Below are 115343 nucleotides of genomic sequence, written 5' to 3'. Positions count from 1 at the left end.
GCACTATAATCAATTTTGGTTACGCAGTCTCCGGCAAAGGTAGTAACGTAGATATCTCCACCCGGACCAAAAGCAATATCGAACGGATTTACGTCGCCCTCTGCGGCATCGCCATTATGTACGCTTGGTTTCGGGAAATAATATGTACCCAAAACACTTCCATTGCTAGAATTATATTTAACCAGACGGTCGGCCTGATTGTTGTTATTAGCCATTACAGCCCACAGTGTTCCGTCTGTATTGAAGGTAATACCTCTGTAATAAAATCCTGTCGGAGCAGTAGCAATACGTGTGCTTGTACCCGATAGGTCAGCATTAAGCATTTCGATGGTACTGGTACCATTACCGAATTGCCAGTTAGTAGTGAAGTATACTTTTCCACTAGTTGGATGAACAGCTACCCCCCAGAACTCTTTCGCTTGAGAGTTATTGGCATTGGTTTTAGAGAAAGTCGAAACTATTGAGTTGGTAGCAGTGCTTATTCTATATACTTTATTATAAGTAGTAACATATAGATAGGCGTAGTCTTTAGAGAGTGTAACATCAAGTAAGTCTTCGCCTGAAATATTTATAGGTGATTTAAATGAAGCCGTATTGTAATCGTATACACGTATCTGCCCCTGATTACAACAGGTAGCTATATAAGCTATGTTTTTTTCGGGGTCAACGCACATCCCTTCTCCACCTCCACCGGTATCGAACTTACAACTTGTAATTGCGTTGTTTGACCCAAACTGGTACACATCTGTACGGGCAGTATTGGTATTATTGGCATAGATTAGCTCACCTACCAACATGTAATATTTATCACAGTTTAGAGGGGCATTCTGTGCCTCTGATACAGAAATATTAAACCAGGAGAATAGCACAGCCATAACAGCCGGAAGGAATCTTTTCAGATAAGACGCCTGTGCTTTCTGGAATCGATGAGCCTCGTCTGACACAGGCATTAAATCTGCCTGCTCAACCAGACTTACCGACTTTTCAGGAAGTAAGTGGTGGAATAGCGTATTCAGCAAAAAGTTCGCTTTTCGAGTTACAAAAGTTCTGCTAATACCTGTAAACCAGGATGTAGAATTTCTCATGGTATTAATTGTTACACTCAATAGTAATTTATAATATAAAAAGACCTTGTGGGTCGGATTTATTCACTTCAAACAGCTTTAGCCTTGCCAAGCTAAAGCATTGATATTTTTAGCAATTTTGGTTCCTTCTGACAGCCCCACTTCGTTGTCGTGGCAGGTATGAATTCCACCATACATCCGTGAGTCAGCCGTTTCTCTGGCTGCATGCCAGAATGAATAAAAATGTCTGGCTTTGTATTCTACTACTCGCTCGTTATCCATTTCTCTACCCACGTGCGAATTGTCAGTAAATTCAAAAGGGCTTCCATACATATCTGTCAATACGATGGCTGCCGCTGCTGCCTGTGCTGCGTGTCCTGAGTAAAAGGCCGGAAACGGAGGTTCTGGCCAATAAAGATTCCAGAGTGTAGCAATATTATAAAAAATAAATGACCATGGCCGTTGGGCATGGTAAACGTATTTACATTTCCAGCAATTAATAAAGGCATCTGCTACTGCCATGCCTACTCTTGCGTAGGTCTGAGTGGCCTTAAAGAAATCGGCTTTGGCCGTAAGAATAGTAATAGTAGCAATATTGTATGAATGACCGGGGGGTGAGAAGGTCTGCGAGGGGTCGTCGCCCCACCAGTTAGCAATTTCTTTTTGCTCTTGCGTCAGCTTACCTCTCATCTGATATACTTCATACATCTGCTGATAATAGTCTGAATCTTTTCTGAAACTGTAAGGAATTTTTGCAGGAATTTCAAGCTCAGCGTTTGCTACCACAAAAGTGCGGTTTTTACCCCAGTACGGATGTAACGGTAAAGCAACCGGCGACTGTCCTTTGGCTGGTGCTTGCCAGTAACCATTACCGGTAGGTACATTGTAAGTACTATCAAAATTACGCTTGTAACCCTGATAACCACCGTCTGTTTTTGACCATTCAAAAATAGCTCTGGCTATCTCCTGACCGTAGCTAGCTGAACGTTCAGCTATTTCTTTGTTAGATTCTGTTTTGTAGATAGCGTTTTCGAGCGAGTCGATACTGGCTATATTATTTGAAGAAGTTTGCTCGTACAGATGTTTAAGCATATAGGCTTGCCCTGCATTTAATGCTAAAGCCCAGTTGTATTTTTGTTTCGGCTCAGGTTGAGGTAACTGTTTTAATCCATTTAACTGCCCTGATAACGATTTGTAGGTGGCTTTACCGTGTACAACACTTTCATACATGGTTAAGCCCATATATCCCAACGAACGTGACCCATAAGTTGGTGAGCCACCCGGGGTTTCTTTCAGTATTTTCAATGTCATTCTACTCCACTTAACCGGCACGTCAGCACTCATTCCTTTTTCCGGTTTTTCTCGTGAAGTTTCATTTCTATCATTTGCATAAACCGCAATACCACTTACTACCATACAGATAGCAAGGGTAACTTGTCGTATAAATGGTGATAAAAACTTATTTTTCATTCCAGACCAAATTATATCTCAAAAATTCACTCAATCGTTTTTACAAGTGCTACCTCAATAGGTTCATTTGCACTATGCAATAATATCATTCAAGATACCTGTAAGGGTTGCTTACCTGAGTCAGATTACGAACATATTTACTTTGAGAACAACAGGCCAGAGAGGCTGATTGTGAAGAAACTTTAACATTAACACCAGCACCTGAAAGGGCCTACTCTTTTACAGCCGATACCCTACGGGCTATCGTAGCAAGAACGGGTAAGAGCCAAAAGCGAAAGAAAATGCTGTGCATTTACCAGCTAAAGGGAAACTTCCCTCATCGTGTTAAAATTAGTAAAGGTTCACTCAATAGTAAAAATGTATTCGGAATTCAACTAATATAAATTAGGTATTCTTTTTTTTTGATGTTAAGACGATAATAATTGTGAGACGTCACACAAAGCAATTCACCAATAAGCAATTATTATTCTTTACTTTTTATTTGAAATAAAACAATAAAAAAACATAGCATGGCATAGTATTTGAGATATAAAAATGGCATAATTAGCCAAATCCATGCCAAAGTATATATTCCTTTGTTTTATTTCTGCAATATACAAAAAACCCTGAAAATTGACCTTCTTTACCGAAGAATACCTTTTCAGAAGCGTTTCTTATAGTTGATACATATACAAATAGTGCAAAAATCGTGCTAAAATTTATTATACGTAAGCGCACTGATGAAAAAACTGACAAAAACCTTTATTCTCATATTTCATCTTTATATTTGTACTTCAATCAAACGCAGTTAATGTGAAACTCTGGCAAAAGGAAAGCAGTAGAAATATTTCTGAACAAACAGAAAGTATCATTGAAAATTTTACGGTTGGTAATGACCGCGAGATGGATATGTATCTGGCCGAATTTGATGTACTCGGCTCAATGGCACATGCCATCATGTTAGAAAAAATTGGCTTACTCAAAACCGATGAGTTAGGCAATCTCCTGAAAGAGTGTCGAAAGATATACAATGATATTTTAAATGGCAAATTTTTAATCGAGAAAAACATTGAGGATGTGCATTCGCAGGTAGAATGGCTCTTGACTCAGGCTCTCGGAGACACTGGCAAGAAAATCCATAGCGGCCGTTCGCGTAATGACCAGGTGCTTGTTGACCTGAAATTATTTATGCGCCATCAGGTACGAATTGTTGTTCAGAAAATTGAGCTTGTTTTTCAGAAATTAATCGAACAAAGCGAAGCTACTAAAGGGCATTTGTTACCCGGTTATACGCATTTGCAAATAGCTATGCCTTCGTCGTTCGGGCTTTGGTTTGGAGCCTATGCCGAAAGTCTGGTAGATGATGTACAGATATTACAGGGAGCCTATAAAGTTGTGAACAAAAACCCGCTAGGCTCAGGTGCAGGCTATGGGAGTTCGTTTCCGCTCGACAGAACGTTAACAACGCAGCTACTAGGTTTCGATGACCTTAATTATAATGTAGTATATGCCCAGATGACACGTGGCAAAACTGAATATACAGTGCTATCTGCTTTAACTTCACTGGCCACTACCCTTTCAAGAATGGCCATGGATATTTGCCTGTATAACTCACAGAATTTTGGTTTCTTGGTGCTGCCGGATGCCTTTACAACCGGAAGTAGCATTATGCCTCACAAGAAAAACCCCGACGTAGCAGAACTACTCAGAGCCAAAACCAACCGATTAAAAGGCTTGCCAACGGAGCTGGCTTTTGTTACAAGTAATCTGCCGAGTGGATACCATCGGGATATGCAGATTTTGAAAGAGATTTTAATGCCTGCCTTTACTCAACTCAACGAATGCCTCGATATTACGGCTTTGATGTTGCCTAATATTCAGGTAAAAGCGGACTTACTGGCCGACCAGAAATATGACCCTATTTTCTCGGTTGAAAGAGTTAACGAACTAGTAATGGAGGGCTTGCCTTTCAGAGATGCGTATCTGCAAGTAAAGGATGAGGTTTTTGGAGGCACGTATGAAGCCTCGCGCGAATTGAATCATACATTGGAAGGAAGTATCGGCAATTTATGTAATGACCAAATTGTGCGCATGATGAACGAAGTAATCAAAGGCTTTGAATTTGACAAAGTTGACACCGCTCTGGAAAAACTTTTAAACTGGGAATAATCCTATTTTAACTCTGGCTGTTTTACTTAAACGTTCACAGCCAGAGTTACCTATTCTTTTATCAGTTTTGTAGCATATTTTGTTTTCTCATCATATACCTGAATAATATAAAGTCCTTTTTCTAAGGCTTCCAGATTTAATTGTTTTTGAGTGTCAAGTTTCCCCCGCATTAGTTCTCTCCCTGTTACGTCTACAATCCGATAGTTAAATACCTGTTCAGTATCAATATTTAAAATACTCCGAACGGGGTTCGGATAAACGTTAAACTTTAGTGCTGCATTTTCTTCTGTTGATAATATGCCCGAAGAATCAGTTTTACTCATTTTCCATACCTGCCAGCCATGCGTATAGGTAAAAGCGTAAACGTAAACCTGATTATTAAAAATGAATATACTACGAAGGCTGATTCCCTCAGGGCCTTCCACAATTTCAGGATAGGGTATTATATTATCAATACCTAAACGTACAAGCTCCGCTCCGGTAGCAGGTGTATAATCTACCATATAGTTACCAATAGCCGTTTGCAACAGATTGCCCTGATAATTTACTTTATATTTTTTTGTTAGCCTAACCCCGTCAAAATCCCAATAATAAGTATTTCGCTCGGTATCTCTCGAAAAAACGTACGAAGGCCCAGAGTCAAAAAATCGCCCTTTTTCGCCTGTATCAATTAATTTTTTTTCGGTCATTCCCCAATACTTCCATGCACTTGTATTCATATCTATTCGGGTTCCTAATAATACGAGTCCGGTAGTTGGCTCAATAATTACCTCATTAGCCTGAGCAACCGGATACAACTGTTCGGTTTCGAGGTCAATATAATTACATTCAAATACCGGAAAATTATTTTTGTCAGTATCTACAACTCTCGACACAAAAAGACCTTTACCAAAATTAGCGAATCCGTTAGGTAGGGTGAGTGTATTAAAATCAATTCTTTTATTGTCTTTAATTAATACCGTTTTCGATTCGGCTCTTAACAGTAAAACTTCTCCGAAAGCAGTATTATAACTTTCAAAAAAACTAACATACAGGTTATCAACTACTATATCCGTTTTACTGGTAAGCATATTAATGATAACCGTTTTAGGCGATTTATTATCTGTACTACCTTGATGGTAAATAAGTTTACTTCCCTGCGAAAATGCCGAACCTACATCTTTTCCGACTTCGGTTATTTTGCCTCCTTCGCCTACATTATAAAGGTTAAATACGGTATAGTCTTTGTTGCTCATTCTTTTTGTATAAAAGAAATGATCTTTGTAGGCAAACACATACCCAATGTAATTATCCAGATATACTACTTTTCCGTTTTCGATGGTAAAAAGTTCATAATATGACCAATTATCGGGGGTTGCCGAATAAGTAAGCACATATATATGGTTGTCTGGCACGTATACATCGAAGCCATATATAGTTGGCGGAATGTTCTTTATCAGATACCCCTGCCCATTTTCAATTACATAAAGTTCGTTTTTGCTGGTTGTGAACACAATATATTTCTGATTACTTTTAATAGAAACGATGGGGTCTGTCTGCCCTATTTTTTTTGTACCTGCCCGAGTGCCATCTGTTTCATAAATAAAACTTGTGGAAGTGTTTTCAGGATACACAAAATAGACTTTACCGTTTAACTCTGTTACCAGATTTCCAGTAAAGCCGTTGCCATAATCGAAATAGCTACCAACATCCATTAAGAACTCGGCACTGTTTTTTTCTCCGTTACTCACCCAAAGTTGTGATTTCTGTATAACTGGATTCCACCGCCAGAAAAGTATTTTATCTTTCAGTACTCTATAAGAAAATAATTCCCCTCCATCTGGCCGGAATATGTTCCTTGTCGGAATCAGTGGTGTTTTTGTAGTAGTAATATTGTAGAGATTATCTGAAAGTAACAATTTCTGTTTATTAATTACAAGTATACTATCGGGGGCATCTTTGGGCTTATAACTTGTTATACTCAGTACCGAATCGAGCTTGAAATTATAGGTGAGTTTTTTACCGTATTTATCATCCAGAATATAAGTATCAGTATTTACCTGAGTAATTGTGAGGTTATTGGTATAAGCAAAACCAGAGGTATATTGCAGGCTTTTACTTCTTTTATGGGCAGCGGTGTTCAGGTCAAGGCGATTCAGGTAAAAAGCATAGATACCTTCGCCCACGTACGCATTGATATACATAAGTTTATCACCTATAATAGACATATTACCCACCAAGTTAGTAAGCGCGTAAGGCATATCTTTATTACCCCTGAAAGCATCAGCCGGAAGCTCCCATTTAACCTGAGGCTCGTTTGCTGCGTTGAAAGTGTAGATTTTTAGCCCATTCAGAAATTTTATCAGATAAATATTATCAGCCGTATCTTTTATCCAGAAACTGAGCCAGTTATCAAACCCACTATCCGAATCCCAAGGTTCTAAAACGGCGTTTCTTTCATCATCGGGCAACTTATGATATATCTTTTGTCCGGCATTAGTCCAGAAAACGTAATAGTCATGGTTATTTCTCGACAAATACCTGAAATCATATATGGTCATGTTTTCTGAGTCAATAACATTTACAATATGGGTGTTGTCTGGCTTAATTTTGTGTATTTCATATAGTTGGGTAATTCTGTTATATTTCATGTAGTGTAGCGTACCGTCAAGAATCATGTACCTGTTTATGTCTTTTTCCCAAGATGTTATCCGGTCTGTTGAATCGAGCCAAGCAAAAGAAGTACTAGGAGTTGATGTACCGTCAGGCAGGTACTTGTAATGAGAAAAAAACAGCAGCAATTTATTAGCAAATACCTGAAAGTCGGCCAGAGAATCTGCGTTTGGAAGGATTTTTATCAGTTTTTCACTATCGGTTTTCCAGAGGTATTGCTGGTAAACATAAGTATAACCGTACTTTTTTATTGGAGACCTCAAGGCATAATAATATTGAGGAGCAGTACCACTGCTATCTTTTAGTTGTTTTGTATTAGCCAATGTGCCATCTGACACCCATAAGTTTGTACCATGTTCTGGGCTGTAAGCAAAAAATAATAACTTGTTATTGAGGGTGTCCAGATAAGAAGTTGTAGTAATGCTTTTGGTAGTAATATTGTCAAAATTTGTAATTTTTTCTTGTGCAGCAACGGCTAAAGCACCAAATAAAAACCATCCGAGTAAAGTAAGTCTCGTCATAAAATTAATTTTATCAGGACTGACTTATTTTTTACGCGGATGGTTGTAATAATGTTGTTCTCTATTTTTTATCGCTAACAGCTACTGCAATTTTTGAATCGGCTGTTCCATAATACAAAAACCAGCGATTTTTAAAATGCACAAGACCCTCAACAAAAACTACATTGTTTACCTGCCCTGTTAACTCATAGGGTTTATCGGGCTCAAAGAAAAATGTTTTTGAACGGTCAAGAATCTTCGAGGGGTCGTTCGGGTCCAGTAATACCTGTCCGGCTCTATAAGCATTTTTAGTGTCGGTAGCTTTATTCTGAAAACCCTTGTTAGCACTGTTGTAGATGAGCAGAATACCTTTATCAGTAATAAAAGCTGCCGGCCCTGACTCTACCAGCCAGCTATCAAAGTTATCGTCACGTGGCTTTACAATTGGTTTAGGTTTACCACTTTCATCTTCCAGAATCGTCCAGTCTGTCAGGTTTTCCGAACTCGCCAGAAAAAGATTGGTATCACCAAAATACATCCAGTATTTACCATTGATTTTTTTAGCTACAAACCGTTCATTTATTTTTTCACAGATAATTGCTCCAGATTTCGACCAGAGGTTTTCGTATTTAGCATCTTTAAAAGCTAACCCGTTTTTGGTCCATGATTGTAAATCAGGCGACGAAGCCACGCATAATCGGGCCGTTTTACCGTCATAGGCCGTGTAAGTGAGTATATATTTGCCATCAGGCGATTCTACCAGACGAGGGTCTTCACAGCCACCCGGATACTCGTATTTCTTCATAAAATCGTTCGACGGATAAAACACTGGCTTGGGTTGTCTGTTAAAATGAATACCATCTTCGCTTATAGCCAGCCCCAGGCGTGAGGTTCCGTCTACCACCTTTAAGGTATCTTCTGCCCGATACAACAAAAAAACTTTACCGTCGCGTACTACAGCCGAGGGGTTATAAACATCTTTTGCCTCCCAGTTAATACTTTTTTGCAGAATAGGGTCATCAAATGTAGTGGTATCGTTCGGTAGTAAAATCGGGTTGCTGGCGTCTTGTTTTACAAAAGGAATAAGTTGCCAGTCTTCTTGGGTTTTATTTTCGCAGGCGCAGGCAATAATAGAAAGAATAAAAAGGTATTTTTTCATAGATTTGTATTTTCTGTTGCACTTATTTAGGTAAGTAATTGAGCTATTTATCAGGATTGTATTTATATCACAATCCTTCTTTCAAATATAGAGACAATCTGAATAAAAATTAAAAAAATGAGGCTATTAATCTTTCTTATCTGTTTACTGAATATTACTCCCTTGCTGGCGCAAGAACGTTTGATTTTAATTGGTGGCGGCAAAAGGCCAACCGACGCACTCAATAAGTTGATAGAACTGAGCGGAAAAGACAAAGGCAAAATTCTGGTGATTCCGTGGGCAAGTGGCGAGCAGGACGAAAGTTTTGAAGCGTTCAGTAAAGATATTGCAGCCCTTTCGGGCATTAAGGTTGAAAAGGCGGCGGTGTCTCCGCTTACACCTGACACCAAAGCAGTTTTTTTGCAACAACTATCAACAGCCACAGGGGTATTTTTTACAGGCGGCGACCAAACCCGCATTATGGCCGTTTTACAGGACGAAGAACTACTGCTTGCCCTGCAAAATCAATACAAAAAACAGGTAGTATTTGCCGGAACAAGCGCAGGAACAGCCATTATGAGCCAGAAAATGATTACCGGCGAAGGCGATTTTAAAGTAATAGATGGCTCAAAGGTTGAAGTTAAAAAGGGCTTGGGCTTACTGACAAACGTAATTGTTGACCAGCATTTTATTAAACGCCAGAGGCAAAACAGATTAATTGGCCTGATATTTCAGAACCCTGACTTATTGGGTGTAGGTATCGACGAAAATACAGCTTTATATATAGAAAACAATCGTTTAGCCGAAGTAATGGGCGAAAGTCAGGTAATGGTTTTTGAGGCCCTCAAAAATACCCGTGAAATGAAGTTTATTTTATTGGAAAAAGGCGAGAAGTTCGATCTGAAAAAAAAGAAACGCGTAAAGTAATACACTAAACTTTCGGAATGCAACAGACATTTTTCTTACCTTTGCCCAAAAATTGAATTTCTGATGAGTACCGACCGTTATATGCAACGCGGGGTTTCTGCCGCAAAAGAAGATGTACACAAGGCTATCGAAAAGCTCGACAAAGGCTTATTTCCGAAGGCTTTCTGCAAAATTTCGCCTGATACCTTAGGGGGTGACTATGACTATTGCAACATTATGCACGCCGACGGAGCAGGAACCAAGACCTCGCTGGCTTATTTATACTGGAAAGAAACCGGCGATATTTCGGTATGGAGAGGTATTGCACAGGATTCGATTGTGATGAATACCGATGACCTCATTTGTGTAGGCGCCACAGGCCCTATGCTTATATCATCAAGTATCGACAGGAACAAAAATAAAATTCCGGGTGAAGTTATTGCCGAAATTATTAATGGTACGGAAGAATGCCTTGCCATGCTTCGTAGCCACGGCATAGAAATACACAGCACAGGCGGCGAAACCGCCGATGTAGGCGATTTGGTGAGAACAATTGCAGTAAACAGTACTGTTATTGCCCGCATGAAAAGAGCCGATGTTATATCGAACGATAAAATACAAGTGGGCGATGTAATAGTGGGGCTTGCTTCTTATGGCCAAGCCAGTTATGAAACGGCGTATAACGGTGGCATGGGTAGCAACGGGTTAACATCAGCCAGACACGATGTGCTGGATAAAGTTTATGCCGAAAAATATCCTGAAAGTTTCGATGGAGACATTGACTTTTCGCTGGTTTATAGCGGTAAAAAACTATTAACCGATTCTGTGGCAATTGAGCCATATAATGCTACGCTCGACAGCGAAACGCTAAATAAGCTACCCGATGCAGGTAAGTTAATTCTCTCTCCTACCCGTACATACGCACCGGTAGCTAAAGTATTTCTGGACGAATTGCGCCCACACATTCATGGAATGGTCCATTGCAGTGGCGGTGCGCAAACGAAAGTATTACATTTTGTTGATAACCTCCATATCATAAAAGATAATCTCTTCCCTATTCCACCATTGTTTAAACTCATTCATGAACAAAGTGGCACTAGCTGGCAGGAAATGTACAAAGTGTTTAATATGGGGCATAGGTTAGAAATATACCTTGATGAACAATACGCTCAACGAATTATTGAAATAGCCCAATCGTTTAATATTGATGCACAGATTATTGGGCGGGTTGAAAAATCTGATACCAAAAAACTCACTATTAAAAGCGAGTTTGGCGAATTTGTGTATTAAAAGAAACTACCATAAAATTTAAAGTCTGTTTGAATTTATAGCCTGAACTATAATTTTAAACAGGCTTTTTTTGTAGTACTTACCCATCCTATATTGTGTCGGCTGGTGTTTTTGTTTGCTTTCTGGCTTTGGTCTTAAGAATGATTAAGCGGGGCTACCAACAATTATTCCAAAGATATTTTTAGCTAACAAAACTCTCCTTTCCGCTTTGTATCTACCTGATTTACAACACATTATATATTGAAATATATATTTATCGGAAAAAAATTTTCTAGCATGATTTTTGTACCGCTTAATAACAAAACAGATGAATCGATACTCGTGCTACTATGAAGACAATTACTATTGGTGGATTACTATGTCTTTTTACCTTTACTCTTTTTGCGCAAAGTACACAGACACCCTCTGAAACCGTTTATCGTAGCTTTTATAATCAGACCATTACTATTCACCCTGACAACCCCGACAAGGTGATAAAGAAAAGGTATGGGGTATTTATTGATACTACGAAAAACTCAGTTTTTGCCAGAAATCTGATTGAAAAAATGGAGTTTGACGACTACCACGAATCGCTAATACAGCGGGCTTGCCGTGATTTCAAGGCTTCAAAAAAATTAAAGGAATTATGGTCTTTTAAAAATGACCCCTTATTAAGTCAACTTCCTAAAAAATGGTTTGAAGCACAGGAGTTAAACGGTAAACCTTATGTTTTTTGCCCTAAAGTTTTTAAAAACCATTACTTTTTTACCCTTACGGATTCTACTGTTATGGTAAGCCAAGGCTTAGGGCCTGACACCTACTTTATAAAGTCAATTCAGAACCATAGCAGTGCCATTGTAATTGAGTGTTTTCAGGGAGTTAAGTTTACGATAAAAATTCTGGATGAACACACCAAACTGGCTGTCTGGAAAATGGAAAACAAAAACATTGATAAAGGTGTAGTGTATCGTTTATCGGTTCCGGTTGATAGCTTCAAATATTATCACATGATTGTGAATCATAGTGCCGAAGACAAAGTGCCTGACGATTTGGTTTTTGATGAAATTGACCTCGAAAATATTCTTTCTGCCAATACCAACTCCCCCCTACAAGGCTTCTTGCAAGCAGGTAATAAGTAATTTCTCTTGTGCTGTCTTTTAATTGCCAATGCCGCAAGTATTGTTTTAGCTTGGACATTCAATAATCTGCCAACAGATTCGTTAAAAATTTTAGCTATTGGTTTAGCTGTTTGGTTTAAAAATTGTGCTTTGTTCAGTACTTTTTATTCTATCATTATTTTACAATGCAACTCAAATACAAGTAATGAAATTTATACTCCCGATTGTCCTGATTTTCGTTTGTTTATCTGGTTATTCACAAAATAAAGACCCGTTTTTGTTATCGGTTGCTGATTTTGACACCAAACTGAAATCAAAAGCAGAAACCGCACAGTTGGTTGATGTCCGTACGCCTGCCGAATACGCCAATGGCCACATTAAAAGAGCCATGAATATTAACTTTACTGACGACGATTTTGAGGAAGCAGCAAAAAAAACTCTTGATAAAACCAAGCCCGTTTTTGTTTATTGTTTTTCAGGGAAACGCAGCACCGATGCCGCTGTGTTTTTAAGAGGGTTAGGTTTCAAAGAAGTATACGACCTGAGCGGTGGCTTTGCCCAATGGACAGCTTCGAGCAAGCCTTATGTATCGAGCGCTACGAACACCAGACCAATTGCCGCATTAACCCTGCCTAATCTGGACGAAATTGTTCGTTCAAATGAAATTGTATTGATTCATTTTTATACCGATTGGTGTGAGGTATGCAAGAAAGTAACGCCCCTACTTAACAAAGTTGCTGACGAGAACAAAAAAATAAAGTTACTCAAAGTTGATTCCGAAAAGAACGATATTATTTCGTCTGTTTTTAAAGTAGAAGAAACCCCCACTTACGTAATCATAAAAAAGGGTAAACGCGTATGGAGCGGAACTGGCGAAATAAGCGAAACAGAGATACAGGAGGTACTCCAGAAAATTAATACGCTATAAACAAAAATAGCTGCCAGTAGTGCTGGCAGCTATTTTTAATGAAGCCTATTTTACAAATTCAATTTCTTCATTTCTTTCACGGCGAAATCAGCAGCGCGGGCTGTTAAGGCCATATAAGTTAACGATGGGTTCACGCATGATGCAGACACCATAGCAGCACCATCAGTTACAAATACGTTTGGCGCACCCCAAACCTGATTGTTACCATTCAGAACAGAGGTTTTCTTGTCTCTTCCCATACGGGCTGTACCCATTTCATGGATACCAATACCCGGATTTGGAGCCATATTGTTATAGGCGTTAATATTTTTCAAACCTGCGGCTTCAAGCATTTCGGCAGCTTCGTTCATCATTGCAATACGCATTTTGAGCGCGTTGTCGCCCCATGCGGCATCGAATTCTACTACTGGCAAGCCCCATTTATCTTTCTGGTCAGAAAGTGTAAAACGGTTGTTAGGGTCAGGCAGAGTTTCGCCAAAGCCCCCAATACCGAAAGTCCACGGCCCAGGCGTAGTTAATGACTCTTTGAATTCGGCTCCGAAGCCATCTTTGTAATTTCCACGGCCCCAACCTTCGCGGCTTGCACCTCCCTGATACCCAAAACCTCTTACAAAGTCTCTTTTTGTATCTCTGCCCCAGTTGGTAAAACGCGGAATATAAACACCATTGGCACGGCGGCCATAGTAGTACATATCTTCCATGCCTTCGAAAGTGCCCGATGCCCCTACACTCAGGTGGTGGTCCATGATGTTTCTGCCTAACTGGTCCGACTCATTTCCTAAACCATTAGGATGAGTTTTAGATTTTGATTGCATCAATATCCAAGCAGAATTAATAGCCGAAGCATTCAGGAATATAATTTTTGAATAAAAATCCAGATGTTCTTTTGTATTCTGGTCTATGGTACGCACGCCCACAGCTTTGCCTTTTTCGTCATCAAAAATTACTTCGTACACTATTTTATCGGCCATCAAAGTAAGATTACCCGTTTTGTTAGCTGCGGGCAAGGTAGCCGATTGTGTACTAAAATAAGCTCCATAAGGGCAACCACGCATACAGGCATTGCGGTACTGGCACGAGGCACGGCCTAATTCAGTTTGTATCTGGGTAGGAGCCGTTAAGTGTGCCGTACGACCAATAGTTACATGGCGGCCATTAAATTTTTTCTGAATCGAATTACGCACTTCTTTTTCTACGCAATTCATTTCCATACCGGGCTGAAAATTTCCGTCAGGCAATACATCAAGCCCTTCTTTATAGCCACTTACCCCAATGAAGGTTTCAACGTAGCTATACCACGGAGCTAAGTCTTTATAACGGATAGGCCAGTCAACACCGTGGCCGTCTTCTAGATTAGCGGTAAAGTCTTTTTCATTCCAACGATAACTCTGGCGGCCCCACATAAGTGAACGCCCGCCAACATGGTATCCACGAATCCAGTCAAAACCACGTTTTTCCAGATATGGGTTTTCTTTATCGTTTTCAAAATGGTGGCGGTGTTCTTCATTGGCTGTATACCCTGTGCGAACGTTTGCCCAGTATTCTTCTTTAGCCATGTTGTCGACCCTGCCACGGTGTGGGAACTCCCACGGATTTTTGGTAGCTGTTGTATACCCTGTTACGTGCTTAATGTCGCGTCCGCGCTCAAGCATCAAAACCTTAAGTCCTTTTTCACACAATTCTTTTGCAGCCCAACCACCTGATATACCAGAACCTACAACGATAGCGTCATAAGTTGCCTGCTCTTTTGCTTTTCCTTGAATATTCATTTGATAGTTACGGTTGAATTTCTCTTAAAATTAATTATAATGCCCAAACTTTCTGGCCGGGTGTCATTTTTACACAGCCATCGTAGCGGCCAGGTACTTCAACATAAGCCAACGCATTTTTAGCACCTGCTTCTGAAGTAAAATAACCTAAAAGCGTTAACTCTTTCATTAACTTGAAGAATGGCACTGGCGGAACCTCTGTTTTGGTTTTCAAGGTTTTTGGGTCTTTCGGGTCTTTCACAAGGCCGGTTTCGTTATCAACTATCTTTTTCGAAGTCTCGTTCTGTTTCGCCTCATCGTTAGCCATTTGTTCAAATTTTTTCAGAAGCGCAACTTGTTGTTCAGGTGTGCTTTCCAGAAACTTCTTCCCTCCGTTTTCCTTTTTAGAAGCCTCTTCCAAAGCATCTAATCCTTTCGTGAAGTGTTCCTGCTGTGCAGGCGTGTAGCAATCTTTCAGCATTACCTCAATGAAAGGCCCAACACCGGCATCTTTAGCACCCGGAGTAGACGTTTTAGGAATAATTATCTCTGCAATTTCAGAAACTAGATTTTTGTAATCAGGAGAGAGAGAAAAGCCTGAAGTGGTTGCTTCAGTTGCAGTATTGGATTTACAACCTTCCAACATAGCAATCATTGTAGGGGCAGACAAAGCTCCTCCCATCAGGAAGGCGACTCTTTGCATGGCATCTCTTCTATTCAATGTCGTAGTATAAATTTAAGGGTTGCTAAATTATTTTAGGTGGTGAAATTACGCAAGAAAAACCTGTCTATGCAAATTTGCCTCCATGAAAATTCAATTAAAAACGCTAAAAACGCTGCTTAAAGTATATGTGGCAAATATACTTAGTAATTTTTAATCAGGCAGGCCATACGGCGTAATGTAAATGAAACATGAAAAAATCTTGCTTTTTTCCCATTATAAGGCTTAATATGTTATTGTCAAAACTACACTTATTGATGTTAAAAATATAGACTTAATAGACTACACGAGCCATTAAGTCTATGATTTCAATAAAAAATTTTCATTTTTTATTCTTCATGCTTGCAGGTCTTATCAAAAAATAATCTAATTTTACGGCATATTTTTTGATATGAAAAATAGAAAATAAATTTGTTAAATTCTGAAACATATATCTTATGAAAATCGCAGTTGTCGGAACAGGTTATGTAGGCTTAGTTACCGGAACTTGTTTTGCAGAAACAGGTAATCAGGTAACTTGTGTTGACATTGACAGTCGTAAAGTAGATAAATTAAATAAAGGTAAATTAACTATCTATGAGCCGGGTCTGGATGTTATTTTTGAGCGTAATACTAAAGAGGGCCGTTTAAAGTTCACTACCAATCTTGCAGAGGGTATCAAGGAAGCACAAGTGATATTTCTTGCCTTACCTACCCCTCCGGGAGAAGATGGCTCGGCAGATTTAAAATATATTCTGGGTGTTGCAAGTGACTTAGGTCCTTTGCTAGAAAACTATACTGTTATTATTGATAAAAGTACGGTTCCGGTAGGTACTGCCGAAAAAGTGCATGAGCGCATTGCTAAAAACGCCAAAGTAGAATTTGACGTGGTTTCAAACCCTGAGTTTTTAAGAGAAGGGGTAGCTGTTGAAGATTTCATGAAGCCTGACCGTGTTGTGATTGGTACGAAATCAGAAAAAGCAAAAAAAGTAATGGAGAAACTTTACGCACCTTTGGTACGTCAAGGAAATCCTATTATTTTTATGGATGAGCGTTCGGCCGAAATGACCAAATACGCAGCTAATGCTTTTCTGGCTATGAAAATTACTTTCATGAACGAAATTGCAAACCTTTGCGAAAAAGCCAATGCAAACGTAGACGATATTCGTAGAGGAATTGGTACCGATAGCCGTATCGGAAAACGTTTCTTGTTTGCAGGTATTGGTTATGGTGGTAGCTGTTTTCCGAAAGACGTACAGGCATTAGAAAAAACTGCCAATGAATTTGACTATGATTTCAAGATTCTGAAATCAGTAATGAAGGTAAACGAAAAGCAAAAAACCAAGTTAATGCCTCAGTTGAAAAAATATTTCAACGGTGACCTGAAAGGCAAAACAATTGCTTTGTGGGGCTTGGCATTTAAACCTCATACCGACGATATTCGTGAAGCTCCGGCTTTATATAACATTAAAGACCTTAGAAAAGCAGGTGCTAAAGTAGTAGTTTATGACCCTGAAGCCATGGATAATGTACGCGAGGTTGTAGGCAAAAAAGTGAAATATGCGAAAAACCCTTATGAAGCACTTGAAGGTGCAGATGCACTCATGATTATGACCGAATGGCCTGAGTTCCGTACACCTGATTTTGAAAAAATGGAAGGTACCTTAAAAAATAAAGTTATATTTGATGGCCGTAACCTTTATGAATTGAAAGATATGAAGGAACTAGGCTATACTTATTTCAGTATCGGTAGAGAAACCGTAAGTGCTTAAATTCATTATGGGAAGCAATTAGGCAATAACCTCCCCTATCCTGTTTAGCTTTCCCTTTCATTATATAATTCAGGTAATATATCAGGGGATATATCATATTTATTTCTATGAAAAGAGTTCTTATTACAGGCGGTGCCGGTTTCTTAGGCTCACATCTTTGTGATAGATTTATTAAAGAAGGATACTACGTTATTGCCATGGATAATCTCATTACAGGAGATTTACGCAATATAGAACACTTGTTCAAGCATCCGAACTTTGAGTTTTACCATCATGATGTTAGCAAGTTTATTCATGTGCCTGGCGAATTAGACTATATTCTACATTTTGCCTCACCTGCCAGCCCGATTGATTATCTGAAAATACCTATCCAGACCCTGAAAGTGGGTTCGTTAGGTATCCACAACTGTCTGGGGCTTGCCCGTGTGAAAAAAGCACGTGTTATTATTGCTTCTACTTCTGAAGTTTATGGCGACCCTCTTGTGCATCCACAAAACGAAGAATACTGGGGGCATGTGAACCCTGTCGGGCCACGTGGTGTATATGATGAAGCCAAACGTTTTCAGGAAGCCATGACTATGGCTTACCATACTTATCATGGGCTTGAAACAAGAATTGTTCGTATTTTCAATACTTATGGCCCGCGTATGCGCCTGAACGACGGCCGTGTTTTACCTGCTTTTATTGGTCAGGCTTTACGCGGCGAAGACCTCACAATTTTTGGTGATGGCTCTCAGACACGTTCTTTCTGCTATGTTGACGACCTCGTAGAAGGTATTTATCGTTTGCTATTATCTGATTATGCCTATCCGGTAAATATTGGTAACCCTGCCGAAATTACTATTAAGCAATTTGCAGAGGAAATCATCAAACTAACAGGCACTGACCAGAAAATAGTTTACAAACCTCTGCCGAAAGATGACCCTAAGCAACGCCAGCCCGACATTACCAAAGCTAAGGAAATATTAGGATGGGAACCTAAGGTAAGCCGCGCAGAAGGTTTAGCCATTACTTATGATTATTTCAGAAGCCTTCCGAAAGAACGCTTATATGAAGAGTCGAATCATAGAGATTTTGAAAAAAAATAAGATAAATGTTCAAAAAAATGGAGCTTAACGGCTCCATTTTTTTTAGTTTAATTCAGCAAAAGCCTGCGTAATTTCAGGAAATTCAAAACGGAATCCAGTGTCTAATAATCTCTTAGGATATACATTTCTACTTTTCAACAATAGTTCTGTCTCGGTTCCGATAAAAACAGAAGCACACTCTAAAAGCGTAACCGGGCTATTAATGCCCACAGGTACACCCAAAGATTTCCGCAGATATTTCATAAAATCTTCATTTCTTACCGGGTTAGGCGCGCATACATTTATTTTGCCAGTCAGTTGCTCGTGGGCAATTATAAATGCCACCGCTCTGCAAAAATCTTGTTCATGAATCCAGCTTACCCATTGTTTGCCATTGCCTTGTTTACCACCCAGACCTAATCTGGTAATGGTTTTCATTTTAGGAAATGCCCCACCTTTGTTTCCTAAGACGATAGTTGTTCTCAAAGCTATTTTCCTAACTGGCAAACTGGTATCGGCAAAAAATACCTTCTCCCAACTTTTACAGATGTTCATCGAAAAATCATCTCCTATAATTCCGTTTTCTTCATCCATCAACTGCGTCTCGGCATGGATATAAATAGTAGCACTACTGGCATTCAGCCATATTTTTGGTGGATTTTCACACAATCCGATAGCCTTCTGTAAGGCTTCCGTACTTTTTACTCTCGATTCCAGAATAATCTTTTTATTGTTTGCATTATACCTACAATCGACCGATTTACCAGTCAGATTAATAACTACCTCTGCTCCTTCCAAAGTGCTTATCCAACTTCCGGTATTGGTGGCATCCCAATAAATTTCATTTATCTTTTTGGGTGTTCGGGTCAATATCCATACTTCATCGCCTTTTTCAGTAAAGTATTTTTGAAGTACTTTTCCTAAAAAGCCTGTTCCGCCGGCAATAATAATTTTCATCTTTCTGCCATTAATATTTAACTCATCATAACAATTATAGCCAACGCTACCAACCGATAAACCAGCCATGAGATGGTGGGAAGATACCCGATTTTCAATATTTTACATCTTCTCAAGTGCTCCCATAGCATGAAGCCAACAACGAAAACAAAATAAAACAACCTGAATGCCACAGGCAAGCCAGTAAATAAAAGCATGGGCAATAAAAGCAACGTGCCTATCATCGAGACGGTCATCATATTTCCGAGGTATTCAAGTAGTTTTTTGTTAAGAAGTTTCCATAAAAAAGTTACCTGCCATAAAATTTGTCCAGCGCAAATGAGTAACTCTCTTCCCAAATAATTTTGCCACCCCATGAAAGAATTAATTGGACGTGTAAAATTATAAAGCACTACTGACGAGCAAACTATCACAAACACCATATAAGCCAAGCGGTATCTGACATTCATATCAGGTACACATTCTCTTGTGTATTCTTTTTTCTCGCTAGGGGCTATCACTTTTCGGTTAAAAGAAATAAACCGATACAATTTCCGTAAGCAAAAATCAACAGGGCGGCTTTTAAGGAAGCCATTTAAAAAAGGGAATCTATTGGTAATAATATGCCTGAAGGCATCAATGCCGTATTTTACTGTATTACTTTGGGTATCTACCAAAGCAATTTCGTTTCTGGCCCTGTCCAGATCAAGATTTTCGTTAGCTAGCCCATCAAAACTCTGGTATGGGCAATAAGTGGCTTCATCGACCCAACCTGCTTTTTCAAATCCTTTTGCATATAACCTACACATGGGGCAATCGGCATCCAGTAATAATTTATTATCGGTTAAAGTTCTCATAGTTTCAATAATTTGTGAAAGTTTAAGTAAAAAAAATTAACTCATGAGTTTTAATACATTTTTCAACAAAGCATTTTTCTCTGCTTTGAGCAATAATTCGCTGAGCGTATCCATTTGCTCAATAAAACTGTTCAAGTCTCCAAGCATTTGCTTAATATGCTTCTGTTCAGCATCATTAGCATCGGAGGCATTAGCCAGTAAAACTTTTACCGTTTGGCGGGCAGGCATAATTTCACGTTTTTTTCGTTCGGTAATAATCCTGACAGCTATTTGCCAAATATCATGCTCTGCTATAAAATATTCTTTCCTATCGCCCGGTTTAGTTTGTTTATAGAGCAAATTCCAGCTTATTAGTTCTCTTAACACCATGTTTACGTTACCTCTCGACAGTTTAAGGTCTTCCATTATTTCTTCGGTGCTCATTTCGTTTTTGCTTAATAAAAGCAAAGCATGCACCTGAGCCATTGAGCGACTTATGCCCCACGATGTGCCTAGCACTCCCCAAGCCTGAACAAACTGCTGTCTGATTTCCTCTATATTCATAATACAAATATATAATAACTAAAAATAAACTTCCAAGAATTTTTGAAAGTTTATTTTTAAATACCGCTTAAATTTCAAGAATCATGTCATAATTAGCAATCCCGTTGTTTTCAAAATCACCTATTTTCAGGAACCCCTGTTTCAGATAAAAATTTACTGCTCTTACATTTTGTGCTTGCACGCCTCCCCAAAGAATCATTCTTTTTAAACCTTGCATTTGTAGTTGATGCCTGATATAGCCGAAAAGAGTATTACCCAAACCTTTGCCCTGCCACGCATCTGCTACTGATGGTGCAAACGTGCAATCGGTTAACGGAAATAAAGACAACCCATATTTTTGCAACCGTGCTTTATCTTTAGGCACGTACCCTTTCTTGATAATGGCATAGGCAACAATTGTATGCTCCGATAAATTTTCAATAATAAACCCTGATTGGTTGTTTTCAGGCTGATAAAACTGCTCAATGGTGGGCATATCAAAAGTATGTGGTGCAAATCTGCTGCGGGTTTCGGCACTTAAACACGTAAGATACGCCAGTAGTTTATCAAAATCTTTCGCTTCAAGAAAACGTATATGCAGGTTATCTGTCATTATCAGGCACTTATTTGGTTAAAATTCAAGGGGCATACTAGCAATATTAATACTCTTTTGTTGAAAACCACTACCTTTACAAACGTTTTCGAGAAGCAAAGTGTTTTAGATACAAAACAGTACAATTACATAGCTATTAATAGAATGAAGTTAGACCGTATAGAAGATGCGATTGAAGATATTCGCAATGGAAAGATAATCATTGTCGTGGATGACGAAGACCGTGAAAACGAAGGTGATTTTGTGTGTGCTGCCGAAAAAATTACACCAGAAATGGTGAATTTCATGATAAAAGAAGGGCGTGGCTTAATGTGTACTCCGATAACATCGAAACGATGCGAGGAATTACAGTTAAGTATGATGGTGGGTAAAAATACAGCCCAGCATGAAACTGCATTTACCATTTCGATTGATTTATTGGGTAATGGCTGTACTACCGGTATTTCGGCCAGCGACCGTGCCAAAACAATTCAAGCATTGGTTGACCCCAACACAAAACCTGAAGATTTTGGTCGTCCGGGGCATATATTCCCGCTAAAAGCCGTTGACGGAGGGGTTATCAGACGTGCAGGGCATACCGAGGCCACTATTGATTTAGCCACACTGGCAGGCTTACAGCCCGCAGGTGTATTAATTGAGATTCTGAACGAAGATGGAACAATGGCGCGTTTGCCACAACTACGCGAAATTGCTGATAAGTTTAACCTCAAACTTATTAGTATAAAAGACCTGATTGAGTATCGTCTGAAAAAGGAATCGTTAATTAAAAGAGAAATTGGCGTTCAAATGCCTACTGAGCATGGCTATTTTGATATGATAGCCTATCGGCAATTAGATAACGACCAGTTGCATCTGGCCCTTATTAAAGGAACATGGGAACCTGACGAACCTGTGATGGTGCGCGTGCATTCGTCGTGTGTAACGGGCGATATTTTTGGTTCATGCCGTTGTGACTGTGGCCCACAACTACATGCTGCCATGGAAATGGTACAAAAGAACGAAAAGGGAGTAGTATTATATATGAATCAAGAAGGGCGTGGCATTGGGCTACTCAATAAACTGAAATCCTACAAACTTCAGGAAATGGGCCGCGATACCGTTGAGGCTAATCTGGAATTAGGTTTCAAGATGGATGAAAGAGATTACGGGGTGGGTGCGCAGATTTTAAGAGACCTCGGTATCAAAAAAATAAAACTGATTTCGAATAACCCCAGAAAAAGAGCGGGGTTAATCGGGTATGGTCTGGAAATAGTTGATACTATCCCGATCGAGATTTCATCAAACCCTTATAACGAAAAATATTTACAGACCAAGCGAGACAAAATGGGGCATAAAATACTGGGAGCCTAAAATATTAGGCTTGCATAACAATTTCTTAATATATAAAAATAGCACTTAATCAATATTTTTCATTAAATATTCTACAAATTACTAGAAACCAAGCATTTATGTGCACAAAACACATGGGTGCTTGTTTTTTTTAGGAAAAATTTTTAAGACCTTTGCAAAGGCAATATAATCTGCTTGATGAATTTTACTTCAAACATTTCTAACTCCAAAAAAAACATGATGCAAAAATTTACTTTTTTGCGAGGAGCTTTTACACTCCTTGTAGGGATTTTCTTTGCTTTTCAAGGCTTTGCTCAGGTTACAACCTCGTCGATTAGCGGGGTCGTAACAGATAATAAAGGCGAAGCACTACCCGGAGCAACGGTTGTTGCTATCCATGAACCGTCAGGAACTAAGTATGGTACAGTTACTAACGCAACAGGTCGTTTTGTATTACCTGCCGTGCGTATCGGAGGCCCATTCAAAGTTACTGCTTCTTTTGTTGGTTTTAAAGAGGCTGCCAAAGAGGGCATCATTACCAGCTTGGGTACAACGTCTAACGTTGACATTAAATTAAGTGAAGAAGGTGCTGTACTTCAGGAAGTACAAGTAACTGCTGCCAGAAGTGACATTTTCAGTTCTGAGCGTACAGGTGCTGCTACTACTCTTAGCCGCGAAAATATTGTTCGTCTACCAACACTAGGACGTAACATTAACGACATTACAAAATATAATGCTTATAGCAATGGTCGTTCATTCGGTGGTCAGGATAGCCGTTATAACAACTTCACTATTGACGGTTCTGTGTTCAATAATGGTTTCGGTTTAGGTAACCAAGCACAAGCTGGTGGCCGTACAGGTACTACTGCTATTTCGCTAGATGCGATTGATGAGGTTCAAATTAACATTGCTCCTTTTGATGTGCGTCAGTCAGGTTTTGCAGGTGCAGGTATCAACGCCGTAACACGTTCAGGAACTAACGATTTCTCAGGTTCGGCTTATACATTCATGAAAAGCCAGGACCTAGTAGGTAAAACAGCTGCCGGAAATAAAATTCCTGCACTTACTTTCAAAGAAAACACTTATGGTTTCCGTATTGGTGGCCCTATTCTTAAAAATAAATTGTTCTTCTTTGTAAACGCTGAAATGGTAAACGGTGCTCGTCCGGCTCTGGATTGGGTAGCTAACCGTAACGGTGCTACGGGTAATATTTCTCGTACAACAGCCGCTGACTTACAAGACCTTGCATCGTTCATGAAGACTAACTTCAATTTCGATATGGGTGCTATTGATGGTTATAACAACGAAGTTAACTCTAAGAAATTCTTGACTCGTATTGATTATAACATCAACGATAACAACAAATTAACTATTCGTTATTCACACCATAACTCAGAGTCAGACGCTATCATCAGTAACAGTAATAGCTCGAACACAGCAGGTAATGGTAGCCGTAATAACTTGTCTACTGCTATTTCAACGCAGAACTCAGGTTATAAAATTCAGGATAATACGCGCTCAATCGTAGCAGAGTTGAACTCAACTTTCAAAAGCAAATTTGCTAACAACTTTATTGCTACTTACAACAAACAAATCGAAAACCGTTCTTACCGTACGCAGGTATTCCCAACGATTGATATCCTGAAAGATGGTTCTACTTATACCACTGTTGGTTTTGACCCATTCACGCCTGATAACAAACTTGATTATTCTACGTTGAATATCACAGATAACTTTACCATTTTTGCAGGTAAACATACAATTACTGCCGGTGCTGCTTACGAACACTTTACTTCAAATAACTTGTTCTTCTACGCATCGAATGGTGTCTGGACATTCAACTCAATTGATGATTTCAAGAAAGCGGCTCTGGCTTATTTAGCGAATCCAAACCTGACTACTTCTCCGGTAGATATCAACAGATTTAACTACCGTTATACTTTATTGCCAAACGGCCAAAAACCATGGCAAACATTAAAAGTAGGTACTACAAGTTTGTATGCTCAGGATGATTATCAGGTTACAAACAATTTCAAAGTAACTTATGGTTTAAGAGCTGACTACATTGCTATTGCCCCAACAGCAGTAGATTACGACAATAAAATTGTTTCGGCTTTGAGCTTCAAAACTCCTGATTTAAGTACTTATAAAGTTAATACGGCTAATATGCCTAAATCAAGACTATATGCGTCTCCACGTATTGGTTTTAACTGGGATGTTAACGGTAATAAAACTACTCAAATCCGTGGTGGTACTGGTCTTTTCTTATCAAGAATGCCTTATGTATTGATATCTAACCAGTTAGGTAACAATGGTGTAAACATTGGTTTAGTGAACGTAACAGGTAATACTGCATTGAATTACCCATTCACACTTGACCCAACCAAATATACACCTGCTACAACAGACTTGTCGAAAATTACAGGTTATAACGTAAATGCTTCTGACGAGAATTTGAAATTCCCTCAAATCTGGAAAACTAACATCGCGATTGACCAAAAACTACCATTTGCTGGTTTAATCTTCACGGCTGAGTTTATCTACAACAAAAACCGTAATGCTACTTACTACTTTGATGCTAACTTGAAAACACCAAGTGGTAAATTTGCTGGCCCAGATAACCGTGACCGTTACCCTGCTTCTGGTTTATCAGGAAGTGCTGCAACTGCTGCCCGTTTCTATAATGCTGCCATCAATAGTGCTTATATCTTAAGTAACACTAACTTGGGTAATGCTTCTTCTTTAACTTTCAAATTAGAGAAACCAATTACTAAAGGCTTTGGTGCTATGTTGGGTTATACTTATGGTATTGCCAGAAACCTTTCAGAAGCTAACAGTACTGTAAATGCTAATATTCCGGCAATAGGTGGTGTTAACTACAACACTTTAGCTTATGCTGATAACGACCTACGTCATCGTTTTGTAGGTTTTGCAAGTTACCGTATCGAATATGGTGGTAAATTAGGTGGTTCTACTATGATTACACTAGGTGGTACTTCACAAAGTGGTGGTAAAATCTCTTACACTTACTCAAATGACATGAACGGTGATGGTCAGATTAACGACCTTATCTTTGTGCCAAACAGTGCTTCTGACTTGAAATTTACTACTTTAACTACTGGTGGTAAAACGTTTACAGCACAAGAGCAAGCAACAGCATTAGATGCGTATATCAGCAAAAACCCATACTTGTCAACTCGTCGTGGTCAATATGCAGAACGTAACGCAGGTTATTACCCATGGTTAACTCGTTTCGACTTATCAGTTGAACAAGATTTCTTCGTGAAAGTTGGTAAAGCTAACAAGAAAAACATCATCCGCGTAAGAGCTGATATTTATAACTTCGGTAACCTGATTAAAAACTCTTGGGGTGTAGGTAACTCTGCAACTTCATTCAACCCACTAGTATTAGCCAGTGTTGATGCTTCTGGGAATCCGGTTTATCGTATGAATACTCAGGTTATTTCAAACGTAGGTGCTGACGGCAAAACTACTACTGAAACTATCTTGCTTCGTGATTCATTCGTTAAATCAAAAACTGTGGATGACGTATGGCAAATGCAGTTAGGTCTTCGTTATATCTTTAACTAAGATTTAACTTAATAAATACTTACAAAAAAATCCCGCCTCGAAAGAAGCGGGATTTTTTTGTGGCTTAGTTTTCAACTTTTTCTTCATTGAATTTGGCTCCTACTGGTGGCCGATACTTCTGAAACGGAATTTTCAATAAGTTACCCAGATTTGCATTTTCTTCTGGTTTCATGTGGGTATCAATACCATAAATTAATTTATCTCGGTCAATAGTCATAAACGTACCAAATAGCCTATCCCAGACAGAAAAAATATTGCCATAATTTGAGTCAGTATAAGGTTGCACGTAATGGTGGTGCACCTTGTGCATATCAGGCGAAACTAACACCCAACTCATGGCACTATCGAGCCATTTCGGAATAACAATATTGGCATGATTAAATTGTGAAAGCAATACCGATATTGATTGATACATAAATACCAGCCACATAGGTGCCCCTGCAAGCACTACGCCTGCCGTAGTAAACACAAACCGAAAAACACTTTCGCCGGGGTGGTGCCTGTTAGCCGAGGTGGTATCGACATACGTATCGGTATGATGCACAAGATGAAAACGCCACATCCATTTTACTTTATGCTCGGCCCAATGCACAAGCCATGCACCTATGAGGTCGAGCAGTAACAAACCAACAACAGCAAATAACCAGAGAGGCATTTGGGGTAGCCACTGTAATATACCAAAATGGGTATCTACTGCCCATTGCGATGCCCGCAAGAGCAGAAATGCCAACACAAAATTAATAACCACTGTTGTAAGGGTAAAAAAGATATTCACGCCCGCATGCTTAATTTTATTATATTTGAAATTAAACAACGGAACCGCACTTTCAATTATCCAGAAGAGGGCTATTCCACCAGCCAGAATAATACTTCTGTGGGTGGAGGGAATATTTCTGAAATATTCAACAATTTGTTCCATAAAGAGTTTATTTAAAATGGGGTTATTAGCTATAAAAAATGACTAACAAAATTTAGGTAAAAATAAATTTTTTGTCAATTTTTAGCTACAATTTATTATATTTTTTCTTTAATTTGTAATATTAAATATTCACACATTATACTAACCTAATTATATAATATGCAAAAGTGCATTTTCCTTGACCGTGACGGAGTACTCAATGAAGACCGGCCTGATTACGTTTATAAAATAGAAGATTATATCATTCCTGATGGTGTGGTTGACGGCCTGAATTTATTGAAAAATGCAGGGTATTTACTCATTGTTATTACAAATCAGGCAGGCATTGCAAAAGGGCTTTACACACAGGAAGACGTATTAAACTGCCACCATTTTCTACAAAGCCAATGCGGTGGCGTAATTGACGACATTTATTTCTGCAAACATCATCCGAAATACTCATCCGAGTCGCTTTTACGTAAGCCTGACTCGCTCATGCTTGAAAAAGCAATAGCTAAATATAACATTGACATAACTAATTCGTATATGATTGGTGATGCCGAGAGAGATGTAAAGGCAGGCAAGAAAGCGGGTGTCAGAACGATACATATTAACACCGGAAAAGAAAGCACCGACCTTGCAGACTTCCGGTTTGGTAGCCTTTTAGAAGCATCCAGATTTATTACAGGGCATTTAGCCTAAGCAAAATAAGCATTCATGGAGGCAATGCCTCCATGAACGCCATCTATATATCATTAACAGTGTCTTTTTTCAACTGGTTGCTGAGGTGAGTTTTTGCCATAAGCCGGGCATTGCTGACGACGGCACGAAGCCATTGTTACAACCGCCAAGAGAAATAAAATCAGTAATTTAGGTTTCATCAGATATTATTTTGAATTCTTTATAAAACGTATTACGGCATAATTTATTTTATACCACAACTTCTTCTGCTGTTTTCTTGTTCTTTTTTCCCGAACCATTACTTGGAATTGTGTGCAACTCTTTAGCCGGTTGAGACTTATACCCCAGAATTTCCATCATAGAGTCGCTGTTTTGTTCATCGGCAAATAATTCGGTGGTAATATTCCCCTCTGCATCCAGATTAACCAACACATGTTGTGGTGCCGGAATAAGGCAGTGCTGAATACCACCATAGCCTCCTAATGATTCCTGATAAGCTCCGGTATGGAAAAACCCGATGTACTGGTCTTCGTTCTCTATATCAAATATAGGCAGATACAAGTCTTCCGAATGCGCCTCAGTATTATAAAAATCCTGAGAGTCACAGGTTAAACCACCCAGATTTACTTTTTCATAAGGGCTATCCCAGTTATTAACTGGCATCATGATATATTTCTGCCCAATGCCCCACGAATCTGGCAACTGAGTAATGAACGAGCCATCTATCATGTACCACAACTCACGGTCGTTTTGTTGTTTTTTATCAATTACTTTATAAATAACAGCCCCGCTCTCTCCTACTGTATAGCTTCCGAACTCAGTAAAAATATGAGGTACAGGCACATTATTCTTGTTACAAATCCACTGGATATTCTCAATAATTTCATCAATCATGGCCTGATAATCATAATTAAATACCAGCGATGTCTGAATCGGCAAGCCTCCGCCAATATCAATTGAGTCAAGGTCAGGGCACATCTTCTTCATTTCGCAATATTTGAACATGAAGCGTGTTAGTTCAGACCAGTAATAAGCGTTATCCTTGATACCCGCATTAATAAAGAAATGGAGCATTTTTAGTTTAAATCTCGGATTCGGCTTAATTTTATCTCTGTAAAGGTCGTTTATATCGCTATACCGTACGCCTAAACGAGAGGTATAAAATGCAAAGTTCGGTTCTTCATCGGTTGCAATTCTGATGCCAAGATTCACGTTCTCGGCGGTCGAATGCTGCATATAATAATCTATTTCTTTCAGGTTATCCAGAATAGGAATACAATTAATAAAACCTTCGTTATGCAAAGCCGATATACCCTCAAGGTATTTCGGGCGTTTGTAGCCATTACAAATAATATAGGTATTCTGGTTTATCTTACCGTCGGCATATAAAGCTCTGATAATGTCTATATCAAACGCAGAGGAGGTTTCTAAATGAACATTACTTTTTAGGGCAGTTTCAATAACAAACCTGAAATGTGATGATTTTGTGCAATAACAGTAGGTGTAGCTCCCTTTGTAATTATATTTTTTCATGGCATTTCTGAAAAGCAATTTAGCGTTTTCGATATGCTCAGAAATTTTGGGCAGATAACTGATTTTTAGTGGTGTACCATACTGCTTGATGATGTCCATCAGAGGTACATTATTAAACATAAGTGTGTGGTCTTCATCAACACCGAATTCCCGCGTTGGAAACTCAAAGGTTTGCTCGATAAGGTCTATGTAACGTTTCATCTCTAAGTAAAATGCATAAAAACTTTTAAGGTTTTATAATGAGAAAGGCTATCTCTGTTTGAAAATAGTGTGCAAATGTGACATAAAATTGAGATATTTGCAATAACTTTTTTTATGGTCTTTATTAAGGGTTTATTTGATAAATTTATAGTGCTATGAGCTTTAAAGAAAAAGTATTATTTACGGCCCAACTCCTGTTTCTGAGTTCAGCAAGTGCTTTTGCTGGCCCAGGAGGGTTAATAGCTAAAGCCGCTATAAAAAACCCCTTTGTTTTAATTCTTTTATCATTAATAACGCTTATTTTATCTCCAATTATTGTTTACAGATACTTAAGAAAAAGGGTTAAAATTAATAAAACAAAAAAAGACCTCGAATTAATTGCATCTTACAACAAAAATTTTGATTTATTTTTTTTAAATCAGCGTGTGAGAGATGTTTTCGGGAGAGTGCATTCGGCTTGGAAAAAAGAAGATATGAGCGAAGCCTCCGAATGGATGAGCGATTGGTACTGGCAAAACCAACAGATAGTATACATACAACAATGGCAAGCCGAAGGGTTGGTTAATAAATGCACCGTTGAACGCATCATGAAAATAGACCCGCTGTATGTGTATTTGTCAGATGAAAACAATAACAACAATTCAAGAATAGTTTTTAGTATTGTTGCCTATATGGAAGATTACTTGATGAATAAAAAAACAGGTAAGATTGTACAGGGAGATAAAGGCTTTGATGAGGTAGAAACCTACTGGACTTTGGTACTTGCAAATAACAAATGGGTACTTAGTTTAATTGAAGAGCCATCGGCTGATTATTTTAAAATGCCCAATAAAGTATTCAATATTTCTGAACCCGCTTTTGCACTTACTAAAACCCGTTTATCATGATTTATGTTAAAGTAGGAATTGTACTTTTTACCTTACTTTTATATATTATCAGGCAAATTCATAACTCTAGAGTTCTGAATCAGGCAAAAAAATTCAATCCTCAGGATTCGGACGATATAAAAGCCATAGCTGCTGAACTGGATTTCCCTGTAAGAGAGATAAAGTTCAAAGCAAACCATGTACTGAAAGTACTTGACCAGATTGATTATGAAATTGAACTGGATTTTATTACCCTTAGAAGCCTAAAAAAGTTTGACATCAATAAATATTTAGCCATTACAGTTGCTAAATTAGAAAAAGACGAGAATAACTATGATTACTCGTCTGACTATAAAAGAATTAATTTTGTATTAGTGTATTATCCGGATACAAACTCAATAAAGTATTACTCATACTCTTATCAAAACGTTGATGATGGTTATGTGATGGATGAATTCTCATATAAGTTTAGCGAGTACATAGAAAGTTTTGAATTTTAAGAATAATATATCGTTCATGTCGAAAAAAATTCATTTTATTGCCATAGGCGGTGCTGTAATGCATAACCTTGCCCTTGCACTTCATAAAAAAGGATATATCGTAACTGGGTCAGACGATGAAATAAACGACCCTTCTAAAAGCCGGCTGGCTGCGGCAGGTATTTTACCTACCGAGTTAGGATGGTTCTCTGAAAAAATCACCTCGGATTTAGACGCCGTTATTTTGGGTATGCACGCTTTTGCTGATAACCCAGAACTAGCAAAAGCTCAGGAATTAGGCATCAAAGTTTACTCTTTCCCCGAATATATTTACGAACAAAGTCAGAACAAACTAAGGGTAGTTATTGCCGGAAGCCACGGCAAAACCAGTATTACCAGTATGATTCTGCACGTACTCAAATTCTATAACCGTAAGTTTGATTATCTGGTTGGCGCACAAATTGAAGGGTTTGATGTAATGGTACAACTCAACGACGACTCGCCTGTGATTATCATAGAAGGCGACGAATATCCTGAGTCGAAAATTCAGTTAAAATCAAAGTTCCTATTTTATCATCCACACGTGTGCCTTATCAGTGGCATTGCTTGGGACCATTTCAATATATTTAAAACTTTCGACAGCTACGTACAAACTTTTGAAGAACTGGCGGATGGGCTTCCGAAGGCCGGAGCCATTATTTATGACGAAACCGACGATATTGTTAAAGTAATAGGTGAAAAAGACCGTACGGATGTAAGCAAGTTTCCGTATAAAGCACACCCTTATAAAGTTGAAAACGGTAAATGTGTGCTACTCGTAGGCAAAACAGAGGTGCCATTAGAAATTTTTGGAGAACACAACATGAAAAACCTCAATGGCGCAAAGATAATTCTTGACCGCCTAGGTATTACCGATGAAGAATTTTATGAGGCCATCAAGCATTTTAAAGGCGCATCGAAGCGTCTCGAGAAATTAGGTGAAAATAACAACACCCTTATTTTCAGAGATTTTGCCCATGCTCCTTCTAAGCTGAAAGCCACTACAAATGCTACAAAAACACTTTATAACAGCCGTCGGTTAATTGCCTGTTATGAGTTACATACCTTTAGCAGTTTGAATAAAGATTTTCTGCCGCAATACGAAGATACCATGAAAGATGCCGACGTGGCCATTGTTTTCTACTCGCCACATACGCTTGAAATGAAACGCTTGCCGGCTATTTCGCCTGAAGAAATCAAAAAAGCATTCGGAAACGACGAGTTACTTGTATTTACTGAAAGAGAACAAATTGTTGATTTTCTGCTTGAACAAAACTGGTTTCAGACAAACCTACTCATGATGTCGTCGGGGACCTTCGGGGGTATTAACCTCAATGAGTTAAGCAAACAGATATTAGAGAAAGAAGTAAAAGAGGAGTTTCCGAAAGTAAAAGTTATCTCAGAACAAAAAGAAGATAACTCGTGGTCAGGGTTACTTTCTCAATTCAAGAAAGTATTCAATAACGATTAATACCTATGGTTGTAGAGGTGTTTTCAGAACACCTCTACCTATATTTCAGAAAAGCCCAGAGTTTTCTTTTTTTCAGGTACCCAAAATCTGCCTCGTTGGCATAGGCCTCTTTTTCAAAACTGATTCTGCGATACGCCACCCACCACTGCCTGCAACGGGCATAATGATACAGCCACTCGGCAACATACCAGATATAAAAAGGTACAACCAGTAATTCGAGCTGCTGCCAGATATGAATCCGCTCATGATTTAACAGAATATTACTAGGTTTTTTGGGTCTGACAATAATAAACGGAAACAACGTTATGCCGTTTATCTTTTTGAAAGGTATGCCTTTAATGATTATCATAAGCCAAAATTATAGAATATCCGGCAGATTCTCATCCGAACAACACACCTAATATACTATTCATCCTTAGAAAATTTCAATTATCATAAAAAAATTAGGAAACTATCAAATCCTTTTTCACCTTTACAAGAGTTTTAAACATTAACAATCTTGAATCGATGAAAAAAATCAGTTTTTTAGTAGCTGCATTACTTGTTAGCACTTTTTCTTTTGCACAAACGGCTGAGGAAGTAATTAACAAATATGTAACAGCCATAGGAGGAAAAGAAGCTATCTCTAAACTCAAAGATTTAACGATGAATCTTTCGGGTGAAGCACAAGGGGCAACCTTAGAAATCATTATTCAGAAAAAAAGTCCGGGCAAATTTCTTCAGGCTGTTAGTGTAGCTGGTATGGGCGAAGTACAGAAACAGGTATGCGACGGCACTAAAGTGCGTATTAGTGGTATGCAAGGCTCTGAAGACATCACAGACCCTGAAAAAGTAAAAGCAGTGGCCTCACAATCAATGGTAGTGCCAGAAGCCGAATATATACCTATGGGAGCAAAATTAACATATATTGGTAAAGAAAAAGTAAATGCAACTGATGCACATAAAATTGAAGTAACCATAGGAACAGTAAAAATGACTGAGTTTTATGATGCTGCCACAGGTCTTAAATTACGTCAGGTAATTACTGCCGAAACACCAATGGGTTCACAAACCATCACATCTGATTATAGCAACTATAAAGATGTAAACGGCGTTAAAATGCCTTACAAACTAAATCAGGACTTAGGCATGATGCAACTCGAATTAGTAGTTAATAAAATTGAAGCGAATACAAATCTGGCTGATGCGCTATTTGAAATTAAATAATAGTATTTGTTCTGATATGCTAGCAAAGATTTTAAAAAAGAGGAATGGCTTTTTAGGTCTATTCCTCTTTTTTTGTACTTATACTTACGGTCAGGCAAGGTTTGAGTTTTCGCACCCGCAAATGGGTACCATGTTCAGAATAGTTCTGTATGCTTCCGACTCCATAAAGGCAGCCATAGCCTCGGAAAAGGCTTTCAGAAGGCTTGACACACTTAACCTGATACTGAGCGATTATAGAGAAGATAGCGAACTTAATACCCTATGCCGAACGGCTGGCAGCGAAACATACATAAAAGTGAGTGCTGACTTATGGAAAATCTTACAGGAGTCGGTTAAAGTTGCTCGCTTATCAGACAATAATTTTGATATTACCATAGGCCCTATGACCCAACTCTGGCGACGCATGAAACGCCAGAAAGTTTTACCTACAACCAAACAAATTGAAGAAGCCAGAGCTAAAATTGGCATCGATAATATTGTTTTTAATACTACTAACCAATCAGTAATGCTAAAAAAACAGGGCATGAGAATCGATTTCGGAGGTATAGGAAAAGGCTATGCTCAAGACGAAATGATGAAAGTGCTTAAACAAAACCACATAAAGTCAGCCATGATTGAAGGTGGCGGAAACATTGTGGTGTCAGACTCCCCTCCTGCTACTCACGGATGGGCCATCGTTATTAATAAGCAAACGCACTTTCTGAAAAAATGTGGGGTATCTACCTCTGGTGATATGTATCAGTTTGTTGAAATTGACGGCAAAAAATATTCTCATATCCTTGACCCTAAAACGGGCATTGGTGTAAACGAGCTAAGACAAATAAGCGTTATTGCCAAAGATGGCACTAGTTCTGACTGGCTCTCAACAGCCCTCTATCTGATGGGAAAAGAAACGGGCAAACACCTGCTAAAAAAACAAAAAGCAATAGCCTTTTAGGGCCTACTGCTTACCGTCTTTTATCGAGTATGTTAATTTACTAATAGAAAAAACCTCACGGTTGACTAACGAATTTTCTTTTCTGATACTCTGATACCCATAGGCAAGAAAACTATGCCCATACCATGCTATGAGGTTGGTACGTTCGGTATCTGTAATTTTTTCGGTTTCCGAGCTAGTTTTTAAATCAAAACTTTCGAGGTCTTTTATTTTTTCATCTTTCCGAACAATAACAGTTTTTATCAAATCGCCATCAGGAAAAGCCAATACATGAAAATCGTTCTGGTTTGTTATCTGCACTTTTGGGTTTAATTCATTGCTTTCTACATCTTTAAGCGACACGCTGTTGTCCCACAGCAGTTTACCAGAGTGGTCAAAGCCACACAAAATTGCATGTGTATATCTGAAATTATTGTAAGTGTCGTTTCCGATACGATAACTACGCCAGCTGTTAAAATTACTATTAGGCGGAGCCTTGTATTCAGGGAAGAAAACCTCAGCAACCATTATCCAGCCTTCGGTGTTCGGAATAATATCATGTAATAATAATCTGTTACGAAGTTTTACCTCTTTTCCTTTTTGCTTTTTAAGCCTTATTCTGGTTTTAATTTTTTCTTCTTTTTTGGCATTTAAAAAACTAAAGAAATTGTCAAGGTCTGAAAAATCTATATATTGCAATTTAGCATCTGCTGTGAGCCTTTGCATATAAAACCCTATCGATAAAGGCGAACACCCCTCGGCATAATTCCCAAGTAGTATTGGCGCGCTGTTTTGCATAGTTAGTACTTTACCCGAAATAGGCGTTCGTTGTTTATCACCCAGATTCATGGTTGCAAGTGGCTTTCCTTCATACGAATACGTTTTAACTATATACTGGCAGTTACGCTCATTCTTGAGCATTACATATATTTGCTCTTTCTGAGGGTTTATTTCCAATTCATTAATAGATAAATGATTGGCATGTATTTCTGGCAGAACCTTTGATGTTTTATCAAAAAAGCTAAACATTACTACCACGGGGCGGTCATTATATTTACCTCCTATAAAAGCCTTGCTTTCAAGCACACAAAACTGCTCTATATCCATATTGGTAAGCAAATTACCATCTATATAAGTTTTATCGCCTGTTTCTAAATCAAGCCTTAATACGCCAATATCAAGGCGTTCTCTCTTTTTAAAGAGAATATACAAATAACGCTCATTCAGAAAGGTTTTAGTTAAGGCAAATTCTTCGTCAGGAATAAACGCGCTTTTCCATGTTTCGGTAAGTGTGCTGTCATATCTATGAAAATCAATAGCCATTTTACGACGATAAACGTCTTCCAGAGAATGGAACAATAATATACCGTCTTCCTGCAATGAAAACACCTGAAAGTCCTCTTCCGACGAACTACTTTGCTCAAATTCGATTCTTTTACTTTGGATTAACTGAGCCGAAACGCTCAGCGAAATGAGAGATAAAAAAATAAAAAATAGCAGCGATTGTTTATTGATGCTTTTCATAATGGCAGGCTTAAAAATCTTCTTACCGGAATCCACGCTTTCCTAACTCTACAACCCCTAAGTTAGATATTTTTCTATTATCTAAGCTAAATTTCAATAAAGTTTTTACTTTATGAAAACCTTCATTACCGGCTGCTCCGGGGTTCAGGTATAACATATTATTCATTTTTTCGTCACGTATTACCCTTAAGATATGAGAGTGCCCACACACGAAAATATCCGGTATTTTCTCTTTAAGTTTTTTCCTGATAGCAGGGTTATAATTAGGAGGCGCACCACCTATATGCGTCATCCATATATCAAACCCTTCCAGCGTAAAAAACTGGTGTTCGGGCAGCTGCCATTGAATTTCTTTTGAATCAATATTTCCAAATACAAACCTGACAGGTTTAAAGCTCTGCAACTGGTTAATTATTTCGATTGCCCCAACATCACCGGCATGCCAGATTTCGTCACAGTCTTTAAAATGTTCAAAAACCCTTTCGTCCAGAAACCCATGCGTATCCGAAATAAGCCCTATATTAGTCATATTATCAACCTATTTAAAGTAATCTTTATTTCTGGTTTGTATCCTGTAATTCTCTTAGTTTAATATATTTAAGGGCAGCATAAACTCCTTGCGTAAACGACCATATAATTCCATGATACCCGTTAAGGAAATTCAGACGTACAAAGTATTCGGTAAAAAAGGTAATTGGGAATTTGGTAATAACCTTGATGAGCGATGTTTTTTTTCCTTTATTGTTCAATTCAACAGCACTTCTGCTCGAGTAGTCGTTCATTTTCTGAAAGAACTCGGCCATGTCTGAAAAACTATAATGCAGCATATAATTGCGTAAAGTAAGTGTATTACCATTCAACTCTACATCTTCATGCACATCTTTGTGGTTATAGTTCCCGAACTGCTTATTGAACAAACGCAGCGTTGGCAGTTTTGACTCACGGCCATACTTCATTTTTTTACCCAGAAAGATTAAAAGCCGTGGAATTTTAAATCCCTGATAAGGATTATCACCAAGCAAATGGGTGTTTATTTCTTCCTTTAGTTCATGAGTGACTACTTCGTCTGAATCAACCACAAAAACCCAGTCATTCTTTGCTTGTTCAACGGCAAAATGTTTTTGTTTTCCAAAGCCATCAAATTTTCTATGATAAATGCGGCAGCCAAAAGCCTGAGCTATACTCAGGGTATCGTCTGTACTTCCACTATCTACAACCACTATTTCAGTAGCCCACCCTGCTACTGCCTCCAATACCTGTCTGATGGTTCGGGTGTTATTAAAAGTAAGAATAACTACTGAAAGATTCATCGAATATCTTTTTAATTTCAAAAGTAATATTGTTTGCAGTTTTAACATTGTAATTTTGCAAAAAATTGACCTTTTCATGATAGAAACCCACGCACATATTTACGACGACCAATTTGACAATGACCGTAATTTAATGCTCGAAAGAGCCTTTGACGCAGGGATAAAGCAAATCTGGATGCCTAATTGTGCCCACGAAACAATTGATGGGATGCTGGCACTTGAAGCAAAATATCCTGAAATTTGCTTACCCATGATGGGTGTGCACCCGTGCTACATAAAAGAAAATTTTGAACAGGAACTAGCTATTGTAGAAAACTGGCTTGAAAAACGCCCTTTTTTTATGATTGGTGAAATTGGTATTGATTTCTACTGGGATTTAACTTTTGTGCCTCAACAGGAAGAAGCATTTTTGGCGCAGTTAGGCTTGGCAAAAAAATATAATTTACCCATTTGTATTCACTCCCGCAATTCTAAAAATGGCGAACTGAATGCTATTATCAGATGTATTGAATTAATTGAGCAGTTCGGATGGAGTGGTTTACGGGGGATTTTCCATTGCTTTTCGGGGAATCTGGAAGAAGCTCAACGTGTAATAAATCTGAACTTTTTGTTAGGTATAGGAGGTGTAGCTACTTTTAAAAACGGAGGGATGGACAAAGTTCTGCCATTTATTGACCTGAAAAACATTGTACTTGAAACCGATGCGCCCTATCTGGCACCTGTACCACACCGCGGTAAAAGAAACGAAGTAGCCTACCTTGAATTGGTAGCACAAAAAATTGCTGAACTTAAAGAAGTATCAGTAAAAGAGGTAGTGCAACAAACTACCGAAAATGCCTTAACATTCTTAAAAACTTGAACCTGAAAACACTTTCTCTAGGGCTTGTTTTTGCAGCCTTATGGGCCTCGGCTTCAGCAGCAGCCAAGTTTGGTTTGCGCTCGGTCGAACCTCTGGTATTATTTCAGATACGTTTCCTGATGGCAGGTATTCTGATGCTGACTTACTCGTTACTGGTTCAGAAAGACCGTTTACCTAAAGGAAAAGAATGGCGAGAGCTAAGCCTGTTTGGGCTATTGAATGTTACGTTGTATCTCAGCTTTTTTGTATTAGGTATAAAAGAAGTAGCCGCTGGCATCGGAAGCCTTTCTACGGCTACTAATCCGCTATTTATTAGTATTATATCAGCCTTCTGGATGGGCAGGCAAGTAAAATCGACAGAGTGGCTTGCTGTGTTTCTGGGTCTGATTGGTGTCAGTATTGCTACATATCCGCTTTTTGAGCAAAGTCATGCTACACCAATGGGGCTGTTTTATATGTTCCTGAGTATGCTTTCGTATTCGCTAGGCACTATTTATTATTCAAATATTAACTGGAAACTTTCCCGAACGGCTATCAATGGCTGGCAAGTATTTTTAGGTGGTTTACTGATGTTGCCCTTCACCTTCTTGTTACACAAAGCCCCCAATAACTTCGACCAGACCTTCGTGTGGTCGGTGCTATGGCTCACTATACCAGTGTCTATCGTTGCCGTACAATTATGGCTTTACCTGCTTAAAGTTGATGCTGTAAAGGCCTCGTTTTTTTTGTTTCTTTGCCCCATATTTGGCTTTATCTATTCTTATTTTCTGCTTGATGAGCCTATCACTTATCATACTTTTGTAGGTACGTTTCTCGTAATTGTTGGGCTGTATGTAGGGCAAAAAGAAAAAGCTACCTCAAAAAAGGCATAAAACAATTTTTGTTAGTATTTTTATAGTATCTCTGCCGTTGTTTACGTTAAGAATAAAGTTTTATCCGATATTATTTATGAGAAATACCCTTGTTATTACCCTGTCAGTAAGTACAATCCTGACACTCTCACTCATGAACTCTTGCAGCAAACAGGAACAAGTTGCTACTGAGCAGTCGAGCTTTGATTTAATTCAGGATAAAATCTTTACTACAAGTTGCGCAACAAGCGGATGCCATGCTTCTGAGAACGATGGCACTTTTGCACAACATGGCTTGGTGTTAGCTAAAGGGAAAGCCTATAAAAATCTTTTTGAAACAGACCCCAAACTCAGCGATGCGCGTGCCGACGGCCTTAAAAGAGTAAAAGCCTATAATTCGCTCCAAAGTTTGCTTTATCATAAACTTAATTTCGATAACTCGCACCATAGTGGCAAAACTTATGGCAACCCTATGCCTTTGGGAGGGCAGCCATTATCGGCAGGTAAAATTGAGTTTGTCAGACGCTGGATTGAAGCCGGCGCACCCGAAACCGGTAATGTAGCCGATAAAAACCTGCTGGACGACACCACGCCTTCACAGATAAGCCCCTTTGAAGCCCTACAAGCACCCGCCGCCGGAACAGGCTACCAGATGAAACTAGAACCATTTAATGTGGCTCCTGACTTTGAAAGAGAAATCTTTATCAGAAAACCTCTGGGCAACACTGAAACGGCTTATATTAATCGTATTCAGATAAAAATGCGTCCGGGCAGCCATCATTTTATTTTATATGGCTTCAGAGACCCTAATAATCTGGCTCCCTTGAATCAGCTACGAGACCTGCGAAATCCTGATGGAAGTCTGAATTTCGTTACTTTCCAGCAAATGGGTAACCACATTTTTAATTTTGGTGGCAGCGAAGCTAACATGGATTACACTTTCCCTGCCGGCACGGCTGTTGAAATTGCCCCCGGTGCAACTTTCGATATGAACTCTCATTATTACAATAAAACTACTACCGCTATTCCGGGAGAAGTTTATATAAACCTTTTTACTACAAAAAAGGAGAATGTGAAAAATACACTAAAGGTGCTTGACCTTGCTAATAATAACCTGAATATTCCGCCAAAACAGAAAACAGTCATTTCGAAAACTTTCACTTTCGACAAAAATATAAAAGTTGTGATGTTGCTCTCGCACACACACAAACTAGGCGAAAAATTTGAGATATTAATTAAAGGTGGAGCCAGAGACGGCGAGGTTATTTATACCTCTACAAACTGGGAACACCCCGAAAAAACAAATTATACACCTTATATTTCATTAAAAAAGGGTGAAGGTCTTACTTCAAAAATTACTTATAATAACACTACCGACCAGACTGTCAGGTTCGGGCTTACAACCGAAGATGAAATGGGGATTATATTCGGGTATTATTTTGAAGAATGAGGTTATTCTGGGAAGAGTAAATTTTTATTTTATAGCGGGAGCCTTGCTCTGACAAGTAACTGTGAAGGTCTGAGGTTATAATTAGTTTCAATATAGTTAAAGGTTCCGTTTGTCAAATTTATTAAGGATTTAGTATTAAATATATTAGTCCAGATGGCTTCTATATCTATTTTTCTGGCTCCGATTGTCTTTCTTAATATTATATCAGCAAATAGGTTTTGAGTATTATTATAACTATTTATATAGAACTCATTACTTATACCCATATACAAATCCTTTACATTAAAATTCCATCTTACTTCATGAGTTTGTTGAATAATGTTCTGTTTCTGTTCAGTAGCAATCTTGCTCTTGATGCTAGTTAATTTAAAATAATATTCAGAATTAAACCAGCCAAAACAACTTGAAGAAATCCGAAAGGTGGGGTTAAATATATTGTTCGTTACCTGAACATATTTATCATTAATTATCTGTAAATTTTTCTGGCTCGAAACTGATATGGCAGGTGCCACAGAAGTTTTTATTTCTCTGAAGTATTTTCCGAATCCCGCATTTAAAGATTGTGAATATGCTCTATTTGGTTGTAAAATAGCGTTCTGTTCCATACTTCCATTTTGATTAATGGTATTTACAACCAGAATATTTTTATTTTGTATATTATACGAGTAGCTTAAATTCCCAAAAGTAGCATTAACAGGATTTCTGTATGACCATCCTACTGAATTATTATAATTTACTGCTTGCAATAAGGGAGTATCTGTGCGCTTTATCTCCCTGTATGAGGTCATTATATAACCATAATAGATTTGATTTATATCTCCAAAACTATTCTGAATCGTGGAAGTTAAATTCAGATTCCAGAATTTATTTACTTCCCAATTAGCTAATATGCGGGGTTCAAAAGTTGTTTTACTCAAATTTTGTTTCTTACCAATATTCTTGTCCTGAATATTGAAAACATTAAAATTAATCGGAGTGGCTAAGTAAACATTAAATTTCTTTCTTTTTAAATGAGCCCGAATATTGATGTAATATTTCTGATGCAGATAATCTAGATTATTACTAAAGTCTTTATCTGTTTTTTGGGGGACTCCTCCGTCATCAAGAGTAATAGTACTTTTTAAATTTTGCTTTTCAAGAATAACTCCAATCTGCGAGTCAAAGGCAATTGTTTTAATCTTTTGAGTGAATTGTAAGAAATTATTCGCATGAAACCCAGTTTGCAGCACATCCTGACTTATTTTGTTAAAAGGATTTTGGTTATTTAAAAGTTCTATAAATTGCCCCGGAATTATAGCTAATTTCTGTGGAGCTTTTTCAAACCCTATACTCGAATTCAAGGTAACTAAATATTTACCTATCTTAAAAATATCTTTATAGTCATTTAAAACCGAAAAAAATGGATTTCGTAGTTGTTGTATTAATACGTTATCAGCATTTGTAATAATACCTGTTTGTTTATCCCAAAAGGCTTTGAATTTCAAGCTATTTTTTAAGTATTTTTCTCTCACATTCTTTTGGAGAGTTAAATCAGATTTAAAGCTATTAAAATACAGTTTGTTAACTTTATTTTCTAAAAGTTCTATACTACTATCTCCAGAATTAAAAAATTGCGTTTTTGTATAACCTTGCTGTTTTTGAATATCATACAGGTAATCGCCTATTAATCTTAGTTCTAAGCCTTTTTTCAGCCTTTTCAGGATATTTAAACTACCCAGATGGCTATCATTATCAAGCCAACGGGTTTCTTTAAATGGGGGGGTATTTAATTGCTGAATACCCAGTCTATCATTTTTATTGTCTACGTTCAAAAGGGCATCATCATAAGTACCCGGAGTAAGCCGTATGAGTTGGCTACTGCTATTTTTCCCAATATTGTTAGCCTGATAAGTAATTAGTGATTGTGTTTGTTTGGTAAACAGCATTGGAGTAAGGTTTATGTCCCACAAAAGTGGAGCTAAACCTGCACCAATACTCATTTGCCCCGTAGTAGTTACATTCTTTTTAAGTTTAATATTTAAAGCTGCCCTGTTTGAGAAAACTAGGCTATCGAGTATGCGGATAGGTTGGTGGTTTTCTATAACCTCAACATTTGTAACAGCCTCTACATTAAGGTTATCATTTGCCAGTTTATACCTCCCTTCCAGCAAATCCATGCCTTCTATATAGTATTTATTGATGGGCATACCTTGATAGAAAATTTGTCCGTTAGGGCTAATCTCTATTCCTGGAAGTTTTTTAATAATATCAGCTATTACACGGTCATTTTTGTCTTTAAAGGCAGCAACTGAATACGAGAGGGTATCACCAAATTTCTTTATTGGCTCTTGTGTAACTTTTACTTCTTTAAGCTCTACTGCTGTTTCTTCCAGCATAATCTCTATATTCTGAGTTTTATTGGCAATACTCAAGGTTTTCGGAATATACCCTAGCATCCTGACTTGTAATGATAAAGAGTCGTCATCTAACGTTTTTGTTTTTATTTCAAACTCCCCCGTAGATTTACTAAGCCCATAAGCTATGGTAGCATTAGAATTTATTCTGGTGAGTGTAATTATTGCATTAGCCAGTGGCTTTTGTGAAGTTATTGAAGATATTTTTCCTGATATTAGAGATTGAGAAAAGGATTCATGGCCAAACAACAAAAAGAGAATAAATAAACAAATCCATGAAAAGCTTATGAGCTTTTTAATATATTTTATTAGCCATAGCTTTATCATTTCCATTAAAATAATGTAAATTAGTCTTTTTCAATTGAATTGAGTTTAGGCAGATTTCTTTTCATATTAGTGACATCTTGTCCATCTTTAATAATTCTCAAATTTCGATCTTTAAAGGGCTTTAAAGGGTCTTGTTTTATTTCTTTTTGTATTGCTAAAAATTTTTCAAAGCTAACTTCAAAGATATTTTTATCAAGATTGTACATTTCAGTTGGGCTTCCATCATATTTGCTAATACTTTCAATTTCGAAAGAATAGTTTTTTTCACTATCGGTAATCTGCATAATTAGGCCTGGGAGACCCCAAAATTTATAAGGTCCATCAGAGATGGGTATTTCTGGACAATACCACGCTGTATATTTACGTCCACCATAGTCAGTTTGTGCTTTATAGCAAAGATAATTTTTTATTGTCAATGTATCAGGATAGGTTATCCAAACCAAGTTGTTCTTTTGATGATACCTATATCTGTCTATTCCTACTTTTTCTGTTACCACTATCTCTTGCATATCATATCTTTTAGTGATAAAATGATTAAATGCCGTTTTTAGATTTTGAAAGTTTGGGTCTCCTATTAACTCATGAATATCTCTTTTATTCTCCACTACCGCTCTTGTCATTGAATCTTTAAGAATAAAGTTTTGAGAGGCATAGGATGACCCTTGATTATTCTCTACGAATAATATAACTCTTTCGGTATTATAATTATCAGGTCTAAGTAAATCTGGCAGATATTTGACCTTATAAGTTACTTTATATATAGGAATTTCAACAAAACCAAATAAAAAGCCAACCATAAGAATCAAGAGGTTTTTTATTATTTTCCGATTCATAAATTGTCGTCTTACAATTCATTTTCCCTATTTTGTAAATAAGGAAAATGAATTAATATTAGAAATTATTAAGCATATTTTTAGGCATTACAAAACTTAACTGCAATAGTACCGATTCAGGAGTACAAGGGATATTACTGGACAAAACCAGACATTTTCAGACAATTGGTTATCTTCTGATAAAAACTTGTTTTTCATTAGTTTTTGTAACCTAGGGTTTATCAGACCAGAAGGAACTTCTATCTCATACTTTTTAGTCCAGCGTTTTAGTGTGCGGGTAGAAATTCCCAATTCTTGGGCAATTTCTTTGCGGTTTTTTAATTTTTGTACTTCCATAATTATTAGTTCACAGACAATTGTGGTATTTTAGTAGATGCAATTTAGGGGAAAAACAAAGATTGTCACGAAAAATAAAGTGGTTTTTGTTTTATCGAGCATAAAAAAGCCTGAAAACTCTCATAGTTTTCAGGCTTTTTTATGCTTTTACAATTCTACTTCAAATCGCTACTAACCGTAAAAAGGAAAATTATCATTAATATATCTAACACAGGCACTAAACCAATTTTAAAAGCAAAGTCATAGTTCTGGCGTACATACGCTATCCATGAGATAATTTGCGTACAGATAATTAAGATAGGTAAAGCAACAAGAGTTCCGAAAATTAACCATGTTCGCCTTGTAGCTCCTGAATCAAATACAAAAGGTGACATCATGGCACCGAATGCAGCAGGAATCAGAATAATAAGCATAATGATGTTAACAATTAAACTACATGTTTTCATAAGGGTTAGTTTTTAAAGGGTAAGTTTAACCAAATATATAGTTTTATTCGCAAAAAATTACTTTTTACCACAAAAAAAGCACGAAACTAGCTTGCTTCGTGCTTTTTAATATTTTGTGGGGTATGTTACTTGGCAATTTCCATGTTTACCTCACGGGCATTAATGGTTTTACCTTGCATACCTTCTAACACGCGTTTTACATCTTGTTGTGGCACCTCTACAAAACTGAATTTATCATAAATATCAATTTGTCCGATGGCACGGCCTGCAATGCGGGCTTCCGAAGTAATAGCACCTACAATGTGGTTAGGCGCAACGTTATCTTTACGGCCTAGGCTGATAAACAAGCGTACCATGTCTGGTCTGCCTGAACCACGGCTGCCCGGGTCCTGACGTCTTTCTCTTGGCTCAAAACGACGTTCGCTGCTGCGCGAGTCTCTGCTTCCACTTCCATACTCACGGCGGCCACCGTCGCGGCTACCATAACTATTTCTTGAGTCTTTTCTGTCATATTTACCGTCTCTCGACTCATTGCTTCTTGGCTCGCGGTAGCTGTCTGACAACTGTGCATCAGAGAACTCACTTTTTACTGAGCCTACCTGCATTTTAATCAATGCGGCCATAATTTGAGCGTCAGAGTAGCCTTCGTCGCTCAGTTCGCCGATAATATCTTCGTAGAAATTATCAACTCCAGCTAACAATGATTCTCTTACCTGCTCAAGGAATTTACGATGACGTGTTTTTACAAGCTCGTTGAATGTCGGGATTTTCCCTTGTTCAATTTTTACTTTTGTATAGTTTTCGATGTCACGTAGGCGGTATTTATCACGGCCTGAGATAAGCATAAATGCTTTTCCGGCTTTACCTGCACGGCCAGTACGGCCAATACGGTGAACGTAATATTCCAAATCTTGCGGAACATCAAAGTTAAACACGGCATCTACACCCGATACGTCAATACCACGTGCAGCAACGTCAGTAGCTACCAGAATAGTGGTAACTCCTGCACGGAACTTACTCATTACCTGCGTACGTACTTGCTGGCGCATATCGCCATGTAAGCCTTCAGCGGCGTATCCGCGTATTTGCAGGTCACTTACAATTTCATCAACTTTCGATTTGGTATTGGCAAATACCAGCATTAATTTTAAATCATACACATCGATGAGGCGTGTCATTACTTCCATTTTTGCTTCTTTACGAACCGCAAAGAAATATTGCTCAATGTTAGTATTCGAAACCTCTTTTTTCAATGTTCTTACGATTTCTGGGTCTTTCTGAAAACGTTTTGTAATAGAAAGAATCTCAGGCGACATTGTTGCTGAAAACAACAGTGTTTGTCTTTCGGTTGGAGCAAAAGATAAGATTTTTTCTATATCTTCACGGAAACCCATGTTCAACATTTCATCAGCTTCATCAAGAATAGCTAGTTTAATGTTGCTTAAAACCAGAGTTTTACGCTCAATGTGGTCCATGATACGGCCGGGTGTACCTACCACAATCTGTGAACCTTTTTTCAAAGCCAAAAACTGACGTTCATACGACTCGCCCCCATAAATGGCAGCTACATGAAGTCCTTTTTTGTATTTAGCTAATTTCTGGATTTGTTCTTTAACCTGAAGTGCCAGCTCACGCGTTGGGCACATCACAAGAACCTGTGTGTTTTTGTCTGTTTCGTCAACCGCTTCTATGGCAGGAATACCAAAGGCAGCCGTTTTGCCTGTACCTGTTTGTGCTTGGCCAATAACATCACCACCGCGCATAACAACAGGGATTGCAGCTGATTGGATAGGTGTAGCATACTCAAAACCTAACTCTTCAACCGCACGAAGAACGTACTCCGATACTGGAAGATCGGAAAATTTTACTAATTCCATCAAGGATAAACTAATTTGTTAATCGGAACCTACACTGCCGTCCTCACGCAAAACCGTGAAATGCCCCGAATGCCGAAAAATAATAAAGCGAACGATGAGAACCATCCGTTGCCTGCTCTGAAAGGAAATTGAATGAAAGAGAAACTCTTTGAGTCGAATCTTTTGTAATGCAGAGGCTCCATACGGATGTGCCTTTTAAAAACTAATGCAAAAATAAAAAGATTCCTTTAAATTACCAAGTATTTGGCAAAAATAGTTGTATTTTTTCTAGAATAGTGATTTGTCGGCTCATGAAAAATCACTATTCTAATAACAAATATTATTAATCTAATTAGTTTAATTTTGTAATGGCCTGATAAACCAGCACTTTAAATTTATCGCCGAGTTCAGGATAACTATTAGGAACCTTCTGGGTCATTATCATCCCGATGATTCCTTCCTTGGGGTCGGCCCAATAAATTGTGCTATAAGCCCCACCCCAGTCGAAAGTTCCTTCTGAGGGCGACAGCCTCGCTGCTTCAGCCACAGTGGTAAGCCCAAAACCTAAACCAAACTTTTTATAGCCCAGACTTAGGTCGCCAATCTGGTTATGTATCATCATATTTACTGTTACCGGGCTTAGTAATTGTTGTCCATTATATTTACCGCCATTGAGCAGCATCTGTAAAAACATGGCGTAGTCGGTAGCGGTAGAAACAAGTCCGGCACCTCCGGCAAAATAAGTCCCTTTTTTCTTGGCAAAATTACCGTAGTCGCCTGTTACCTTCATTACCTTTTTATCTTTATCTTCGGTATTCAGCGTAACCAAGCGACCAAACTTAGATTCTGGCAAATAAAAATAGGTATCATTCATGCCAATAGGCTTAAAAATACGTTCGCGCAGGAAAGCATCGAAACTCATGCCCGACATAACCTCTACAAAGTACCCCAGCACATCGGTATTAAGGCCATAAGTAAACTTCTCGCCGGGGTTGTGCATTAAAGGCAGCTTTGCCAGCCTATTAATAGCATCTTCCAACGTATAATTGGGGGTATCAATACCGCTCGGAATATTATTTTTGGCGTAAATAGCAACTGCTTCTTTGGTGCCAATACCTGCATAACTAATGCCCGAAGTATGTGTCAGCAGGTCTCGGATAGTAATTTCTCTTTTAGCCGGTATGGTCGTGTAAGTACTATCCTTTTCATTGAATTTATCTAATACTTTCGGGCTTTTAAATGAAGGAATATATTTCGAGATGGGGTCGTCCAACAGAAATTTACCTTCTTCATAGAGCATCATAACGGCAACACTGGTGATGGCTTTGGTTTGAGATGCAATACGAAAAATAGCATCTTTAGGCATAGCCTTCTTAATGCTTATATCGTCATAGCCCAAGCCTTTGTGATACACTATTTTACCATTACGGGCTACCAAAACAACCGCCCCTGCCGTATAGGCTTTTTCAACATATTCGTTAACAACTTTATCAATCCTTTGTAATCTTTGTGTACTCATGCCCTGACTTTCGGGAGTAGCCGTTGATAAGGTCTGAGCAAACGTAAAATAATGAAGTAACACAACGAGGAAGAAAGAAGAAAGGTATTTCATGATGCTTATGGTTTGAATAGATTTGGAATGTACTTCTGATAACAAATATATCATTTCTAAAAGATTTTACAGGGATATTCAAAGAGATTTGTACAAACATTTATGTTGATACATAAACCAAGAAAAATGCCCCTTGTAATAGAAGCCAATTACGAGGAATTTAGCTTACATTTGAATATCTATCTTATACCCGACATGACCCATAAATCTTTCTTTGAAACTGACAGTAAACAACGAAAAATATTTTATCAGCAATGGCTACCAAACCAAGAAACCAAAGGTATGATTGCCTTGGTTCATGGCTTAGGCGAGCATAGCAGCCGATACCAGCATCTGGCCAGTTATGTTAATTCGCATAACTTGGGGCTGATAGCCGTCGATTTATATGGACACGGGCAAACAACAGGCAAAAGAGGCCACGCAGACTCAATGGAAGCCTATATGGAACAGATTGGCCGCTTGCTTGAACTCGCCAAACAAGCCGCCCCTGACAAACCTGTTTTTCTGTATGGCCATAGCATGGGTGGGGCATTGGTACTCAATTATTTATTCAGACATAAACCTTCCATTAATGGTGTAATAGTTACTGCACCGGCTATTCGTCCGGGTTTTGAAGTACCTAAGCCATTATTAATTATTGGCAAAATAGCCCGTGCTATTGCTCCTTCTTTTACTCAGGCCAATTCGCTTGACTTAGAAAACCTCTCGCACGACCGTGAGGTCATTGAAAAATACAAAGCCGACCCTCTGGTACATAATCAGGTATCGGGCATGGTGGGTATCACCCTGATTGAATGGGGAGAATGGCTGCTACACAATGCCAAACATACGCCCCTACCCCTTTTACTTATGCACGGAACCGACGACCACCTTACCAGCTATGAAGCCAGCAAATTGTTTGTATCGCAGCTTACGGGAGACGTAACTTTCAAAACTTGGCAAAATCTCTATCATGAAATTCATAATGAATTTGAAAAACAACAGGTTTTCGACTATACATGGCAATGGCTGCAAAAGCATTTGTAAATGTTCGGCTATCAATTATTTATAAACGGCACTGGCACAGTATTTTTATTAAACTCAGCAAAGATTCCTACTATTTTAAAATATCAATTACACATCGAATGAAACTAGCCGTTAGTTGCCAGCTTACTTATGAAACTACACAAAACACCCCTCTTGTACTGATGCTTCGCCCGCGTAGCGGCGCAGGCCAATGGGTAACAAAAGAAGAATACCTGCTTGACCCCAACATACCTGTGGTTGAATATACCGATTTATACGGTAACCTTTGCCAACGCTTACTAACACCTGAAGGTAACTTTACGGTTAAAACCTCGGCAATTGTAGAAGCCCCCGACACCATAGATGTTGATTTTAATGCTAATTTTGTACCTGTTCAGGAACTACCTGACGACTCGCTCATATACTTGCTTCCAAGCCGTTATTGTGAGTCGGATAAGTTAGGAAACATGGCTTCTACAATTGTACAGGAAGCCACTACCGGATACGAACAGGTTGAAGCCATCCGAAAATGGATTAATGAAAATATTGATTACCAGTACGGGCATAGTAATGCCTCTACTTCGGCGCAAGATACCGCACAAAGCCAAGTTGGTGTTTGTCGTGATTTTTCTCATCTGGCAGTAGCTTTATGCCGAAGCCTCAATATTCCTGCCCGTTTTGTGGTTGGTTATTTATATGAGTTAAAGCCGATGGACCTACACGCTTGGTTTGAAGCATATCTGGGTGGCCGATGGTATACTTTTGATGCCACTCAAACGCAACCCAGAGGAAACAGAGTAGTGCTGGCCTATGGGCGCGATGCTGCCGACGTGGCTCTGGCTACGCAATTCGGAGAAATGGAATTAACCAGTATGTTCGTTTCGGTTGAGCCTGTACAGGAAAACGAAACGCTATAAGCATGTCAAAATTTACTATATATAGTTCTTCTGCGGGGTCTGGCAAGACCTTTACTCTTACCAAAGAATACCTCAAATTAGTACTTGGGGACGAACGTCCGTACTATTTCCGAAGAATTTTAGCCATTACTTTCACCAACGATGCGGCCAACGAAATGAAAGACCGTATTCTGGATGCGCTTAAAGAAATGGCTGATGTACAGAATTTCAACGAGCAGTCGAAATACTGGGTTATGTTTCAGATGATTGCCACAGAAACACAATTACCCGATAGTACCATTCAGTTCAGAGCCGAAACAGTTTTTAAAAACATTATTCAGGAATACTCCGATTTTTCAGTAAAAACCATTGATAGCTTTGTTAATCAGCTTGTAAATGCCTTTACCGACGAGTTGGGCTTACCATTCAACTACGAAATTGTACTGGATACCGACCGCGTAATGACAGAGGCCGTTGAACGGCTAATTGAAAAAGCTGGCGGCGAAGAACACGAAGATATTACGCGTACGCTCGAAAACTTTATTGGTGAAAAAGTAGGCGATGGCCAAAGCTGGAATTTCGTTACTGAAGAACTTGCCAAGTTTGGCACTCATCTTATTAACGACCAGTTCTATTCTTTACTCATCAAAATCAACGACCTTAACTCGAAGGATTTCTGGGAAATAGCGAATAATATTCATACTTACCTGAAATGGTTTGAAAACGAAATTACGGGTATGGCCCGAAAAGCCATACAACTCATAGAAGAACAAGGGCTGCTGATTGAAGATTTTACCCAGAAAGCTAAAGGCATAGGCGCGTATTTCTATAATATGCGCGATGATTTTGAAAACGAATATTATCAGAAAAAAGACAATTCGCCCAATAGTTACCATTGGGCTGCTATCCGAGACGATAAATGGTATAGTGCCAAAGGTACTCCCCTACCGATTCAAGCCAAAATTGATGACATCAAAGAGGACCTAAAAAGCATTTTTCATGAAATGCAGGAGTTTAAAGCACGTCATCTAAAAAAATATACCCTCTTTAACCTTATCAGGCCAAACCTGCGCAAACTCTCTTTGCTAAAGAAAATAAAAAAAGAATTTGACGAGGTTCTGGAAGAAAAAAATCAGGTATTCATAGCAGAATTTAACCGCAAAATTCTGAATATTATTCTATCTGAGCCAGTTCCATTTATTTATGAGCGCATTGGTGAAAAATATAACCACTTATTGATTGATGAATTTCAGGACACCTCAGATATGCAGTTTTATAACTTGTTGCCTTTGATTGAAAACTCACTGGCTGGCAATAACTTCAATCTGATTGTAGGCGATGCCAAACAGGCTATTTACAGGTGGCGCGGTGGCAGAATGGAACTCATTGTTCATTTATTTAAAGGTAATATCGCAGGGCTTGTTGAGCATCCTTTAGTACGACCACATCAGATAGAACAGTTTATCTCTATCGGGCAGTATCTGAATCCTAAATCGTTAACTACCAACTACCGAAGCGCGCAGGAAATAATTGATTTTAATAATCGTTTTTTTAAGGCCATACTTGACCGTTATTCGGCAGAGTTTCAGTTTTTACCCGATGTATACGAAGATTTCAGGCAGGAGAAACAAGCAAAATCGTTGTCGGGGGGGCATATTCAACTAGAGTTTCTGGAATACGCCAAAGACCACACCCCTATGCTTGCACGTACCTTAGAACTAATACAGCAGGCTTTGCAAGAAGGGTACAGTCAGGGAGATATTGCTATTTTATGCCGCCGAAATAAAGAGTCTGCCTTAATAGCTACTTCCTTAACCGACGCTGGCTATAAAATTATTTCGCGCGATTCGCTTCTTCTTAAAAATTCGCCTGTTGTACGTTTAATAGTCGCTTTCATGCGTATTATTAATCAGCCCGACAACCGACTAGCAAAATCGGAAGCTGCTTATCTGTTTTATCAGATTATTCTGAATCAGATACCTGATAGCACCGCCAACACCGAAATAACCGAAGCCGTTGAAGCCACCGACCCACTGGCGTTTTATCAGTTATTCACAAAGCACGGTTTCATACTTGACCCTTTTACCATGATAAAGTCGGGCATTTATGAGTTAACCGAAAAAATCATCGGAGCTTTTAATTTGTTTAATCGCACCGACCAGAAAAACTATCTGTTCCGGTTTCTGGATGTTGTTCTGAATTTTAGTCTGAAAGAGAGTAATCACTTGCAGGATTTTCTGATTTATTGGGAAGAGAAAAAAGATAGTTCGAGCCTGTCTGTTAAATCACCTGCCGAACAGGATGCCATCACCATCACGACTATTCACCGTTCAAAGGGTCTCGAGTATCCTATTGTTATTATTCCGTATGCGCATTGGCCCTTAAGACCGCAAGCGTATGCCGAAATCTGGAGCGACCTTGCTTTGCTTGAATATGAAGAACTCAGCCACAAAGCAGAAGGCAAAATAACTAAACTTATGGCAGCTCCCATTAAATTTAATGAAAGGCTTACCATGACAGACCTCGTAGAGCAATATAATGATGAAATGCAGGCTAATTTTCTTGAAAATCTGAATATGCTGTATGTGGCTTTTACAAGGGCGGCCGATAAACTATTTGTGATTTCGCAGAAAAATCATTTTAAAAGAGTACATGGCGTAGGAGAACTCATACAGGATTTTCTGGAAATTGAAGGATTGTATAATCCAGACCTGAGCGTTTATGAAATAAATAAGGGAAGTTTTATTAAAAAGGCTGTAAAAAAAGCTGAAAACCATGATGAAATACATCTGGCGAAGATTATCAGCGAAGACCGTAGCGACCGCCTGCGACTCAGAAGAATATCAGAAAAAATATTTGATACCGAAACGCTCGATAAAAGCAAAGATAAAAACAATAAAGTACACGCAGCCCTTGCCAAAATACGCACCCCTAACGACATACCTAATGCGTTGCGTGAGCTTGAATTTGAGGGAGTTATCAGCCCCAAAGAAGGCCCGGCAATTAAAGAGGCTATTGTAAAAGTAATTAGTCTTCCTGAATTACGCTCACTTTTTGAAGATGACCTGATTATTGAAAATGAGCGTGAGATACTTGAACCTAATGGAAATATTCAACGCCCCGACAGGGTAGTTATTAAAGATGATATGGTTTATATCATCAATTACAGCACAGGGCATTTAAATGATACTTTCCAGCGAGAAAGAGAGATAAAAAATATCAAGGGTCTTGGCAAATTGTATCAGCAGATGGGGTCTGAAAAAATAAAACTTCTACTGGTATATCTGGAGACCAGTCAGGTTATTGAGGTTGAATAAGAGAGAACTTTTACAGTTCTCTCTCACTAAAACAAAACACTTGAAATCAACTTCTTTTTTCTTCCCAACGGCTCCAGCGTTTCTGAAGCCTTTCTCTCATTTTATCGCGGTCTTCGGGGCTCATTCTTTCCATACGTTCGGCCATTCTGTGCTTCCAGAACTGACGGCCACTGCCCTCACAACCACCCCAACGCTTGCCACCATAGAAACCACCAAACAGTATTTTCGACAATGCCAATAAACCTAATGCCTGCACAAAGCTAATAGTAGTTAACCCGAAAATAACAGGCATTAACCAGTTCCAGAGGCCCATTACTACAAATCCACCCAATATAATAAAGCCTGTGATAAATAAAAATCCTTTAAAAACCCAAAATCGTCTCATTGTTATAATAATTTAGTTACTTAAAATTCATTAATAATCAACTAGTTAGCTATTAAATAGCTCTTCATACAAATACCTGAGCCGTTCTCTTAAGAAAAGAACTGCCTGTCTTTTTTCAGAAATCAGTGTACTTACTTTAATACCTGTTATTTCTGAAATCTCCTTAAACGACCTGTCTTCTAGTTCGTGCATTTCAAACACAAACCGCTGGTGCGCCGGTAAATCTTCAAGTGCTTCTGACAAGGCTTCCAGAATTGTTTCCTGCAAAAGTGGGTCTTGCTGAGAGGTATCTGACAAAACATCAAATAACGATATGCCCTCTTCGTCGTCGCGGTCATCAACAATGGTTTCTTCCAGAACATCTGTTTTTTTCCGACGGTAGAAATCATTGATTTTATTACGAGCTACCGTAAACATCCAGCCAACAGTCTGGTCAATAGGCTTGGTAAGTCTGTACATCTCTACCAATTCATAAAAAACCTCTTGCAATACATCTTCGGCATCAGGCAGCGAAGGCACCCTTTGCCGGATAAACCCCAGCAGTCGCTGTTTTTCGCCTGTAATGGTTTGCTGAATTTCTTTATTTTGCTCGGTAGTTGTCATTAATATACTAACATCGTCTGTTACTCTGGTAGACGCTAATCAAGGCTTTTTATGTAATTTTAGTGAAGAACGGCAAATACTGCGTGTGAATGGCAAATAATATGTATTTTTGCTCGATACATACACATTTTAACTCAGCCAGATTATGAAAAAAATTGTTCTTCAGCTAAGCTTTATGATGATTTTAGGTGCTTGCCAGTCAAAAAATACAGAAAGCACTACTACTTCTACCAACAACGCCAATACTGATACGCTGGTTGCTGCTACCGGCCCAGTGACTGAAACGTTATGCTTTGAAGAAAAGGTTGGAAAAGATATTACTACGGTCAAGCTGATTATCAAAGGCAATAGCGTAAGTGGAAACATGGAATGGCTACCATGGGAAAAAGACCGAGCCACAGGCACCTTAAAAGGCCAGAAAAATGGTAATGAAATTATTGCTGATTATGATTACATGATTGAGGGGGTGAATCAATCAGAAGAAAAGATTTTTATACTGGAAGGCGATAAATTATCGGTAAAAAGTGGGGAACTAGAAGATAAAAACGGAAAACTTGTTATGAAGAATCCGGCAAAAGCAGTAATAGGCCAAGTACTTACTAAAGTGGCTTGTAAATGATATATAGAGGGGAGCAGGCTTGCTCCCCGTTTGTTATCCAAATAAATTACTGCTCAGGTAACGGTCTCCTCTATCACAGCAAATAAATACGATTATCCCGCTTTCGAGTTCCTGCGCTAGCCTGATAGCTGCCGATGCGGCACCTCCGCTACTCATACCAGCGAAAATACCTTCCGTTTTGGCCAGTTGCCGCGCCATGTCGGTAGCTTCGGCCTCCGATATATCCATTACCCTGTCTACACGCGTGGGGTCAAATATTTTTGGCAGGTACTCAACGGGCCATCTTCTGATACCGGGTATTGATGAGTTCTCGGTTGGTTGGCAACCAATAATCTGTATATCGGGGTTTACTTCTTTCAAAAACATTGAAGTGCCCATAATGGTACCCGTAGTACCCATTGAGCTAACAAAATGCGTAACTTGCTGGTTGGTATCCCGCCAGATTTCCGGCCCGGTTGTTTTGTAATGTGCCAGATAATTGTCAGGGTTAGCAAACTGATTCAGTAAAAAATAACTTCCTGTGGCTGCCTGTGCTTCGGCATAATCACGACATTTTTCTATATTTTCGAGCAAAACAACCTTAGCACCGAAGGCTTCCATTGTGAGGGTACGTTCACGGGTAGAATTAGCAGGCATTACCAGTTCTATTTCCAGATTAAAAAGGCGGGCAATCATGGCTAGTGCAATACCTGTGTTGCCGCTGGTGGCTTCAACCAGTTTCATGCCCGGCTTAATGTCGCCACGTTCAACTGCGCTTTTAATCATGTTCAGGGCGGGGCGGTCTTTTACGCTTCCGGCCGGATTATTGCCTTCTAATTTACCGTAAATTTTTACTTTCGGGTTGGGGTTAAGTTTTGTTAGTTCAACCAGAGGGGTATTTCCTACCAAGTCAATTATTGTTGCCATACTCAAAGTTTCATTGCAATAAGGCTGCTTAGGCCAGACTGCTACAATTAAACAAACATTATACTATTTCTCTTTCAACTACTTTTATTTCAGGCTTATGATACACCGTTGAATACGCAGGCACAGACTTTGTGAGCCAGACGTTACCACCTATAATTGAGTGCTGCCCAATAATAGTATTACCACCGAGAATAGTAGCTCCTGAATAAATCACCACGTTGTTTTCAACAGTTGGGTGGCGTTTACTATTAGCCATTGATTTCTCTACGCTCAAAGCTCCTAGTGTTACCCCCTGATACAGCTTCACATTTTTACCTATAATTGTTGTTTCGCCAATTACTACGCCTGTGCCGTGGTCAATAAAGAAAGATTCATCAATTTTTGCACCCGGGTGTATATCAATACCTGTTTTTGAATGGGCATATTCTGTCAGAATACGTGGCAAGAGCGGTATTTGTAACAAATGTAGCTCATGTGCCAGCCGATAAAACGAAATGGCATAAAACCCCGGATACGCCCTTACGACTTCAAATTCGCTTCTGGCGGCAGGGTCACCTTCAATAATGGCCTTTATATCAGTTCTCAGGGTTTCATATATTTTCGGAATTTTCTCGAAAAATTCATTTGCTTTCCATTCAGGGTTACAATCTTTGCATTGGTAGGTCGAAATCAGAATATTTCTTAACTCTAACTCCAGATTCTTAAATTGTATTTCAATTTCTTCTTCTGAGCGAAAATATTCTTTCGTTTGCTCAGGAAAAAGCAAACGGATAATACGCAATGCCCAATTGGCAATTTCTTTGGTAGGAGGCACAGGCTCTGTGTGCTGGTGCTTGTCAAAGATATGTTGAAAGAAAAGCTTATTCATAGCTCATGGTTTAAAATACTATATTGGTAGATATGCTGGATAACACCCAAAATGATGCCACCGTTCCTACTTACAACGAATTTGCTAAAAAAAGCATAGAAGTAAAATTAATTTTTTTTTGACTAAACTACAATATCTGTAATTTTTGACTTAAATAAGTATACTAGTATTGCCTTTTCTCTGTCAATATGTCAGGTTTTGGGCTTTCTTCAAGGCATTGGAATGCAAATTGATATACCCTGAACATTGTAATAAAACACTTTAAAAAGATACATAATTATGGTAGCAGAAAAAGGTACGATTTCGATTAACACCGAAAACATTTTTCCCATTATCAAGAAATTTCTTTATTCTGACCACGAAATATTCCTGCGTGAGTTGGTATCTAATGCTGTCGACGCCACACAAAAATTAAAAAAACTTTCTTCAATAGGCGAATTTAACGGCGAACTAGGCGACTTGACGGTAAAGGTTTATGTGGATAAAGAAGCCAAAACCATTACCATTTCTGATAAAGGAATCGGGATGAGCGCCGAAGAAATCAAAAAATATATTAATCAGATTGCATTTTCAGGTGCTAAAGAGTTTCTGGAAAAATATCAGGATACGCCTAATACTAACCAGATTATTGGCCAATTTGGTTTAGGTTTTTATTCAGCTTTTATGGTAGCGCAGAACGTCGAAATTATTACGAAGTCGTACCGTGACGAACCGGCAGCCCGCTGGATTTGTGACGGAAGCACCGAGTTTGAAATTACTGACGCAGAGAAAGAAACACGCGGAACAGATATTATTCTGCATATTGCTCCTGATTCAGAAGAGTTTCTGGAAAATTTCAGAATCAGCCAGATTCTTGAAAAATATGCCAAGTTCCTGCCAGTTGAAATTGAGTTCGACGGGAAAGTAATTAATAATCCGAACCCTATCTGGACCAAGTCTCCGTCTGAACTAACAGAAGAAGACTACAAAGCATTCTACAAAGAACTGTATCCTTTCAGTGAAGACCCATTGTTCTGGATTCATCTAAACGTAGATTATCCTTTCAACCTGACAGGGGTTTTATACTTCCCTAAAATCAAAAAGGATTTTCAGCTAACCCGCGAAAAAGTACAGTTATACAGCCGTCAGGTATTTATTACTGACGACGTAAAAGATGTAGTACCGGAGTTTTTACAACTACTACATGGCGTTATTGACTCGCCGGATATTCCGTTGAACGTGTCACGCAGCTATTTGCAAGCCGATGGTAACGTGAAGAAAATCAATTCACATATTACTAAAAAAGTAGCTGATAAATTACAGGAATTATTCAGAAACGACCGCAAAGGTTTTGAAGAAAAATGGGAAAGTGTAGGCATTTTTGTAAAATACGGCATTGTTTCAGATGATAAATTCTATGATAGAGCCAAAGAATTTACACTTTTGAAAAACGCTGATAAAGAATGCTTTACGCTTGAAGAGTACCGTGAGAAAGTACAGGTAAACCAAAGCGACAAAGATAATAAAGTTGTATTTTTATATGCGAATGATACGAATCAGCAGGACGCCTTCATTAACTCGGCTAAAAAACGTGGGTATGATGTGCTCATTATGGATTCGCCGCTTGATGCGCATTTCATTAACGCGCTGGAGTCTAAACTTGAGAATGTAACTTTCAAACGTGTTGACTCTGACAATATTGAGAAGTTGATTGACAAAGGTTTAGCCATTGAAAGTGTACTGAACGACGATGAAAAGAAAAAGGTGGAAGAACTGTTTAAAGAAATAGCAGGTGCTAACACAATTCAGTTGGAATCGTTGCCAACCGACGAAATGCCTGTAACAATTATACAGCCAGAATTTATGCGTCGCTGGAAAGATATGTCACGGGTGAGTGGTCAGAACGATATGTTCGGCATGATGCCTATGGGAAATAACGTAGTGGTTAATACAAACCATACTTTAATTAACAAGCTCTTGCAAACCAGCGAGCCAGAGGCACAAAAACAACTGGCCAAACAATTATACGATTTGGCTCTGTTGGCACAAGGAATGTTATCAGGTAGTGAGCTTACACGTTTTGTTGAAAGAACGGTAGCTGCACTTTAAGATACCTTATTCATACAAAATGCCTCATGGGTTTCATGAGGCATTTTGTATTTTTATTGAATACCATTGATTATCTTCTCATAGTACTGTTCATATTTAGGTACTATTTTTGAAATGTCAAATTCCTGCGCATGAGCCAAAGCATTTTGTTTAAATCTGGGCAGGTTTTCGTCTTGCAGAATATAATTTGCGTTTTTCACCATATCTTCAATATCGCCTACGTTACTTAAAAAGCCCGTAACACCCTGCACGTTAAGTTCTGGTAAACCACCTGTGTTAGTCGAAATAACAGGCACTTCACAAGCCATTGCTTCCAAAGCCGCTAATCCGAAACTCTCTTTTTCAGATGGCATCAGAAACAGGTCAGCTACTGATAGTACTTCTTCTATTGCATCGAGTTTACCAACAAAACGTACATCCTCGCCCAGCCCCAAATCACGGCTTAGCTGTTCCATTGCCACACGTTCGGGGCCATCACCCACCAGTAATAGTTTGCTAGGTGTAAGGGTCTTCAATTGGGCAAAAACCCTGATAATATCATCGATACGTTTTACCCGCCTGAAATTTGAGGTATGCACTAGCAATTTCTCGTCATTAGGACAGATAATACGTTTAAAATGTTCTTTTTTCTGTTTTTTGAACCGCTCAAGGTCAACAAAGTTCGGAATCACTTCTATTTCCTTGCTTACACGGAAAGCATTGTACGTTTCTCTTTGCAGGTCTGCCGAAACCGTTGTTACACCGTCCGATTCATTAATACTGAAAGTAACCACAGGGGCCAGCGTAGCATCTTTTCCGACAATAGTGATGTCGGTTCCATGAAGGGTAGTAATTACCGGAATATTAATACCCTGACACTTTAGTATCTGTTTGGCCAAAAATGCCGAAGTAGCATGCGGAATAGCATAATGTACGTGCAAAATATCCAGTTTTTCATATTTTACAACGTCTACCATTTTTCCTGCTAATGCCGACTCATAGGGCGGATACTGAAAAAGCGGATAACTGGCAATATTTACTTCATGGTAAAAAATGTTCTCATTAAAAAAATCTAGCCTTGCCGGCTGCGTATAAGTGATAAAGTGTACCTGATGACCATTTTTTGCGAGTGCTTTACCTAATTCGGTAGCTACAACGCCGCTTCCTCCAAAAGTAGGATAACAAACTATTCCAATTTTCATAGATATGGTTTAAAGACCGTTTTTTAGTACAACAATTTTTTTCAAAAAAAGTCCCAAATTAATTTATTAAGTATTTGTGTTTTTTGGTGGCATCGCTATTGTTTCAAACAATTTTAGTATTTTTGAGAAAATGAACACTACTGAATTCGTAAAAATAATAAGCGCGTTTTTCAGGTTAGTTCGTGTTACTAACCTTCTCATAATTGTATTCACCCAATACATGGCCAGAATTTTTTTGGTTGGCCCCAAAGAAGAATGGCGTTCTTATATATTTGACTACAAGCTATTTATGCTTGTTTTTGCAACGGTTTGTATTGCCGCAGGCGGGTATATTATCAATGATTATTTCGATATTAAAATTGATTTGGTTAATAAACCACGCGAGGTCATTATCGGGAAAATCATTAAACGCCGTTGGGCTATCCTACACCATCAGCTACTCAATTTTATTGGCATAAGCATTGGCTTTTTTTTAGGATTAAAAGTTTTTTTAATCAATGTATTTGCCGTTTCGGCTTTATGGTTCTATTCTGAACGCTTCAAGAGACAGGCATTTATTGGCAATTTTCTGGTAGCTTTTCTTACGTCATTTTCTCTGGTAGTACTGGGCATTTATTACAAGCAAAACGAAATGCTTGTAAATATTTACGCGCTGTTTGCCTTTTCGATTTCGCTTATCAGAGAAATAATCAAGGATATGGAAGATATCCGAGGTGACGCCCGCTATGGTTGCCGTACACTACCTATCATCTGGGGTATCAGGCGAACTAAAATCCTGCTTTATGTCTTTATTATCCTTTTTGTTTCGATATTGTTTTTTATGGCTTACAGCCTTCATAACCGATACCTGATTATGATTTTTAGTGGTTCTATTATTATTTTCAGCTGGTTAATGAATAAACTCTATTGGGCCGACAAAAAGAAAGATTTTACCCTACTTAGCCGAATTTGTAAAATAATTATGTTAGGTGGCATTGCAAGTATGATTTTTGTATAAATATAGCCATACCTTATTCTGCTATTAATTAACCTATTTAACTTACTACCTATGAACAGAAATAAAAATATCGAACGCATTAAACAGGAAGAATTTGACGTCTGTATTATAGGTGGGGGTGCTAGTGGCACGGGTTGCGCACTCGATGCCGCTCTAAGAGGGCTACGCGTAGCATTGATAGAAAAGAATGATTTTGCCGCTGAAACCTCTTCAAAATCAACTAAACTGATACACGGTGGTGTCAGGTATCTTGAACAAGCCTTTAAAAATCTTGACTTCGGGCAACTACGCCAAGTAAGGCATGGGCTGGAAGAACGCCACATTGTTATTAAAAATGCCCCACATCTGGCACATCCGCTGGCCCTTGTTACACCCGTATTCAGTTGGTTTGAAGGTTTATACTTTACCATCGGACTGACCATTTATGGCTTTTTTGCCAAAAATGATACTCTCCCCAAAGCCATGTGGCTCAATAAAAAGGAAACTTTCGAGCGTATACCTACCCTAACGCCCAAGCTACATAGTTCGGTTATGTACTATGACGGGCAACTAGATGATGCACGCTATTGTCTGGCCCTAGCCCATAGCGCCGACCAGCAGGGAGCAGCCGTTATTAACCATGCCGAAGTAACAGCATTTCAGAAAGATGCCTCCGGCAAAATTCTTTCGGCTACTGTTGACGATACCATTAACAATGTAACACTCAATATACGGGCAAAACTATTTATTAACTGTACAGGCCCGTTTGCTGACTACATCAGGCTGATGGCGAATCCGTTGCAAGAAAAACGCCTCCGCCCCAGCAAAGGCGTACATATTATGCTACCTGCCGACGTACTGAAAAGTAACGATGCCATGCTTATTCCGAAAACGAAAGACGGCCGTGTAGTATTTGTTATTCCTTTTGAAGGCGATGTAATGGTTGGCACTACCGATGACGAGTATCAGGATTTACAAAAAGAACCCCGACTGGAAAGTAAAGAAATAGATTTTTTATTAGACACCCTTCGGCCCTATCTGGCTAAAGTACCCGACCGCTCGAGTATTAAGTCGGGTTTTGGTGGGTTACGCCCGCTCATTGCCTCGTCAGGCTCAAAAGCTACCAAAAAACTAGTACGTGACCATGAAGTAGAATATGACGAAAAAGCAAACCTGCTAAGCCTGCTTGGAGGCAAATGGACTACTTACCGCCTTATGGCAAAAGATACCATTGATGAAGCCTGCCAGCTTTTAAACCTCGCTGCCAATTGCACAACTGAACAGCATTATCTGGTGGGTGGAGAAAACTACCACTTCGATAGCTGGAAAACTATTCAGCAGGAGTATCAGTTAGATACAGATACCTGCCAGCATCTGGTAAAAAAATATGGCACACAAGCCTTTACCGTTTTAAAGTATGGTTCAACCGAACGCATTCACCCAAGCTACCCATATATTCATGCAGAAGTGATTTACAGCGTACAGGAAGAAATGGTTTGCATACTCCGTGATTTCTTTGCCAGACGCATACGCATGGAGTTACTCGACTGGCAAGCTACTTATGATTCGGTTCAGATAGTAGCCGACCTGATGGGTTCTCAATTAAACTGGACTGAGGAACAAAAACAAAAGTATATTACTGAGTATCATGCTTTGCTGAAAAGTTTCATGCAAAGTGCCGCCTTGGGGTAACTATTTTTCGTATCGAAATAATTTGATTATTTTGTATCAGGCTTGAAGCAATTTTCGTTGTTGTATCAATACCTGACAAATCATTATTTCCACTTACAAACGCTTGCACACATTACCAATGGCTAAAAAATTATTAGCAATTATCCCATGCTTTAATGAAGAAGCCGCTATTGCCTCGTTGTTAACCGAACTATCGAATCTTGAATTACCTGACGAATTTCAACTGAATATTGCTGTTATAAACGATTGTTCAACTGATAATACGCTGGCAATAGCCACACAGTTCAAGACTATTATTCTTGACCTACCCGTGAATCTTGGTATTGGTGGGGCTGTACAAACAGGTTACAAATATGCCTATGAACACGAATATGACTTGGCCGTTCAGATAGATGGCGACGGGCAACATCCGCCTGCCGAACTCATTAAATTACTTCACCATTACGAGCAAACAAAGGCCAATGTTATTATAGGTTCTCGTTTTATACGGAAAGAAGGTTTTCAGTCGTCTGTGCTGCGGCGTAGTGGTATTGCTTACTTTCATTGGCTGCATCAGTTACTTACAGGAAAACGTATTTTTGATATTACATCAGGCTTCCGGCTGTTCGATAAAAAAGCCATTTCTATTGCCGCCAGTAATTATCCAGACGAATACCCCGAGCCAGAATCACTGGTTATATTTGCCAAAGAAGGGCTGTCAATTGCAGAAGTACCTGTCATGATGAAAGAACGGCAAGGCGGGCAATCGTCTATTCGTTCGTTCGGAAGCATTTATTACATGATAAAAGTAAGTATTGCCATGTTTTTTTCTTATATCAGAAAATACTAATGTTTTTGAAAGAAAAACACCCTGATATCAGGGCTGGTGTGCAAAATAACAGGCTTGATGAATAGCAACACCGTAGTAATCAGATACGCTTTTATTTTCCCGATTTTATTATCTGCCATGATTCTTTCCTTGATACTCGAAAAATCAAGAGATTCTAACCTGAACTGATTCATTAAAGTAAAGTCATACTTACCCAGATACGTTGGCAGATTTACGGCATTAAAATAGTTAATGTGTGGGCTATGAAAGTTAAACTGCCATAACCTATCCAGAAAGGACTTCACTCCCAGATGGTACAACAGCTTACCTGTACGGTAGAAAAAACCATTACTCATGGGCAGATTAATAATTAACAGCCCGTCTTTTTTCAGGTCTTTTCTTAGACTTACAAGTAAACTTTCAAGGTCAGAAATATGCTCAAAAACATCATTAAAAATAATAAAATCGTATCCTTCGGTTAATGTTGTGGCAGTATTCGGATAAAACCCCTCTACTACTTCCAGATTATTGGCTTTATAGTATTCCGTAAAAGTTTTTTCAGGTTCTATACCCAAGCATTGAATATTATTATTTCTGCAAACTTCAAGCCACCAGCCATTACCACTTCCTATTTCCAACCCTCTGATACTTGTTTTATTTTTGAAATATGTATCTTTTAATTGCCTCACAATTAAATCAAAATTATGGAAACGTAGTTTTTTTAGCCCTATCTCACGGCTTTCTTCGGCCAGAGCAGACACAAATGTCAAATCAAAACTAGCATCCGATGAATATAAGTCACACGACGCACAATGATACACCCTATGTTTTAGTTTTAATTTTAATTCTTGTTCGTTACCACATACAATACATTGTTTCATGCTATCAAGGGCTTTTTGTTGCTTCTACTGAGATAAACTATTGTCGGATATTTTTTTCTGAAAAGGCCAGATTATTTTTTGCTATCTGTAAATCGGGTTTAAGCGCAATGGCCTTTTTCAAAAACGGAATGGCTGCCTGATATTCATTCAACGCATTATAAGCCGAGCCAATCGTATTATAGGCTTCGGCATAATCGGGCTTTAGTTTAATGGCTTCCAAAGCCAAATCAATACTTTTCTGAAACTCCTCCATCTGGTAATATACAACACTTAAACCAAGATATTTGTCAGGGCTTGGCGCTTTGTTTATTTCTTCAAGTTCCAGCGTAAGTCTGGTTTTCTTTTGTAAAGCGGCCTCTTTGTATCTGATTGCACCACTATTATCTGGCATAATTTGTAAAGTACTATTGGCTATTTCCAGTAATTTATCATAATTCTGCTGATAGTCATATATTCTCATCATTAACTCTCTGGCAGATATGTAAGCGGGCGATATTTCGATAGCTTTTTTCAGCAGTGGAAGGGCTTCACCGGCCCGTTTCCACTTTACCAGACAATTGCTATAATAATAATATGAGTCGGCCGACACACTGTTATACATCAATGCCATTTTAAAGTAGTTTTCTGCCGCCGTTCTATCGCCTAAGGCATCTTTGAGTATAGCCATATTAATTTGCAACGTAGCGTAGCTAGGTGTAATAGCCATAGCTTTTGAAAAATATTTTTCTGCAACTTGGTAGTCGGCTTGCCCCATTTTTACTAAACCATAATTCATTAGGCCACGGGCATTAGCAGGGCTTTTAACGGTTACATCATACCAAAGGCTTTCTTCGGTATGCCACACTTCATTTCTTTGATAAGTGCCAACCCCATACGCCAAAAGCACCGCAGCGATGACTGAAACCAAGAAGGTATCATGTTTTTCATAGAATGACCTATGTTTCATTAGCATCAGGGCCATGCCCCATACCACAGCCATTACCAGCCCCACAAAGGGGAAATACATCCGGTGGTCGTTCATGACTTCGCCTAATGGGATAATGCTTGAGGAAGGAATTAAACCCAGAAAAAACCAGAAAATACCAAAGCTGATAGGTCGGGTAGCGGCTTTTCTGGAAAAATAAACTCCTGCCGCCAGCATAGCCACAATAAACAAACAACCTATGGCAAACCTGAGGTCCCAGACACTAGCGAGCAATTGCCAGTCTGTATCAGCACTTAAATGAATGGGCAGAAAAAAAGAGCCGAAATAATAAGTAATTACAAAGGGCTGAGTGATGAGGTACAACCACATAGAATTACCGCCAGCTTCCCATGTTTTTGGGGTAAACTTATCAACCCATATATATAATAAAGCACAAACAACAAAAGCCGGAATTACCTGCCTGATAACGCCTAGCGTTTGTTTGATGTTACGTCTTCTGAAAAAATCCCCAACACTCATCTGGTTTTCAAAAAATGCAATATAAAAAAACAAAATAGGGGCAAACATCACCGCAGGCGGCTTGGCTAATGTACCTGCAACAATAGGTAAAAGATAAAGGAAAGTTCGTTTACTAAAAGCTGAATAACAATACAAGTAGAAGGCCAATACAACAAAAAAAGTCGATTGAATATCAGAGCGGGCAATAATATAATTCACTGTTTCGGCCATAGCAGGGTGTAAAAGATACCATGCTACGGCTGTAAGGGCAATATAATAATTCCATTGATGCTTATAGGCAATATTAAATATTTTAAGAAAGAAAAACAGCATGAATATGCCTTGTAGCAGATAAAGGATAAAAGTAATAAAATGGAAATAGAATAAGTTGTAACCATTGCCAAGCCAATAATCAAATGCAAGCGAAGTAGTTACCACAGGTCTGTAAGCCTGATTACTAGGCATGGTACTGAAAGTAGTTGCATCCTGAAAGAACAGCGGAATATTTTTGATGTTCCTGATATACAGGTTGTTCTGTATGGTATGGGAGTCATCAAAATGAAAAGCATTATAAAAATGATTACTATACACGAGGCAGGTTACAAGTAATAACAAAAACAGATATAGCCTCGGGAGGGTAAAAAACTTTTTCATAAGGTATTCCAAAAGATGGCAGATTTTAAAAGGTTTAGAGAAGCCCTGTACTTCTCTAAACCTGAAAAATATTTTATAGATTTAATGGTGTTCCCATATTCCACCAGATAAAAGCATAAATATCGGCGGTCATTTCAATGTTTTTGGCAGTATTACTTGCTCCATGCCCCGAATTGGTATCAATTCGGATGAGTAAAGGATTACTACTACTCTTGCCGGCTTTCTCTTGCAAAGTAGCAGCATACTTGAACGAATGCGCAGGCACTACGCGGTCGTCGTGGTCGGCTGTGGTAATTAAAGTAGCCGGATAATTAACTCCTGCTTTTATGTTATGCAACGGCGAATAAGCATATAAAGCCTTAAATTCAGCTTCGTTGTCTGACGAACCATAATCGGCAATCCAGTTCCAGCCAATAGTAAATTTCTGAAAACGCAGCATATCCATTACACCCACTTGCGGAATAGCCACTCGGGCTAATTCGGGTCTTTGGTTCATAACTGCACCAACCAGCAACCCACCATTCGAGCCTCCACGAATAGCCAGATGGGCGTTATCGCAGTACTTTTGGGCAATGAGGTATTCGCCTGCGGCAATAAAATCATCAAACACATTTTGTTTTTTTAATTTCATTCCTTGCTCATGCCATTTTTCGCCGTATTCGCTCCCTCCTCTCAGGTTTGCCTGTGCGTATACCCCACCCTGCTCCAGAAACGGAATCAATAAAGGGTTAAAAGCAGGATTAAGACTGATATTGAACCCTCCGTAACCATATAAAAGCGTTGGGTTGGTGCCATCTAGTTTTATACCTTTTTTATAAACAATAAACATCGGAATCTGGGTACCATCTTTACTTGGGTAAAAAACCTGTTTGGTTTCAAAGTCTGTCGATTTAAAATCGACTTCTGGCGCACGAAAAACAGCACTTTGTTTGGTAGCTATGTCATAACTGAAAATTGTGGAAGGATAATTAAACGAAGTAAACGTGTAGAATACAAATTTGTCGTCGGCATTACCCCTAAAACCAGAAGCCGACCCTACACCGGGCAATTTTATTTCGTTTTCCAGTTTACCATCAAGGCTATATACATAAGCGCGTGTGGTTACATCTTTCATGTAAGTAATAAATAGCTTCCCGCCTGCTATGCTCGACGACTGCAAGGGTTCTGGTTTTTCAGGTATGATTTCTTTCCATGTGCCATTACTGGTATCAAAACGCTGGATTTTTTCGTTTTTAGCATCTTTGTTGGTCTGTATCAGTAAGGTTTTACCTACGTTTTCAATGACACCAAACGAGAAGTCACTAATATCTGCCACCACAGGTTTAAAAGTTTTGCCCCCTGCTTCTTTATAAAATAAAGCATTGCCATCTTTTCCTTTACCACGGTCGCTGATAGTCAGCAACGCAAATTGCTCGTCTTCGGTGGTTCCAACGGTATGAAAACGCTGCGGATTAGCTTTGTCTTCATATACCAGTTCATCGGCATCTTGCGAGGTGCCTATTTTATGAAAAAACACCTGATGATTTTCATTTTTTGCAGCCAGCGCACTACCATCTGGTTTAGGATAACGGCTATAATAAAAACCGTTCCCCTGCCATGCAATGCCCGATACCTTTACCCACTCCAGTTTATCGCTCAGGTTTTGTTTGGTAGCCATGTCCATCACAAGAATATCCTGCCAGTCAGACCCACCTTTTGACAGCGCGTATGCAGCATATCTGCCATCTTTTGATAATGAAAACTGAGCTAGACGAGTGGTAGCATCTTTCGATAATTTGTTGGGGTCTAGAACAATTTCAGGGGTACCGTTCAGCCCTTTTTGGCGGTACAATACTGATTGGTTCTGAAGTCCATCGTTTTTATAGAAATAGAACCATTCACCTTTACGGCTCGGTGCCGAATACTTAGCATAATTATATATTTTTTCAAGTCTTTTACGTAAGGCTTCTCTGTAAGGTATTTTATCCAGATAGCCAAAAGTTACAAGGTTTTGCTGTTTTACCCATTCGGCCGTTTCAGCCGAGCGGTCATCTTCTAACCAGCGATAAGGGTCTGCTACGGTAGTGCCATGATAATTATCTGTGTGGTCAATTTTACGTGTTGCCGGATAATTTAATTGTGCCATTACTAGACAAGGAAAAATAAGAAATAAGGTAGTTATAAGGTTAACGGATTTTTTCATAGTATGAGATGAGTTTATGCTACAAAGTAACGTATATTTTATAAAAATACGTCAGACACTGAGGTTTTATGCGATTATACGGTTGAAATTTTATTTCTGATGCTTTCAAAACAAATAATTTTTACGTCTATACGTCTTAACTAAAGCATGAATTTTTGAGTTATCAGATAAACCGGCATAGCATTAAAAGATAGAATCTTTTACTTTTATGTACGAATAAGAATTTTTATCCGACAAGCTATGCAAACGCCATGATTAATGCCATAAAACCAGAAAGTATCGTTAAATATAAAGGAGCCGAAGCAATTGAAAAGAGCGATTTGGTCGTAGTTGAAGAACCTCTGGAAATAAGATTAGGCTACGGAGATGTGCATAATCGTCAGCAAAAAAGCCTGTCGGTAACCATGCGCACACCAACAGGGCACGATTTTGAACTGGCACTTGGTTTTCTATTAACCGAAAATATCATCACAGATTTTTCGCAGATTTTATCAATTCATTATTGCACCGATAACCAGCGAACGGCTCAGGAAAATATTGTTCGGGTAGAATTACAGCCTGATATAACTCTTGATTTCAGTCGGCTCGAAAGGCATTTTTATGCTACTTCAAGTTGTGGCATTTGTGGCAAGGCTTCTATTGAAGCCATTGCGGTGCAATGCCCTGTTCCTGTCGACTCGACTAGTGTGGTATCAGCCAGCTTCATTTACCAGCTAGCCATGTTTGTAGAAGAAAAACAGGTGTTTTTCAGGCATACTGGTGGCTCGCACGTAGCCGCTTTATTCAGCTTACCTCCAGATAACCCAGATACGGGTACGCTAATGCTACTCCGTGAGGATATAGGCAGGCACAATGCCCTAGACAAAGTTATTGGTGCTGCTTTTCAGCAAAACCTGTTACCTTTATCAGCACATTTGTTATTTATGAGTAGCCGCGCCAGTTTTGAACTTATTCAGAAAGCGGTTATGGGGGGGATTCCGGTAGTTGTATGTGTAGGCGCACCATCGAGCCTTGCCATTGAAACAGCCCATAACTTTGGTATAACTCTGATAGGGTTTTCGAGAGAAAATAGCTTTAATGTGTATACCGGCACCCATAGGGTCATGAATTAAACTATTATGAAGAATACTAACAAGCAGATAAGCCCTCAACCTCCGGCCGATTTCACAGGTCTGGAAATTGGCCAGCCCGCCAGCGAAGCCGCCGGCCTAAAAGCGGTTTACTCCTCTATGAAACACGTTTTTGGGGCCATGCCCGTTAAACGTGGCTTAAAGGCTTTGCTAAACCTGAACCAGAAAGGTGGTATCGACTGCCCCAGTTGTGCATGGCCTGACCCCGACGGAGAGCGTTCAAGAATAGCCGAATACTGTGAAAACGGTGCTAAAGCTATTGCCGAAGAAGCCACTACAAGAAAAGTTGGCCCTGCGTTTTTTCAGAATTATTCAGTAGCCGAGCTTTCGCAAAAGTCTGACTACTGGTTAGGGCAGCAAGGCCGGTTAACGCATCCAATGGTATTACGCGAAGGCAAAACACATTATGAAAGCATTTCATGGGAAGAGGCATTTGGCCTGATAGCGGAAAACCTACGCGGCTTAAGCTCGCCTGATGAAGCCATTTTTTATACTTCAGGCCGAACAAGCAATGAAGCGGCTTTTCTTTACCAGCTTTTTGTAAGGATGTATGGCACCAACAACCTGCCCGACTGCTCAAATATGTGCCATGAGTCGAGTGGTTCGGCTCTTTCTGAGACACTTGGGCTAGGTAAAGGCTCTGTTACGCTTGACGACTTTGAAAAGGCCGAGGTAATTATGATTATGGGGCAAAACCCTGGCACTAATCATCCAAGAATGCTGACGGCTCTCGAAAAAGCCAAACAAGCCGGAGCCAGAATTATCTCTGTTAATCCGCTCATTGAGGCAGGTTTATTGCAGTTTAACCACCCGCAACATTTAAAAGATATAGTTCTGGGCGGAGAAAAACTAACAGACATTTATCTGCAAGTGCGCATTAACGGTGACCTGCCTTTGCTCAAAGCCCTCAATAAACTTATACTGGAAGCAGAAGCCCAACAGGGAAACGTACTAGACAAAGCCTTTATTGAGGCACACACCGAGGGTTATAACGAATATATACAAGACCTTAAAAAATATCAATCGGAACAACTAGCGGCCGATTGCGGCATTAGTTTAGCACAAATCAGAGAAGCTGCGCAGCTATTGATTAATCATGACCGAATTATTGTGTGCTGGGCAATGGGGCTTACACAACACAAAAACTCGGTGCCTACTATCAGGGAAATCGTCAATTTGCTTCTGCTCAAAGGTAGTATTGGCAAAGAAGGCGCAGGTACCTGCCCCGTGCGTGGGCATTCAAACGTGCAGGGCGACCGCACAATGGGTATTTATGAAAAACCAAAAGATTCTTTTCTGAATACATTAGAAAAAGTTTTCGGTTTTTCGCCACCACGTAAACATGGCTATGATACCGTTGAAGCCATTAAGGCTATGGTCAACCAAAAAGCCAAAGTATTTCTGGCAATGGGGGGCAACTTTCTTTCAGCTACCCCCGATACCGAATTTACAGCCAAAGGCTTACGTAACTGCCAGCTTACTGCCCATGTTTCTACCAAGCTGAACAGAAGCCACCTGATACATGGTAAAACAGCCTTGATTTTGCCATGTCTGGGGCGTACTGATATTGATACCCAAGCGAGTGGTAGCCAGTTTGTTAGTGTCGAAAACTCAATGGGCGTTGTACAGAGTAGCCAAGGCGTATTAACTCCTCCTGCTGATACTCTCCTGAGCGAGCCTGCCATTATTGCAGGTATTGCTAAAGCAACACTTCCAGAACAGTCTTCAGTAATTGACTGGGACCATCTCGTCAGTAACTACGACCATATAAGGGGTTTAATTGAAAAAACCATTGAGGGTTTTAATGATTACAATAGCCGTGTCAGGCATCCGGCAGGTTTTTATCTGCCCAATGCACCACGAGAAAGGAAATTTACCACCGAATCGTCGAAAGCTCTATTTACGGTTAATCATTTGGATACTATTTCCTTGAAGGCATCAGAATACCTGATGATGACCATCCGAAGTCATGACCAGTTTAATACAACAGTATACGGTTTAGACGACCGTTACAGAGGTATCTATAACGAAAGAAGAATCATATTAATGAATGAGGCCGACATACAAGCTGCCCGTTTTAAGCCTTATCAGGTGGTTAATCTTTATAACCATTTCGGCGGTGTTACTCGGCTGGCCGAACGTTTTATTGTGGTTCCGTATCATATTCCATCAAAATGTGTAGCTACTTATTTTCCTGAAGCCAATGTATTGGTTCCTATTGATAGTTATGCCGACATAAGCCAGACTCCTACTTCAAAATCGGTAGTAATAACCATCGAGCCAGTAATAGAAGAGGGGAATATCGTACTAGCCAAATAGAAAAAATCCGTATCTTTCAGCTACGATTCAACCTAATATTACGCTATGTACAAATTATTATTTGTTCTTGTAACACTTTCATTGAGCAGCTATGCACAGTCAATAAAATGGGTAGAAGTACAGAAAGGTGTCTGGAAGGCATCAGTCGGTAAACCAGAGAGCTATGACCTCTTAAAATCTGTTGGTATACCGCCTGCTATTACTGCCCTACAAAAACTACCTGAATCAGGATTTCCATTACCAAAAACTGACATTATTGCCCGATTTTATGATGGAAAAACCTATTTACAGTTTCCTTTAGAAAAAGAAGAACAATTATATGGCTTCGGCCTGAATTTCCAGACTATTCATCAAAGAGGGCGAATCATGCGCCTACACGTTGACCACTACGGAAATACTGACAATGGCCGTACTCACGCTCCTACTCCATTCTATGTATCTTCAAAAGGATACGGCGTTTTTATCAATTCTGCTCGCTACCTCGATGTTTACGCGGGTTCAAATGTAAGGCAAGACAGCAAACATCCGCCAGAAGTGCAGGACAGAAATACTGATAAAAACTGGACAGCCAAACCTTACTCGGATGTAGTAGAAGTGCTTGTTCCGGCACAGGGTGTTGAAATATATATTTTTGCAGGCCCAACACCCATTGATGCAGTTCGCAGGTTTAACCTCTTTAACGGTGGTGGGTGTCTGCCACCTCGTTGGGGGCTGGGCTTTACGCAACGGGTTAACCGACTATATACCGCTAGTGACGTAATGAACGAAGCAAATGAATTTGAAGCAAAGGGGTATCCTCTTGATTTTATTGGTCTGGAACCCGGTTGGCAAAGTAAATCTTATCCTTGCACATTTGAGTGGGATAAAACCCGATTCCCGAATCCGCCCCAGTTTGTGAAAGAAATGGCAGACAGACACATCCGGTTAAATTTGTGGACCAACCCTTATATATCTCCGCAGGCATCAATTTATCCTGCAATACTTCCTTATACTGCTTCACATACGGTTTGGGTAGGTGCCATTCCTGACTTTACACTTCCGAAGGCTCGTCAGATTTTCTTTTCCAAATTTGAGCAGGAACATATTAAAATTGGCATAAGCGGCTATAAAATTGATGAAGTAGACGGCTACGACTCATACTTGTTTCCCGATGTAACCACTTTTCCCTCAGGCCGTAGTGCCGAGCAGATACGGCAGACCTATGGCCTGTTAGTACAAAAATACAGTACTGATGTGTTCAGAAAGTATAACAGGCGTACCTATGGGTTAGTAAGGGGCTCAAACGCCGGAGGGGTGTCGTTTCCTTATGTGATTTATAACGATAATTACAGCCATCAGGACTTTATTACGGCTTTAATTAACAGCGGTTTTGCCGGAGTATTATGGACACCAGAGGTAAGGGCTTCAAAAACCAGCGAAGAATGGCTCAGGCGTATGCAAACCGTATGTTTTTCGCCAATGGCTATGATTAACGCTTGGTCGAGCAGTACCAAGCCGTGGTCGTTCCCGGAAGTAGCCAACGAGGTAAAAGAAATTGCTCAGCTAAGAATGCAAATGATGCCTTACTGGTATACCGAATTTGCCAAATATCATTTTGAAGGCACACCTCCTTTCAGAGCCATTAATCTGGAAGAAGGTTTTAACACAATACCTGAAAAAGAGAAACTGAACAAAAGTCTGGAAGAAAACCCTTATGAAGAAGCTGTTACCCGAGAAATAAAAGACCAGTACATGGCCGGAGAATACCTGATGGTGGCTCCCTTTTTTACAGGGCAGACCTCCCGTAAGGTTATTCTGCCTAAAGGCAACTGGTACGATTTTTACACAGGCAATTGCGTAGGCAACGGCGAAATAATTACTATTGAAGCAAACCTGAATAAAATTCCGGTTTTTGTAAAAGATGGTGGAATAGTACCGATGATGCCGCCTATGCTTCATGCGCCAGCCTCTGGTCAGAAAGTCGATATTGAGATTCGTCATTACGGACAAAAAAATGCCCTTGCCAGATTATATGACGATGACGGCGAAACTTTTGATTATGAAAAAGGACTTTATACATGGCGCACGATAAAAGTTATGCGCCAGACTGATGGGCAGTGGAAAGGAAGTATCTCGGAACCGGAACAAGGAAAACCCAACACAATTGCCAATATCTCTTGGAAATTTATGACGAAATAGGCTTTTTTGTTCTTCCAATTTATTCAATCATCTGATGCGTGTTTTACTACTGGTCTGTTGCTTGTTTTTAACGCCTGCTTTGCTGGCACAGCAAACCATTAAACAACAGGTTATTGCTACACTTCAAAAACAGGTGCTTGCCCAAGCCGATTGGGCTTTAAAAGAAGCCCCTGTAACTGTTACGGCAGCCACTTGCAGCCGTAGCGGAGGCGGTATTCATGATTTTTATTCAGAAGGTGATTACTGGTGGCCCGACCCTGCTAATCCTGACGGACCGTATATTCAGAGAGACGGCCTCACTAATCCTGACAATTTCGTAGCTCATCGACAAGCCATGATTCGGTTCAGTAAAATTATCGGAGCTTTAGCATCGGCTTATGTCATTACTAATAATACCAGATACCTTACCCACGCCTTTACTCATTTGCAGGCATGGTTTGTGAATGAAACCACCCGCATGAACCCCTCATTACTTTATGCACAGGCAATTACGCGTAAGGTGTCGGGCCGAGGTATAGGAATCATTGACACTATCCATCTGATGGAAGTAGCACAAGGCATTATGATTTTTGAAAAAGATGCTCATGTAGACACAAAAATACTGGCTCAGATAAAAAATTGGTTTTCGGCGTATCTCAACTGGCTTACTACGCACCCTTATGGTAAAGATGAAATGGAGGCCAAAAATAATCATGGCACCTGTTGGGTAATGCAGGTAGCTTCCTTTGCCAAACTAACCAACAATGAATCATTACTGGATTTTTGCCGAAACAGATATAAAACTGTCCTATTGCCTTCACAAATGGCCCAAAATGGTAGTTTTCCGCTCGAACTCCGCCGGACAAAGCCGTATGGATATTCATTGTTTAATCTGGATGCAATGGTTACCATCTGCCAGATATTATCAACCAAAACCGATAACCTCTGGGTTTATAGTACCCCCGAAGGGCAAAATATTCAAACAGCCATCGGGTTTATGTATCCTTATGTAGTAAACAAAGGCACATGGCCTTATCAGCAAGATGTTATGTACTGGGAAAACTGGCCTGTGGCTCATCCATTTTTAGTATTTGGGGCATCGGCTTTCCAGAACAACGACTGGCTAACTACATGGAAAAGCCTCGAACACAACCCTGTTACTGAAGAAATAATCAGAAACTTACCTATCCGCAACCCCATTATCTGGCTATAATATCTTATGAAAAAAATGCGCTTTTTATTTGTTCTGTTATGCTTGTCAATGCAAGCTGTTTTTGCTCAAAAGGAAATGAATGTAATGACCTATAATATCCGGCTGGGAATTGCTTCGGACGGAGATAACCAATGGGCCAACCGGAGGAAAAACCTGGCCAGTATTCTTACTTTCTTTGAGGTAGATATCTGTGGTATGCAAGAAGCATTTATCAGCCAGATTAATGACCTTGAACAACTATTGCCAGATAAATATGGTTGGGTAGGAAAAGGCCGCGACGACGGCAAACAAGCTGGCGAGTTTTCTTGTATTTTCTATCGGAAAGATAAATACACCTTACTTAGTACCGAAACATTCTGGTTAAGCGAACACCCCGAAAAACCCGGCTTGGGCTGGGAAGCACGCTATAACCGTGTAGTTACGTATGCCAAGTTTGAACGGCAGGCCGACAAAAAAATATTTTATGTATTTAACACTCATTTTGACCATGAAGCCGTAGTAGCACGCCGTGAAAGTGCCAAACTTTTATTAGCCCGCATAAAAGAAATTGCAGGCAATACCCCTACCCTTATTACGGGCGACTTTAACGCCGTACCTAGTTCTGAGCCAATTCAGATTCTTACAGATAGCAATAACCCCGACCACCTGCTAGATACCGAAAATCTATCAGAAAGCCCACATTTTGGACCATATAGCTCATTTACTGGCTTTCAGATAAGAGAACAAGAAGGAATGAGAATCGATTATATTTTTGTAAAGAACGGTGATTTCAAGGTCAGGAAACACGCTACAATTTCGGAAGCATGGAACGGAAAGTTTGCTTCTGACCATCATCCGGTTATGGCGGTGTTAGCTTTCTGACAACACCCTTAAAAAGCGCGTTCAATCTGTTTTTTCTTATTCCACGGAGCGGTAGTCTGGCGTGCTAAATCGTAAAGAAACCATATTACGATTGCCAGAAACAACAGAAAAATGATTCTGAAAATAAGACGGTTTTTGTTATTTGAAGTATTATTTGTCATTTGTTTGTACTCACGGCTGTTCCTTTTTGAGGGTACAGCCAGTTTTAGTCTATTCTGTTTTTGTTATATTGCTCGGAGAATAATAATGTAAAAACTTACCGCTTTTATTAGAAACCTCGGCCCATTTTGTTTTTTCAAATTCAATTACTACTACTCCTGCCTTTTCCATTGAGCCACCAATGTCGGCACGGGTAAGGTATTCGGCAAAGAAAGTGATATCGGGGTTATGCCCAAAAATAGCTACCGACTTCACATTTTCGTCGAGCTTATTTACAGCAGCCAGATACGCCCTTGCTCCCCCGCCATAAATGGCTTCATCGAGCATAATTTCATCGGCATCAATATGCAGTTGTTCTGCAAAAATCTTGGCTGTTGACTTACAGCGGTCCGCTTCGCTACTTAAAATCAACTGTATTTTTATGTCTTTTTCTGCCAGAAATTTCCCCATCCGAGCCGCCTCTATAATGCCATGAGAAGTAAGGTTACGGTCAAAATCACGAAACATAGGTGAGTTCCCCCCTTCCTCGGCAGTAGCATGGCGAACTAGATAAAGCAATTTTTTCATATTTTCAACGGTTTTGGCACGAATATACAAGCATTCTGAGAAATAAATTTATTTTTTTACAAATTATGTAGCAAAAATAAACACTTGAAACCGACATTACGATATACTTAACAAAAAGGCAGCTAATTCTGTTTTCTTATTTTGATTCTATCTTTTAAAAAACTTATATTTTTGCCCTCACAAGACACAACTTTACTTTTAATTAATTAACTTTTTGAAAAACATTTTTATACATGATAGATTATAATCCTAAAAACTGGTGGAAGTTCATTTTTTATTTTCACAAAGCCGACACTTTCCGAAAACTTTTGCCTGCAATGGCAGGTATAGCCCTTTATACGGCTATTTTTGCTTATATCGAAAATAATATTCTGCATTATGTACCTATTAAAAACCCGCTTACTATTCACTCGTTGGTTGGTTTTGTGTTATCCTTATTACTAGTTTTTCGTACCAATACGGCTTATGACCGCTGGTGGGAAGGTCGACGTTTATGGGGAAGTTTCACGAATAATTCGCGTAATCTGGCTTTAAAACTCTCGGCTTTGTTACCAGAGGCACATCCTGCCAAAGAAACGTTCAGAATTCTGATAGGGAATTACCTCCAAGCAGCCAAAGACCATTTAAGAGGCCGAGCCAGTGTAGCGCACCTTACACTCACCGAAACCTACAATGAAGCCTACTTTGAGGGTTTCAGGCATATTCCGAACCGAATTGCAAAGGCTATGTATACCGAGCTTAACAACTTACATACAAATGGCCTCATTAATGCCGAACAACTATTATTTTTAAATAATGAGGTTTCGTCATTCACTGATAATATTGGCGCCTGTGAGCGAATCAGAAATACTCCTATTCCGGTTTCTTATAATATTTTTATCAAGAAAATGATTTTTATTTATGTATTTACCATGCCCATTACGGCCGTGTTGGAATATAAATTCTGGTCGATTCCTATTGTTACTTTAGTATTTTATGCTTTTGCTGGTATTGAAATTATGGCCGAAGAAATAGAAGAACCTTTTGGCACAGACAGCAACGATTTAGGACTTGACGGGATGGTTAATAATGTAAAAACGAATCTGACAGAAATATTATAAGAAATGCTTTTATATTCTTAATTACTTTTTAATACCTTTACTAAGCTGAATCATAACAAAAATCGCAACGAAACGTTAATAACTTACGTCATTATAACAAACGCTAAATAATACATAATATGAATTTTTTTCCTACAAAATCATTGATTTTGGGCCTATTATTGACTGGAAGCATATTATCATGCCGAGTAAAAAACAACAGCGACCCTACTCCTAGCGGTAGTGGTGTTGATACCTCAAATGTGGCTGTAAATAACTGGATTTATGACAACATGAAATACTGGTATTTATGGACCGACAAAATGCCTGAAAAAGCCAAAACCAATCTGAATCAAAACCCTGACGATTATTTTTATACCCTGCTGAACGATTACCCTAACACGGACCGCTTCTCATGGATTCAGAAAAGTTCGGATGAACTAACGGCCTCGCTGAATGGTATCAATAAGGTATTTGGTATGAAATACTCGACTTATTATCTGGACAACAACCAGAAGAATGTAGGTTTTTTTGTGACCTATGTAATAAAAGGAAGCCCTGCCGAAAAAGCTGGTCTTAAACGCGGTGATATTATCCTGACTATTAATGGTACTCAACTGGATGTTGATAATTACCGTACTTTACCTACTGTCGAAACGGCAACATTCGGGCTTGGCAAGGTAAGTAATGGTGTGTTTTCATTATCTGGTTCGACGGTTCAGGTAACTAAAGCCGAAGTTCAAGACAATCCTGTACACTACTGGACAGTTATTGAAAAAGGAAACAAAAAAATCGGGTATCTGGTATATAGCCAGTTTATCAGTACTTTTGACAATAACCTGCGTCAGGTATTTGGCGAATTTAAAAGCAAAGGTGTTAACGAATTAGTACTTGATTTACGACTTAATCCGGGTGGTTATATTTCTTCTGCCGACCTGATGGCTTCGTTGATTGTGAAAAACCTGAACACCAATAACGTAATCCACTCTGACGAATGGAACGCCAATGTGTCAAAAGACAGACCCGGGTATCTGGCTCCTACCAAGTTTAAAGACGAAGCTAATAATCTTGGAACGCTGAATCGTTTGTTCGTACTGACCTCTACGGGTACGGCTTCGGCAAGTGAATTGGTTATTAACGGTTTAAGACCTTATATGGATGTTATTCTGATTGGCGACCATACCTACGGAAAAAACGTAGGCTCAGTTACACTTCAGGACAGCCAAAAACGCTGGAAATGGGGTATGCAGCCTATTGTATTAAAAACTGTTAACTCAAAAGGTGAATCAAATTATGGAACAAAAGATGGTTTTCCTGCCAACTATGCCGTAAAAGATAATGTTATTCCTTATAAAGCGTGGGGCGATGAAAGCGAAACCCTTCTAAAGAAAGCCATTGAACTCATTACAGGCCAAACCACTACGCTTCAGGTAGCACCTAATGCGCGTGTGTCGGTTTCTCAATTAAAGAACGAACCTTTACAAGTAAACGAGTCTGAGAATCCTTATCAGAACCGCAAAGAAATGTATACAACGTTCCCTAAGTAAGCAATTAAGAACTAATGACATAAAAAATACCGCTGGAGTTGTCCAGCGGTATTTTTTATGTCGGCTTCTAACCGACTAGATTATATCATCAGATTACTTTACCTCAAAGCTACCACGACCAATGCTGAAACCTTCTGAATAAAGCTCAACGGTATATCTGCCTTTTTCGTAGGCGCTACCACGAGAGTAAACAAAATCTACGTTCTGGCCTGAGTTATCGTACATAACTGTTTGTTTAGACGTGTAAACGGTTTCGTTACCACCGAAAGTGAATGTACCAGAACCAGTAGCCATGTCAGACACCACATTGCCTTTAGGGTCAAGGAGGCGCATATAAATTACTTTTTCTTCTCTTTTGGTTAGTGGGTTTTCAGCCAGCTTGAAAGATATTTTCACTTTATCTACCCTTTTAGCTTTATATTCACCACCGTCACGTTCTTTTCCGCGAGAGTTAATGGCATTTACATTAACATTAATGGCTTTTAAAGCAGCCGCAAGCGTTACTTTCTCAGTAAGTTCTTTATTTTTTACGTTTGTATTATAAACTGAGTCAGAAAGTGCCTGTTTATCTGTTTTAAGGCCGGTATTCTCACTTTTCAAATTGGTGTTTTCTTCACCCAAAGTCTGATTCTGTGTAGTTAATACTGCGTTTTCTTCTTTCAACTTAGCAATTTCAGCATCTTTTTCACTCAGAGCAGTTTCGTAATTTTTAATTTTACCTTCGTATTGTTTAATGCTTACACTTTTTGAGTTAATGAGATTCTTCTTATCTTGCTCTAATTGAGCTTTTAACGCTTGCAGGTCCTCAACTTGTCCGCCTAAAGCCTGAATCTCGGCAATTTTTTCATCAAGTTTTACAGCTATTGAATCAAGTTTTGAGTTCGTAAGGAGCAGGTCTTTTGTTTTTTGCGAAATATCTACATTTTTCGCGTCGATGTCTTGACGAGCGTTGAAATAAAGGAAGCCAAAAAGTGCTGCTAATGCACAGGCCAAAACAAGTCCGGCAGTCATAGCCGTGTTACTTCTTCTTTCTTGATTTTGTTCCATAGAAATCTGAATATTTAGTATTTAATTTTAGGCTTACTAACGACAAAGTTAGCCTTTTATTGAATAAGTTTCAGAAAATAATCGAAAATGCCGTTTTTTTTTCGCGAAATTCTGAATGAATCTCTATTTTCGTGAAATTTTGATAATACATGAAAAAATCTACAATTTTATTAGTATTAGTGGCAGCATTAGGTTATTTCGTAGATGCTTATGACTTGATTCTATTCGTTGTGCTTCGTCATAGCAGTCTAACTGAATTAGGTGTAGTAGGAAACAGTAATACAAGTGTCGGTTTATGGCTTTTTAACGTACAGATGATAGGTTTATTGCTTGGTGGAATTTTTTTTGGCGTTTTAGGCGACAAAAAAGGCCGGCTGTCTGTTTTGTTCGGTTCCATTGTGCTTTATTCATCTGCTACGATTATTAACGGTTTTGTACAGGATATTTATATATACGGAATATTAAGATTTTTGGCCGGAATTGGCCTTGCTGGCGAACTAGGGGCGGGTGTAACCATCGTAGCCGAAACAATGCCTAAAGAAAAACGAGGATATGGCACCATGATTATGGCCTCGGTTGGTGCTTTTGGTGCAGTGGTAGCCGCTCTTGTGGGCGATGCCTTTTATTGGCGTACTGCCTATTTTATTGGGGGCGGAATGGGCTTACTACTACTGTTTTTAAGAATAGGTACTTTAGAATCAAAAATGTATAAGCATGCCGAAGAAAAACAGAACATCAAACGCGGCGATTTTCTGAGTCTTTTCACCAATAAAGACCGTTTTAAACGCTACATGGCCTGTATGTTTATTGGTTTTCCAATATTTTTTATTGTAAGTATACTTATGCAACTGGCTCCTGAGGTAGCCAAAGCATTGGGCATTGAAGGTAAAATAACAGCAGGGCAAGCCGTTATGTATGTATACATAGGCCTTACCTGTGGCGATTTAATTAGTGGGTATGTAAGCCAGCGTTTGCAGAACCGGAAGAAAACCATCCTTATTTTTCAGGTTATCTGCCTTTTTATGTGCCTTATTTATCTGAACCTTTGGGGGGCTAGCAATACCGCCATTTTTATTATGTGTATTTTGATGGGAGCAGCCTCGGGCTACTGGATAGTACTCATAACGATGTCGGCCGAACAATTTGGCACAAATCTACGCGCTACCGTAGCTACTACTATTCCGAATTTTGCCCGCGGTGGGGCAGTTCCTATTTCAATAGCACACCAGTATCTTACCCAATGGCTTAACGGCGACCTCATTAAAAGTGCCATTATTATTGGTATTGTATGCTTTGGTGCAGCCTTTATTGCCAATGCCTCACTAAAAGAGAGCTTTGCCAAAGACCTTGACTATGTTGAATAAATACCCTAGTTTTTTAGCACTGCCCAGAAGAATAATAACCAGCCAGCTATCATAAGCGTGCCGCCTATTGGCGCAATGGCTCCGAATGTTTTAATACCAGTAAAGCAAATCAGGTATAACGAGCCACTGAATATGAGTGTTCCGGCCAACAGACTGTAACCACTATAAACAAGATTTTTGGAGGCTATTTCTTTGGCAATTATGCCCACAAGTATTAATGCCAACGCATGGTAGAACTGATATTTTACGGCGGTTTCAAAAGTATCCATCCGGCCTGATGCCATTAGTTTGTCTTTTAAAGCGTGCGCTCCAAAGGCTCCTAGTGCTACACCTACTGCGCCCAGCAGTGCTCCTGCCTGCAAAAATAATTTATTCATGGTAATAGTTAATTTTATATAATGCGCTTCATGAAATTATGCTCTGAGTGGCGCGTATTATTTACGCCGTGAATTTAGACAAAAATAAGATACGAAAACTCAGAATAACCCTAAAAAGCCTTTTGCAATGGTTGGTTAAGCAAAGTATATTTGATTGGCTATTATCAATAAAAATTACTTCCCTAAAATGAATTTTATTAGCGAAAAAATAGTTGTATATACATATAATGTTATTGTATGAATAGAGCCGATTTCATTAAATCACTTAGTCTGTTACCTTTTAGTACTTCTGCTATGAACTTGCATGAATTAAAAAATATATCAGATGGTTTCTCAACTTCTGAAAGAATGCCAGCTATCTTTATTGGGCATGGTAGCCCCATGAATGCCCTTGCCGATAACGCTTTTACTAGTAGCCTACATACATTAGGCAAAAGCATCGAACGCCCTAAAGCCATTCTTGTTGTATCGGCACACTGGCTCACTATGCGCCAAACCTATGTATCGGTAAATCCGGCACCACATACAATTTATGATTTTGGTGGATTTCCGAAAGAATTATATGAAGTTAAATACGAGCCAAAAGGTTCGCCTGAATATGCCAGAGAAGTAATTAAAGAAGTTAAATCGGTTGGTATTCTGGAAGAACACGAAATGGGACTCGACCACGGCGCGTGGTCGGTGCTTAGGCATATTTATCCCGAAGCAGATATTCCGACTTTCCAGATGAGCATTGATTTCTCGAAGCCGCCACAATTTCACTTTGAACTAGCAAAAGAATTGCAACACCTGCGTAACAAAGGTGTATTGATTTTAACGAGTGGCAACATTGTGCATAACCTCCGGCAAATTACTTGGAACAACCCATTGGCCAAGCCTTTCGACTGGGCATTGGAATTTGACACCATCGTTAAAAATAAGTTGGATACCCGCCAATTGGCCGACCTCGCAGATTTTAAATCCTTCGGTAGCTTAGGGCAAATGGCTCACCCAAGTTATGACCATTACCTGCCAATGCTTTACACGGCTGGGCTGGTGAACAAAGATGAACCTATTACTTACACTTATGAAGGCTTTGATATGGGAAGTATCAGCATGAGGTGTTTTCAGGTCGGGTAAACACGGTGTCCGAAAATCTTGCTACCTACCCGAATCATGGTGCTACCTTCTTCAATAGCAATTTCGTAGTCTCCACTCATACCCATCGACAAAGTAGTGAGAAATGGATAGGTACTTACAATAGAATCATGGAAAGTTTTCAGTTTCCTGAATTCTTTCCTGATTTGGGTTTCATCTTCTGTGAGGGTTGTCATGCCCATGAGGCCGACTATATTTATATGGGTCAGATTTTTCAGCGTATCAGGATTCAAAATCTGTAAGCATTCCTCTTCAGTCATACCACTTTTGGTGTCTTCTTCAGCAATATAAATTTGTAACAGGCAGTTAATTATCCGATTATTTTTGGCTGCCTGTTTATTAATTTCCTGTAAAAGTTTAAAGCTATCCACCGAGTGAATAAGGCTTACAAAAGGAGCTATATATTTTACTTTATTTGATTGCAGATGCCCTATAAAATGCCATTCTATATCTTTGGGCATTTCGTTATATTTACCTGTCAGTTCCTGCACATAATTTTCTCCGAAACGCTTAAAGCCTGCTTGGTAAGCCTCCATGAGCATTGCAACAGGTTTGGTTTTTGAAACAGCCACGAGCGTAACACCCTTATTGCTTATCTGCTTTTCTATGGTCTGTATGTTTTCTATAATTGACATAGCCTCTTAAGATTGCTGTTCCCAGATTTGTACCAGATTAATAATTACTTCCGTAGCTTTTTCCATATCCTGTACCGATACCCATTCCAGCTTTGAGTGAAACGCGTGTTCGCCTGCAAAAATATTAGGGCAAGGCAAGCCCATAAAAGAAAGACGCGAGCCGTCTGTTCCGCCTCTTATACTTCTTTGTTCGGGTTCAATTCCGGTTTGTCTGATGGCTTCCAAAGCATATTCTACCACTTTAGGATGGTTTATTAGCACTTCTTTCATATTTCGGTACTGCTCGGTTACCTTGAAATCAACCGTTGAGTTGGGGTAATGCAACAACACCTGATTTACTATATTTTGCAGATACGCCTCTTTCTCCTGCAAGCCCGCAACACTAAAATCTCTGATAATAAAATCTAGTTTTACCTGCTCCTGTATGCCAGAAATTTGTGTTGGATGAATAAACCCTTCGTAGCCTTCTGTGGTTTCGGGCGAAAGCGTATCTTTCGGTAAAGAGGCCAGAATATCAGCCGCTATCTTCATGGCGTTTTCCAGTTTACCTTTCGCAAAGCCCGGATGCGTACTTACTCCGTTGATTGTTAGCGTAACGGCATCGGCCGAGAATGTTTCATCTTCCAGTGTACCGAGGGTTTCGCCATCCATTGTGTAGGCATAAGTAGCCCCTAGTTTTTGGAGGTCAACTTTTTCGGTTCCTCTGCCTACCTCTTCGTCAGGAGTAAACAAGATTTTAATTGTTCCGTGCTTTATTTCGGGGTGCTTCATTAAGTATTCTGCGGCAGCCATAATTTCGGCTACGCCCGATTTATTATCGGCCCCCAGAAGCGTAGTACCGCTTGCTGTAATAATATCGTTTCCGATTTGCTGTTTCAAATCGGGGTGTTCCGAAAGACGAATAACCTGCGTAGGGTCATCAGGTAGAACAATGGCTGAACCATCCCAGTTTTCATGTACTAGTGGCTTTACATCTTTCCCGCTACAATCGGGCGAGGTATCCACGTGCGAGCAAAAACAAATAACAGGCACATTTTTAGTAGAAGTTGCCTCAATGGTTGCATAAACATAGCCCCATTCATCTAGGTGCGCATCTGTAATACCCATAGCTAGCAGTTCTTTTACCAGTAATCTGCTGAGGTCTTTCTGTTTTTCGGTCGATGGATTAGCACTCGAATTAGGGTCAGACTGCGTATCAATCTGTACATAGCGGAGAAATTTCTCCTTTACCTGAAAATGATTAGAAACTGACATCTTTATAAAACTACCTGATTACAATTGCGTATTTTCGTTTAATATTTCTTCCAGATTAGCTGGCGAATAGTTAATATTTTTCAGCGTTTTATCATCTCCTTTTCTGTATACCAGAAACATCCCCTCTATTTCTTTATAATAAGACTCTGTACCTTTTGCGGCATAATGTTGCATGGTTGCCTCGGCCTCTTCTATTGTTTTGCAGGCTTTACTCATATTTGAACGTTGTACTTCATCAAACAACGCTCTGAATTTTTCTCCCAGCCCAAACTCTAAAACTGCCCCTGACAACACATATTGTATATCGGCCAAAGCATCGGCAACAGCTACAATATCTTTGTTTTCGATGGCTTCTTCAAGTTCCTTTAATTCTTCTGCAATAAGGGCTACACGTAAATTACAACGTTGCTCAGAAGGTATCTGTGGGGTTTCGAGAATAGGGTGCTGGAAGGTTCGGTGGAAGTCGGCTACCTGATTGAGACAGTCTAATACTTGCATAAAGAAATTAAAATTTATTTTGATAATTTAATAACATTGTAGTTAAAGTACATTTTAAGGCTATTTTGTTTTAAAAACCTATGAAAGCAAAAGTGTTTTCATTTTTTAGTCCAAAATATTTTCGCCGTAAAATAAATAAACCGATATTAGCGTTTGCAAAGTTGAGCAAATTTCAATAATATTGCTACGTAACTGAAGTCAAATTATCAAAACCCAACAAATCATGAACAAATTTTATAGACTTCTTTCGGTGGTAACACTAGCGTTATCAGTTGCTTTATGGTCATGTAAAGGAGATCAAGGTCCTCAAGGTCCTACCGGCCCGCAGGGTCCTCAAGGTATTACTGGTGCTACTGGTCCTACTGGTGCTACTGGCCCTACCGGTGCTACTGGAGCTACCGGTGCTACTGGAGCTACTGGTAAAGATGGTAATTCCAACGTAAAGTACGCTGAAGTAACAGTAAAAGTTGCAGATTGGAAGACAGTTTCTGCCGCTGGTATAGGAACAGGAGCAACAGGTCAAACTGGTGCTGTTGATATTCCAGATGCCAACGTAAGTGCTACCAGTGTTGTAATGGCTTATGTGAAAGTTGGTAGTCAGTGGTTAGGGCTGCCTCGTGTAATCATCAAAGAAACTGACGGCGCTACTGAACAAGTAAATTATGCGTTCGAAACCGGAAAAGTAACATTCTTTTATAGTTCTCAAACTGCCGCTATTGGTGGTATCAAGAGCTATAAGCCACAAACTGACCTTACTTTTTCTTACGTAACTGTCGAGAAGACCTTGCGTTTATCTATGGAGTCGGAAGGCGTTAATATTAACAGCCGCGAAGCAGTAGATAGCTACTTAAAAAGTCATCAATAATTAAGTAAAACTACACAATATTAGTAGGTTACGTAGAAAACAAAAAAAAGCCTCCTTCAGGGAGGCTTTTTTGTTTTATTTACGTTAGTGTAGTGTATTACTATAAAAACTTTTATGAGAAAACTTTTGATTTTAAGTATTATCCAACTTTTTAGCTTTTCTGTTGACGCCCAATTACTTAATGATAACGACACCAAACAAATTATTATTAAAGGTTTAGATAAATTATACAATTACGAGTTTAAAGAAGCCGATGCTTTTTTTCAGAAGGTAAAGGCCAAATATGCACAACACCCTGTTACTCCACTATTAAATGCCTTGCAGATTCAATGGCAGAACCTACCGCTCGAAAAAAACCAGAAAGCAGTAGAACAATACATGACAATGCTCGAAAAATGCCAGAAATTAGCCGAACCCATGCTATCAGACCCTAATAAAAAAGCAGAGGCTACTTTCTTTTTACTGGCTTCGCATGGCTACATTACCCTTGCCTACAACTACCGTAAGGAGCAACTAAAAGCAGCTAACGAAGCCCGAAAAGCATACAGCTACCTGAAAGATGGCTTTACAATGATGGAGCGCAACCCTGAATTTTATTTTACTTCGGGTTTGTATAATTATTATCGTATTCAATACCCCGAAACCCATCCGATAGTAAAACCCGTGGTTATTTTCTTTGAGAATGGCAATAAAAAACTTGGTCTTAGCCAGCTAGAGTTAGCAGCTCAGAGGTCGGTATTTTCGAGAATAGAAGCGGCTTATTATTTTATGAATGTTAATATAAAATATGAGTTAAACTTTGCAAAGGCTTTCACTTATGCTTCGTTATTACACGAGAAATATCCCAACAACCCTATTTATTTAATGCGCTATACAGAGGTTCTGGTAATGCAGGGCAAATACGACGAAGCACTTCATAAAATTCCAGAATTAAAAAAGCATACTAGCTCGGTATACCAGATAGCCGCCGGCTTATTTGAAGCAATAGTAACTGAGAAATCAAAAAAGAATGATAAAATCGCTACTGACCTCTATACAAATGTATTGAAAAACGAACCTGACGAACGCTATACCAAAGATTATTATGCGATGGCATACCTCGGTTTAGGTCGTATTGCAGACAGAGCTGGCAATAAAAAACGTGCTGATGACCTCTATAAGAAAGCCTTAGAATACGCCGAAAACAAGGGAGTAATTGCCGAAGCAAAAAAAGGTCTGGAAAAATAATTTATCATTTGCAGTTTTTTTTGTTACACCATAACTACTTTGAACAATAGTTGTGCGTGCCTGCATCACTAACATAAATCTCTCATTATTAAACCTTTAGTGTTTGTTTTATTTAAAATCCAGTATTGATTAATACTGGTTGAGCAACCCTTGTGCTCTATTGTGCGTCACAGTTATAGCAAAAGAGTTGCTTACGCTTTGCTTAATACACGCAACCCTTGGCTGATATTTTCCGTAAAGCCTGTATAAGAGAAGCATTTTAAATCAAATAAAACTTATACTTGCTATGGAACAAACTCAGTTAAGCAGAGGGCAATTTTTACGACAGCTTGGCCTAAACAGTGCGGCTTTAATGGCTTTTTATTGTATGGGCACAGGTCTTACGGCCTGTTCAGGCTCTGGTAACGACGACCCCACCCCTACCACAAATGGCACTGGTGGAACCGGAGGCACTGGCGGCACCACAAGTACTGCTGTTAAGGGAACAACCTCAGGCTCGAGCATAGACTTTACGATTGACCTGACCCATGCCGATTACAGCAAACTAAAAACCTCGGGCGAATTCGGCTACGTGTCTGGTATCATTGTTATCAATACCAACGGCTCTTATGTAGCTTTATCAAAAGTATGTACGCACGAGGGCAGCACAATTGCCTATCGGAGTGCTTCTAATGATTTAAAATGCCCTAATCATGGTTCGGAATTTAATCTGGATGGTTCGGTAAAACTATCTCCTGCAACACAGTCTCTGACAGTTTATAAAACTGAAATTCAGAATAGCGGTAATACACTTAGAGTTTCAGCCTGAAAACTGAGTTAACCTAATTTTATGCATCTTTTGGATATATGTGTTTCTAAAAAATAAAGACGCTTCTGGCGGAAGGAGGATAAAGTTTATCCTCCTTTAAAAAATTAACCATTCAAACTATTATGAAATTACTTTCTTTATTGCTCTTTTTTGTGTTGCTCACAGGGGTTTCGGTTGCTCAGGAAGCCGATAATTTATTGGCCGAACTCGATACCACAGCTAAACAAACAAAACTGCTCCCTGATAAAATGTTGCTGACCCAACGGATTTTCTGGGGCGAAAAAGGGCTGTACAGAAAAATTGGTATTGCGCCAGCACTTACGCCTGAAAACAGAGCTAAAGAACTGAGGGTCAGAAGAACCATGTTTAAAATACATCAGGCAGTAGGTTTGCTAACTGCGGCCGGAATGTTGGCTCAGGGAATTTTAGGCGCAAAACTCTATACCGCAGGGGGCGATAACTATACCCGTATCCGAAAAGCGCATGAAGCCACGGCCCTCGGTATTAACATTGCTTATGGCACAACCGCATTAATGGCTTTTACAGCCCCGCCGGCTATGCTTAATCGCAAAGGCATAAGTAACGTAAAAATACATAAGTATTTATCATACATACACCTGACAGGCATGATAACTACTAATATTCTGGCAGATAAAATCGGCGATAATTACAAATTAAAGCCATATCATAGGGCTGCTGCTTTTACTACATTCGGGACATATTTTGCGGCTATGGCCATCCTGAAATTTGAATTTTGAATTTACTGTTTATTTTCGGCAGGTTAGTTTTCACCAACATTTTATTTCGTTCAGGTTTATGAATAATATCAAGAACTTTATAGCCATTATTTTTTTATTAAGCGTTTGTGCATTTACTTCAAAACTGGCCGGCAGAAAAATACTGGCCGATAAAACAGTTTCGAGCGTAACTTATGCCATGAGCCACCCCATGCACGACTGGGAAGGTGTTTGTAAGGATGTAAACGCTGTTATAGTTTATGATGATAACACCAAAAACATCGAGCAGGTGGCTGTATCTTTAAAAGTAGATGCTTTTGATAGCGGCAATGCCAATCGTGATTCGCATGCCATTGAAGTGCTGGAAGGTCTGAAATTCCCGAAAGTAACTTTTTCAAGTAATAAAATCAAAAGTAATAATAATACCCTGACAGCCGAGGGAAACCTAACGTTTCATGGTATTACAAAACCAGTAACTATTACGGCAACCCGCAGCGAAAGTAACAACAAATTAAAACTTGACGGGACATTCGATTTTCTGCTAAGTCAGTTTCAGGTTGAACGCCCCTCTTTGTTTGGCGTAAAAACAAAAGATGAAGTGAAGATGAGTTTTCAGGTTTATTTTCCTTTATAAACAACTTTTAGCCATGAAAAGTGGAGGTGAATTCAGGCAATTTACTTCCACTTTAATGTTTCTAATATATGGCGGCAATCTTCTTTCATGTAGTCAATTACAGGGCGAAGCGAGTCATTCTTGGTGGCGGTCATTAAATATAAAGCTCCTCTTAAATAATGTTTGGTGCTATCTGTCACAAAAAACTGATAATGGCTTGGCACCTCGCCTTCAAGCTCAAATATAATGGCTTTCTTGCCTGCTTTGGTAGTAAGTATTTTATCTGAAATAGAGTAGGCTTTTTTATCATGATTAAAAGCCAGTTTTGCGGCATCGGCCATCATATTCTGCAAACGCACCTGACTATTATTTACAGGTTTGTAAGTAAACTGAATACGGGTATTCAGTTTCGGATAATACACAATTATCCAGTGAGGTTCTGCACCCTGAAATGTATCTTTCTGAATAATAGCAGCTTTTGAATATTCGAAGGTATAGGGGTGGTCTTCGACAAGAGGCTGGTAATCATGTGCGGGTAAATCAATCCGGTTAAAACCTGTGGGTTTAGGGTGGTACTCTGCTTCTTTTTTACCGCAAGCAACCATAAAACCCATTAACATCAATACCAGTAAATGCTTGACAAACCTTATCTTCGACATACGTTTTGCAACAATATTAATATAAATAAACTCCTGTTTTTTCTTCGTCACTTAACACCACCTGAATGTGTTCGTTTAATGTAGTTGAAAGCGAGTAACCCACGTAATCGGCAGCAATAGGATACTGCGGGTGGTTTCTGTCAACAATAACGGCTACTTGTATTTTTTTAAGCGGAATACTTAAAAACGGGCGTAGGCTATACGCCAGTGTCCGGCCGGTGTTCAGTACATCATCACATAAAACGACGGTCTTGTTACGAAAAGTATCAACATCGCTCTCTATATTAATATCTGGCTGTGACAAAGCCTGTTTATCGACACTTACTTTGGCAATATATACGTTTATAGAAGAAATCTGCCTTAATTCGGCTACTAGCAATGCTGCGAAGTGATACCCTTCTCCGTTTATTCCTGCAATAATCAGTACTGATTCATCAAAATTCTGCTCATAAATCTGATAGGCTATCCGACGTATTTTTTGAAATGTTTCAGTACGATTTAATAATTGATTCGACATAATTAACTTGTATTAGACCCTTAATTACCCGGCACAACAATTTTGGCATAGTTTGTGCAAAAGAGTATGATAACATAAAATCACCAACAAAGATACTTAAAACTTACAATATATATGAAGCCTATGAAGTACATATTCTCTGTTTTAATCTTAATCCTATTTGTAAATGCCTCAAAAATTGACACAGAAACTAGTAACAAGAAAAGAAAAGAAAATGAGATAACCGACCGCATCCGTCTGTCGTTTAGGGGGGGTAACCCCAAAATGCTGGCGAGTTGCTTAAACAATGAAATAGAATTAGTAATTGATTCAGAAAAAATTGACTTCCAGAAAATTTCCTCAGAACAGGCCGAACAGATTTTTAAGTCTTTTTTTCAGCGTAACCCTCCCCTATCGTTTCAATACGTGTATCAGGGAGCGTCAACCACTGATTTAAAGTATAGTGTAGGCAATTACCGCAGCCGCAATAAAGATTTTCTGGTGTATATTCTCGTAAAAAAAGATATACACAATAAGTTCGTTATTGATACCATTCAATTCCGCGAAAGCTAGGTAAATACAACTATTTGTTAAATCAATACTTTTATTCTCGTCATTTAACTCAAAAATGTATAAAATAAGTAGAGAAGGTTCTGAGATTATCAGAGCCTTTTTCTATTTTTGTGCATTAATTTTAAGTAGAAACCAAAAAATGATAGTTAAAACTAAGAAATTCGCATTAGACAAAAAAGATTACATTAGTATTGCTTTCAAGCGTCATATGCGCAAAGATTGGAAATGGTTGTTGATTCCGGCAGCAGTATTTGTATTAGGTTTAATATTACACTTTACAGGCACCTATAAAAACTGGTGGATTCCGGTAGTTTCGGTAATCGGGGGTGGCCTATATGTTTTGTTCTGGTATGCACAGTTTTATGCCGCGGCACAAATGGAACAAAACAAACAGATGTTTGATAAATTCATGTACGAAATTGACAGCCGCCAGATACTGGTGAAAATAAATCAGAAAGAAGGGGGAATCATGAAATGGGAGAGCATCCAGTCGGCCGAAAGAACTCCAGACGCTTTCTTGCTTATTATTGGCAAAGGTCAGTTTTTACGTTTTCCGTTTACCGTTTTCAATAGCGAGCATGACCTCAAACTATTTGAGTCTATCTTAAAAAGAAAAGAATTACTTCCTGCATAAATGCTAAAAGTCGCACATTTGGCAAATGTGCGACTTTCATTTAAAATACTACTTTTTTTATAGCTCCCTCAAAGGCTTCAAGCTGGGTATCTGTGAAGTCGAGGTGCGTTACAAATCTTACCAGATGTTTACCAAAAGTAACACAGGCAATATTCTGTTCTTTCGCTTTGGCTACAAATTCAGTAGCAAGTATTGATTCAGGTAGCCTGAAAATTACAATATTGGTATCTATCGGGAATATTTCTTCTACAAACGGAAGGGTTTCAAGCATTTTACCTATCTGACGTGCGCGTGCGTGGTCTTCTTTCAAACGGTTTATGTGGTTATCTAAAGCATATATCCCTGCCGCTGCCAGAAAACCTGCCTGTCGCCAGCCACCACCCATTACTTTACGGAAACGTCGGGCTTTTTTAATAAAATCTTTCTTTCCTAATAGCAAAGACCCAACAGGGCAGCCTAAGCCTTTAGATAAACAAATACTGATAGAATCAAAAAGCTGTCCATATTGCAGGGCCGACTCGTTGGTTTCAACCAATGCGTTGAAAAGTCTGGCGCCATCCAGATGTAGCGGAAACTGGTGTTCCTGACACACTTCTCTGATAGCTTCAATTTCTGATAGTTTATAGTAACAGCCTCCGCCTTTGTTCATGGTATTTTCGAGCGATACCAAGCGCGTAACAGGCAAGTGGATGTCTTCGGGGTTATTAATGGCATCTTTTACCTGTTGGGCATTAATACGGCCTTTGTCTCCGTCGAGCAATTTCACCGACGAAAAAGAATTAAGGGCTACGCCTCCCCCTTCGTACAAATAAATATGTGAGAGTTTATCACATATTACCTCGCTGCCCGGGCTGGTATGTACTCTGATAGCCAGTTGGTTAGTCATGGTTCCAGAAGCACAAAAAAGTGCGGCTTCCATTCCAAACATAGCAGCACTTTTTTCTTCCAATGCAATTACCGTAGGGTCATCGCCAAAAACATCGTCACCTACTTCGGCCATAAACATGGCTTCTTTCATGGCTTGCGTAGGCTTGGTTACGGTATCGCTTCTTAAATCGATAAACATAATATTGGGTATAACAGAATTTAGTTTGTGAAATATAAATGATACTGCAAGGTAATATTTTTACTTTTACCTGACTACTGCTCAAGTATGATTTAATACACCTTACACGAACCACTAACTTTGCTACCTATACTAAAACCTCCGAAAACAACCATAATTGTGTTATTTACCCCAATGAGTAAATAATAAAAATGAAAATCTTTGCAAAAATTGAGTTTTTTGTAAAATTTTACGTTAACTAAGAAAAATCTATACCTACGACTATGGCAGTTTTCAACTTAACAGTTAATAACAAAAAAATAAAAGTGGATGTTGACCCCGATATGCCACTACTTTGGGTAGTTCGTGATTTTGTTGGCTTAAAAGGCACAAAATTCGGCTGCGGAATGGCCATGTGTGGTGCTTGTACTGTGCACCTGAACGGGCAACCCATTCGTGCTTGCCAGACACCTATTTCGAGCCTTGCCAAAAATGCCAAAATAACTACTATCGAAGGTGTCGGAGAAGGCCAGCTACATGCTATTCAGCAAGCGTGGATTGAAGAGCAGGTTCCTCAATGCGGCTATTGCCAGTCAGGGCAGATTATGTCGGCAGTAGCTTTACTTAAAACTACTCCGAACCCGACAGATGCTGACATTGATGCTGCTATGAGCGGGAATCTTTGCCGCTGTGGTACCTATGACCGTATCCGTAAAGCAATTCATCGTGCTGCCGATACCATGAAAGCCGGTACAAGTGTGGGCGGAGGCAAATAAACCCCTCTTTCTCTCAAAAGCGTGTGAAACGCTTCATCTTACCTTTCTAATATAGTAAAGCTATCTTCATAAAGATTATAACTATGAAAAATACATCAAGACGTGATTTCTTGAAAACCACCAGTTTAACTGGTTTTGGTTTTGCTTTGGGGGTCTCTTCCTTTGCGAAAGATGCACCACTAAAAAAATTAACGCCTGCCGTCTTAAGCCTTGAAATAAATCCGTTCATTATTATTGATACCGCCGGAAACATCACGTTGGTAAATCCACGCCCCGACATGGGGCAAGGGTCTACACAGGCGGTTCCTTCATTACTTGCCGAAGAACTGGAAGTAAGCCTTGATAAAGTAAATATCATCCAGAGCGATGGCAAAGGAAAATACGGGAATCAGACCTCAGGGGGCAGTAGCTCGGTCAGAGGTTTATGGCAACCTCTTCGGAAAGCAGGTGCGGCCGCCCGTGAAATGCTCACCGAAACTGCCGCCAAACGCTGGAATGTTTCAAGTACAGAATGTTTTGCTCAGGATGGCAAAATTATCCACCGACCAAGTGGTAAAAGCCTGACTTATGGCGAACTGGCCGACGATGCCTCAAAACTGGAGGTTCCGAAAAACCCCAAACTAAAAGACCCTAAAGATTTTAAAATTATAGGTAAATATAACAAGCGTATTGATGTACCCGAGCGTGTAACAGGCAAAGCTGTTTATGGGCTTGATGTAGATGTACCCGGAATGGTCTATGCGAGCATCTTACACTCGCCTATGGTTCATGGTAAAATTGCGTCTATTGATGATACTGATACGAAAAAAATTGCGGGTGTATTGCAGGTAGTTAAAACCGAACGCCCAATGCCGCATCGTACGTCAGAAGCAGTAGCCGTAATAGCTACAAACTGGTGGGCAGCCCTGAAAGGTAAAAAAGCCCTGAAAGTGCAATGGGATAACGGAAATTATGACAAAACCTTAAGCACCGAAAAATACTTTGCCCAAACCTACGAGGCAGCCAAAAAAGACGGAATAAACTTTGAAGAAAAGGGCGATTTTACTGCCAAGTTTACCTCTGCCAAACAAAAAATTGAAACAAACTATGAAACTCCTTTTCTGGCTCATGCTCCTATTGAACCTGAAAATGCGATTGTTCATGTAAAAGATGATGGCTCTATTGAAATATGGGCCCCCGTACAAGGACCTGACTGGGCATTGAGAGATGTATGCGGGTATATGAAAGTAAAACCCGAACAGGTAAAAATTAACGTTACTCTTCTGGGCGGAGCTTTCGGACGTAAGGCGTATCATGATTTTCTTCTGGAAGCCTGTCATTTATCAAAAGAACTCAAAAAACCTGTAAAGGTTATCTGGACCCGTGAGGATGACATTACGCAAGGCCCTTACCGCCCCGGAATGCTCAGCCACATGCAGGGGTTTGTTGAAAACGGAAAAATTACAGGATTCCATCACCACGCCATAGGCGAATCGATTGTTGGACAGGTATTTAAAGGCTTGAAAGAAGACGAGGCCGACCCGTGGCTAAGTGAAGAAATAAGCACAGGAAACAATAAATATAACTTTGCCACTGCTTCAAAAATAAGCTGGACAAACGTCAAAACTGATATTCCGATTGTATGGTGGCGGTCGGTGTATGCATCTAACTTTGGTTGGGGGCAAGAGTGTTTCATTGATGAACTGGCGCATCTGGCTGGTAAAGACCCCTTACAGGCGCGTCTGGAGATTCTGGAAGACGAACGCTTCAAAAAAGTATTAGAAACATTGGCAGAAAAAGCGCATTGGAATGAGAAATTACCTGCCGGAAAAGCCAAAGGTATAGCCGTCTTTAAATCGTTCGATAGTATATCAGCCGCTTGTGTGACAGTTGCTAAACAAGAAAACGGAGCAAAAATCGAAAAAGTTGTTTCAGTAATTGACTGTGGCTACTATGTAAACCCCGATAACGTAAAAGCCCAGACCGAAGGCAATATTATTATGGGGTTAACATCGGCCATAAAAGATGGTATTACGTTTACTAATGGAGTATGCGACCAGACCAATTTCCATCAGTTTAACCTTATGCGTATTAATGAAGCTCCGGCCATAGAAATCCATATTGTTGATAGTGGGTCAAACCCAGGTGGTGTTGGCGAACCCGGGCTTCCGCCTATTGCTCCTGCACTAGGTAATGCCATTTTTGCACTTACAGGGAAACGCATACGCAAACTACCTTTTGATATCAGCAACCTAGCATAATATATATTCAGGAGCAGAAGTAACTTTCTGCTCTTTTTTTAAATTGCTTTAATATTTTTATGTCCGACAGCCTGATAACACATATAAAAAAATATGTTCCATTGAATGAACAGGAAATAAGTATCATTAAAGAGTGTGTACAGGAACTGGCCGTAAAGAAAAAAGAATATCTGCTTAAAGAAGGACAAATATGTAAGGCTAATTATTTTGTTGAAAAAGGCTGTTTACGGATGTTTTTCGTCGGTAATAAAGGCGAAGAACAAATTACTCAGTTTGCGCTTGAAAATTGGTGGATAAGCGATTACAACAGCTTAATGAGCCAGTCGCCTTCGGGGTTTTATATTCAGACCATTGAGCCTTGTAGCATTATTGCACTCACGCATCAGCAACACGAAAAACTGGCCAGCTATGTGCCAGCCGTCGAACAATATTTCAGAATCATCTACCAAAGAGCTTATAGTGCCGCCCAACAACGCATCAAGTATCTTTACGATTTCTCAAGAGAAGAAATGTACAGGCACTTTCAGCAGCATTACCCTACTTTTGTAAATCGTATTCCTCAATACATGATTGCCTCTTTTCTGGGTTTCACACCCGAATACCTGAGCGAAATACGTAAGAAAAAACAATAAATCTCATTTCTTAAACTGGTTTAAGTTTTTTCAGACAGCCCCTTCCGACCTTTGTGCTCATTAAACAAATAACTATTATGAGCAAAAGAATCAATATTCAGGAAGTTGAACCAGAGGCTTTTAAAGCCATGTATGAGTTAGTAAAATACTTACAGACATCGCAAATAAGCCATACACAACAAGAGCTAATAAAAATCAGGGCATCAATGATTAATGGCTGTGCTTTCTGTATTAATATGCACACAAAAGATGCCCGCAAGAATGGCGAAACCGAACAGCGGATATATCTGCTTAACGCCTGGCGCGAAACAACATTTTACACAGAAGAAGAAAGAGCCTTGCTAGCCCTAACAGAAGAAGTAACCCTGATTAACCACGGGGTTTCGGACGAGACCTATCAAACCGCCGAACGTTTGTTTGGGCCTAACCGCCTAGCTCAGATTATTATGTTTATTGTGGCTATTAACACGTGGAACCGAATAGCAGTTTCGACACAATTACAACCTGAATAAGTATTTTAATATTATCTTATTGCCATAAGAAGTGCCTTTTTTTCTTCTTATGGCAATTGTTTTTAAAACTAGAAAACAATCATTACCTTTGCTTGCAGAAAGGAAATGGTGTCTTCCTAATTGAACCGCCCTAAAAAGCTGATGGCGCCTGATTATGAATGTCAGAACATTTAATCAGGATTTGTATGTCAAATAAAAAACCAACGAAACAACTCTCTACGCGCAAAATCATTATTTTATTTCGTCTGTTTTTCAGAAAACACCCTGCTATTCCTTACTTATTCCGGTGGCTTTTTATTAGCTCAGCTATTGGCACATGTATTGGTCTGGCCTCGGCAGGATTCTTACTTACGCTCGACTACGTAACTCATTTCAGAGAAGCACATTTATGGATAATTGCCCTCTTGCCTGTTGGTGGTTTTATTATCGGATTATTGTATCAGTATTTCGGCAAATCCGTTGAAGGAGGCAATAATTTATTGATTGACACCATTCATCAACCTCAAGCCACGATTCCTTTCAGAATGGCCCCCTTTGTTTATATAGGTACCATAGTTACGCATCTGTTAGGGGGTTCGGCTGGTCGTGAAGGTACAGCCCTACAAATGGCCGGAGCAATTGCCGACCAGTTTAGTAAACCTTTCAGGCTCTCTGCCACTGACAGAAAAGTTCTTATCATAGCGGCTGTTGCCGCGGGCTTTGGCTCTGTTTTTGGCACTCCTTTAGCCGGAGCCGTTTTTGGGCTAGAGTTTTTTCTGGTAGGACGCCTACGATATAACGCCATTTTACCAGCTTTTCTGGCAGCCACTATTGCCGACCTCGTTACTAAGCTCTGTCAGGTTCAACACACGGTTTATCATATTGCTGTGGTTCCTGAACTTTCGGCAGTTCATTTATTATATGCTATCATTGCCGGAATAGCCTTTGGTTTGTGTGCTGCTACTTTCAGTAAAGTAATAAATTATATTGGGGGGCTTTTCAAAACCTATGTGTCTTATGCCCCTCTCCGGCCGGTAATTGGCGGTATAATTGTTGCCGCAGCGGTGTGGGGTATCCAAACAAGTAAATACATAGGCTTGGGTATTCCAACTATTGTGCAGGCTTTCAACGAGCCATTGCCACCTTATGATTTCGTTCTTAAAATGTCGTTCACTATTATTACTTTAGCAGCCGGTTTTAAAGGCGGCGAAGTAACTCCGCTGTTTTTTATTGGTGCAACCCTCGGTAATGCCCTTGCTTACTTTATTCCGCTACCTTTAGGGCTTCTAACTGGTATGGGGTTTGTGGCCGTTTTTGCCGGAGCCACCAACACACCTTTGGCTTGTATGCTTATGGGTATTGAGCTATTCGGGCAAGAATGTAGCATTTATGTGGCTCTTGCCTGTGTAGTGGCTTATCTGCTTTCGGGGCATACGACCATTTATCAGAAACAGGTAATAGGCGAACCTAAACATAGCCGTTTCAGTAATGATGAAGGCAAACGAATGAATGAATTAAAAACCAATCAAAAGAATAATATTTCAGGAAAATGGCTCTAGAAATAGAAAGAAAGTATCTGATACACCACCATATCTGGGAGAATGTAACAAAACCCGAAGGTGAATTTTACCGACAAGGCTACATACTGAAAGACCCCGATAAAACTATTCGGGTAAGGGTTACTGAAAGTGCCGCCTATTTAACTATCAAAGGCACATCAACAGGGGCTACCCGTACCGAATTTGAATATCAGATTCCTAAGGAAGAAGCACTTACTTTGTTAGATAATTTTTCTGTATCAGAATTATCAAAAGTACGTTACAAGATTCATTATTATGGTAAAATCTGGGAAGTTGACGTTTTCTCAGGTGATAATGCGGGCTTGATTGTTGCAGAAATAGAACTTACAAGTGAAGATGAAATTTTTGAAAAACCCGAATGGGTAAGCACTGAAGTAACAGGCGACAACCGATATTTTAATTCAAGGTTATCAGAGAACCCTTATAAGCATTGGTAATATGAACGAAAAAAGACTAATCCGTGACAACGAAAAAGAGTTAATACGCTTTTTGTTAATACAACTTAATCTCAACCCTGACGATTACCCTTACAGCGAGTACGTAGAAGAATATGAAGGCGGTAAAATGGGTAGTATTAGTTTAGGGGGCGATGTATCGGCCTATGCAGGTGACCTTATTCAGGTAGAATACACCGATATTGATGGCACCCCTGTTGTAATTACTCTTACACACGATGCCCATAACAGGCTACTTGATTTGGACTTCTGGAAAGTTGATTTCTCAAAACTACTCGAATACCCAACACCCGATAAGGTAAGCATCAGACCTGCCTGATTATCTTACAGAAGTGCATCAAAACAATGCACTTCTGTTATATTTGTTTTTATAAGCAATAGGCGACAACCCCGTTACTTTCTTGAAGGTGCTTCTGAAAGCCTTGTTGTCGGTATAGCCCACATCATACATTACCTCGGTGATATTCTTCCTGCTGGTTTCAAAGTGTTTTTTGGCTACTTCAATTTTAACCCGCTGAATATATTCTGTTACCGTATTATTAGTAGCTTTTTTAAACCGACGCTCAAAACTTCTGCGTCCAATGGCAAACATATCAGAAAGTTGGTCGAGCGTAATTTTTTCTTCAAAGTTCCGTTCTATAAATTCCTGCGCTTTTTTTACGGCATCATCTTCATGCCCTTTCTGTCCGTTAAATATCATGAACGATGCCTGACTATTTCGCTCTATATCAATGGCAAAGTATTTAGCTGCCCTGATGGCCATGTCGCGGCTTGTATACTTTTCTACCAGATGCAACAGCAAGTTCCAGTAAGAAGTTGCTCCTCCGCTTGAGTACACACCTTGGTCTTCTGTCACAATTCTGGCATCTACAAGATTTACCTCAGGAAACATCTCTCTGAACTGATTTACAAATAACCAGTGAGTAGAACAACTCTTTCCGTTTACAAGACCTGTTGAGGCCAATAAGAAAGCACCCACACAAAGGCTACATACTTCTGCACCATTTTCGTACTGACTAATAATCCATGGAATAAATCCTTTGTTCAGTTCAAGGGTAGTTTTTATATCTCCGCTTATAGCTGGCACAAACACAAGGTCCGTTTTATGAACGTTATCAATAACGGCATCGGTATGCACTGTAAACATTCCGTCATGCAGTTTTACATCTTTGGTAAGCCCCACCAATTGCACACTAAATAGTGGTTTTTTACCATCTGCCTCCAAAAACTGATTGATTGACGTAAATATATTGCGGGGGTCGTTAACACTTGCCAGTACAGCATTTTCAGGAACCAGTATAGTAATGTTTTTCATAGAGTTAAAGCTAAATAATCTGTCGGGTTTGACCCTTTTATTGTCGTTTTTATACCACATCAAAGTTAATAAATAGCTATAATTTTGTAAAGGCAAACATCAGTATTTATACTTAGACTAGTCCCAAATTACAAGCCTTAAAATCAGGCATTAAAAAATAATTATTGGCAGCAAAAAAATTGCCTTGTTAATAGTAAATTTGATAAATGCACTAGCAAATGTTTGCTTATGTACATACAGCAATTTAAACGAACAAATAAACTATAAAAATTCACTTTTAAACTTTTAAAACTTAACACACATGAGAAAAATCAAATTACAGATGCAGGTAACAGCCGATGGATTTGTTTGCGGCCCTAACGGAGAAATGGACTGGGTAACTTTTAATTGGGATGATGCCCTGCAACAATATGTAGGCGACCTGACCAACTCGGCAGATACATTTATTGTAGGAAGAGTGCTTTATCAAGGGATGTCGATGCACTGGCCTGCTGCTGAACAAAACATGGAAAGCAGCGAAAAAGAAAGAGAAATTGCAAGAGATTTTAACAATAAACCAAAAATAGTTTTTTCGAAAACATTAACAACTGGTAGCTGGAAAAATACCACCATTGCCAGTGGAGATTTATTTGAAACCGTTCGGGAGTTGAAAAGTCAGGAAGGCTCCGACATCCTCCTTTATGGCGGTGTAAGTATGGTTTCATCGTTTATACAGCATAATCTGATTGACGAGTATCATCTTTTTATAAACCCAACTGCTATTGGCAAAGGCAAATCAATTTTTGCTGACTTAACACAAAATTTTGGTTTAGAACTAATCAGGAGTCAGTCGTTCAGTTGTGGTATTGTGCTACTCTGTTATGCCCCTGCTAAACAATAGAGTTATGGCAAAGAACATATCAGATGCAGAAAAGGTAATTGATTTTATGAATAAACTTGAGCATCCACTCATCCATGAAATAGAGGCTGTCAGGCATATAATTAAACAAGCAAACAATAAAATCAATGAACGTATCAAATGGGCGGCTCCAAGTTATTATTACAAAGAAGACCTGCTGACGTTTAACCCACGCGCTACCGAACACGTACATCTGGTTTTTCATCACCCGAACATCGAAAAAATTGTTTCGCCAATTCTGATTGGGAATTATGTCTCAAGACGCATGACTTACTTCAAAAATATGGCAGAAATAGAAACCCATAAAAACGAACTTGTGCGAATTCTGAACCAATTAGTAGATATGCTGGACAGCTAAACCAGCCTGATTATCAGGAGCTAATGAATATGGCTGATATTGGCTCCTGATAAGATTTAGTTTGTCTGAAACTTCTCTCGATACGCCGTTGGGGTCATGCCTACAATCTTTCTGAAAATTCGTCTGAATGCCTTGGGGTCATTATAACCAGAGCTAAAGATTACTTCTCCCATGTGCTGGTTGGTTTGTTCCAGTAGTTTTTTGGCGGCTTCAATACGGATTTGCTGAAGGTATTCGATAGGTGGAATACCAGTAATTTGTTTAAACCGTCTTAACACATTTCTGCGGCTCGACGGTACATCCTTTATTAACTCTTCAATTGTTTCGGCGTTGCGGTAATTAGCTTCTATTTTTTGTTGAACCATAGCTACTATGGTGTCGTTATGGTCGCGAAGTGGTTGAAAAGTACTAAAGTAAGACTGCCTGTTCCGGTCCATATCAATGGCGAAAATCTTGGCTATTTTTACAGCCACATCTTTGCTACAATAGCGTTGTACCAGATGCAACAACAAATGAAAACTCGACGTAGAACCCCCACTTGTGTAAAGCCTTCCGTCTTGTGTTACGGTTTTATCGCCCCGCAATAAAACTTCAGGAAAAGAAGCAGTGAAAGCCGTACACGCGTCTACATGAGTGGTAGCAATTTTGCCATTAAGCAGCCCACTGGCGGCTAGCAAGAAGGTTCCTGTACAGAAAGAGCCGATTTCTGCACCACGCTGAAACTGCCTGTTTAACCACGGCAAATAAGCGTAGTTTTTCATGATAGTTTGCCTCATGTTTTCCGTATTAAATGCCGGAATCAGAATCAATTCTATAAATTTTTCGTCAGCAATAGACCTTACCTGATACCCATGAAAAGACCCATTAAAATTTGTGGATTCGTCGGTAATCTGATACAGCCCAATGTCAAACGGCATTGCTTTTTCGCTTGCGCTATAAATTTTATTGGCAGCTTCCAATACATCCAGTATGGCTGCTACACTTAACAATCGGTAGTCGTGGGGCAGTAAAATACCAATCTTGAGCATATATTTTTTTTCTGTAAAATTAAAAAAAAATGTCTCAAATACCCCCTAAAATTGACTTTTTCAGCACCTGTACAACCAGAATTTGTTCCTTAATTTTGTTCTGTTCATTCATCATTAAATTTTTCATAAGCAATGACAAAAATCAGCACATATCTCAATTTTGCTGGTAAAACCGAAGAGGCTTTCAGGTTTTACAGGTCTGTTTTTGGTGGAGAATTTACGTGGCTTCAGCGTTTCAAAGATACACCCGAAGGCCTAACCTTGTCGGCAGAAGAGCAGGAAAAAATAATGTATATCGCTTTACCCATTGGTAAAACCGATACCCTGATGGGAACTGACGCGCTGGAATCGCAGGGTTTTTCGTTGATTCAAGGCAATAGCCAACATATTTTTGTTGGTACCGGAAGCGAAACCGAAGCTAAAAATCTGTTTGAGGGCTTATCGGCGGGCGGCAAAATAACCATGCCTTTAGAGGAAACCTTCTGGGGTGCCTATTTTGGCACCTGTATCGACAAATTCGGCATTAACTGGATGATAAGCTACGACTTCAATCAGCCCGCTTAGCTAAGTACCTGATTATCAATTATTTTCAACTATACATTTGTTTGTTTTATAACAAAGGTTTATCAGTTATTTATTAATAGAAATCAATACTATGGTAGAGGTTTTTAAAACAAATATTCAGGAAAGAAATCAAGCTGTTTTACTTTTTGAGAAACTCAGACAGCAATTTCCCCTACTCAAAATTAGCTTTGATCTGGACGACTGTGATAGAATTTTGCGGGTTGAAGGAGAAGGTTTTTCTAATGAGCGCATCATTAAACTTATCACAATAAACGGCTATCAGTGCCAGATACTTGAATAAAAATAAAACGCTGTCAGAATATTCTCTGATAGCATTTTATTTTTACGGTCTACATTTTATCTTTGCTTTTACAAGTTTTCTTCGAACTGCCTATGCTTTGAAAAATATGTTTTTTCAAAGATATATTTTTTACGACATCCTTTTTTTTCTGAGATTGACCTATCCCGTACCAAAAAAATTGGCACAATTTTAGCGAAATATCAAATTTCGCATAGAAAATTATGCCATAAATTATGCTATTGCTGATAATATCAGCAAAAACCCGATTTAACTGTGATACGCTGTAAAAAACTTTGGCACAATTTTAGATCCTATATATCTGATTATAGTAAGCTATTGTGTGGAATTAACCCAATTAGTAAAGTGAATATTAAAAATATTTGCAGATGAGACATATCTTTACCACAAACAAGCGAGAGAGTTTTTTAAAAAATATTTCTACACCAAATAACGTTTTGCTACTTCTTAAGAAGCTGAGTGGTATTGCTGGTTTCTATTTTAGAAAAATAGCTCAGGAGTTTACCCATAAAACACCCGAGGCCATCTCTTTTGAAAACTCATTGACAGCTAATGTCATGGAAAATAACGAAAACCCGCAACAAGAACGCTTAGCTGCTTCACAGGCTGATGCCCTTAGCCAGTTGTATAATATCAGAGCTAAGCTAGAGCCAAGCCAAAGTACTACTACTGTTAATACCAGTAGTTCTACTAAAAAATACCAGATAGCCAGCCTATATGACGACAAAGCCAAAGAATGGGTACCACATATTACTACGGAAATATATACTGATAAAGGAGGGTATAGAGAAGAAGAACCCTCACCCAAGCCATCTTTGTTTAAAGGTGTAGCAACAACAATTCTGTTGATGCTTTTTTCTGTTTTAGGGGTATTTGCCAATAAAGCAGCTTCGGTTGATTTATCGTTACGAAGCGAGATTGACAACGCAGTTCCGGCTTTAGGAGCTACTATCAAATACAAACTCTGGTTAAAAAATCAAGGAGCTACTACGGCCACTACAATTGTTGTAAAAGATAATTTCCCGATTTCGGGTGCTACACTCAATACACACTCAGGCGGGGCAAACTTTACTTATAATGCAGGTACAGGCGAGGGGTTATGGAGTGTTTCCAGCTTAAGCCCTGGAGACTCTGTAAGCCTTGAGCTAGTAGGCAAAGTTACGCAAAGAGGCGTATTTTTTAATATAGCCGAAATTACCTCTATCAATGCCGCCGATACCGACAGCGACTCAACTCCAAATAACGGCAATTTAACAGAAGACGACATTACTACCAGTTGTTTTTCTGTGCCGCTTTATATCTATACTGGTGAGCAATATACCGTTTTTGTGCCTGCGCCTTATAAATATGGCACAACTATTCAATGGTACAGAAATGGGGTAGCTATTAACAACACCACTACCGAAGCCGTAGTAAATGCCGATACCTCACTGACAATAAAAGCCGTAGGTAATTATACATTCACTACAAACGTAGGTAGTTGTGCAGGACAAGGCTGCTGCGCCATACAGGTTATTCAGGGCCCTTATGGAAGCATTGGAGATTTTGTGTGGAAAGATAAAAATGACAATGGCATTCAGGATGCCGGAGAAGTAGGCATAAAAGATGTTATTTTGGAACTTTATACTGTCAATTCGAAAAGTCAGGTATCAGGCACTCCAATTCAGAAAGATACAACCGATGCAAATGGAATGTACCTTTTCCAGAATTTACTTTCAGGCGATTATGTGGTGAAGATAACTGCTAATAAATTATCGGACACCCTGAGGGTTTCAAAAAAGAAAGATGCTGGTACGGATGACACAAAAGATAACGACTTTAGTTCTGCCACGTTTTACTCACATAAAATTACGATTAACGTAGACTCTACGGGTATCTTGAAAGATAACCCTAATGTTGATGCGGGACTTTATACACCAGTAGGTAGTATCGGAGATTTTGTGTGGAACGATAGCAACAATAACGGCATTCAGGATGGTGGCGAAGGCGGAGTAAGTAATGTAATTATGGAGCTATATGCGGCCAACAACACAGGCAGCCCAGTAGGTACAGCCCTTGCCAAAGACACCACCGATGGCAATGGTTTATACAAGTTTACCAACCTTGTAAAAGGAGCTTATGTGGTTAAACTTGTAACTAGCTCGTTGCCCTCAGGCAGTATTCTGAGTAGCAAGAAAGACACCGGAAGCGATGATAAAATTGATAATGACTTTGACAATACCACAGGTTTAAGCCAAAGAATTACCCTGAACCCTGATAGTGCCTCTGTGGATGCGCTCAAAAAAGATAACCTTACCATTGATGCAGCATTATATAACCCACTCGGTTCGATTGGTGACCTTGTATGGAAAGATGTTGATAACGATGGGGTTAAAGATATTGATGAAGTGGGGGTAAAAGGTGGGGTTTTACGCCTTTATGCTGCCGATTCAAACGGCATACCAACAGGTGGTATCTTACAGACAGATACTACTGACGCAAACGGGCTTTACCTGTTCAGTAATCTTACACAAGGCAATTATGTTGTTCAGGTAGTAAAAACATCGTTACCTACGGGAGTTGTTATTTCTGATATGATTGACAAAGGCGGAAATGATAATACAGATAGTGATTTTGACTCCGTAACGGGCAATTCGGCCAAAATAAGTATTGACCCTACTGTGGTCGATAAAAAAGATATTCTGACTATTGACTGCGCTTTGTATGAACCAGTGGTTTGCCCTACGCTTACGGTATCTACCACAGATGCTGACCTTTGCGTGGGTGACTCAACTTACATTAAAGGTATTGCCAGCAATGGTTCGCACATAAAATGGTATTTATCTGCAGTAGGTGGTAGCCCTGTATTCACAAGCAATAGTAACGAAAACCACTTGGTATTTCCGACTACCACAACCACTTACTATGCCGAAATAGAAAGTCTTAATCCTAGTTGCCCGAATGTTCGCCAACCCGTAGTGATTGTGCTTAATGCACGTCCGTCGTTGCCATCGTGTGCTGGAGTGGTTGATGAATGTATAGGCAAAACAATTAATCTTAACGAGTACGTAATTAATGGAGCCACAACACCGGGTGGTACTTTTGAATGGCATACAACTGCCAATGAAAAATCGCCATTGGTAAGTACTCCTGCTACTGTTGGGGCAGGTACCTATTATTTATTTGAAAAATCAGGAGCAGGTTGTTTTAGCCCTCCAAGATTATTAAAAGTAAATCTTAAAAATTGCGATACGCTTATTGACTTAAGTCTGAATAAAATTGTAAGCAATTCTACCCCGTATGTAGGCGAACACATTACTTACACCATTACTATTACCAATACTGGCGCACATGGTGCAACCAACGTAGAAGTTGAAGACCAGATGCCTGCCGGTCTGGAGTTTATTACAAGCTCGTTTTTTACCAATAACAATGGTATGCTAAAAGCTAGTATTTCGAATATTGCTCCGAACCAAACCATCACACTCAATTACATAACGAAGGTTCTGACACTAGGAGACAAAATTAACTTTGCCCAGATAAGTAAAGCCGACCAGAAGGATGTTGACTCAACACCGGGGAACGCCTCTACTACTTCTGAAGATGATAACAGCAAAGTAATTATTTCGCCAAAAACAATTAGGCAAATGGCTGATTTAAGCCTGACCAAAACTGTTAATAAACCGAATCCGGTTGTTGGCGAACAGATTACCTATTACATAAATGTAGTTAACAGCGGCAATGCCAATGCTACCAATGTAGAAGTAACCGACATTGTACCAGATGGCCTTCAGGTGCTAACAGCTACCGGCGGCGATATTATGACAATTACTGGCAATAAAGTAGTAGCCAAGTTTTCGCAGATAGAGGTCGGTTATGCTGTTAATTTCCAGATTGTAGCCAGAGTAACAGGTACTTCGGGCACTATTAGAAACTCGGTACAAATTACAAAATCAGATCAGGATGACAGTGACTCAACTCCTAACAATGGTGTTGACAAAGATGAAGACGACGATGATAGTGTAGATATTATTATTAATCCGGCGGTATGTAATCCGGTGGTTCCACTAATTGCTTGCTCTAATCCATTTATATGCACAGGCGAAAGCGTAACCATGACAGCCATCGGCTGTAACGGAACAATTGTGTGGTCGACGGGTGCTACGGGTAATGTTATTACTATTACTCCGGGTTCTACCAATACATATACAGCCGTTTGTAAAGTTACTGATATTTGTATCAGTGCGGCTTCAAACCCTATTACAGTAGTAGTTAACGCTATTGCACCGCCATTAATCAGTTCTAATGCGGCCAGTATTTGTGTAGGCGGCAGTGCTATTTTAACATCTAGCGGATGCTCAGGACAAACAATCTGGTCAACTGGCACTACTGCTTCAAGCATTACGGTATCGCCTACTGTTGCAACCCAGTATACAGCTTTCTGTAAAACCAGTACGTGTATCAGTGCCCAATCGAATCCGGTTACTATTAATGTAGGTGGCTCACTTACCCCTCCGGTTATTTCGGCTAATAAAACTACGGTTTGCCCGGGTAATTCAGTTACGCTTACTTCAAGCAATTGTGCAGGAAGCCTTAGCTGGTCGAACGGTATGAGCGGTAGCAGCATTACTTTTGTACCAGACTCAACAAAATCATATACAGCTACCTGCTCAAGTGTAGGTTGTGGCAGTCAGGTAAGCAATACGCTGAAAGTAACGGTGTCGTCGTCAGTTGGTACACCAGTCATCAGTGCCGATAAAGTTAATGTCTGCGCAGGTAGTAATGTTAACCTGAGTGTTACAGGTTGCAATGGCAACATAAGTTGGTTTAACGGGGTGAATAGTCCGTTTATAGCGGTTTCTCCTGCTACAACCACTACTTATACTGTTACCTGCTCGTTTGGCGATTGTAGCGTAACGGCCTCGAAAGTAGTTAACGTGCTGCCTTTACCATCGGCTCCGATTCTTACCAGTGCCAAAAACAATATTTGTTCTGGCGAGTCGGTCATTCTTACAGCTAATAACTGTAATGGTTCTATCAGTTGGAGCAATGGTGCCACAACATTTACTGTAACGGTAAATCCGACAATTACAACTACGTATACAGCCATTTGTAATATTGGGGGTTGTAACAGTGTTTCGTCAGCACCGCTTACTGTTAATGTATCCAATTCAGGCACTACTATTGTTGCGTCTAAAGATTCTATTTGTGTAGGTAGTTCGGTACTTCTGACAGCTTCTGGCTGTTCGGGTAACTTAAGCTGGAGTACAGGTAGTACTGCAAGTGCTATCACTGTAAGCCCAACTACTACTACTAATTATACTGTAACTTGTGCGGCTTCAAGCTGTAACGGAACGGCATCTAAAACAATAAATGTAAATGCTCAGGTAGCTACTCCACCTGTTATTTCGGCTTCATCAACTAATCTGTGTCAGAGTGGCAATGTCACTTTAACGGCTACGGGTTGTAATGGTACAGTTGTATGGTCGAATATGCAAACAGGCACAAGCATTACTGCAAATGTAACCAGCACCAGTGTATTTGCTGCTGCTTGCCGCATAGGCGACTGCGAAAGCGGAAAATCAAATAGTATTACCGTTAATGTAGGCAAATTCGGTAAACCTGTAATTACTACCAGCCAGCCGGTTATTTGTACCAGCGATGGCGCAACACTTACTGCCACAGGCTGTGAGAGCGTTACCATCTGGTCGAATGGCCTTACCGGAAGTTCTATCACTGTAAAACCTGTTACTACTACCGATTACACTGCAGTGTGTAAGTCGGCACAAGGTACTTGTACCAGCGATGAGTCAGACAAAATAACAATTACGGTTACGTCACAACCTGACGCGCCAATTATTGCCTGCACGTGTGCAAGACCAAGAATATGTAAAGGCGATACCCTCACATTAAAAGCATTGGGTTGTAGTGGTACTTTTGTTTGGTCGACAGGCCAGACAACCTCTTCAATTGTTGTAAGCCCACAGGAAACACAGGTTTATACAGTTATCTGTAAACTTGGTTCTTGCGAGAGTGCGCCATCGGCAGCAGCTACCGTAAACGTAGGCAGTCCGGCTCCGCCATTGATTAGCTGTAAAAAACCGCAAATCTGTAATGGCACTTCTACTCAATTAGAAGGAGCAGGCTGTGTAGGCACCGTTAAGTGGTCTGACGGCCAAGTGGGCGCAATTATTAACGTATCGCCAAGTGCTGTTACCAGTTATTGGGCTGTTTGCGACGCAGGCAAATGCCAAAGTGAAAAATCTAATACCATTACAGTGCAGGTAACAGGTTCAGGGCTACGCAAGCCTACTACTAAAGACCTAGTGAATGTATGCCCTTATACACATGTTGATTTAACCACAGGTGTAACAAGTGCATTGTCGTCTCAGGGTGGAACATTCGTATTCCGTAAAGGCAACAGCCCTGACTCTGCTCTGGTAGCCACCCCATCGTCGGTCGGAACAGGCACCTACTATGTATTTGAAAAAGCAGGTAACGGCTGTTTCAGCGAGGGTAGCAGAATTAATGTTCAAATTACAACCTGTAATAACATATCATGCACCAATAATCCGGCAACGGCTCAGGCAGGGAAAGACACCAGTATTTGTGTGAGTTCGGATTTCTATCCACTGAAAGGCCGTATAGGAGGAGCTGCACAAAGTGCCAGATGGCTAGCAGATGGCAATGGTACATTCGATAACTCGCTTAGCCTGACTGCAAAATATTATTATACAAAAGAAGATATAGCCAGAGGCTATGTTAATTTCAAGCTAATTACGAACGACCCTGATGATAACGGGCCATGTAAGGCAGATACCTCTGCGTTTAAACTAAGCCTTAGAGGTGTGTCTGTGGTGCCTGCTATTCAGCCAAACAGATCACCCAATATCTGCGCCGGCGACTCTGTTATTCTCACTATTCAGGATACTGGTCGTTACCTCTGGAGCACTGGCGATACTACCAAGAGTATCGTAGTAAAAACCGCAGGTACTTATTCGGCCAAGTTACTCAATACACAGGGTTGTGCGTCGCTTAGCTCCAATAGCATAGCAGTTTCTGTAAATAATGCCATAGCTGCACCAACAGTTATAAGCCCAATCAAAAACGCTTGTCCGGCTACTACTGCTGACCTGACTAATGCCATTACTAGTACCCCAAGAACTCAGGGAGGTGTATTCGAGTTCCATACAGCAGCCAGCAAAAGCTCGCCTTTATTGGCAAATGCCTCATCGGTGGGTGCCGGCACCTATTATGTACTTGAAAAGAGTCTGACAGGCTGTTATAGCCCAACTTCTCCTATCGTTGTTACAATTGATAATTGTACTACTCCGCCAGTAGATACGGCCAAAGTTGAACTAGGCATTGTTATTACAGGTTCGAAAGTAGAATTACAGGTTGGTGACCCAATTGTGTATACCATTACAGTTACTAACAACACCGTACATACAGCCACAAATGTGCATATAACCAACATTCTACCAAAAGGAATTACTATTACTTCGGCTACGCCAGGGCTGACGGCCTTTGGCACCGACTCTCTGATTAGCGTAATCGGTACATTCCCGGGGGGAGCTGTTAAAACTTATACTTATACCGCTATCACCAATAAGGCTGGTATCATCAGTAATATAGCAAAAATCACTAAACTCGATCAGGTAGACCCAATTCTGAGTAATAATACGAGCCAATGGGACATCAAGTGTAGCACCTGTCAGGAAACCTGCGTTGGTATGTCTCTGGCTGCTGATACAACACGTCAGTCGAATGGTAGTTATAACGTTACCTTCCGCGCTTTCCTTGAAAGTTGCGGTAACGTAAAACTTGAGCAAGTAAAAATTACAGAAGACCTATCAACAATGTTTGGTGCGCCAGTTACTTATACTATCGTACAAAAACCAACAGTAGGTACAGGCAGTAAGCTCATTCCTAACGATGCCTTCAATGGCTCGTCGGATACAAACCTTACTATTCCGGCTGGTAGTGTACTCGAAGCAGGTTTGGTTGATACCGTAAAATTTGTAGTAAACATTGTTCCTAATGGTAGCGAGGGGCCATTTAGTACCAACGCTATTGTTTCAGCCAAAGGCAATACAGTTTTCGGAATCCAGCAAAGTGCATCCGATGTATCAAATAATGGTATTTACATTAATAAATCAAGTGCTGAACCAACTGTTATCAGGCTTTATAAGAGCCCAAGTATTGGTCTTGCTAAGATTGTGCTCGATACCGTTCAGAAAGCCAATGGCTCTTATGATGTAACTTATCAGTTCCTGATTAAAAATAATGGAGCTTTACCTCTAACCAATGTTGTGCTGAATGATACCCTATCTAAAGTATTCAAATCACCGGCAACATTCAGCGTGTTAAACTCTCCGGTTAGAAATACTAGCAGCCAGTTGGTAATTAACAGTGCCTTTAACGGTAGCACAGATACCCGCCTGACTCTCTCAGGAAGTACATTAGCAGTAGGTAAAACGGATACTATCCGATTTACAGTTAATCTGCACCCCGATACCCTGAAATTGTTTGCCAATACGGCTGTTATCAATGCCTCGGGTACTTTGGCTAATAGTACAACCGAAAATGTAAAAGAGTTGTCGAATGCAGGTACAAATCCTGATGCACCGGGCAATAACCCAACTAATCTGAATCTGGATACCGGCGGCATGAGTTCAATTGAAATTCCATGTATCGGCATTGCCTTATATGTAAAAGATACTGTCCGACAAGCTAACGGAAGCTATAATATTACTTTCCATTCTATCATCAAGAATTGTGGTAACCTGACGTTGTCGAACATACAGTTGTGCGATACCTTGCTTAACACATTCCCATCGCCTGTGGAAGCTTCAATTGCTCAGGCACCAACAGTAAGTGCCGGAAGCCAGTTAGCACCTAATAGCAGCTATAATGGTGCAAGTAATTCGTGCCTGCTTCTAAGTACCAGCACTATTGCCCCCGGGAAAGTTGACACAGTAAAATGGGTTGTTAATGTAAAACTTAATGGCAACAAGGGACCGTTTAAAAATACCGTTATTGTGTCGGGCAAAACCCCAGGTGGTATAACTATCAGCGATGTTTCTAACGATGGAGTCAATCCAAATCCTGAGGGAAGCACCCCAACAATCATTAATTTCAATGTATTGCCTGAGGCCATGATAGGTATTGCCAAACAAGCCAGCACACCTGTGAAAGTAAGTGACAAAACCTATGACATTACCTTTAAGTTTAAAGTTAAAAACTATGGTAATACTGACTTCACCGGAGTACAGGTACAAGATAATCTGGCTGTAACCTTTGGCGATAGCGTGAGAATTGATTCGGTAAATGTAATAGCTGATGCGGGCTTTGTTGTAAATAGTAACTACACTGGCAGAGGCGACCTGATTCACCTACTGGTAGACTCAACGAGTACGCTTCCTAAAAATACAAGTCGTGAAATAACTTTGTTTGCTCGTATTACGCTGGCAACTCAGTCACTAATAAATTTCTCGAATCAGGCATTAGCTATTGGTAGATATCCGCTTAACAAAACTACCGACGACTTATCGACCAATGGTTTAGACCCAGACCCTGATGGCAACGGAACACCAAAAGATAATAGTTTGGCTACACCTATCATTCTGAATGATAATGTAAATCCGAATCCGACAGGCCCTACCCCACTAGGTATAGCCAAAATGGCAAAACTGGATACTGCACAGAACGCCGACGATACATATAATTTATCTTATACTGTTATAGTGAAAAATTATGGTTCACGTCCACTAAGCAATATTCAGTTAAGAGACAGCCTTGAAACCGTCTTCGCCGATAGTACCGAGTTTATTATTTCTGCGCCAATTACAGTTAGTGCCGGAAGCAAACTCAAGCTAAACGAAGATTTTAACGGAAGAAACAATATTAATATGCTGGTGGCAGACAGCAGCACACTAGCCCCTGGCGCAAGTGATACCCTGATGATTAAACTCAGGATATTAACACAGAAGAAAGGAAATGCTATCTTTACTAATACCATATATGGCACGGCTAAAGATACCACAGCTACGGTAACGGATATGTCGCAGGCGGGAATGAATCCAGACCCTGACGCAGACGGTAACCCCGGCAATAATAATATACCAACCTTGGTGAGGCTTGGAGAAGGCAGCGGAGAACCACCAGTGCTTGATTCTCTGGCCATTGTTCCAGAAGGTTTCTCTCCGAACCACGATGGTGTAGGCGACAAGTTTGTTATTAAAGGTGTAAACAACACTACTCGTAACGCCAAGATATATATATATAACCGTTGGGGAACTTTAATTTATAAAAATGAAGATTTTGGCAAGTCTGACGGATGGGACGGTATAGCTAACAATGGCCTTATGGTTCTTAATAAAGTACAGGAAGTTCCTGACGGCACCTACTATTATGTACTTATAGTAGATGATTTATGGAACGGCAAACCACAGATTGGTTTCATAAGTGTTGTAAGATAGAATAGCAAAGGTTAATTTACCTTCTGGCATAGGAGGTAAATTAACTTCGCAAATAAGTAAGTTAAAGGGTTTTAAAGTCTCTATCAGGTTGATAATAAGCTATTCAGCCGAAGAAGTATTTATCAGAAATAGCAAGTTTCAAAGAGTGAATTTGCCACAGGAAGCCTGAAATTTAATTATTTCATCGATAAATAAAAAAAAAATTGATAATTAAAATTCTTAATGTAACTTTGTTTTGCTATTGAGTATAAATGGGCTTAGACTAAGTTCGACAGCCGAGTCTTTACTATTAATTGAGTAAAATATGAAAAACTTTACAAATCTGAA

Annotated in this window: 96 protein-coding genes, 1 pseudogene and 1 riboswitch (2 of these 98 only partly in view); of the genes and pseudogenes, 55 read left to right on the top strand and 42 right to left on the bottom strand. The window is 39.5% G+C overall.

Annotation, left to right across the window (positions count from 1 at the left end):
• Nucleotides 1–1085: pseudogene (locus tag WAA15_RS18045) on the bottom strand (hypothetical protein) (its annotated part extends 3841 nt beyond the left edge of the window); the annotation flags it as partial.
• A gap of 78 nt (nt 1086–1163) precedes the next feature.
• Nucleotides 1164–2534, bottom strand: coding sequence for a vanadium-dependent haloperoxidase (locus tag WAA15_RS18040; protein ID WP_337044223.1), 1371 nt, complete (start codon nt 2532–2534; stop codon nt 1164–1166).
• Between the two features lie 792 nt (nt 2535–3326).
• Here WAA15_RS18040 and argH point away from each other — a divergent pair.
• Complete coding sequence (gene argH, locus WAA15_RS18035; protein ID WP_337044222.1) at nt 3327–4682, top strand: argininosuccinate lyase; 1356 nt, start codon at nt 3327–3329, stop codon at nt 4680–4682.
• A 50-nt stretch (nt 4683–4732) separates the two neighbouring features.
• Here the strand turns inward: argH and WAA15_RS18030 are convergent, their stop codons facing one another.
• Together WAA15_RS18030 and WAA15_RS18025 are read right to left on the bottom strand one after the other, a co-directional pair.
• A complete protein-coding gene (locus WAA15_RS18030; RefSeq protein WP_337044221.1) occupies nt 4733–7855 on the bottom strand; it encodes a T9SS type A sorting domain-containing protein in 3123 nt (1040 codons plus the stop codon).
• Nucleotides 7856–7916: 61 nt separating this feature from the next.
• Entirely contained in the window at nt 7917–8993 is a 1077-nt protein-coding gene (locus tag WAA15_RS18025) for a glycoside hydrolase family 130 protein (RefSeq protein ID WP_337044220.1), read from the bottom strand.
• Between the two features lie 117 nt (nt 8994–9110).
• Between WAA15_RS18025 and WAA15_RS18020 the strand changes: the two genes are divergently transcribed.
• The 4 genes from WAA15_RS18020 to WAA15_RS18005 all read left to right on the top strand — a co-directional run bounded on the left by WAA15_RS18020 (nt 9111) and on the right by WAA15_RS18005 (nt 13193).
• On the top strand, nt 9111–9899 hold the full coding sequence (locus WAA15_RS18020) for a cyanophycinase (protein ID WP_337044219.1): 789 nt from the start codon (nt 9111–9113) through the stop codon (nt 9897–9899).
• 63 nt (nt 9900–9962) lie between these two features.
• Entirely contained in the window at nt 9963–11168 is a 1206-nt protein-coding gene (locus WAA15_RS18015) for an AIR synthase related protein (protein ID WP_337044218.1), read from the top strand.
• A gap of 329 nt (nt 11169–11497) precedes the next feature.
• A complete protein-coding gene (locus tag WAA15_RS18010; protein ID WP_337044217.1) occupies nt 11498–12286 on the top strand; it encodes a hypothetical protein in 789 nt (262 codons plus the stop codon).
• Nucleotides 12287–12470: 184 nt separating this feature from the next.
• The gene (locus WAA15_RS18005; protein ID WP_337044216.1) at nt 12471–13193 is read left to right on the top strand and encodes a rhodanese-like domain-containing protein; all 723 of its coding nucleotides are present in this window, start codon (nt 12471–12473) and stop codon (nt 13191–13193) included.
• A 50-nt stretch (nt 13194–13243) separates the two neighbouring features.
• Here WAA15_RS18005 and WAA15_RS18000 read toward each other — a convergent pair whose 3' ends face one another.
• Together WAA15_RS18000 and WAA15_RS17995 are read right to left on the bottom strand one after the other, a co-directional pair.
• Nucleotides 13244–14962, bottom strand: a complete 1719-nt coding sequence (locus WAA15_RS18000; RefSeq protein ID WP_337044215.1) for a GMC family oxidoreductase — start codon at nt 14960–14962, stop codon at nt 13244–13246.
• A 34-nt stretch (nt 14963–14996) separates the two neighbouring features.
• Complete coding sequence (locus WAA15_RS17995) at nt 14997–15662, bottom strand: gluconate 2-dehydrogenase subunit 3 family protein (protein ID WP_337044214.1); 666 nt, start codon at nt 15660–15662, stop codon at nt 14997–14999.
• Nucleotides 15663–16099: 437 nt separating this feature from the next.
• On the opposite strand from WAA15_RS17995, the gene WAA15_RS17990 reads away from it, so the two are divergent.
• Nucleotides 16100–17413 (top strand): UDP-glucose dehydrogenase family protein, encoded by a 1314-nt coding sequence (locus tag WAA15_RS17990; RefSeq protein WP_337044213.1) that lies wholly within the window; start codon nt 16100–16102, stop codon nt 17411–17413.
• 107 nt (nt 17414–17520) lie between these two features.
• Nucleotides 17521–18501, top strand: a complete 981-nt coding sequence (locus WAA15_RS17985) for a UDP-glucuronic acid decarboxylase family protein (RefSeq protein ID WP_337044212.1) — start codon at nt 17521–17523, stop codon at nt 18499–18501.
• A 42-nt stretch (nt 18502–18543) separates the two neighbouring features.
• Here WAA15_RS17985 and WAA15_RS17980 read toward each other — a convergent pair whose 3' ends face one another.
• The 4 genes from WAA15_RS17980 to WAA15_RS17965 form a co-directional block, all read right to left on the bottom strand.
• Nucleotides 18544–19506: a TIGR01777 family oxidoreductase gene (locus WAA15_RS17980; RefSeq protein WP_337044211.1), complete on the bottom strand. Its 963-nt coding sequence runs from the start codon at nt 19504–19506 to the stop codon at nt 18544–18546.
• A complete protein-coding gene (locus tag WAA15_RS17975; protein ID WP_337044210.1) occupies nt 19455–20273 on the bottom strand; it encodes a DCC1-like thiol-disulfide oxidoreductase family protein in 819 nt (272 codons plus the stop codon). Before WAA15_RS17975 ends, WAA15_RS17980 begins: the two co-directional genes overlap by 52 nt.
• Before the next feature lie 36 nt (nt 20274–20309).
• On the bottom strand, nt 20310–20816 hold the full coding sequence (locus WAA15_RS17970) for a GbsR/MarR family transcriptional regulator (RefSeq protein WP_337044209.1): 507 nt from the start codon (nt 20814–20816) through the stop codon (nt 20310–20312).
• Between the two features lie 67 nt (nt 20817–20883).
• Nucleotides 20884–21408 carry a GNAT family N-acetyltransferase gene (locus WAA15_RS17965; RefSeq protein ID WP_337044208.1) on the bottom strand — a complete coding sequence of 175 codons (525 nt, stop codon included), beginning with the start codon at nt 21406–21408 and terminating at the stop codon, nt 20884–20886.
• Nucleotides 21409–21543: 135 nt separating this feature from the next.
• Between WAA15_RS17965 and WAA15_RS17960 the strand changes: the two genes are divergently transcribed.
• Both WAA15_RS17960 and WAA15_RS17955 read left to right on the top strand, forming a co-directional pair.
• A complete protein-coding gene (locus WAA15_RS17960) occupies nt 21544–22758 on the top strand; it encodes a bifunctional 3,4-dihydroxy-2-butanone-4-phosphate synthase/GTP cyclohydrolase II (RefSeq protein ID WP_337044225.1) in 1215 nt (404 codons plus the stop codon).
• 216 nt (nt 22759–22974) lie between these two features.
• A complete protein-coding gene (locus tag WAA15_RS17955; RefSeq protein WP_337044207.1) occupies nt 22975–26328 on the top strand; it encodes a TonB-dependent receptor in 3354 nt (1117 codons plus the stop codon).
• 64 nt (nt 26329–26392) lie between these two features.
• Here WAA15_RS17955 and WAA15_RS17950 read toward each other — a convergent pair whose 3' ends face one another.
• A complete protein-coding gene (locus tag WAA15_RS17950) occupies nt 26393–27247 on the bottom strand; it encodes a sterol desaturase family protein (protein WP_337044206.1) in 855 nt (284 codons plus the stop codon).
• A gap of 159 nt (nt 27248–27406) precedes the next feature.
• On the opposite strand from WAA15_RS17950, the gene WAA15_RS17945 reads away from it, so the two are divergent.
• Complete coding sequence (locus WAA15_RS17945) at nt 27407–27928, top strand: D-glycero-alpha-D-manno-heptose-1,7-bisphosphate 7-phosphatase (RefSeq protein ID WP_337044205.1); 522 nt, start codon at nt 27407–27409, stop codon at nt 27926–27928.
• A 228-nt stretch (nt 27929–28156) separates the two neighbouring features.
• On the opposite strand, the gene WAA15_RS17940 is transcribed toward WAA15_RS17945, so the two are convergent.
• Nucleotides 28157–29641, bottom strand: coding sequence for an arginine decarboxylase (locus WAA15_RS17940; RefSeq protein WP_337044204.1), 1485 nt, complete (start codon nt 29639–29641; stop codon nt 28157–28159).
• A 155-nt stretch (nt 29642–29796) separates the two neighbouring features.
• Between WAA15_RS17940 and WAA15_RS17935 the strand changes: the two genes are divergently transcribed.
• The 3 genes from WAA15_RS17935 to WAA15_RS17925 are packed head-to-tail and all read left to right on the top strand — an operon-like array spanning nt 29797 to nt 32496.
• Nucleotides 29797–30528: a Tim44 domain-containing protein gene (locus tag WAA15_RS17935; protein ID WP_337044203.1), complete on the top strand. Its 732-nt coding sequence runs from the start codon at nt 29797–29799 to the stop codon at nt 30526–30528.
• Complete coding sequence (locus WAA15_RS17930; protein WP_337044202.1) at nt 30525–31007, top strand: hypothetical protein; 483 nt, start codon at nt 30525–30527, stop codon at nt 31005–31007. Before WAA15_RS17935 ends, WAA15_RS17930 begins: the two co-directional genes overlap by 4 nt.
• A gap of 16 nt (nt 31008–31023) precedes the next feature.
• A complete protein-coding gene (locus tag WAA15_RS17925; protein ID WP_337044201.1) occupies nt 31024–32496 on the top strand; it encodes a UDP-N-acetylmuramate--L-alanine ligase in 1473 nt (490 codons plus the stop codon).
• A 34-nt stretch (nt 32497–32530) separates the two neighbouring features.
• On the opposite strand, the gene WAA15_RS17920 is transcribed toward WAA15_RS17925, so the two are convergent.
• Nucleotides 32531–32845: a hypothetical protein gene (locus tag WAA15_RS17920; RefSeq protein WP_337044200.1), complete on the bottom strand. Its 315-nt coding sequence runs from the start codon at nt 32843–32845 to the stop codon at nt 32531–32533.
• Between the two features lie 158 nt (nt 32846–33003).
• Here WAA15_RS17920 and WAA15_RS17915 point away from each other — a divergent pair, with 158 nt between their 5' ends.
• On the top strand, nt 33004–33702 hold the full coding sequence (locus WAA15_RS17915) for a hypothetical protein (protein ID WP_337044199.1): 699 nt from the start codon (nt 33004–33006) through the stop codon (nt 33700–33702).
• A gap of 16 nt (nt 33703–33718) precedes the next feature.
• Nucleotides 33719–34639, top strand: coding sequence for an FAD:protein FMN transferase (locus WAA15_RS17910; protein WP_337044198.1), 921 nt, complete (start codon nt 33719–33721; stop codon nt 34637–34639).
• Between the two features lie 3 nt (nt 34640–34642).
• Here WAA15_RS17910 and WAA15_RS17905 read toward each other — a convergent pair whose 3' ends face one another.
• From WAA15_RS17905 to WAA15_RS17895, 3 genes are read right to left on the bottom strand one after another with little or no spacing between them, the layout of a single operon-like run.
• Nucleotides 34643–36142, bottom strand: a complete 1500-nt coding sequence (locus WAA15_RS17905; protein WP_337044197.1) for a hypothetical protein — start codon at nt 36140–36142, stop codon at nt 34643–34645.
• Nucleotides 36143–36164: 22 nt separating this feature from the next.
• On the bottom strand, nt 36165–36671 hold the full coding sequence (locus WAA15_RS17900) for a metallophosphoesterase family protein (RefSeq protein ID WP_337044196.1): 507 nt from the start codon (nt 36669–36671) through the stop codon (nt 36165–36167).
• A gap of 25 nt (nt 36672–36696) precedes the next feature.
• Nucleotides 36697–37452, bottom strand: a complete 756-nt coding sequence (locus tag WAA15_RS17895) for a glycosyltransferase family 2 protein (RefSeq protein ID WP_337044195.1) — start codon at nt 37450–37452, stop codon at nt 36697–36699.
• Between the two features lie 76 nt (nt 37453–37528).
• Between WAA15_RS17895 and WAA15_RS17890 the strand changes: the two genes are divergently transcribed.
• From WAA15_RS17890 to WAA15_RS17880, 3 genes are all read left to right on the top strand, one after another.
• Nucleotides 37529–38311: a TatD family hydrolase gene (locus WAA15_RS17890; RefSeq protein ID WP_337044194.1), complete on the top strand. Its 783-nt coding sequence runs from the start codon at nt 37529–37531 to the stop codon at nt 38309–38311.
• Nucleotides 38308–39183: a DMT family transporter gene (locus tag WAA15_RS17885; RefSeq protein WP_337044193.1), complete on the top strand. Its 876-nt coding sequence runs from the start codon at nt 38308–38310 to the stop codon at nt 39181–39183. Before WAA15_RS17890 ends, WAA15_RS17885 begins: the two co-directional genes overlap by 4 nt.
• Nucleotides 39184–39259: 76 nt before the next feature.
• Entirely contained in the window at nt 39260–40612 is a 1353-nt protein-coding gene (locus WAA15_RS17880) for a monooxygenase (RefSeq protein WP_337044192.1), read from the top strand.
• A 29-nt stretch (nt 40613–40641) separates the two neighbouring features.
• On the opposite strand, the gene WAA15_RS17875 is transcribed toward WAA15_RS17880, so the two are convergent.
• The 6 genes from WAA15_RS17875 to WAA15_RS17850 all read right to left on the bottom strand — a co-directional run bounded on the left by WAA15_RS17875 (nt 40642) and on the right by WAA15_RS17850 (nt 48415).
• Nucleotides 40642–43338, bottom strand: a complete 2697-nt coding sequence (locus tag WAA15_RS17875) for a carboxypeptidase-like regulatory domain-containing protein (RefSeq protein ID WP_337044191.1) — start codon at nt 43336–43338, stop codon at nt 40642–40644.
• Between the two features lie 14 nt (nt 43339–43352).
• Nucleotides 43353–44165 carry a GLPGLI family protein gene (locus WAA15_RS17870; RefSeq protein WP_337044190.1) on the bottom strand — a complete coding sequence of 271 codons (813 nt, stop codon included), beginning with the start codon at nt 44163–44165 and terminating at the stop codon, nt 43353–43355.
• Between the two features lie 96 nt (nt 44166–44261).
• Entirely contained in the window at nt 44262–44501 is a 240-nt protein-coding gene (locus tag WAA15_RS17865; RefSeq protein ID WP_337044189.1) for a helix-turn-helix domain-containing protein, read from the bottom strand.
• 155 nt (nt 44502–44656) lie between these two features.
• Nucleotides 44657–44947: a hypothetical protein gene (locus WAA15_RS17860; RefSeq protein WP_337044188.1), complete on the bottom strand. Its 291-nt coding sequence runs from the start codon at nt 44945–44947 to the stop codon at nt 44657–44659.
• Between the two features lie 125 nt (nt 44948–45072).
• Entirely contained in the window at nt 45073–46824 is a 1752-nt protein-coding gene (locus tag WAA15_RS17855; RefSeq protein ID WP_337044187.1) for a DEAD/DEAH box helicase, read from the bottom strand.
• A gap of 331 nt (nt 46825–47155) precedes the next feature.
• Complete coding sequence (locus tag WAA15_RS17850) at nt 47156–48415, bottom strand: serine hydrolase domain-containing protein (RefSeq protein WP_337044186.1); 1260 nt, start codon at nt 48413–48415, stop codon at nt 47156–47158.
• A 126-nt stretch (nt 48416–48541) separates the two neighbouring features.
• On the opposite strand from WAA15_RS17850, the gene WAA15_RS17845 reads away from it, so the two are divergent.
• From WAA15_RS17845 to WAA15_RS17835, 3 genes are all read left to right on the top strand, one after another.
• Nucleotides 48542–49441, top strand: a complete 900-nt coding sequence (locus tag WAA15_RS17845) for an alpha/beta hydrolase (protein ID WP_337044185.1) — start codon at nt 48542–48544, stop codon at nt 49439–49441.
• A 98-nt stretch (nt 49442–49539) separates the two neighbouring features.
• On the top strand, nt 49540–50337 hold the full coding sequence (locus WAA15_RS17840) for a transglutaminase family protein (protein ID WP_337044184.1): 798 nt from the start codon (nt 49540–49542) through the stop codon (nt 50335–50337).
• Between the two features lie 2 nt (nt 50338–50339).
• A complete protein-coding gene (locus tag WAA15_RS17835; protein WP_337044183.1) occupies nt 50340–53633 on the top strand; it encodes a UvrD-helicase domain-containing protein in 3294 nt (1097 codons plus the stop codon).
• A 46-nt stretch (nt 53634–53679) separates the two neighbouring features.
• Here the strand turns inward: WAA15_RS17835 and WAA15_RS17830 are convergent, their stop codons facing one another.
• A complete protein-coding gene (locus WAA15_RS17830; RefSeq protein ID WP_337044182.1) occupies nt 53680–54018 on the bottom strand; it encodes a hypothetical protein in 339 nt (112 codons plus the stop codon).
• A 45-nt stretch (nt 54019–54063) separates the two neighbouring features.
• Nucleotides 54064–54621, bottom strand: coding sequence for an RNA polymerase sigma factor (locus tag WAA15_RS17825; RefSeq protein WP_337044181.1), 558 nt, complete (start codon nt 54619–54621; stop codon nt 54064–54066).
• A 145-nt stretch (nt 54622–54766) separates the two neighbouring features.
• Between WAA15_RS17825 and WAA15_RS17820 the strand changes: the two genes are divergently transcribed.
• The gene (locus WAA15_RS17820; RefSeq protein WP_337044180.1) at nt 54767–55240 is read left to right on the top strand and encodes a hypothetical protein; all 474 of its coding nucleotides are present in this window, start codon (nt 54767–54769) and stop codon (nt 55238–55240) included.
• A gap of 33 nt (nt 55241–55273) precedes the next feature.
• On the opposite strand, the gene cysM is transcribed toward WAA15_RS17820, so the two are convergent.
• Both cysM and epsC read right to left on the bottom strand, forming a co-directional pair.
• Nucleotides 55274–56146: a cysteine synthase CysM gene (cysM, locus tag WAA15_RS17815; RefSeq protein WP_337044179.1), complete on the bottom strand. Its 873-nt coding sequence runs from the start codon at nt 56144–56146 to the stop codon at nt 55274–55276.
• Between the two features lie 58 nt (nt 56147–56204).
• Nucleotides 56205–57014 carry a serine O-acetyltransferase EpsC gene (epsC, locus tag WAA15_RS17810; protein ID WP_337044178.1) on the bottom strand — a complete coding sequence of 270 codons (810 nt, stop codon included), beginning with the start codon at nt 57012–57014 and terminating at the stop codon, nt 56205–56207.
• Nucleotides 57015–57293: 279 nt separating this feature from the next.
• On the opposite strand from epsC, the gene htpG reads away from it, so the two are divergent.
• Complete coding sequence (gene htpG, locus WAA15_RS17805) at nt 57294–59102, top strand: molecular chaperone HtpG (RefSeq protein ID WP_337044177.1); 1809 nt, start codon at nt 57294–57296, stop codon at nt 59100–59102.
• A 53-nt stretch (nt 59103–59155) separates the two neighbouring features.
• Here the strand turns inward: htpG and bshA are convergent, their stop codons facing one another.
• A complete protein-coding gene (gene bshA / locus WAA15_RS17800) occupies nt 59156–60283 on the bottom strand; it encodes an N-acetyl-alpha-D-glucosaminyl L-malate synthase BshA (protein ID WP_337044176.1) in 1128 nt (375 codons plus the stop codon).
• A gap of 130 nt (nt 60284–60413) precedes the next feature.
• Between bshA and WAA15_RS17795 the strand changes: the two genes are divergently transcribed.
• From WAA15_RS17795 to WAA15_RS17785, 3 genes are all read left to right on the top strand, one after another.
• Nucleotides 60414–61280: a geranylgeranylglycerol-phosphate geranylgeranyltransferase gene (locus WAA15_RS17795; RefSeq protein ID WP_337044175.1), complete on the top strand. Its 867-nt coding sequence runs from the start codon at nt 60414–60416 to the stop codon at nt 61278–61280.
• Nucleotides 61281–61331: 51 nt separating this feature from the next.
• The gene (locus WAA15_RS17790; RefSeq protein WP_337044174.1) at nt 61332–62951 is read left to right on the top strand and encodes a glycerol-3-phosphate dehydrogenase/oxidase; all 1620 of its coding nucleotides are present in this window, start codon (nt 61332–61334) and stop codon (nt 62949–62951) included.
• A gap of 118 nt (nt 62952–63069) precedes the next feature.
• Nucleotides 63070–63780 carry a glycosyltransferase family 2 protein gene (locus WAA15_RS17785; RefSeq protein ID WP_337044173.1) on the top strand — a complete coding sequence of 237 codons (711 nt, stop codon included), beginning with the start codon at nt 63070–63072 and terminating at the stop codon, nt 63778–63780.
• Here the strand turns inward: WAA15_RS17785 and WAA15_RS17780 are convergent.
• The 3 genes from WAA15_RS17780 to WAA15_RS17770 form a co-directional block, all read right to left on the bottom strand.
• Entirely contained in the window at nt 63777–64640 is an 864-nt protein-coding gene (locus WAA15_RS17780; RefSeq protein WP_337044172.1) for a class I SAM-dependent methyltransferase, read from the bottom strand. The two genes, WAA15_RS17785 and WAA15_RS17780, sit on opposite strands and share 4 nt — an antisense overlap.
• Before the next feature lie 37 nt (nt 64641–64677).
• Nucleotides 64678–66717, bottom strand: coding sequence for a tetratricopeptide repeat protein (locus WAA15_RS17775; RefSeq protein WP_337044171.1), 2040 nt, complete (start codon nt 66715–66717; stop codon nt 64678–64680).
• 73 nt (nt 66718–66790) lie between these two features.
• Entirely contained in the window at nt 66791–68842 is a 2052-nt protein-coding gene (locus tag WAA15_RS17770) for a prolyl oligopeptidase family serine peptidase (protein ID WP_442892810.1), read from the bottom strand.
• Nucleotides 68843–69150: 308 nt separating this feature from the next.
• Between WAA15_RS17770 and fdhD the strand changes: the two genes are divergently transcribed.
• From fdhD to WAA15_RS17745, 5 genes are read left to right on the top strand one after another with little or no spacing between them, the layout of a single operon-like run.
• Nucleotides 69151–70011: a formate dehydrogenase accessory sulfurtransferase FdhD gene (gene fdhD, locus WAA15_RS17765; RefSeq protein WP_337044169.1), complete on the top strand. Its 861-nt coding sequence runs from the start codon at nt 69151–69153 to the stop codon at nt 70009–70011.
• 6 nt (nt 70012–70017) lie between these two features.
• Complete coding sequence (locus WAA15_RS17760) at nt 70018–72348, top strand: FdhF/YdeP family oxidoreductase (protein ID WP_337044168.1); 2331 nt, start codon at nt 70018–70020, stop codon at nt 72346–72348.
• 45 nt (nt 72349–72393) lie between these two features.
• On the top strand, nt 72394–74526 hold the full coding sequence (locus WAA15_RS17755) for a glycoside hydrolase family 31 protein (protein WP_337044167.1): 2133 nt from the start codon (nt 72394–72396) through the stop codon (nt 74524–74526).
• Between the two features lie 34 nt (nt 74527–74560).
• Nucleotides 74561–75718: an alginate lyase family protein gene (locus tag WAA15_RS17750; RefSeq protein WP_337044166.1), complete on the top strand. Its 1158-nt coding sequence runs from the start codon at nt 74561–74563 to the stop codon at nt 75716–75718.
• Nucleotides 75719–75733: 15 nt separating this feature from the next.
• Entirely contained in the window at nt 75734–76579 is an 846-nt protein-coding gene (locus tag WAA15_RS17745; RefSeq protein WP_337044165.1) for an endonuclease/exonuclease/phosphatase family protein, read from the top strand.
• Nucleotides 76580–76587: 8 nt separating this feature from the next.
• Here the strand turns inward: WAA15_RS17745 and WAA15_RS17740 are convergent, their stop codons facing one another.
• Nucleotides 76588–76740: a hypothetical protein gene (locus WAA15_RS17740; protein ID WP_337044164.1), complete on the bottom strand. Its 153-nt coding sequence runs from the start codon at nt 76738–76740 to the stop codon at nt 76588–76590.
• A 49-nt stretch (nt 76741–76789) separates the two neighbouring features.
• Nucleotides 76790–77305 carry a SixA phosphatase family protein gene (locus WAA15_RS17735; RefSeq protein WP_337044163.1) on the bottom strand — a complete coding sequence of 172 codons (516 nt, stop codon included), beginning with the start codon at nt 77303–77305 and terminating at the stop codon, nt 76790–76792.
• Between the two features lie 233 nt (nt 77306–77538).
• Here WAA15_RS17735 and WAA15_RS17730 point away from each other — a divergent pair, with 233 nt between their 5' ends.
• A complete protein-coding gene (locus tag WAA15_RS17730; RefSeq protein ID WP_337044162.1) occupies nt 77539–78405 on the top strand; it encodes a bestrophin family protein in 867 nt (288 codons plus the stop codon).
• A 119-nt stretch (nt 78406–78524) separates the two neighbouring features.
• A complete protein-coding gene (locus WAA15_RS17725) occupies nt 78525–79931 on the top strand; it encodes a S41 family peptidase (RefSeq protein WP_337044161.1) in 1407 nt (468 codons plus the stop codon).
• Between the two features lie 93 nt (nt 79932–80024).
• Here WAA15_RS17725 and WAA15_RS17720 read toward each other — a convergent pair whose 3' ends face one another.
• Nucleotides 80025–80978 carry a hypothetical protein gene (locus tag WAA15_RS17720; protein ID WP_337044160.1) on the bottom strand — a complete coding sequence of 318 codons (954 nt, stop codon included), beginning with the start codon at nt 80976–80978 and terminating at the stop codon, nt 80025–80027.
• 149 nt (nt 80979–81127) lie between these two features.
• Between WAA15_RS17720 and WAA15_RS17715 the strand changes: the two genes are divergently transcribed.
• Entirely contained in the window at nt 81128–82342 is a 1215-nt protein-coding gene (locus WAA15_RS17715) for an MFS transporter (protein WP_337044159.1), read from the top strand.
• Between the two features lie 5 nt (nt 82343–82347).
• Here the strand turns inward: WAA15_RS17715 and WAA15_RS17710 are convergent, their stop codons facing one another.
• On the bottom strand, nt 82348–82719 hold the full coding sequence (locus WAA15_RS17710; RefSeq protein WP_337044158.1) for a DUF423 domain-containing protein: 372 nt from the start codon (nt 82717–82719) through the stop codon (nt 82348–82350).
• Nucleotides 82720–82956: 237 nt separating this feature from the next.
• Here WAA15_RS17710 and ygiD point away from each other — a divergent pair, with 237 nt between their 5' ends.
• Nucleotides 82957–83838: a 4,5-DOPA dioxygenase extradiol gene (ygiD, locus tag WAA15_RS17705; protein WP_337044157.1), complete on the top strand. Its 882-nt coding sequence runs from the start codon at nt 82957–82959 to the stop codon at nt 83836–83838.
• Here ygiD and WAA15_RS17700 read toward each other — a convergent pair.
• The 3 genes from WAA15_RS17700 to WAA15_RS17690 are packed head-to-tail and all read right to left on the bottom strand — an operon-like array spanning nt 83826 to nt 86243.
• A complete protein-coding gene (locus WAA15_RS17700) occupies nt 83826–84491 on the bottom strand; it encodes a YggS family pyridoxal phosphate-dependent enzyme (RefSeq protein WP_337044156.1) in 666 nt (221 codons plus the stop codon). The genes ygiD and WAA15_RS17700 overlap by 13 nt on opposite strands.
• A gap of 6 nt (nt 84492–84497) precedes the next feature.
• Nucleotides 84498–85745, bottom strand: a complete 1248-nt coding sequence (gene pepT / locus WAA15_RS17695; protein ID WP_337044155.1) for a peptidase T — start codon at nt 85743–85745, stop codon at nt 84498–84500.
• 18 nt (nt 85746–85763) lie between these two features.
• Nucleotides 85764–86243 carry a nucleoside triphosphate pyrophosphohydrolase family protein gene (locus tag WAA15_RS17690; protein WP_337044154.1) on the bottom strand — a complete coding sequence of 160 codons (480 nt, stop codon included), beginning with the start codon at nt 86241–86243 and terminating at the stop codon, nt 85764–85766.
• Between the two features lie 223 nt (nt 86244–86466).
• Here WAA15_RS17690 and WAA15_RS17685 point away from each other — a divergent pair, with 223 nt between their 5' ends.
• The 5 genes from WAA15_RS17685 to WAA15_RS17665 all read left to right on the top strand — a co-directional run bounded on the left by WAA15_RS17685 (nt 86467) and on the right by WAA15_RS17665 (nt 90514).
• Nucleotides 86467–87108 carry a hypothetical protein gene (locus tag WAA15_RS17685; protein WP_337044153.1) on the top strand — a complete coding sequence of 214 codons (642 nt, stop codon included), beginning with the start codon at nt 86467–86469 and terminating at the stop codon, nt 87106–87108.
• A gap of 114 nt (nt 87109–87222) precedes the next feature.
• A complete protein-coding gene (locus WAA15_RS17680; protein ID WP_337044152.1) occupies nt 87223–88335 on the top strand; it encodes a tetratricopeptide repeat protein in 1113 nt (370 codons plus the stop codon).
• Between the two features lie 286 nt (nt 88336–88621).
• Nucleotides 88622–89143 carry a QcrA and Rieske domain-containing protein gene (locus tag WAA15_RS17675; protein WP_337044151.1) on the top strand — a complete coding sequence of 174 codons (522 nt, stop codon included), beginning with the start codon at nt 88622–88624 and terminating at the stop codon, nt 89141–89143.
• 122 nt (nt 89144–89265) lie between these two features.
• Nucleotides 89266–89901: a hypothetical protein gene (locus WAA15_RS17670; RefSeq protein WP_337044150.1), complete on the top strand. Its 636-nt coding sequence runs from the start codon at nt 89266–89268 to the stop codon at nt 89899–89901.
• A 58-nt stretch (nt 89902–89959) separates the two neighbouring features.
• The gene (locus WAA15_RS17665) at nt 89960–90514 is read left to right on the top strand and encodes a YceI family protein (RefSeq protein WP_337044149.1); all 555 of its coding nucleotides are present in this window, start codon (nt 89960–89962) and stop codon (nt 90512–90514) included.
• A 41-nt stretch (nt 90515–90555) separates the two neighbouring features.
• On the opposite strand, the gene gldD is transcribed toward WAA15_RS17665, so the two are convergent.
• A complete protein-coding gene (gene gldD / locus WAA15_RS17660) occupies nt 90556–91113 on the bottom strand; it encodes a gliding motility lipoprotein GldD (protein ID WP_442892809.1) in 558 nt (185 codons plus the stop codon).
• A 55-nt stretch (nt 91114–91168) separates the two neighbouring features.
• A complete protein-coding gene (locus tag WAA15_RS17655) occupies nt 91169–91669 on the bottom strand; it encodes a phosphoribosyltransferase family protein (RefSeq protein ID WP_337044147.1) in 501 nt (166 codons plus the stop codon).
• A 123-nt stretch (nt 91670–91792) separates the two neighbouring features.
• Here WAA15_RS17655 and WAA15_RS17650 point away from each other — a divergent pair, with 123 nt between their 5' ends.
• The gene (locus WAA15_RS17650) at nt 91793–92221 is read left to right on the top strand and encodes a DUF4783 domain-containing protein (protein WP_337044146.1); all 429 of its coding nucleotides are present in this window, start codon (nt 91793–91795) and stop codon (nt 92219–92221) included.
• 139 nt (nt 92222–92360) lie between these two features.
• Nucleotides 92361–92855 carry a YcxB family protein gene (locus WAA15_RS17645; protein ID WP_337044145.1) on the top strand — a complete coding sequence of 165 codons (495 nt, stop codon included), beginning with the start codon at nt 92361–92363 and terminating at the stop codon, nt 92853–92855.
• A 40-nt stretch (nt 92856–92895) separates the two neighbouring features.
• Here the strand turns inward: WAA15_RS17645 and WAA15_RS17640 are convergent, their stop codons facing one another.
• A complete protein-coding gene (locus WAA15_RS17640; protein ID WP_337044144.1) occupies nt 92896–93921 on the bottom strand; it encodes a threonine aldolase family protein in 1026 nt (341 codons plus the stop codon).
• Between the two features lie 263 nt (nt 93922–94184).
• Between WAA15_RS17640 and WAA15_RS17635 the strand changes: the two genes are divergently transcribed.
• The 7 genes from WAA15_RS17635 to WAA15_RS17605 all read left to right on the top strand — a co-directional run bounded on the left by WAA15_RS17635 (nt 94185) and on the right by WAA15_RS17605 (nt 100393).
• Nucleotides 94185–94676: a (2Fe-2S)-binding protein gene (locus tag WAA15_RS17635; RefSeq protein ID WP_337044143.1), complete on the top strand. Its 492-nt coding sequence runs from the start codon at nt 94185–94187 to the stop codon at nt 94674–94676.
• 83 nt (nt 94677–94759) lie between these two features.
• The gene (locus WAA15_RS17630) at nt 94760–96916 is read left to right on the top strand and encodes a xanthine dehydrogenase family protein molybdopterin-binding subunit (RefSeq protein ID WP_337044142.1); all 2157 of its coding nucleotides are present in this window, start codon (nt 94760–94762) and stop codon (nt 96914–96916) included.
• 59 nt (nt 96917–96975) lie between these two features.
• Nucleotides 96976–97548, top strand: a complete 573-nt coding sequence (locus WAA15_RS17625; RefSeq protein ID WP_337044141.1) for a Crp/Fnr family transcriptional regulator — start codon at nt 96976–96978, stop codon at nt 97546–97548.
• Between the two features lie 77 nt (nt 97549–97625).
• Nucleotides 97626–98060, top strand: coding sequence for a carboxymuconolactone decarboxylase family protein (locus WAA15_RS17620; RefSeq protein ID WP_337044140.1), 435 nt, complete (start codon nt 97626–97628; stop codon nt 98058–98060).
• A gap of 92 nt (nt 98061–98152) precedes the next feature.
• Nucleotides 98153–98218, top strand: a riboswitch (Fluoride riboswitch).
• A 27-nt stretch (nt 98219–98245) separates the two neighbouring features.
• Complete coding sequence (locus WAA15_RS17615) at nt 98246–99598, top strand: voltage-gated chloride channel family protein (RefSeq protein ID WP_337044139.1); 1353 nt, start codon at nt 98246–98248, stop codon at nt 99596–99598.
• On the top strand, nt 99589–100056 hold the full coding sequence (locus tag WAA15_RS17610; RefSeq protein WP_337044138.1) for a CYTH domain-containing protein: 468 nt from the start codon (nt 99589–99591) through the stop codon (nt 100054–100056). The genes WAA15_RS17615 and WAA15_RS17610 overlap by 10 nt, the downstream gene beginning before the upstream one ends.
• A gap of 1 nt (nt 100057) precedes the next feature.
• On the top strand, nt 100058–100393 hold the full coding sequence (locus WAA15_RS17605) for a DUF6984 family protein (RefSeq protein WP_337044137.1): 336 nt from the start codon (nt 100058–100060) through the stop codon (nt 100391–100393).
• A gap of 18 nt (nt 100394–100411) precedes the next feature.
• Here WAA15_RS17605 and WAA15_RS17600 read toward each other — a convergent pair whose 3' ends face one another.
• Nucleotides 100412–101389 carry a GlxA family transcriptional regulator gene (locus tag WAA15_RS17600; RefSeq protein ID WP_337044136.1) on the bottom strand — a complete coding sequence of 326 codons (978 nt, stop codon included), beginning with the start codon at nt 101387–101389 and terminating at the stop codon, nt 100412–100414.
• Nucleotides 101390–101690: 301 nt separating this feature from the next.
• On the opposite strand from WAA15_RS17600, the gene WAA15_RS17595 reads away from it, so the two are divergent.
• Together WAA15_RS17595 and WAA15_RS17590 are read left to right on the top strand one after the other, a co-directional pair.
• The gene (locus tag WAA15_RS17595; RefSeq protein WP_337044135.1) at nt 101691–102269 is read left to right on the top strand and encodes a dihydrofolate reductase family protein; all 579 of its coding nucleotides are present in this window, start codon (nt 101691–101693) and stop codon (nt 102267–102269) included.
• 4 nt (nt 102270–102273) lie between these two features.
• A complete protein-coding gene (locus WAA15_RS17590; RefSeq protein ID WP_337044133.1) occupies nt 102274–102645 on the top strand; it encodes a DUF1801 domain-containing protein in 372 nt (123 codons plus the stop codon).
• Between the two features lie 56 nt (nt 102646–102701).
• On the opposite strand, the gene WAA15_RS17585 is transcribed toward WAA15_RS17590, so the two are convergent.
• On the bottom strand, nt 102702–103673 hold the full coding sequence (locus WAA15_RS17585) for a GlxA family transcriptional regulator (RefSeq protein ID WP_337044131.1): 972 nt from the start codon (nt 103671–103673) through the stop codon (nt 102702–102704).
• Nucleotides 103674–103805: 132 nt separating this feature from the next.
• Between WAA15_RS17585 and WAA15_RS17580 the strand changes: the two genes are divergently transcribed.
• From WAA15_RS17580 to WAA15_RS17565, 4 genes are all read left to right on the top strand, one after another.
• Entirely contained in the window at nt 103806–104237 is a 432-nt protein-coding gene (locus tag WAA15_RS17580; RefSeq protein WP_337044130.1) for a VOC family protein, read from the top strand.
• 91 nt (nt 104238–104328) lie between these two features.
• Nucleotides 104329–104538 (top strand): hypothetical protein, encoded by a 210-nt coding sequence (locus WAA15_RS17575; RefSeq protein ID WP_337044128.1) that lies wholly within the window; start codon nt 104329–104331, stop codon nt 104536–104538.
• A gap of 386 nt (nt 104539–104924) precedes the next feature.
• A complete protein-coding gene (locus tag WAA15_RS17570) occupies nt 104925–115016 on the top strand; it encodes an SdrD B-like domain-containing protein (protein WP_337044126.1) in 10092 nt (3363 codons plus the stop codon).
• A gap of 304 nt (nt 115017–115320) precedes the next feature.
• Nucleotides 115321–115343, top strand: partial view of a PorP/SprF family type IX secretion system membrane protein gene (locus WAA15_RS17565; protein ID WP_337044124.1) — the beginning only. The gene runs 1000 nt beyond the window's last position; the window shows 23 of its 1023 coding nt (coding positions 1–23); it begins with the start codon at nt 115321–115323; its stop codon lies off the right edge, out of view.

The sequence above is a fragment of the Emticicia sp. 17c genome, assembly GCF_037153985.1.
Lineage (GTDB): Bacteria > Bacteroidota > Bacteroidia > Cytophagales > Spirosomataceae > Emticicia.
This window is presented reverse-complemented; position numbering and strand designations above follow the sequence as displayed.

Excerpts from the sequence above, each read along its gene's own strand:
- WAA15_RS17775 (WP_337044171.1), bottom strand. The coding sequence starts at position 66,717 with ATGAAAAAGTTTTTTACCCTCCCGAGGCTATATCTGTTTTTGTTATTA.
- WAA15_RS17840 (WP_337044184.1), top strand. The coding sequence starts at position 49,540 with ATGAAACTAGCCGTTAGTTGCCAGCTTACTTATGAAACTACACAAAAC.
- WAA15_RS17635 (WP_337044143.1), top strand. The coding sequence starts at position 94,185 with ATGGCAGTTTTCAACTTAACAGTTAATAACAAAAAAATAAAAGTGGAT.
- WAA15_RS17990 (WP_337044213.1), top strand. The coding sequence starts at position 16,100 with ATGAAAATCGCAGTTGTCGGAACAGGTTATGTAGGCTTAGTTACCGGA.
- WAA15_RS18005 (WP_337044216.1), top strand. The coding sequence starts at position 12,471 with ATGAAATTTATACTCCCGATTGTCCTGATTTTCGTTTGTTTATCTGGT.
- WAA15_RS17620 (WP_337044140.1), top strand. The coding sequence starts at position 97,626 with ATGAGCAAAAGAATCAATATTCAGGAAGTTGAACCAGAGGCTTTTAAA.
- WAA15_RS17820 (WP_337044180.1), top strand. The coding sequence starts at position 54,767 with ATGAAAAAAATTGTTCTTCAGCTAAGCTTTATGATGATTTTAGGTGCT.
- WAA15_RS17920 (WP_337044200.1), bottom strand. The coding sequence starts at position 32,845 with ATGATAATCATTAAAGGCATACCTTTCAAAAAGATAAACGGCATAACG.
- WAA15_RS18030 (WP_337044221.1), bottom strand. The coding sequence starts at position 7,855 with ATGACGAGACTTACTTTACTCGGATGGTTTTTATTTGGTGCTTTAGCC.
- WAA15_RS17780 (WP_337044172.1), bottom strand. The coding sequence starts at position 64,640 with ATGAAACAATGTATTGTATGTGGTAACGAACAAGAATTAAAATTAAAA.
- bshA (WP_337044176.1), bottom strand. The coding sequence starts at position 60,283 with ATGAAAATTGGAATAGTTTGTTATCCTACTTTTGGAGGAAGCGGCGTT.
- WAA15_RS17980 (WP_337044211.1), bottom strand. The coding sequence starts at position 19,506 with ATGGCTGGTTTATCGGTTGGTAGCGTTGGCTATAATTGTTATGATGAG.
- WAA15_RS17930 (WP_337044202.1), top strand. The coding sequence starts at position 30,525 with ATGATTTATGTTAAAGTAGGAATTGTACTTTTTACCTTACTTTTATAT.
- htpG (WP_337044177.1), top strand. The coding sequence starts at position 57,294 with ATGGTAGCAGAAAAAGGTACGATTTCGATTAACACCGAAAACATTTTT.
- WAA15_RS18010 (WP_337044217.1), top strand. The coding sequence starts at position 11,498 with ATGAAGACAATTACTATTGGTGGATTACTATGTCTTTTTACCTTTACT.
- WAA15_RS17595 (WP_337044135.1), top strand. The coding sequence starts at position 101,691 with ATGAGAAAAATCAAATTACAGATGCAGGTAACAGCCGATGGATTTGTT.
- WAA15_RS17735 (WP_337044163.1), bottom strand. The coding sequence starts at position 77,305 with ATGAAAAAATTGCTTTATCTAGTTCGCCATGCTACTGCCGAGGAAGGG.
- WAA15_RS17590 (WP_337044133.1), top strand. The coding sequence starts at position 102,274 with ATGGCAAAGAACATATCAGATGCAGAAAAGGTAATTGATTTTATGAAT.
- WAA15_RS17665 (WP_337044149.1), top strand. The coding sequence starts at position 89,960 with ATGAATAATATCAAGAACTTTATAGCCATTATTTTTTTATTAAGCGTT.
- WAA15_RS17690 (WP_337044154.1), bottom strand. The coding sequence starts at position 86,243 with ATGCAAGTATTAGACTGTCTCAATCAGGTAGCCGACTTCCACCGAACC.
- WAA15_RS17850 (WP_337044186.1), bottom strand. The coding sequence starts at position 48,415 with ATGAAATACCTTTCTTCTTTCTTCCTCGTTGTGTTACTTCATTATTTT.
- WAA15_RS17675 (WP_337044151.1), top strand. The coding sequence starts at position 88,622 with ATGGAACAAACTCAGTTAAGCAGAGGGCAATTTTTACGACAGCTTGGC.
- WAA15_RS17700 (WP_337044156.1), bottom strand. The coding sequence starts at position 84,491 with ATGTCAATTATAGAAAACATACAGACCATAGAAAAGCAGATAAGCAAT.
- WAA15_RS17645 (WP_337044145.1), top strand. The coding sequence starts at position 92,361 with ATGATAGTTAAAACTAAGAAATTCGCATTAGACAAAAAAGATTACATT.
- WAA15_RS17795 (WP_337044175.1), top strand. The coding sequence starts at position 60,414 with ATGAACACTACTGAATTCGTAAAAATAATAAGCGCGTTTTTCAGGTTA.
- WAA15_RS17890 (WP_337044194.1), top strand. The coding sequence starts at position 37,529 with ATGATAGAAACCCACGCACATATTTACGACGACCAATTTGACAATGAC.
- WAA15_RS17915 (WP_337044199.1), top strand. The coding sequence starts at position 33,004 with ATGAAAAAAATCAGTTTTTTAGTAGCTGCATTACTTGTTAGCACTTTT.
- WAA15_RS17785 (WP_337044173.1), top strand. The coding sequence starts at position 63,070 with ATGGCTAAAAAATTATTAGCAATTATCCCATGCTTTAATGAAGAAGCC.
- WAA15_RS17880 (WP_337044192.1), top strand. The coding sequence starts at position 39,260 with ATGAGAAATACCCTTGTTATTACCCTGTCAGTAAGTACAATCCTGACA.
- WAA15_RS18040 (WP_337044223.1), bottom strand. The coding sequence starts at position 2,534 with ATGAAAAATAAGTTTTTATCACCATTTATACGACAAGTTACCCTTGCT.
- WAA15_RS17745 (WP_337044165.1), top strand. The coding sequence starts at position 75,734 with ATGCGCTTTTTATTTGTTCTGTTATGCTTGTCAATGCAAGCTGTTTTT.
- WAA15_RS17870 (WP_337044190.1), bottom strand. The coding sequence starts at position 44,165 with ATGAATCGGAAAATAATAAAAAACCTCTTGATTCTTATGGTTGGCTTT.
- WAA15_RS17650 (WP_337044146.1), top strand. The coding sequence starts at position 91,793 with ATGAAGTACATATTCTCTGTTTTAATCTTAATCCTATTTGTAAATGCC.
- WAA15_RS17895 (WP_337044195.1), bottom strand. The coding sequence starts at position 37,452 with ATGAATCTTTCAGTAGTTATTCTTACTTTTAATAACACCCGAACCATC.
- WAA15_RS17860 (WP_337044188.1), bottom strand. The coding sequence starts at position 44,947 with ATGAAAACATGTAGTTTAATTGTTAACATCATTATGCTTATTATTCTG.
- WAA15_RS18025 (WP_337044220.1), bottom strand. The coding sequence starts at position 8,993 with ATGAAAAAATACCTTTTTATTCTTTCTATTATTGCCTGCGCCTGCGAA.
- WAA15_RS17605 (WP_337044137.1), top strand. The coding sequence starts at position 100,058 with ATGAACGAAAAAAGACTAATCCGTGACAACGAAAAAGAGTTAATACGC.
- WAA15_RS17730 (WP_337044162.1), top strand. The coding sequence starts at position 77,539 with ATGATAGATTATAATCCTAAAAACTGGTGGAAGTTCATTTTTTATTTT.
- WAA15_RS17950 (WP_337044206.1), bottom strand. The coding sequence starts at position 27,247 with ATGGAACAAATTGTTGAATATTTCAGAAATATTCCCTCCACCCACAGA.
- WAA15_RS17655 (WP_337044147.1), bottom strand. The coding sequence starts at position 91,669 with ATGTCGAATCAATTATTAAATCGTACTGAAACATTTCAAAAAATACGT.
- WAA15_RS17770 (WP_442892810.1), bottom strand. The coding sequence starts at position 68,842 with ATGGCACAATTAAATTATCCGGCAACACGTAAAATTGACCACACAGAT.
- WAA15_RS18015 (WP_337044218.1), top strand. The coding sequence starts at position 9,963 with ATGAGTACCGACCGTTATATGCAACGCGGGGTTTCTGCCGCAAAAGAA.
- WAA15_RS17740 (WP_337044164.1), bottom strand. The coding sequence starts at position 76,740 with ATGACAAATAATACTTCAAATAACAAAAACCGTCTTATTTTCAGAATC.
- WAA15_RS17965 (WP_337044208.1), bottom strand. The coding sequence starts at position 21,408 with ATGACAGATAACCTGCATATACGTTTTCTTGAAGCGAAAGATTTTGAT.
- WAA15_RS17845 (WP_337044185.1), top strand. The coding sequence starts at position 48,542 with ATGCCCCTTGTAATAGAAGCCAATTACGAGGAATTTAGCTTACATTTG.
- WAA15_RS17625 (WP_337044141.1), top strand. The coding sequence starts at position 96,976 with ATGTCCGACAGCCTGATAACACATATAAAAAAATATGTTCCATTGAAT.
- WAA15_RS17925 (WP_337044201.1), top strand. The coding sequence starts at position 31,024 with ATGTCGAAAAAAATTCATTTTATTGCCATAGGCGGTGCTGTAATGCAT.
- ygiD (WP_337044157.1), top strand. The coding sequence starts at position 82,957 with ATGAATAGAGCCGATTTCATTAAATCACTTAGTCTGTTACCTTTTAGT.
- WAA15_RS17855 (WP_337044187.1), bottom strand. The coding sequence starts at position 46,824 with ATGGAATTAGTAAAATTTTCCGATCTTCCAGTATCGGAGTACGTTCTT.
- WAA15_RS17825 (WP_337044181.1), bottom strand. The coding sequence starts at position 54,621 with ATGACAACTACCGAGCAAAATAAAGAAATTCAGCAAACCATTACAGGC.
- WAA15_RS17640 (WP_337044144.1), bottom strand. The coding sequence starts at position 93,921 with ATGTTTATCGATTTAAGAAGCGATACCGTAACCAAGCCTACGCAAGCC.
- epsC (WP_337044178.1), bottom strand. The coding sequence starts at position 57,014 with ATGAATAAGCTTTTCTTTCAACATATCTTTGACAAGCACCAGCACACA.
- WAA15_RS17610 (WP_337044138.1), top strand. The coding sequence starts at position 99,589 with ATGGCTCTAGAAATAGAAAGAAAGTATCTGATACACCACCATATCTGG.
- WAA15_RS17970 (WP_337044209.1), bottom strand. The coding sequence starts at position 20,816 with ATGAATATAGAGGAAATCAGACAGCAGTTTGTTCAGGCTTGGGGAGTG.
- WAA15_RS17945 (WP_337044205.1), top strand. The coding sequence starts at position 27,407 with ATGCAAAAGTGCATTTTCCTTGACCGTGACGGAGTACTCAATGAAGAC.
- WAA15_RS17760 (WP_337044168.1), top strand. The coding sequence starts at position 70,018 with ATGAAGAATACTAACAAGCAGATAAGCCCTCAACCTCCGGCCGATTTC.
- WAA15_RS17685 (WP_337044153.1), top strand. The coding sequence starts at position 86,467 with ATGAACAAATTTTATAGACTTCTTTCGGTGGTAACACTAGCGTTATCA.
- WAA15_RS18020 (WP_337044219.1), top strand. The coding sequence starts at position 9,111 with ATGAGGCTATTAATCTTTCTTATCTGTTTACTGAATATTACTCCCTTG.
- WAA15_RS17615 (WP_337044139.1), top strand. The coding sequence starts at position 98,246 with ATGTCAAATAAAAAACCAACGAAACAACTCTCTACGCGCAAAATCATT.
- WAA15_RS17985 (WP_337044212.1), top strand. The coding sequence starts at position 17,521 with ATGAAAAGAGTTCTTATTACAGGCGGTGCCGGTTTCTTAGGCTCACAT.
- pepT (WP_337044155.1), bottom strand. The coding sequence starts at position 85,745 with ATGTCAGTTTCTAATCATTTTCAGGTAAAGGAGAAATTTCTCCGCTAT.
- WAA15_RS17905 (WP_337044197.1), bottom strand. The coding sequence starts at position 36,142 with ATGAAAAGCATCAATAAACAATCGCTGCTATTTTTTATTTTTTTATCT.
- WAA15_RS17910 (WP_337044198.1), top strand. The coding sequence starts at position 33,719 with ATGCTAGCAAAGATTTTAAAAAAGAGGAATGGCTTTTTAGGTCTATTC.
- WAA15_RS17835 (WP_337044183.1), top strand. The coding sequence starts at position 50,340 with ATGTCAAAATTTACTATATATAGTTCTTCTGCGGGGTCTGGCAAGACC.
- WAA15_RS17575 (WP_337044128.1), top strand. The coding sequence starts at position 104,329 with ATGGTAGAGGTTTTTAAAACAAATATTCAGGAAAGAAATCAAGCTGTT.
- WAA15_RS17715 (WP_337044159.1), top strand. The coding sequence starts at position 81,128 with ATGAAAAAATCTACAATTTTATTAGTATTAGTGGCAGCATTAGGTTAT.
- WAA15_RS17865 (WP_337044189.1), bottom strand. The coding sequence starts at position 44,501 with ATGGAAGTACAAAAATTAAAAAACCGCAAAGAAATTGCCCAAGAATTG.
- WAA15_RS17585 (WP_337044131.1), bottom strand. The coding sequence starts at position 103,673 with ATGCTCAAGATTGGTATTTTACTGCCCCACGACTACCGATTGTTAAGT.
- WAA15_RS17680 (WP_337044152.1), top strand. The coding sequence starts at position 87,223 with ATGAGAAAACTTTTGATTTTAAGTATTATCCAACTTTTTAGCTTTTCT.
- fdhD (WP_337044169.1), top strand. The coding sequence starts at position 69,151 with ATGATTAATGCCATAAAACCAGAAAGTATCGTTAAATATAAAGGAGCC.
- gldD (WP_442892809.1), bottom strand. The coding sequence starts at position 91,113 with ATGTTAATGGGTTTTATGGTTGCTTGCGGTAAAAAAGAAGCAGAGTAC.
- WAA15_RS17670 (WP_337044150.1), top strand. The coding sequence starts at position 89,266 with ATGAAATTACTTTCTTTATTGCTCTTTTTTGTGTTGCTCACAGGGGTT.
- WAA15_RS17600 (WP_337044136.1), bottom strand. The coding sequence starts at position 101,389 with ATGAAAAACATTACTATACTGGTTCCTGAAAATGCTGTACTGGCAAGT.
- WAA15_RS17630 (WP_337044142.1), top strand. The coding sequence starts at position 94,760 with ATGAAAAATACATCAAGACGTGATTTCTTGAAAACCACCAGTTTAACT.
- WAA15_RS17755 (WP_337044167.1), top strand. The coding sequence starts at position 72,394 with ATGTACAAATTATTATTTGTTCTTGTAACACTTTCATTGAGCAGCTAT.
- WAA15_RS17570 (WP_337044126.1), top strand. The coding sequence starts at position 104,925 with ATGAGACATATCTTTACCACAAACAAGCGAGAGAGTTTTTTAAAAAAT.
- WAA15_RS17940 (WP_337044204.1), bottom strand. The coding sequence starts at position 29,641 with ATGAAACGTTACATAGACCTTATCGAGCAAACCTTTGAGTTTCCAACG.
- WAA15_RS17580 (WP_337044130.1), top strand. The coding sequence starts at position 103,806 with ATGACAAAAATCAGCACATATCTCAATTTTGCTGGTAAAACCGAAGAG.
- cysM (WP_337044179.1), bottom strand. The coding sequence starts at position 56,146 with ATGGCAACAATAATTGACTTGGTAGGAAATACCCCTCTGGTTGAACTA.
- WAA15_RS18000 (WP_337044215.1), bottom strand. The coding sequence starts at position 14,962 with ATGAATATTCAAGGAAAAGCAAAAGAGCAGGCAACTTATGACGCTATC.
- WAA15_RS17935 (WP_337044203.1), top strand. The coding sequence starts at position 29,797 with ATGAGCTTTAAAGAAAAAGTATTATTTACGGCCCAACTCCTGTTTCTG.
- WAA15_RS17975 (WP_337044210.1), bottom strand. The coding sequence starts at position 20,273 with ATGAGAACTTTAACCGATAATAAATTATTACTGGATGCCGATTGCCCC.
- WAA15_RS17790 (WP_337044174.1), top strand. The coding sequence starts at position 61,332 with ATGAACAGAAATAAAAATATCGAACGCATTAAACAGGAAGAATTTGAC.
- WAA15_RS17875 (WP_337044191.1), bottom strand. The coding sequence starts at position 43,338 with ATGGAAATGATAAAGCTATGGCTAATAAAATATATTAAAAAGCTCATA.
- WAA15_RS17720 (WP_337044160.1), bottom strand. The coding sequence starts at position 80,978 with ATGGAACAAAATCAAGAAAGAAGAAGTAACACGGCTATGACTGCCGGA.
- WAA15_RS17900 (WP_337044196.1), bottom strand. The coding sequence starts at position 36,671 with ATGACTAATATAGGGCTTATTTCGGATACGCATGGGTTTCTGGACGAA.
- WAA15_RS17955 (WP_337044207.1), top strand. The coding sequence starts at position 22,975 with ATGATGCAAAAATTTACTTTTTTGCGAGGAGCTTTTACACTCCTTGTA.
- WAA15_RS17750 (WP_337044166.1), top strand. The coding sequence starts at position 74,561 with ATGCGTGTTTTACTACTGGTCTGTTGCTTGTTTTTAACGCCTGCTTTG.
- WAA15_RS17830 (WP_337044182.1), bottom strand. The coding sequence starts at position 54,018 with ATGAGACGATTTTGGGTTTTTAAAGGATTTTTATTTATCACAGGCTTT.
- WAA15_RS17710 (WP_337044158.1), bottom strand. The coding sequence starts at position 82,719 with ATGAATAAATTATTTTTGCAGGCAGGAGCACTGCTGGGCGCAGTAGGT.
- WAA15_RS17725 (WP_337044161.1), top strand. The coding sequence starts at position 78,525 with ATGAATTTTTTTCCTACAAAATCATTGATTTTGGGCCTATTATTGACT.